At 40.5% G+C, this 115,343-nt stretch carries 94 protein-coding genes and 3 tRNA genes (2 of these 97 cut by a window edge); 43 read left to right on the top strand and 54 right to left on the bottom strand.

Features of this window, described 5'->3' with window-relative positions:
• The 3 genes from GR929_RS03550 to GR929_RS03560 all read left to right on the top strand — a co-directional run.
• Window positions 1-848, top strand: the 3' portion of a protein-coding gene (locus tag GR929_RS03550; RefSeq protein WP_159517560.1) for a D-alanine--D-alanine ligase. 130 nt of this gene lie to the left of the window's left edge; 848 of the gene's 978 nt are visible here — the last part of the coding sequence; its start codon lies beyond the left edge, outside the window; the stop codon is at window positions 846-848.
• A gap of 128 nt (window positions 849-976) precedes the next feature.
• Window positions 977-2,530: a replicative DNA helicase gene (dnaB, locus tag GR929_RS03555; RefSeq protein ID WP_159517561.1), complete on the top strand. Its 1,554-nt coding sequence runs from the start codon at window positions 977-979 to the stop codon at window positions 2,528-2,530.
• Window positions 2,487-3,794: a hypothetical protein gene (locus GR929_RS03560; protein ID WP_201300893.1), complete on the top strand. Its 1,308-nt coding sequence runs from the start codon at window positions 2,487-2,489 to the stop codon at window positions 3,792-3,794. Before dnaB ends, GR929_RS03560 begins: the two co-directional genes overlap by 44 nt.
• Before the next feature lie 485 nt (window positions 3,795-4,279).
• On the opposite strand, the gene GR929_RS03565 is transcribed toward GR929_RS03560, so the two are convergent.
• Window positions 4,280-5,074 (bottom strand): hypothetical protein, encoded by a 795-nt coding sequence (locus tag GR929_RS03565; RefSeq protein ID WP_159517562.1) that lies wholly within the window; start codon window positions 5,072-5,074, stop codon window positions 4,280-4,282.
• Window positions 5,075-5,768: 694 nt separating this feature from the next.
• Here GR929_RS03565 and GR929_RS03570 point away from each other — a divergent pair.
• From GR929_RS03570 to GR929_RS03580, 3 genes are all read left to right on the top strand, one after another.
• Complete coding sequence (locus GR929_RS03570; RefSeq protein ID WP_159517563.1) at window positions 5,769-6,758, top strand: NAD(P)-dependent alcohol dehydrogenase; 990 nt, start codon at window positions 5,769-5,771, stop codon at window positions 6,756-6,758.
• A gap of 153 nt (window positions 6,759-6,911) precedes the next feature.
• Window positions 6,912-8,768 (top strand): MutS-related protein, encoded by a 1,857-nt coding sequence (locus GR929_RS03575; protein WP_159517564.1) that lies wholly within the window; start codon window positions 6,912-6,914, stop codon window positions 8,766-8,768.
• Between the two features lie 104 nt (window positions 8,769-8,872).
• Window positions 8,873-9,817: a TRM11 family SAM-dependent methyltransferase gene (locus tag GR929_RS03580; protein ID WP_159517565.1), complete on the top strand. Its 945-nt coding sequence runs from the start codon at window positions 8,873-8,875 to the stop codon at window positions 9,815-9,817.
• 322 nt (window positions 9,818-10,139) lie between these two features.
• On the opposite strand, the gene hflX is transcribed toward GR929_RS03580, so the two are convergent.
• The 3 genes from hflX to GR929_RS03595 all read right to left on the bottom strand — a co-directional run bounded on the left by hflX (window position 10,140) and on the right by GR929_RS03595 (window position 12,935).
• Window positions 10,140-11,351: a GTPase HflX gene (gene hflX, locus GR929_RS03585; protein WP_159517566.1), complete on the bottom strand. Its 1,212-nt coding sequence runs from the start codon at window positions 11,349-11,351 to the stop codon at window positions 10,140-10,142.
• 81 nt (window positions 11,352-11,432) lie between these two features.
• The gene (locus GR929_RS03590; RefSeq protein WP_159517567.1) at window positions 11,433-12,116 is read right to left on the bottom strand and encodes an energy transducer TonB; all 684 of its coding nucleotides are present in this window, start codon (window positions 12,114-12,116) and stop codon (window positions 11,433-11,435) included.
• Between the two features lie 135 nt (window positions 12,117-12,251).
• Window positions 12,252-12,935, bottom strand: a complete 684-nt coding sequence (locus tag GR929_RS03595; protein WP_159517568.1) for an energy transducer TonB — start codon at window positions 12,933-12,935, stop codon at window positions 12,252-12,254.
• A 124-nt stretch (window positions 12,936-13,059) separates the two neighbouring features.
• Here GR929_RS03595 and GR929_RS03600 point away from each other — a divergent pair.
• Window positions 13,060-13,133, top strand: a tRNA-Ala gene (locus GR929_RS03600).
• A gap of 45 nt (window positions 13,134-13,178) precedes the next feature.
• Here GR929_RS03600 and GR929_RS03605 read toward each other — a convergent pair.
• From GR929_RS03605 to GR929_RS03650, 10 genes are all read right to left on the bottom strand, one after another.
• Window positions 13,179-14,234 carry an AMP-binding protein gene (locus tag GR929_RS03605; RefSeq protein WP_159517569.1) on the bottom strand — a complete coding sequence of 352 codons (1,056 nt, stop codon included), beginning with the start codon at window positions 14,232-14,234 and terminating at the stop codon, window positions 13,179-13,181.
• 13 nt (window positions 14,235-14,247) lie between these two features.
• Entirely contained in the window at window positions 14,248-15,300 is a 1,053-nt protein-coding gene (gene menC / locus GR929_RS03610) for an o-succinylbenzoate synthase (RefSeq protein ID WP_159517570.1), read from the bottom strand.
• Window positions 15,297-16,208 (bottom strand): 1,4-dihydroxy-2-naphthoate polyprenyltransferase, encoded by a 912-nt coding sequence (locus GR929_RS03615; protein ID WP_159517571.1) that lies wholly within the window; start codon window positions 16,206-16,208, stop codon window positions 15,297-15,299. The genes menC and GR929_RS03615 overlap by 4 nt, the downstream gene beginning before the upstream one ends.
• A gap of 59 nt (window positions 16,209-16,267) precedes the next feature.
• Window positions 16,268-17,092, bottom strand: coding sequence for a 1,4-dihydroxy-2-naphthoyl-CoA synthase (gene menB / locus GR929_RS03620; RefSeq protein WP_159517572.1), 825 nt, complete (start codon window positions 17,090-17,092; stop codon window positions 16,268-16,270).
• 58 nt (window positions 17,093-17,150) lie between these two features.
• Window positions 17,151-17,942 (bottom strand): ion transporter, encoded by a 792-nt coding sequence (locus GR929_RS03625; RefSeq protein ID WP_159517573.1) that lies wholly within the window; start codon window positions 17,940-17,942, stop codon window positions 17,151-17,153.
• Window positions 17,936-19,621: a 2-succinyl-5-enolpyruvyl-6-hydroxy-3-cyclohexene-1-carboxylic-acid synthase gene (menD, locus tag GR929_RS03630; protein WP_159517574.1), complete on the bottom strand. Its 1,686-nt coding sequence runs from the start codon at window positions 19,619-19,621 to the stop codon at window positions 17,936-17,938. Before menD ends, GR929_RS03625 begins: the two co-directional genes overlap by 7 nt.
• Window positions 19,560-20,732 carry a chorismate-binding protein gene (locus GR929_RS03635; protein WP_159517575.1) on the bottom strand — a complete coding sequence of 391 codons (1,173 nt, stop codon included), beginning with the start codon at window positions 20,730-20,732 and terminating at the stop codon, window positions 19,560-19,562. The genes menD and GR929_RS03635 overlap by 62 nt, the downstream gene beginning before the upstream one ends.
• The gene (locus tag GR929_RS03640; protein WP_159517576.1) at window positions 20,725-21,159 is read right to left on the bottom strand and encodes a PaaI family thioesterase; all 435 of its coding nucleotides are present in this window, start codon (window positions 21,157-21,159) and stop codon (window positions 20,725-20,727) included. The genes GR929_RS03635 and GR929_RS03640 overlap by 8 nt, the downstream gene beginning before the upstream one ends.
• Window positions 21,160-21,264: 105 nt before the next feature.
• Window positions 21,265-23,370, bottom strand: a complete 2,106-nt coding sequence (locus GR929_RS03645; protein WP_159517577.1) for a glycoside hydrolase family 36 protein — start codon at window positions 23,368-23,370, stop codon at window positions 21,265-21,267.
• A gap of 174 nt (window positions 23,371-23,544) precedes the next feature.
• Entirely contained in the window at window positions 23,545-24,849 is a 1,305-nt protein-coding gene (locus GR929_RS03650) for a S28 family serine protease (protein WP_159517578.1), read from the bottom strand.
• A 464-nt stretch (window positions 24,850-25,313) separates the two neighbouring features.
• On the opposite strand from GR929_RS03650, the gene GR929_RS03655 reads away from it, so the two are divergent.
• Window positions 25,314-25,754, top strand: coding sequence for a DUF4395 domain-containing protein (locus tag GR929_RS03655; protein ID WP_159517579.1), 441 nt, complete (start codon window positions 25,314-25,316; stop codon window positions 25,752-25,754).
• 70 nt (window positions 25,755-25,824) lie between these two features.
• Here GR929_RS03655 and GR929_RS03660 read toward each other — a convergent pair whose 3' ends face one another.
• Window positions 25,825-27,051, bottom strand: coding sequence for a dipeptidase (locus GR929_RS03660; RefSeq protein WP_159517580.1), 1,227 nt, complete (start codon window positions 27,049-27,051; stop codon window positions 25,825-25,827).
• Between the two features lie 55 nt (window positions 27,052-27,106).
• Window positions 27,107-28,483 carry a UDP-N-acetylmuramate--L-alanine ligase gene (locus GR929_RS03665; RefSeq protein WP_159517581.1) on the bottom strand — a complete coding sequence of 459 codons (1,377 nt, stop codon included), beginning with the start codon at window positions 28,481-28,483 and terminating at the stop codon, window positions 27,107-27,109.
• Window positions 28,484-28,615: 132 nt separating this feature from the next.
• Between GR929_RS03665 and GR929_RS03670 the strand changes: the two genes are divergently transcribed.
• Both GR929_RS03670 and GR929_RS03675 read left to right on the top strand, forming a co-directional pair.
• The gene (locus GR929_RS03670) at window positions 28,616-29,701 is read left to right on the top strand and encodes a DUF3810 domain-containing protein (protein ID WP_159517582.1); all 1,086 of its coding nucleotides are present in this window, start codon (window positions 28,616-28,618) and stop codon (window positions 29,699-29,701) included.
• A gap of 62 nt (window positions 29,702-29,763) precedes the next feature.
• Window positions 29,764-30,594: an MBL fold metallo-hydrolase gene (locus GR929_RS03675; protein WP_159517583.1), complete on the top strand. Its 831-nt coding sequence runs from the start codon at window positions 29,764-29,766 to the stop codon at window positions 30,592-30,594.
• A 226-nt stretch (window positions 30,595-30,820) separates the two neighbouring features.
• On the opposite strand, the gene GR929_RS03680 is transcribed toward GR929_RS03675, so the two are convergent.
• The 4 genes from GR929_RS03680 to GR929_RS03695 form a co-directional block, all read right to left on the bottom strand.
• Window positions 30,821-31,243, bottom strand: coding sequence for a cupin domain-containing protein (locus GR929_RS03680; RefSeq protein WP_159517584.1), 423 nt, complete (start codon window positions 31,241-31,243; stop codon window positions 30,821-30,823).
• A 1-nt stretch (window position 31,244) separates the two neighbouring features.
• Window positions 31,245-33,500 carry a M3 family metallopeptidase gene (locus GR929_RS03685; RefSeq protein WP_159517585.1) on the bottom strand — a complete coding sequence of 752 codons (2,256 nt, stop codon included), beginning with the start codon at window positions 33,498-33,500 and terminating at the stop codon, window positions 31,245-31,247.
• A gap of 413 nt (window positions 33,501-33,913) precedes the next feature.
• Complete coding sequence (locus tag GR929_RS03690; RefSeq protein ID WP_159517586.1) at window positions 33,914-34,900, bottom strand: NAD-dependent epimerase/dehydratase family protein; 987 nt, start codon at window positions 34,898-34,900, stop codon at window positions 33,914-33,916.
• Window positions 34,830-35,699 (bottom strand): SDR family NAD(P)-dependent oxidoreductase, encoded by an 870-nt coding sequence (locus GR929_RS03695; protein WP_159517587.1) that lies wholly within the window; start codon window positions 35,697-35,699, stop codon window positions 34,830-34,832. Before GR929_RS03695 ends, GR929_RS03690 begins: the two co-directional genes overlap by 71 nt.
• Window positions 35,700-36,323: 624 nt before the next feature.
• Between GR929_RS03695 and mutA the strand changes: the two genes are divergently transcribed.
• The 3 genes from mutA to scpA are packed head-to-tail and all read left to right on the top strand — an operon-like array spanning window position 36,324 to window position 40,783.
• Entirely contained in the window at window positions 36,324-38,204 is a 1,881-nt protein-coding gene (gene mutA, locus GR929_RS03700) for a methylmalonyl-CoA mutase small subunit (protein WP_159517588.1), read from the top strand.
• A gap of 42 nt (window positions 38,205-38,246) precedes the next feature.
• Window positions 38,247-38,603, top strand: a complete 357-nt coding sequence (locus tag GR929_RS03705) for a four helix bundle protein (protein ID WP_159517589.1) — start codon at window positions 38,247-38,249, stop codon at window positions 38,601-38,603.
• Window positions 38,604-38,629: 26 nt separating this feature from the next.
• A complete protein-coding gene (scpA, locus tag GR929_RS03710) occupies window positions 38,630-40,783 on the top strand; it encodes a methylmalonyl-CoA mutase (protein ID WP_159517590.1) in 2,154 nt (717 codons plus the stop codon).
• Window positions 40,784-40,896: 113 nt separating this feature from the next.
• On the opposite strand, the gene GR929_RS03715 is transcribed toward scpA, so the two are convergent.
• Window positions 40,897-41,769, bottom strand: a complete 873-nt coding sequence (locus tag GR929_RS03715; protein ID WP_159517591.1) for a DUF2971 domain-containing protein — start codon at window positions 41,767-41,769, stop codon at window positions 40,897-40,899.
• 265 nt (window positions 41,770-42,034) lie between these two features.
• A complete protein-coding gene (locus tag GR929_RS03720) occupies window positions 42,035-44,278 on the bottom strand; it encodes a U32 family peptidase (protein ID WP_159517592.1) in 2,244 nt (747 codons plus the stop codon).
• A gap of 229 nt (window positions 44,279-44,507) precedes the next feature.
• Between GR929_RS03720 and GR929_RS03725 the strand changes: the two genes are divergently transcribed.
• Window positions 44,508-44,876 carry a DUF423 domain-containing protein gene (locus GR929_RS03725; protein WP_159517593.1) on the top strand — a complete coding sequence of 123 codons (369 nt, stop codon included), beginning with the start codon at window positions 44,508-44,510 and terminating at the stop codon, window positions 44,874-44,876.
• 169 nt (window positions 44,877-45,045) lie between these two features.
• Here GR929_RS03725 and GR929_RS03730 read toward each other — a convergent pair whose 3' ends face one another.
• Genes GR929_RS03730 through GR929_RS03745 form a run of 4 tightly spaced genes read right to left on the bottom strand, consistent with a single transcriptional unit; the run spans window position 45,046 to window position 51,300 of the window.
• A complete protein-coding gene (locus tag GR929_RS03730; protein ID WP_159517594.1) occupies window positions 45,046-46,434 on the bottom strand; it encodes a TolC family protein in 1,389 nt (462 codons plus the stop codon).
• A 27-nt stretch (window positions 46,435-46,461) separates the two neighbouring features.
• Window positions 46,462-49,611 (bottom strand): efflux RND transporter permease subunit, encoded by a 3,150-nt coding sequence (locus GR929_RS03735; RefSeq protein ID WP_159517595.1) that lies wholly within the window; start codon window positions 49,609-49,611, stop codon window positions 46,462-46,464.
• A gap of 14 nt (window positions 49,612-49,625) precedes the next feature.
• Window positions 49,626-50,813, bottom strand: a complete 1,188-nt coding sequence (locus GR929_RS03740; protein WP_159517596.1) for an efflux RND transporter periplasmic adaptor subunit — start codon at window positions 50,811-50,813, stop codon at window positions 49,626-49,628.
• Window positions 50,814-50,850: 37 nt separating this feature from the next.
• Window positions 50,851-51,300, bottom strand: a complete 450-nt coding sequence (locus GR929_RS03745) for a MarR family winged helix-turn-helix transcriptional regulator (RefSeq protein ID WP_159517597.1) — start codon at window positions 51,298-51,300, stop codon at window positions 50,851-50,853.
• Window positions 51,301-52,368: 1,068 nt separating this feature from the next.
• Between GR929_RS03745 and GR929_RS03750 the strand changes: the two genes are divergently transcribed.
• The 3 genes from GR929_RS03750 to GR929_RS03760 all read left to right on the top strand — a co-directional run bounded on the left by GR929_RS03750 (window position 52,369) and on the right by GR929_RS03760 (window position 54,784).
• Window positions 52,369-53,607, top strand: coding sequence for a glycoside hydrolase family 130 protein (locus GR929_RS03750; protein ID WP_235934055.1), 1,239 nt, complete (start codon window positions 52,369-52,371; stop codon window positions 53,605-53,607).
• 382 nt (window positions 53,608-53,989) lie between these two features.
• A complete protein-coding gene (locus GR929_RS03755; protein WP_159517599.1) occupies window positions 53,990-54,490 on the top strand; it encodes a hypothetical protein in 501 nt (166 codons plus the stop codon).
• A gap of 27 nt (window positions 54,491-54,517) precedes the next feature.
• A complete protein-coding gene (locus GR929_RS03760; protein WP_159517600.1) occupies window positions 54,518-54,784 on the top strand; it encodes a cold-shock protein in 267 nt (88 codons plus the stop codon).
• Here GR929_RS03760 and GR929_RS03765 read toward each other — a convergent pair.
• From GR929_RS03765 to GR929_RS03775, 4 genes are all read right to left on the bottom strand, one after another.
• On the bottom strand, window positions 54,770-57,016 hold the full coding sequence (locus GR929_RS03765) for a glycosyltransferase family 4 protein (protein WP_159517601.1): 2,247 nt from the start codon (window positions 57,014-57,016) through the stop codon (window positions 54,770-54,772). The genes GR929_RS03760 and GR929_RS03765 overlap by 15 nt on opposite strands.
• 246 nt (window positions 57,017-57,262) lie before the next feature.
• A complete protein-coding gene (locus GR929_RS21970; protein WP_262886036.1) occupies window positions 57,263-57,388 on the bottom strand; it encodes a hypothetical protein in 126 nt (41 codons plus the stop codon).
• A gap of 40 nt (window positions 57,389-57,428) precedes the next feature.
• Window positions 57,429-57,752: a cupin domain-containing protein gene (locus GR929_RS03770; protein WP_201300894.1), complete on the bottom strand. Its 324-nt coding sequence runs from the start codon at window positions 57,750-57,752 to the stop codon at window positions 57,429-57,431.
• A 340-nt stretch (window positions 57,753-58,092) separates the two neighbouring features.
• A tRNA-Asn gene (locus tag GR929_RS03775) sits at window positions 58,093-58,166 on the bottom strand.
• A gap of 427 nt (window positions 58,167-58,593) precedes the next feature.
• On the opposite strand from GR929_RS03775, the gene GR929_RS03780 reads away from it, so the two are divergent.
• The 5 genes from GR929_RS03780 (at window position 58,594) to GR929_RS03800 (ending at window position 64,942) form a co-directional block, all read left to right on the top strand.
• Window positions 58,594-61,014, top strand: a complete 2,421-nt coding sequence (locus GR929_RS03780; protein WP_159517602.1) for an efflux RND transporter permease subunit — start codon at window positions 58,594-58,596, stop codon at window positions 61,012-61,014.
• On the top strand, window positions 61,011-62,003 hold the full coding sequence (locus tag GR929_RS03785) for a polyprenyl synthetase family protein (protein WP_159517603.1): 993 nt from the start codon (window positions 61,011-61,013) through the stop codon (window positions 62,001-62,003). The genes GR929_RS03780 and GR929_RS03785 overlap by 4 nt, the downstream gene beginning before the upstream one ends.
• A 116-nt stretch (window positions 62,004-62,119) precedes the next feature.
• Complete coding sequence (atpD, locus tag GR929_RS03790) at window positions 62,120-63,634, top strand: F0F1 ATP synthase subunit beta (protein WP_159517604.1); 1,515 nt, start codon at window positions 62,120-62,122, stop codon at window positions 63,632-63,634.
• A 17-nt stretch (window positions 63,635-63,651) separates the two neighbouring features.
• Window positions 63,652-63,894, top strand: a complete 243-nt coding sequence (atpC, locus tag GR929_RS03795) for an ATP synthase F1 subunit epsilon (RefSeq protein WP_159517605.1) — start codon at window positions 63,652-63,654, stop codon at window positions 63,892-63,894.
• A gap of 64 nt (window positions 63,895-63,958) precedes the next feature.
• Window positions 63,959-64,942 carry a glycosyltransferase family 9 protein gene (locus tag GR929_RS03800; protein WP_159517606.1) on the top strand — a complete coding sequence of 328 codons (984 nt, stop codon included), beginning with the start codon at window positions 63,959-63,961 and terminating at the stop codon, window positions 64,940-64,942.
• Here GR929_RS03800 and GR929_RS03805 read toward each other — a convergent pair.
• Entirely contained in the window at window positions 64,939-66,105 is a 1,167-nt protein-coding gene (locus GR929_RS03805) for a MalY/PatB family protein (RefSeq protein ID WP_159517607.1), read from the bottom strand. The genes GR929_RS03800 and GR929_RS03805 overlap by 4 nt on opposite strands.
• Window positions 66,106-66,152: 47 nt before the next feature.
• The gene (locus tag GR929_RS03810) at window positions 66,153-66,842 is read right to left on the bottom strand and encodes a 2-phosphosulfolactate phosphatase (protein WP_159517608.1); all 690 of its coding nucleotides are present in this window, start codon (window positions 66,840-66,842) and stop codon (window positions 66,153-66,155) included.
• 233 nt (window positions 66,843-67,075) lie between these two features.
• Between GR929_RS03810 and GR929_RS03815 the strand changes: the two genes are divergently transcribed.
• Window positions 67,076-67,663: a T9SS type A sorting domain-containing protein gene (locus GR929_RS03815; protein ID WP_159517609.1), complete on the top strand. Its 588-nt coding sequence runs from the start codon at window positions 67,076-67,078 to the stop codon at window positions 67,661-67,663.
• Between the two features lie 223 nt (window positions 67,664-67,886).
• Window positions 67,887-68,486 (top strand): DUF3244 domain-containing protein, encoded by a 600-nt coding sequence (locus GR929_RS03820; RefSeq protein ID WP_159517610.1) that lies wholly within the window; start codon window positions 67,887-67,889, stop codon window positions 68,484-68,486.
• 217 nt (window positions 68,487-68,703) lie between these two features.
• Here GR929_RS03820 and GR929_RS03825 read toward each other — a convergent pair whose 3' ends face one another.
• Window positions 68,704-69,171, bottom strand: a complete 468-nt coding sequence (locus GR929_RS03825) for a GNAT family N-acetyltransferase (protein ID WP_159517611.1) — start codon at window positions 69,169-69,171, stop codon at window positions 68,704-68,706.
• 158 nt (window positions 69,172-69,329) lie between these two features.
• Window positions 69,330-70,892 (bottom strand): sigma-54 interaction domain-containing protein, encoded by a 1,563-nt coding sequence (locus tag GR929_RS03830; RefSeq protein ID WP_159517612.1) that lies wholly within the window; start codon window positions 70,890-70,892, stop codon window positions 69,330-69,332.
• A gap of 241 nt (window positions 70,893-71,133) precedes the next feature.
• On the opposite strand from GR929_RS03830, the gene GR929_RS03835 reads away from it, so the two are divergent.
• Together GR929_RS03835 and GR929_RS03840 are read left to right on the top strand one after the other, a co-directional pair.
• Window positions 71,134-71,871 (top strand): polyprenol monophosphomannose synthase, encoded by a 738-nt coding sequence (locus GR929_RS03835; protein ID WP_159517613.1) that lies wholly within the window; start codon window positions 71,134-71,136, stop codon window positions 71,869-71,871.
• 144 nt (window positions 71,872-72,015) lie between these two features.
• Window positions 72,016-73,359: a dihydroorotase gene (locus tag GR929_RS03840; RefSeq protein ID WP_159517614.1), complete on the top strand. Its 1,344-nt coding sequence runs from the start codon at window positions 72,016-72,018 to the stop codon at window positions 73,357-73,359.
• Window positions 73,360-73,380: 21 nt separating this feature from the next.
• On the opposite strand, the gene ygiD is transcribed toward GR929_RS03840, so the two are convergent.
• The 3 genes from ygiD to GR929_RS03855 all read right to left on the bottom strand — a co-directional run bounded on the left by ygiD (window position 73,381) and on the right by GR929_RS03855 (window position 75,998).
• A complete protein-coding gene (gene ygiD / locus GR929_RS03845) occupies window positions 73,381-74,196 on the bottom strand; it encodes a 4,5-DOPA-extradiol-dioxygenase (RefSeq protein ID WP_159517615.1) in 816 nt (271 codons plus the stop codon).
• 52 nt (window positions 74,197-74,248) lie between these two features.
• Entirely contained in the window at window positions 74,249-75,118 is an 870-nt protein-coding gene (locus GR929_RS03850) for a Cbp1 family collagen-binding glycoprotein adhesin (RefSeq protein ID WP_159517616.1), read from the bottom strand.
• Between the two features lie 103 nt (window positions 75,119-75,221).
• A complete protein-coding gene (locus tag GR929_RS03855; protein WP_159517617.1) occupies window positions 75,222-75,998 on the bottom strand; it encodes a patatin-like phospholipase family protein in 777 nt (258 codons plus the stop codon).
• 185 nt (window positions 75,999-76,183) lie between these two features.
• On the opposite strand from GR929_RS03855, the gene mfd reads away from it, so the two are divergent.
• Together mfd and GR929_RS03865 are read left to right on the top strand one after the other, a co-directional pair.
• Window positions 76,184-79,513, top strand: a complete 3,330-nt coding sequence (gene mfd, locus GR929_RS03860) for a transcription-repair coupling factor (protein ID WP_235934057.1) — start codon at window positions 76,184-76,186, stop codon at window positions 79,511-79,513.
• A gap of 162 nt (window positions 79,514-79,675) precedes the next feature.
• Window positions 79,676-80,581 (top strand): DUF6263 family protein, encoded by a 906-nt coding sequence (locus tag GR929_RS03865; RefSeq protein ID WP_159517618.1) that lies wholly within the window; start codon window positions 79,676-79,678, stop codon window positions 80,579-80,581.
• 221 nt (window positions 80,582-80,802) lie between these two features.
• On the opposite strand, the gene GR929_RS03870 is transcribed toward GR929_RS03865, so the two are convergent.
• From GR929_RS03870 to GR929_RS03880, 3 genes are all read right to left on the bottom strand, one after another.
• Window positions 80,803-80,875: transfer RNA gene (locus GR929_RS03870), tRNA-Gln, on the bottom strand.
• A 133-nt stretch (window positions 80,876-81,008) separates the two neighbouring features.
• Entirely contained in the window at window positions 81,009-81,536 is a 528-nt protein-coding gene (locus GR929_RS03875) for a hypothetical protein (RefSeq protein ID WP_159517619.1), read from the bottom strand.
• A 62-nt stretch (window positions 81,537-81,598) separates the two neighbouring features.
• On the bottom strand, window positions 81,599-82,105 hold the full coding sequence (locus tag GR929_RS03880) for a hypothetical protein (protein ID WP_159517620.1): 507 nt from the start codon (window positions 82,103-82,105) through the stop codon (window positions 81,599-81,601).
• A gap of 380 nt (window positions 82,106-82,485) precedes the next feature.
• Between GR929_RS03880 and GR929_RS03885 the strand changes: the two genes are divergently transcribed.
• Complete coding sequence (locus tag GR929_RS03885; RefSeq protein ID WP_159517621.1) at window positions 82,486-83,007, top strand: YhcH/YjgK/YiaL family protein; 522 nt, start codon at window positions 82,486-82,488, stop codon at window positions 83,005-83,007.
• 40 nt (window positions 83,008-83,047) lie between these two features.
• Here the strand turns inward: GR929_RS03885 and GR929_RS03890 are convergent, their stop codons facing one another.
• Genes GR929_RS03890 through GR929_RS03900 form a run of 3 tightly spaced genes read right to left on the bottom strand, consistent with a single transcriptional unit; the run spans window position 83,048 to window position 86,039 of the window.
• Window positions 83,048-83,737: a lycopene cyclase domain-containing protein gene (locus GR929_RS03890; protein WP_159517622.1), complete on the bottom strand. Its 690-nt coding sequence runs from the start codon at window positions 83,735-83,737 to the stop codon at window positions 83,048-83,050.
• Window positions 83,738-84,571 (bottom strand): phytoene/squalene synthase family protein, encoded by an 834-nt coding sequence (locus GR929_RS03895; RefSeq protein WP_159517623.1) that lies wholly within the window; start codon window positions 84,569-84,571, stop codon window positions 83,738-83,740. It lies immediately after the preceding gene.
• Complete coding sequence (locus tag GR929_RS03900) at window positions 84,555-86,039, bottom strand: phytoene desaturase family protein (RefSeq protein WP_159517624.1); 1,485 nt, start codon at window positions 86,037-86,039, stop codon at window positions 84,555-84,557. The genes GR929_RS03895 and GR929_RS03900 overlap by 17 nt, the downstream gene beginning before the upstream one ends.
• Before the next feature lie 94 nt (window positions 86,040-86,133).
• Between GR929_RS03900 and crtD the strand changes: the two genes are divergently transcribed.
• The 4 genes from crtD to GR929_RS03920 are packed head-to-tail and all read left to right on the top strand — an operon-like array spanning window position 86,134 to window position 89,684.
• A complete protein-coding gene (gene crtD, locus GR929_RS03905) occupies window positions 86,134-87,609 on the top strand; it encodes a 1-hydroxycarotenoid 3,4-desaturase CrtD (protein ID WP_159517625.1) in 1,476 nt (491 codons plus the stop codon).
• Window positions 87,606-88,250, top strand: coding sequence for a carotenoid biosynthesis protein (locus tag GR929_RS03910; protein ID WP_159517626.1), 645 nt, complete (start codon window positions 87,606-87,608; stop codon window positions 88,248-88,250). The genes crtD and GR929_RS03910 overlap by 4 nt, the downstream gene beginning before the upstream one ends.
• Entirely contained in the window at window positions 88,250-88,948 is a 699-nt protein-coding gene (locus GR929_RS03915; protein ID WP_159517627.1) for a fatty acid desaturase, read from the top strand. The genes GR929_RS03910 and GR929_RS03915 overlap by 1 nt, the downstream gene beginning before the upstream one ends.
• A 1-nt stretch (window position 88,949) precedes the next feature.
• Window positions 88,950-89,684: a tetratricopeptide repeat protein gene (locus tag GR929_RS03920; protein WP_159517628.1), complete on the top strand. Its 735-nt coding sequence runs from the start codon at window positions 88,950-88,952 to the stop codon at window positions 89,682-89,684.
• A gap of 6 nt (window positions 89,685-89,690) precedes the next feature.
• Here GR929_RS03920 and GR929_RS03925 read toward each other — a convergent pair whose 3' ends face one another.
• From GR929_RS03925 to GR929_RS03940, 4 genes are all read right to left on the bottom strand, one after another.
• The gene (locus GR929_RS03925; protein ID WP_159517629.1) at window positions 89,691-90,692 is read right to left on the bottom strand and encodes an SRPBCC family protein; all 1,002 of its coding nucleotides are present in this window, start codon (window positions 90,690-90,692) and stop codon (window positions 89,691-89,693) included.
• Between the two features lie 142 nt (window positions 90,693-90,834).
• On the bottom strand, window positions 90,835-93,213 hold the full coding sequence (locus GR929_RS03930) for a TonB-dependent receptor plug domain-containing protein (RefSeq protein WP_159517630.1): 2,379 nt from the start codon (window positions 93,211-93,213) through the stop codon (window positions 90,835-90,837).
• Window positions 93,214-93,264: 51 nt separating this feature from the next.
• Window positions 93,265-94,245 carry a glycosyltransferase family protein gene (locus GR929_RS03935; RefSeq protein ID WP_159517631.1) on the bottom strand — a complete coding sequence of 327 codons (981 nt, stop codon included), beginning with the start codon at window positions 94,243-94,245 and terminating at the stop codon, window positions 93,265-93,267.
• A 144-nt stretch (window positions 94,246-94,389) separates the two neighbouring features.
• On the bottom strand, window positions 94,390-95,235 hold the full coding sequence (locus tag GR929_RS03940) for a UDP-2,3-diacylglucosamine diphosphatase (protein WP_159517632.1): 846 nt from the start codon (window positions 95,233-95,235) through the stop codon (window positions 94,390-94,392).
• A 171-nt stretch (window positions 95,236-95,406) separates the two neighbouring features.
• Between GR929_RS03940 and GR929_RS03945 the strand changes: the two genes are divergently transcribed.
• Both GR929_RS03945 and tpx read left to right on the top strand, forming a co-directional pair.
• A complete protein-coding gene (locus GR929_RS03945) occupies window positions 95,407-95,979 on the top strand; it encodes a peptidylprolyl isomerase (protein WP_159517633.1) in 573 nt (190 codons plus the stop codon).
• Window positions 95,980-96,063: 84 nt separating this feature from the next.
• Complete coding sequence (gene tpx, locus GR929_RS03950) at window positions 96,064-96,576, top strand: thiol peroxidase (RefSeq protein ID WP_159517634.1); 513 nt, start codon at window positions 96,064-96,066, stop codon at window positions 96,574-96,576.
• A 70-nt stretch (window positions 96,577-96,646) separates the two neighbouring features.
• Here tpx and GR929_RS03955 read toward each other — a convergent pair whose 3' ends face one another.
• The 3 genes from GR929_RS03955 to GR929_RS03965 are packed head-to-tail and all read right to left on the bottom strand — an operon-like array spanning window position 96,647 to window position 100,356.
• Entirely contained in the window at window positions 96,647-97,369 is a 723-nt protein-coding gene (locus tag GR929_RS03955) for an ABC transporter ATP-binding protein (RefSeq protein WP_159517635.1), read from the bottom strand.
• A 2-nt stretch (window positions 97,370-97,371) separates the two neighbouring features.
• Window positions 97,372-98,844: a DUF5687 family protein gene (locus tag GR929_RS03960; protein ID WP_159517636.1), complete on the bottom strand. Its 1,473-nt coding sequence runs from the start codon at window positions 98,842-98,844 to the stop codon at window positions 97,372-97,374.
• A gap of 60 nt (window positions 98,845-98,904) precedes the next feature.
• Complete coding sequence (locus tag GR929_RS03965) at window positions 98,905-100,356, bottom strand: T9SS type B sorting domain-containing protein (protein WP_159517637.1); 1,452 nt, start codon at window positions 100,354-100,356, stop codon at window positions 98,905-98,907.
• A gap of 100 nt (window positions 100,357-100,456) precedes the next feature.
• Here GR929_RS03965 and GR929_RS03970 point away from each other — a divergent pair, with 100 nt between their 5' ends.
• Window positions 100,457-101,467 (top strand): aspartate-semialdehyde dehydrogenase, encoded by a 1,011-nt coding sequence (locus GR929_RS03970; protein ID WP_159517638.1) that lies wholly within the window; start codon window positions 100,457-100,459, stop codon window positions 101,465-101,467.
• 274 nt (window positions 101,468-101,741) lie between these two features.
• Here GR929_RS03970 and GR929_RS03975 read toward each other — a convergent pair whose 3' ends face one another.
• From GR929_RS03975 to GR929_RS03990, 4 genes are read right to left on the bottom strand one after another with little or no spacing between them, the layout of a single operon-like run.
• Complete coding sequence (locus tag GR929_RS03975; RefSeq protein WP_201300895.1) at window positions 101,742-102,278, bottom strand: lipid-binding protein; 537 nt, start codon at window positions 102,276-102,278, stop codon at window positions 101,742-101,744.
• Window positions 102,279-102,297: 19 nt separating this feature from the next.
• Window positions 102,298-103,008 carry a BT_2262 family domain-containing protein gene (locus GR929_RS03980; protein WP_201300896.1) on the bottom strand — a complete coding sequence of 237 codons (711 nt, stop codon included), beginning with the start codon at window positions 103,006-103,008 and terminating at the stop codon, window positions 102,298-102,300.
• Window positions 103,009-103,033: 25 nt separating this feature from the next.
• Window positions 103,034-104,518: a SusD/RagB family nutrient-binding outer membrane lipoprotein gene (locus tag GR929_RS03985; RefSeq protein ID WP_159517639.1), complete on the bottom strand. Its 1,485-nt coding sequence runs from the start codon at window positions 104,516-104,518 to the stop codon at window positions 103,034-103,036.
• A 13-nt stretch (window positions 104,519-104,531) separates the two neighbouring features.
• Entirely contained in the window at window positions 104,532-107,771 is a 3,240-nt protein-coding gene (locus GR929_RS03990; protein WP_159517640.1) for a SusC/RagA family TonB-linked outer membrane protein, read from the bottom strand.
• A gap of 1,189 nt (window positions 107,772-108,960) precedes the next feature.
• Here GR929_RS03990 and GR929_RS03995 point away from each other — a divergent pair.
• From GR929_RS03995 to fmt, 7 genes are all read left to right on the top strand, one after another.
• Window positions 108,961-109,332 carry an START-like domain-containing protein gene (locus GR929_RS03995; protein WP_159517641.1) on the top strand — a complete coding sequence of 124 codons (372 nt, stop codon included), beginning with the start codon at window positions 108,961-108,963 and terminating at the stop codon, window positions 109,330-109,332.
• 64 nt (window positions 109,333-109,396) lie between these two features.
• Window positions 109,397-110,881 (top strand): LptF/LptG family permease, encoded by a 1,485-nt coding sequence (locus tag GR929_RS04000; protein ID WP_159517642.1) that lies wholly within the window; start codon window positions 109,397-109,399, stop codon window positions 110,879-110,881.
• Between the two features lies 1 nt (window position 110,882).
• A complete protein-coding gene (locus GR929_RS04005; protein ID WP_159517643.1) occupies window positions 110,883-112,088 on the top strand; it encodes a glycosyltransferase family 4 protein in 1,206 nt (401 codons plus the stop codon).
• Entirely contained in the window at window positions 112,081-113,274 is a 1,194-nt protein-coding gene (locus tag GR929_RS04010; protein ID WP_159517644.1) for a glycosyltransferase family 2 protein, read from the top strand. The genes GR929_RS04005 and GR929_RS04010 overlap by 8 nt, the downstream gene beginning before the upstream one ends.
• A 66-nt stretch (window positions 113,275-113,340) precedes the next feature.
• Window positions 113,341-114,564 carry a bifunctional 3,4-dihydroxy-2-butanone-4-phosphate synthase/GTP cyclohydrolase II gene (locus GR929_RS04015; protein ID WP_159517645.1) on the top strand — a complete coding sequence of 408 codons (1,224 nt, stop codon included), beginning with the start codon at window positions 113,341-113,343 and terminating at the stop codon, window positions 114,562-114,564.
• A gap of 8 nt (window positions 114,565-114,572) precedes the next feature.
• Window positions 114,573-114,797 carry a DUF5522 domain-containing protein gene (locus tag GR929_RS04020; protein ID WP_201300897.1) on the top strand — a complete coding sequence of 75 codons (225 nt, stop codon included), beginning with the start codon at window positions 114,573-114,575 and terminating at the stop codon, window positions 114,795-114,797.
• Window positions 114,798-114,870: 73 nt separating this feature from the next.
• Window positions 114,871-115,343, top strand: the start of a protein-coding gene (gene fmt, locus GR929_RS04025) for a methionyl-tRNA formyltransferase (protein ID WP_159517646.1). Its footprint extends 490 nt past the window's final position; the window shows 473 of its 963 coding nt (coding positions 1-473); it begins with the start codon at window positions 114,871-114,873; the stop codon falls past the right edge of the window.

The following is a 115,343-nucleotide window of genomic DNA, read 5'->3' on the forward strand; positions in this document are numbered from 1 at the left end:
GGAAGGACTGGAAGTTGGTTGTTGATGGCGAGCCCGTTGCTGCTATCGACAAGCAGGACTTTTCAGTTCAGTATCAGGGTGAGAAGCTGCATTTTGATTATGCTTACATCACCATTCACGGAACTCCCGGAGAGGATGGCATTTTGCAGGGCTATTTCGATTTGATGAAAATCCCGTACTCCACCTGTGGTGTGCAATCTTCAGCCTTAACGTTTAATAAATACTATTGTAGCAATTACTTGCGCAATTTCGGTATTACCATGGCAAAGTCGGTTCGCTTAACCCGGGGCGATGGTATTAATGTAGATCAGTTGGTTGCTGATTTAGGACTGCCGGTTTTTGTGAAGCCCAATGTTGGAGGTTCCAGCTTTGGCATTACAAAAGTAAAGTTGAAAGAAAATCTGAAAGCAGCTATTGAGAAAGCGTGGGAAGAGAGTCCGGAGGCATTGGTCGAGGAGTTTATAGATGGATTGGAGCTTACGGGTGGATTGGTGAAAATGCAGCATGAGGAATTTATTTTTCCAATAACGGAGGTGCTTCCTAAAAATGAGTTTTTCGATTTTGAATCGAAGTATACAAAAGGAGCGACCCTGGAAATTACTCCCGCACGCATTTCAGAAGAGTTAACCCAACGGTGTCAGCAGCTTTCTTCAAGAATTTATGATTTATGCAATTGCCGTGGCATTGTCAGGGTTGATTATATTTTAAAAGGGAATACCTTGTATTTTCTTGAGGTGAATACGACTCCCGGAATGACTGCAACAAGTTTTATTCCTCAGCAAATTGAAGCGATGGACATGGAGTTGAAAGATATTATTACCAAAATCATTCAGGATCAGATTTGTTGAAAAAAATACCTGTTCTAAATTAGCAAAGGAGACTAAAATGGTTTCCTTTTTTTATAACTTTAAAATTCGTTATCACTAAAAATTCAGAACCAGAAGGTTCTGCAAATCAATAAGTTTATTTTTCAGACATGGCTACAGATCGGAATAATTCGCGGAAGAAACAGAACAACTCAATAGAACAGATTAATGCGCAGTACGGTAAATTGCCACCACAGGCAATTGATGTTGAGGAAGCTGTTTTGGGAGCGCTGATGCTGGAACGTGATGCCTATGTTACTGTGGCCGATGTTATTGATACTCCCAGTTTTTATAAAGAAGAACACCAAAAGATTTTTGAAGCGATCAAACATTTGTCAACCCACGAAAAGCCGGTGGATTTGTTGATGGTCACTCAACAACTGAAAGACAATGAAACACTCGACGTCGTGGGTGGTCCACTTTATATTACGCAGTTGACCAGTCGGGTGGCCTCGGCAGCGCATATCGAATTTCACGCACGTATTATTGCTCAAAAATACATTCAGCGTGAGTTGATTCGGGTGTCTTCTGAAATTCAGACCAGCGCATACGATGACAATATGGATGTGGATGATTTGATTGACTTTTCGGAAACAGCGCTTTTTAAAGTGGCCGAGGGAAACATCAAGAAAGAAACCCTTCCGATTAAACCGATTTTGAAAGAAGCTGCTCGTTTAATTGAAGAAGCTTCGAAGCGGGAAGACGGACTGAGTGGAGTGCCCAGTGGATTTACCGCACTCGACCGCATGACTTCCGGCTGGCAAAAAACCGACTTGATCATTATCGCTGCCCGTCCGGCGATGGGTAAAACCGCATTTGTACTTTCTATGGCCCGGAATATGGCGGTGGAGCACAAAGCACCTGTTGCTGTATTTTCGCTGGAGATGTCGGGGGTGCAGCTGGTTAATCGTTTGCTGGCAGCTGAAACCGAACTGGGATCAGAAAAAATTAAAAATGGACATTTGGCAGATTGGGAGTGGGAGCATTTTAACCGAAAACTGAACGTATTGGAAGATGCCCCCTTATTCGTCGACGATACTCCTGCACTTTCTATTTTTGAATTCCGAGCCAAATGCCGACGATTGAAAATGCAGCACGACATTGGTGTGGTGATTGTCGATTACTTGCAGCTGATGACCGCCGGAGATGCCGGACGCGGTAGTCGTGAGCAGGAGGTGAGTATGATTTCCCGGTCGCTGAAAGCCATTGCCAAGGAGTTGAACATACCAATTTTAGCCCTTTCGCAGCTGAACCGTTCGGTTGAGTCGCGCGAAGGAAAGCGGCCACAACTTTCCGACCTTCGTGAATCGGGTGCCATTGAGCAGGATGCCGATATGGTGATGTTTATTCACCGTCCCGAATATTATGGTATCACCGAGGATGAAAACGGAAATTCGTTGATTGGTGTTGCCGAGATTATTATCGCCAAGCACCGGAATGGTTCAGTGGGTGATGTGCCACTGGCGTTCAAGAAACAGCAGGTTAAATTCTGCGACCTGGAAACGATTATTCCGGAGGAAATAGGTGGTGGAGTTGTGGGACAGACATTTGGATCGAAAATGAATGATGACCCGGGTAGTGTTGAAATGCCCGTAAACAGCGGCTTCGAATCGGAAGGGAATGGTTCTTATCAAACACCAAATTCAGATGATGTTCCGTTTTAGTCTTTTTAAAAGAGTTTTTCTGATACTGGCACTTTTTATCCTTGCCGTGCAAAGTAGTTGGGCGATTTACCTGATGATTCCGATGGATGATCAGCAAAAAAATCACCTGAAAGCTTATGGAATGGCCTACTGGACATTGGAGCAAGGCATTGAGGTAAAGTGGTTGCTGAACTACCGCGGCGGCAGTTTTCTAATTCCGTATTACCAGGAAATTGAAGATGAATGTTTAGTGCGCGGTGTAAGTGTTGAGAAAATGGCCGATGTGCAGTCCAGTGCAATTCTGGCTGAGATTGCGCGCCCCGAGGTCAACCAGGATGCCATTGCCATGCAAAAAGCACCCAAAATTGCAGTGTACTCACCACCCAATAAACAACCTTGGGACGATGCGGTAACGATGGTGTTAACCTACGCCGAAATACCGTATGATGTAATTTACGACGAAGAAATTTTAACCGATCAGCTAAAAGACTACGATTGGCTGCATTTACACCACGAAGATTTTACCGGTCAGTTTGGAAAGTTTTTCCGTTCGTATCAGCATATGCCCTGGTATCAGCAGGAAGTTGAAACCAACAGAGCTCTGGCCGCGCGGATGGGATTCACCAAGGTGTCGGAAATGAAGCGGGCGGTTACCAAGGAAATCCAGGGCTACATTGCGCGGGGTGGATTCTTGTTTGCGATGTGTGCAGCTACCGATACTTACGATATTGCTATGGCTGCCGATGGGGTGGATATTTGCGAGTCGATGTTTGATGGCGACCCCGCCGACCCGCACATGAATGAGAAGCTGGATTTTTCGAAAACGCTGGCTTTTCGTGATTTTGAAGTTGTAAAAGATCCTTTTCAATACGAATTTTCTGACATTGACGTGTCAACAACCAGGCAGGTAACACCAAGTCAGGATTATTTTACTTTGTTTGATTTTTCGGCCAAGTGGGATCCGGTACCAACCATGCTAACCCAAAACCATCAGCGAATTATTAAAGGCTTTATGGGGCAAACAACTGCTTTTAGACAATCGCTGATTAAGCCCAACGTGCTGGTAATGGGGGAAAACAAAGGAGCCGGAGAGGCTCGCTACGTTCATGGCGAATTAGGCAAAGGTTTCTGGACCTTTTATGGTGGACACGACCCCGAAGATTACCGTCACCTGGTTGGCGATCCGCCTACCGATTTAAACTTGCACCCCAACTCGCCGGGTTATCGGTTAATCCTGAATAATATCCTGTTTCCCGCAGCCAAAAAGAAAAAGCAGAAAACCTAAAAGATGGTTTTCACACCTTGCCGGCAGTTCGAAAATGAGCAGTCGGTGAAAATCGAATCCGCCCGGCGGTTCCAAATCGCCCGACTGAGGTCTTCCTGCAAATTCTGAAACCCTTGATTTTAGTATCCCCTCGGCAGGTTTGACCCTCCATCGCGGGTTTTTGTGCTCCCCCGGACAAGTTGACCCTTCCCCGGCCGATTTTTTGGTTCCCATTGGACTTGATGAGCCTCCCCTCGGCACTTTTTCCAATTTAATCGGCAGTTTGTGCCGTCCCCGGAGCAAACTGACCGCACAATTGGCAATTTCCCGGCCTCACTCACCCGAAAGGTATCCATTTGAGTTAGCCGGACATTCAAACAAGCTTTGTTGTTCTGTCCTCATTTCTCCTTCTTTTCAAGGAGGAGTCCGGGCTTTGACCCGGGAGGTGGTTGCTTTCAGTTGAGCAGCAGCTTGCCGATTTAGTCAAACCATGGGTAGGGTGCGCGTCAAAATTCTCCCCGTTCTAGTTTCTTGGCGGGAGATGTTAGCCTGTTTTTATAGCCATGCCACATGCTGTAAATGAACAGAATAAGCGCGCCAATTAACGCTCCATATACCACGTAACGATTCATTTCCCATTGTTTTACTGCAATAGCAATGAGTGCCCACACTCCAACGAGTGCTGCCTCCCTCAAATTCCGATAATAAATGAGTAAGACATAAATGGATGTCGCAACTGCAATCATCAGCAGTGCCCAGTATGTTTCGGGTATCGAACCGCCCCTCCAGCCGATACTCACCAGCCAGGCTGAAAAATTTGCTACGGTAGCTACAACAATCCATCCTAAGTAGATGCAAACCGGCCACCAAACAAAAAAGATGATGCGTACCGGAGCATCCCATGTTTCGAGCCGTAACCGCAGTGTCATGACAATTAATGAAAAAAGCAATACCAGCATGAGCAGCATTGAAAACTCAAGTTGTAAATGTGTCCACGCATAAATCCAGAGCCCGTTAGCTACATTCGATAAGGCAAACCAGAACCCGGTTTGAGTCAAAGCTTCATCCTGTTTGTGTTTGAACCATGCATACCATTGATACGCTACAAAAGCAATCAATAGCAGATAAATGACTCCCCAAATGGCGAAAGCATAACCGGCCGGAGTAAACAGGTTTTCAAATTTGGCACTCACTTCTCCTACCGTCATACCATTTATGGCACCCGTTCCGGATAAATAGTTCATGGTTAAGGCAAAAAGAAGTGTCAGGCTGTTTAAAAAAAGATAAAGCAGTTGTTTCATGACTAAGTATTATTTGCTCAGGATAGATAATGTGTAAAACATCTGTTTAAGCTTAAGGTTTACCAGATTAAAATCAGGGCGAGCTATCAGCCTTTCGACAGACAGAGGGGCGGAAATTATTACAATGGGTAGTCGAATTCGCCAATCGGAAGTCTCCTCTACATTTCTGGTTGAACATCCACAAACCCTCTTCTTCTTCAGAATGGCCCCTGGTCGGTATTGTTTTGAATGAAATAAATTATAGTCAACAGTGTCACTTGCCTCCCAAAATTACTAACTTGGGACAGTTAAAACTCAGATACACGACTAATGAACCGACGTTTGCGATTCTGATGAATAGGAGTTAAAGCCTCTAATGTAGGAGACGACGATTTGAAAAGTTAGAATTAAGCAGTGCGAGTAATTTAGTGTCATGTTTCGAGTCTTTAACAATTTGTGATAGAAGCGAAATCGAAAATATCAAATAGGTCCGTGACCTTATGACCGCAAAAGGTGAGAAAAATAAAATAATGATAGAATTAAAAAAGATAAAACCGAACGCATAATACAGTTCCTATTTCAGAGTGGGATTGGTGCGGTTCGTAACTACAGACTCGCATTACTATTTAGTCCAGACGGACATGAGGGCGCTCCGAAATCAGCTACAGCAGGATGTCTCAGCGTTTTACTCTATTGAAGAATAAAAAAATAAAACATGAAAGCCTCAATACGCAGAAGTTATTGTTCTCCAAGTCGAATAAGAATTGAAGAGGTTGAAAAACCAATTCCAAAAGACGATGAAGTGTTAATTCGGGTTTATACTACAACGGTTAACAGGACAGATTGTGCCAACCTTACGGCAAAACCACTTATCATGAGATTTGTCTTAGGACTATTTAAACCACGTAAAATTATTTTAGGGACCGACTTCGCTGGTGAAGTAGTAGCAATTGGCCAAAATGTGAAGGCACTTACTATTGGAGATCGGGTATTTGGCTTTAATGATACGGGGGCTGAATCTCAGGCTGAATATACAACGACAACAAAGGATCATGTTTTCTCAATCCCTGAAAACATTGATTTTAAACAGGCGGCCGCTGGTTTGGAAGGGGCTCATTATGCATACTCTTTCATACATAAAGTAACGATCAAGTCCGGACAAAATATGCTAATAAATGGTGCAACTGGTGCTATTGGTTCTGCTCTTCTGCAATTTGCTCGGCAATATGATATCACGATAACTGCTACTTGTAGTACGAAAAATATTGAGCTAGTCAAATCTTTAGGTGCCGACAAAATTTTTGATTATACCAAAGAAGATTTTACGAGTGATAACGATAAATACGACTTTGTTTTTGATACCGTTGGTAAAAGCACATTTGGGAAGTGTAAATCAATATTGAAAGAAAAAGGTATTTATATTTCGTCTGAGCTGGGTCCCTATTCCCAAAATGTTTTCTATCCGCTCTTAACTTCAATGTCTGGTAAAAAAGTAATTTTCCCTATTCCTTGCAACAAGCAGAAAACAATACCATATATCAGTCATCTTTTGGCGACAGGGAAATTCAAACCCGTTATTGATCGGGAATATTTAATCGAAGATATATCCGAAGCTTATGAGTATGTGATTAAAGGGCTTAAAACAGGTAACGTTTTACTTAACGTTATAAAAAACCATCATGCAACGAGTAAGCTTACTAATTGACGCATAATTTGCAACTGAAACTGCACGAACTTAAAATGGGAAAAATAAACGATGAGAAACACATGAAGCGAGCATGTAAAGGCCATCACACACAGGAGAATCATTATAAGCGAGTTCCATCGAATACCGTTGAAAATTTTAAATTATAATGAGATGAAGATCTATCGCGATAATATAAAAACATACGATGTCAAGCTGCTTAAACTAAGTAAGCTGTTGAAACGTATTTCATTTCTTCGGTTATTTGTTTTTGTCATTTCAAGTATCATTCTGATCTACTTGTTTAGTTCAAATTTATTAACCCCGGTTCTGTTTGTTTTTCCACTATTGATCGTATGTTTTGGTGCTGCAATCAAGTATTACAACAAAATAGCTTACCTGAAAAAGCATACTGCTTACCTGAAAAGTATAAATGAATCCGAAATTTTAAGAGAAACATCTCATCTGGAAGAATTTGATACCGGAGATCAGTTTATCAATCCAAATCATCCTTATACCTCTGATTTAGATATTTTTGGACAGCATTCCATTTTTCAATTGCTCAACAGAACAACGACGGAGTCGGGTATGATTTTGTTATCAGAATGGCTGTCGGAACCTGCACCTAATCGTGAAATACACGACCGACAAAATGCCATCAAAGAATTAGCTCAAAAATTGGATTGGAGGCAGGATTTTCAGGCGTCAGGCATGCACTTTCAGAATAAAAAAAGTGATTATTATAGATTGTTAAATTGGGTAGAAGCACCTGTCGTTTTATTAAAATATCGACGAATCTATCTGGCAGCAGCCATAATCCTTTCGGGTCTATCGTTTCTCACCTTATATTTCTACCTGCCTTATGTGAGTTCATCAAGCTGGTTTATTTATTTGCTCCCTTTTATTACTGTTTTATTTATTATCAACAGAATTTTAAAAAAAGTAAGACCCATAGCCGATGATATTGTTGAAACATCAACAGAGAATATTAACACGTTAAGAGGTTATCAGACATTGATCAATAAAATTGAAGGGGAGAGTTTCCAGTCGAAAAAATTAGAACAACTAAAATCATTGCTAAGTAAAAATAAGTATTCAGCATTCAAAGAAATTAAAAAGCTGTGCAAATTATTAGACTTTTCTCAGCAAAGAGGTGTAAATAAGATCAAGATGCCAATAAAAGGCAATTATTTTTATTCTATATTAAATAGTTTCCTGCTAATCGATATTTACGTGATTATAAGCGTAGAAAAATGGAAAACAAAAAATAAGGCGTATTTGAAAGCATGGGCTGAAGCTGTTAGTGAGTTTGAGGTGATCAGTAGCCTTGCAGGTTATTGCTATTCAAATCCGTCCTATACATTTCCGGAGATAACAGAAAAGGACAATTACGTACATTTTGAGTCGTTGGGGCATCCCTTAATCAATTCGACTAAACGGGTGTGTAATGATTTTCACTCCGAGGGACAAGGTGATGTTGTTTTGATTACCGGTTCGAATATGGGAGGGAAAAGCACTTTTTTAAGAACTGTGGGCGTAAACCTGGTTTTAGCATTAGCCGGTGCCCCTTGTTGTGCAAAAAATGGGCAGGTTTCGAACCTGAAGTTATATACGAGTATGAGAACCCAGGATAATTTAAAGGAAGGAATCTCTTCTTTTTATGCCGAATTAAGCAGAATTGAAAAGATGCTGAAACTGATCGAAAGCAATCAGAATACGTTTTTTCTTTTAGACGAGATGTTTAAAGGCACAAACTCCGAAGATAGACATAAAGGAGGTTTTTCATTGATTAATCAATTGAGTGAGCTCAAAACATCAGGAATTATTGCAACACACGACATTGAACTGGCAAAACTATCGGGGAATAAAAAGCTGGTTGCAAATTATAGCTTCAACAGTGAAATTATAAATGATTCTATGATTTTTAGTTATGAAATTCGCCCGGGTATATGTAATGATTTTAATGCGAGTGAACTCATGAAAAAGAGCGGAATTCGAATTATGGAGACTGTTTCAGCTGAACCGAATTAATGGAATCGCAATTGGACGTCATTTTATCTTCTTGTTGGGATTGAGCAGTTTGAATAACAACATTACTTAAATTCGCCTGATAGAAAATATCAGGGACAAAGCACATGCAGAAAAACACACATCTATACGCCTTTACCTACGATAATACGGAAAGTGAGTTATGTAAGCTCGAATCGAGATCAATTTTTGGTAAGGAAGAAAAGAACAAACTACTTTTTTCCGAGATAAAAGCAGAGCCTTCAACCAGTGCATTCATTAAAGCAAGACTTGATATTATTTTGTTTTCTGATGATTATTCGACGCTAATCAATCAGATCAAGAAAGAACGTATATGCATTGAAGGGTTTAAAGTAGAGTATTTAGTGTTGGATAGTGACCCGACGGAGTATGCCGAGAGGCTTAAAAAGTTAAAAGATATTGGCTATAGCATTGAGGGCAACCCGGATTACTATTGCCCAACAATAACGTATGCTTTATGCTATTACGATGGGGGTTGGTACTTTGGCGTTTTGATTAAAGATCGTTTTGCGTGGTACAAGCACAAGGAAAAACCACGTTCATACAGTAACTCAATCAGTATAAATATTGCCAAAGCTCTTGTTAATATTGCAGCAAAGGCAGACCAACAAAATAAGCTACTCGATGCATGTTGTGGCGTTGGTACAATCATGTTAGAAGCCTGTTTTGCAGGAAATAGCATTGAAGGTTGCGACATTAACTGGAAGGTGTGCCGCGACGCCCGGGTAAATCTTGCTCATTTCAACTATACAGCAACGGTATATCGCTCTGATATAAAAGACATCAGTAAAAAGTATGATGCTGCTATTATCGACCTGCCATACAATTTACTGAGCTGTGCAACCGATCATGATGTCATTCACATTATTGAGTCGACAGCAAAAATCACAAATCGACTTGTTATTGTATCGACCTCGGACATTACAAGCCCAATCAGCAACGCCGGATTCAGCATATCGGATCATTGTCGTGTTCGAAAAAGAGGAAAGGCAAATTTTGCCAGACGAATATGGGTTTGTGAAAAGGATTGATAGTGGGAGGAAGCCCTGCTCATCAGGGTATACAAATTGGCACTAGCGGGAGAACAAAAATAACTGTGACACGACACAATGATAAAAGAGCAAATCCCGGACACAAACGCAAGCTAGTCCAAAGCGGAGACGTGATAAATTGTGGTGGCTTTAGCCCGATCAAGCTTCATTTGTCGTGTAAGTTTTTCTAGAAAATGGGCGGTCATAACATGAGTGCTAACACAAACTTTTGGGTTTCATTTAGTCGTCAATATTCATCCAAAGAAATTTTCTGTGAAAAGTAGGAGCTCAGGAAAGTCAAAAATGGCAACTTCCTTTTTAATCATTCCTGAGGTTTTGTCCAGTCCATATCGTACAGAAAATCATTGTATGGGAATCGGGTTACATGAATTTTTTTGACTTCTTCATAAAGGGTCTTCTTAAATTCATCAACATTTTCTTTTTCAGTGGCAGAAATAAAAAGAGAAGGCGTGTTATTTTTGCCGATCCATGTATTTTTTAATTCTTCCAGCGAATAGTTCTCTTGTGTTTTTGGACTTAAATCATCGTCATCTTTTTGTACATATTCAAATGCGTCAATTTTATTGAACACATAGATGGTTGGCTTTTCTCCTGTTTCAATCTCTGACAGGGTTTCGGTTACGGTGTTGATTTGCTCTTCAAAACCCGGGTGTGAGATATCGACCACATGAACCAAAATGTCGGCTTCGCGCACCTCGTCAAGTGTTGATTTAAATGACTCGACCAAACCATGAGGCAGTTTCCGGATAAACCCAACAGTGTCGGCCAATAAGAAGGGGAGGTTGCCAACAACCATTTTCCGAACGGTCGTGTCAAGTGTTGCAAAAAGCTTGTTTTCGGCGAATACTTCTGATTTTGCCAGCATGTTCATGATGGTTGATTTACCAACATTGGTGTAACCAACGAGGGCAACACGAACCAATTTTCCACGGTTTTTCCGTTGTGTGGCTTTTTGCTTGTCGATCTTTTTAAGCTGAACTTTTAGTCGGGCAATTTTATCTAAAATAATCCGGCGGTCGGTCTCAATCTGTGTTTCTCCGGGACCCCGCATTCCAATACCACCTCGCTGCCGCTCCAGGTGAGTCCACATTCGGGTTAACCGTGGAAGCATGTATTGGTATTGCGCTAGTTCAACCTGAGTTTTGGCATGGGCTGTTTGCGCACGCTTGGCGAAAATATCTAAAATCAGATTTGTCCGGTCGAGTACTTTGGATTCCAGTTGTCGTTCGATGTTCCGGAGTTGGGTTGGACTTAGTTCATCGTCAAAAATAACCGTGTCAATTTCATGAACCTTCATGTAGTTATGAATCTCCTGTAGCTTGCCTGATCCTACAAATGTAGCATGATTGGGAACATCCAATCGCTGGAAAAACTGTTTTTTGACTTTCGCTCCCGCTGTATCAGCCAAAAATTCCAACTCGTCCAAATATTCCTGAGCTTGTCTTTCGTCTTGTTCCTTGTTTATCAGTCCAACTAATACGGCAGTTTCTTGTACTTTCTCGGTTTCAATCATTCAAATAATTTCAAAGTTTGTTTCATAAAAAAACCTGGCCCCGAAAAAACGGAACCAGGATTTTTTTTATTGTTTAAATCTTTATTGTAATACAAAGTTGATAGGAACCGTATAAGAAACTCTTACTGGTTTTCCTCTTTGTTTTCCGGGTTTCCATTTAGGAAGACTGTTTACCACACGAAGTGCTTCTTTGTCAAGTGATGCATCAACACCACGAGCGATCCGCGCATTGGTGATACTTCCGTCCTTATCTACAACGAAGTTAACGTAAACTTTTCCCTGAATACCGTTTTCCTGAGCAATTACAGGATATTTTACAGCATTGGCAATGAATTTACGAAGAGCTAATTCTCCACCAGGAAATTCAGGCATATCTTCTACGATAAAGAATACCTGACCTTCGTCAACTTCCTCTTCTTCTTGAATAACGGGCGCAACGTCGATCACTGTTTCGTCATCCGCTTCGGTGTCTTGAATCTCAAGTTCGTCTTCGATTTCAACATCATCCTCCACGATATTTAACACCTCAACAACTTTTGGTGGTGGTGGTGGTGGTGGTGGTTTTACTTCTTCTTGACGGGTAATTGGGATAATCTCATCCTCCACCTCTTGCTCTGCAACAGATCCTAAAGAAGAAGCTTGTTCTACTCTGGAAGTCCATTCGAAAGCTAGTAAGCAAAGACCTAGAGACACCACTAACCCTATCTGAACAAAAATATTTCTTTTGCTCTCAAGATCGGCTTTTGGTGATTTCTTTGGTTCCATAATTCAGTTTTAGAAGTTGTTTCTATTTTTCAGATACTAGTTTTTCTCGATATTGAGGGGCTAAAGATAAAAAATAATCTTCAAAATCAAGAGTTGAAAAAATTAAAATTTTATCCTTTGTGTTCGTCGGACATTTTATTGTAATACAAAATTGATCGGCACATTGTAGGAAACCCTTACTGCATGTCCGCCCTGTTTTCCGGGGCTCCATCTTGGCATTTTATTGACAACCCTGAGTGCTTCTCTGTCCAGCGAAGAATCGACACCCCGAATGATGCGGGCATCGCTGACTTGCCCATCAGCATTAACAACAAAATTGACAAATACTCGTCCCTGAATTCCAGTTTCCTGAGCCACCGACGGATAGTCAACCGTATTGGCGATAAACTTCAAAAGAGCTTTCATTCCACCGGGAAATTCGGGCATTTCATCAGGTATTAGCACAATTTCTTCCTTGTCGTATGTGTCATTATCGTTTGCGAAATCTTGTAATGCATCAACGTCAATTCCTTGGTCGGTTACTTCGGTGTCAAAAATATCCAGATCATCATCATCCAGCTCTGTGTCATTATCGACCAGCTGAAATAATTCAACTGTTTTTATCGGAGGCGCGAGTTCCTTTTTCTCTGGTTTAGTTAGGGGAATAATAATATCAGTAGGGGAGTCCCAGTTAACAGATCCAACATCGTCGGCTTTTTGTACTGGTGTTTTCCAACTAAAAGCCAGTAAGGTAAAACCGAGTGAGAGTACTAATCCAAGCGAGAGGAATAATGAGCGTTTACTTTCTAAATCGGCGTTCTTAGATTTTTTTGTTCCCATAACTTCTTGATTTAATTGTTTAAAAATGAATGGCTAATAAGAGTGAGAAAACAAAAACCAAACCAAAAAGAACCAATGGTGATTACGTTTTGAAAATATTATTATATTTGCGGTGCAAAATGATGGGGGATTAGCTCAGTTGGCTAGAGCGTTTGACTGGCAGTCAAGAGGTCATCGGTTCGATTCCGATATTCTCCACTGGAAATAAAAGAGTTACAGACATGTGTTTGTAGCTCTTTTATTTTATAATGTTTTTCGCATTACTTTCCCATTCTCTGTTCGCTGGAATACTTTAATAAATCGAATCTGCTTTGGCTGCTCGTATGTTGAAAGCTGCTGACTGCAAATCGTTCGAATTTGATGGATAAGATTTTCATCTTCTTCACCTTCAACGATTAGAATAAGTTGTTGTCCCAGCGTTTCGTGAGGCAGTGATGAAAAATAAAAAGCGATGGAAATAAACGGCTCCAGCTTCCTTTCCAATTGTTCGGGCGAGAATTTGATACCTCCGGAAATGATCACATTGTCTGCTCGACCTAAAACTCGAAACGTCTTTTCGTCTGCTAATTCTGCCAAGTCATTTGTTTTTAGCGGCTGTTGTTTTAGTCCGGGCATAAAAATTTCAAGGCAATTGTCGAGCGAGAGTTGCACTTTTATATTGTCTAAGCAATGGTAAAACTGATCTTGGTTTTTACCGTTCAATTTTCGCAAGGCGATGTGGGTCGCAGTTTCGGTCATGGCATAACTGGAATAGCATTGCGTTTGTACTTCTTGCAATTGGTCGATTAATGATTGCTGAACTGCAGAACCACCAATCAGTAAAAATTCCAAATTCCAATCCAGATAACTATTTGGATCAAGCATCATCAACTTGTGAACCTGGTTGGGAACCATCGCTGCAAATTTAAATCGCTTTTGGGGCAAGAAGCGGAAGTCGCTGGCCGGATCAACAAGATGTAAGTCAAGTTTGCCAAGCAGGGCACGGACAACCATTAGTTTTCCGGCGATGTATTTCGTAGGTAAACAATGTAAAATGCAGTCGCCCTTTTTCAGTCCGAAATATTGGATGGTACGTTGCGCACTGGCAGCCACAAAATCCTTGTTTAGCTTTATCGTTTTTGGTGTTCCGGTACTACCCGAGGTGTTTACTTTAATGTAATCGTTTTGGTTATACCATTCTTGCAGAAAACTCAGCCATTGTTTTTCCCAGCCAGATAGCGCAGATAGTTGTCGTTGGAGAAGATCACTAATTGGTGTGGGCTTTCCGTTAAACTTGATATGCGTTGGAAATAGGTTCATGATGGAAATAAGCCTATTGTTTGGGATCACTTAATTCTTCCGGTAGAATAAATGTTTTTTGCTGATCGAACCAAAGCTGTTCTCCACGAATTTCAAGTGGCGAATTAAAGTTGTTGGTAAATAGCTGTCCGGTTCCCAGGCCCTGATACATTTTCGGATGTTTGGTGAATGTCCACTGAGCAATGGCATTAAGCCCGATGTTAGATTCGAGGTAGGAGGTGATCCACCAGCCAATCGACCGCTCGTTGGCTAAGTTGATCCATTCATCACAACCGGCAATACCTCCGTGTAAGCTTGGTTTTAGTACCAGAAACTGAGGTCTGATGATGTCTAAAAGAGCCTCTTTTTTATCTCTCGAATTAATGCCAATCAGCTCTTCGTCGAGCGCAATTGGGATTGGTGTTTCATCGCAAAGTTTTGCCATCTCTTCCCATTGTCCGGCAGCAATTGGTTGCTCAATCGAATGCAGATCAAATTGGGCCAGTTCATTAAGTTTATCCAGTGCTTTTTCAGGTTGAAAAGCACCATTGGCATCAACACGGATCGTGATATCCTGGCGACCTTTCAAATACTTCAAAGACTGTAGTAAGGAGAGTTCCCGTTCGAAATTAATTGCGCCAATTTTTAACTTAATGCATTGAAATCCGGCCTCCGATTTTTCCCGGATTTGTTGTTGCATAAACGTGTAGTCTCCCATCCAAATCAGACCATTGATTGGAATCCCCTCTTCGCCTGAAGTAAAGGTTGACGGAAACAGAATCTGATTTCCTCCGTTTTCAAGATCCAACATAGCAGATTCCAAACCAAAGCGAACCGATGGAATATCCTGTAACAGTTCGGGATGATTGATGTAGTTGGTGGGGTTGGCACAGATTGTCTTTAATAGCTGTTCAACCTGTTCGGGCGACTCCTTGCTCAAGTCAGGAAGCGGCGCACATTCACCAATTCCGGTTCTCTCATTTTCTTTCAGAAAAAGAAGCCAAATAGTTCTTGTATTGTAAACGCCTCGCGATGTTTCCGCCGGACGTTTAAAATGAAGTTGATATTTTTTGAAATATGCAATCATAAAACAGCCAGTATTAATCCTAAACAAAAAAGCAAGGTAAAGGCAAGGGTAGAAAGCGCCAGTTTTTTGAGAAACGGATCAAGTTTTTGCTCTTCATTAATCCGGTGAATGTTTGCTAAATCTTTGATAAACAAAGGTAAAGTTAGCAAAAATAACCATTGCCATGTTGATTCTTGCTGGTGCAGCGTGAAAATGATAACACTAAGCCAACCCCAAAGAATCATTGCGGTATGATAAATCCGGCTGTTTCGCGCGCCTATTCTGACAGGCAGCGTAATTTTGCCGGATTTTTGGTCGTTATCCAAATCCCGCATATTGTTAAGATTGAGAACGCCGGTACTAAAAAAACCCATGCTTAGGGCAGGTAAAACGATGGCTTTTTCAAAATAAGCAGCACTCAAATAGAAAACACCAATAACCGGGAGCAGCCCAAAGAACAGAAAAACTGCCAAATCGCCTAAGCCAACATAGCCGTAGGATTTCTTGCCAGCGGTATAGAAGTAGGCGGCAATTAACGATAAAACTCCGAGTCCGATGAAACTGAAAAAAGCTGTTTTCGAAAATTCCCAGGTTCCGGCATAAACCAGCCAAATGCCAAAGATCAGGCTCAAGCCACCAATAATGGTCATTCCTTTTTTCATTTCTGAATGACTGATTTCTCCGCTTTGCATCGTTCGGGTGGGGCCGAGGCGAAACTCATTGTCCGTTCCGCGTTGGTTGTCTCCAAAGTCGTTGGCAAAGTTTGAGAATACCTGAATTAAGGTGGCTGTAATGATTGCTAAAATGCAAACATGCAGGTTGAAAGATCCATAAAACCATGCCAGGCCACATCCCATTAAAATACCAGAAAGTGCCAAGGGGAGTGTGCGCAGACGTGCTGCTTTTACCCAACTTTTTGCTGTTGCCATAGTTTAAAAATAGATCGCTACCAGTTTGAAATTGTGATTGAGTTCGATGAATATTGCTGCTAGGGGAACTTTGGGTATTTTCCAAAGTCGGGTTTGCGTTTCTCCAAAAATGCGTGTTTTCCTTCCTGAGCTTCTTCTGTCAGGTAATAAAGCAGTGTTGCATTTCCGGCAAACTCCTGAATGCCGACTTGCCCATCGAGTTCCGCATTGAGTCCGAGTTTCAACATGCGTAAAGCCAATGGACTGTGTTCCTGCATTTTTTGTGCCCAGGCAACTGTCTCATCTTCCAACTGGTCAAGTGGAACGACTTTGTTGACCAAGCCCATTTCCAAGGCTTCGGCAGCAGAGTATTGGCGGCACATAAACCATATTTCACGAGCCTTTTTCTGACCGACAATGCTGGCCAGGTATGATGATCCGAGCCCTGCATCGAAGCTTCCAACTTTCGGGCCTGTTTGTCCGAAGATGGCGTTTTCGCTGGCAATACTGATGTCGCAAACCACATGCAGTACATGACCACCGCCGATAGCAAAACCGTTTACCATCGCAATCACAGGTTTAGGCATACTGCGGATTTGTTTCTGAACTTCCAGAATATTCAATCGTGGAATTCCGTTTTCGTCGATGTAGCCACCTTTGCCTTTTACCGTTTGGTCGCCACCTGCACAAAAGGCTTTGTCGCCAGCTCCGGTTAGCACGATCACATTAATTCGTTGGTCTTCGCGACAGAAACGTAAGGCTTCGCTAATTTCGTTAACCGTCGTAGGGCGAAAAGCATTGCGGTAGCGTTCGCGGTTAATGGTTATTTTTCCAATTCCGTCGTAATAGTCGAAGAAAATATCTTCGTATTCTTTAATGGTTTCCCATTGTCTTTGTGTGCTCATTCTATTTTGTTTTTTGTTAGAAGACAAGTCTGTTGTCTATTTGTTTAATTTTAGGTTGCTAATGTATTTGTTTTCCACAATGCGGACACTGCTTGGCTTGTTTATTTTTCTGACTAACTTTTTCCATAAATGCTGATCCAATAATACCGGTAGGCAATGCGACAACTCCAATTCCCAGCAGGGCAATAGTACCGCTAACCACTTTCCCTAATCCAGTGATTGGATATACATCGCCATAACCAACTGTTGTTAATGTTGCAACTGCCCACCAAAGGCAAGCCAGAATGTTGGGGAATTGTTCCGGTTGGACATCGCCTTCAATATAATACATTAGGAAAGATGCAATTAAGAGAACTAAAAACGTAAGAAATCCGGTTATCCCTAATTCTGTTCTTTTTTCTTTAATTACCTGCCATATCAGATTGAGAGAACTGTTATACCTGTTAAATTTAAATATTCTGAAAAATCGCATCAGCCGAAGAATTCGTAAAAACTTTAGATCAATTTTTACAACAAATGGCAAGTAAAAAGGAAGAATGGCCAGGAGGTCGATTATTCCGTAAAAAGAGAAGATAAACTTAAAAAACGATTTAGTTTTAGTTGGTGCAGGATGAGTTATATCAGAAACCCAGAGGCGCATTAGGTATTCGATGGAAAAAACAATAACAGAGAATATTTCGAATGCAATCAGATATGAACCAAAACGACTATATATGCTGTTGAATGATTCGAGAATGACAATGATAACATTCGCTATGATAAGGAACATGATGGCATAGTCAAAATACAAATTGATTTTTGACCCGTGAGAACCTCTTTCAACCAAATGATATACTTTTTCTTTTAGCATTGTTTCACGATCTTAAACAACTCCCGAAACATTTTTGTGTTCAGCTCTGCATCGGTGAAAATTTCCAGGAGGGCTGGTTTTTGCTGTTTCGGGGAATAGAAATCTTTTAAAACTTCGCGTAACTCTTGTTGATTTTCAGCTTTAAAATAATCCAACTCAAATGTTTTAGCAATTCCTTCAGCCTTAAATTTATTTTCAGTGAAAAAGTGTTCCTGGAAAGCAGGTGAATCGCTGGGCCCTTTTATTAGGCTAAATATATTTCCACCCCGGTTGTTGATTACAATTACTCGCAGGTTTTCTTTGAGGTAGTTGTTCCAAAGCGCATTTGAGTCGTAAAAAAACGACAAATCACCCAGAATAATGGTGTTCAACTTTTCAGATTCGGAGGCGAAGCCAACAGCTGTTGAAAGTGGACCATCGATACCACTGGTTCCGCGGTTGCTGAAATACCGGGTATTTTTTACTGGGTCGCAAATCAATGCATATCTAACCGGGGAACTATTGCCTAAATGAATCACAGAGTTTTGTGGGATGGCTTTTCTGAGTTCATCAAAAACAGTCAAATCACAGTATTGAGTTCGTCCGATAAGGTCATCACGCAGTTGGTTTACCTGCTGTTCTTTTTCTTTCCAACGACTAAAATAAGTCCGATTGTTGGATGAGACTTTTGGCAAAAGTTGTTCTATAAAGTCACTTGGCTGCATGTTGATCACCTTGGTTAACGATTGGTAGGTGTCGAAATGCTCGTTGGACAAACTCAGGTGCCAATGGTTTGATGGGTGGTTTTTTCGTAAAAATTGCTTCAATGACTTTGAAACATACTGACCACCGAGGCTAATCAGTAAATCAGGGGCGAAGTCTTCTGATTGACCGTCATGGATAGCCGCCATAATTGTGTCAATGCTGCTGCAAAAAGTGGTGTGGTTTAAGTTTGAGATATGCTCTTTCAGAACAACAGCGCCAGTTTTTTCTACCAATTCGATCAACCGATTTTCCAGATCTGGATTCGGGACTTGCTGTCCGGCTAAAACCAATATTTTTTGAGCTTTGTTGACTGTTTCGGCTATCTGCTTTAACTCTGAATCGACCAGGTATGCAGCCACATCGGGCTGGGTTATATTTTTTACTGTCGGAAGTTTTTCATCCAACAAATCATGCAATGGTTCTTCCAGCGGGATGTTGATATGCACAGGAGCCGGAGTTCCGTTAATAGCAGTGTTGAGGCATTCGTTTATTTCACGTGCGGCAAACCACAATTCTTTTTCCGTTTCGCCCAAGGGCAGTGAAAACGCTGACTTTGTGAAGTTCTGATAAATTCCTTCTTGCCGGATGCATTGACTTTCCGCTTGGTCGATCCAATAATCCGGGCGGTCGGCTGTGAGCACAATTAATGGCATATTTAAGTAAAATGCTTCGGCAACGGCAGGAGCATAATTTAAGCTTGCTGTTCCGGAGCTACATACAATGGCAACCGGTTTTTGCTTGGCTTGAGCTAATCCCAGTGCAAAATAGGCCGCGCTTCGTTCATCAACAATATTGCGACAGTTAAATTTTCCGCTTCCGGCAAAGGTGTGGGTTAGCGGCCCATTTCTCGATCCCGGAGAAATGATAATGTCATCAATTCCTTTGCTCAGAAGTAAGCTGGCTAGCTGTTGAATGTGTTTTTTGGTTGATATCATTATTTTGAACCGCTTCGATGGCTGATAAAAGTGTTCTCGCTTTGTTGTTTGTTTCTTCCCATTCCTCTTCAGGAACTGACCTTGCTGTAATTCCACCTCCCGAATACAAAATGTATTGTTTGGGTGTTATTTCCATGCATCGCAAATTTACAAATAATCTGATGGAATTGTTTAACTGCCAAGGTCCCAGATAACCGGTGTAATAGCGACGATCATGTTTCTCAATTTTAGTGATGAACTTGCTGGCTTTTGATTTTGGATAGCCACAAACTGCAGGTGTTGGATGAAGTTCGGCAACAAAATCGCCTAGCCTGCGACTTAATTTTTTTGCTGAAAAACGAAAGCTGGTAAACAGATGCGCTACTTTTCCGCTCTCAAGTGTCTCAGGGCCTCGCGTTGTGTATGGGTGAATGTTGAATTGATAAAATACATCGAGTAGGTAACGAGAAACAAAGGCTTGCTCCTCAATATCTTTGGTGTGCCAGCTGTAGTCTGAATCTGCCCTTCGGGTTTGTGTGCCGGCCAGTGATATGGTCTCCAATGTTTTTTCATCTGATTTCAGGAGGACTTCGGGAGTAGCTCCCATCCAGCAGCCCGCTTTTGGCAGGTTAACCAGATAAATAAAAGCGTTTGGAGTTTGCTCAAACAATTGCATGTAAAGCTCACCGATCGACTCCTCTCCGCGGGTTGAAGGGATTAGACGAGAAATAATTGCTTTTGAAAGTTTGCTGGTTTTTATTGTTTCGATTGTTGTTTCAATATCCTTTAAATACACCTCTTTTTCAATGATGAAATGTTCATCTTCTTTACTCGCGGCAGCTTGATTTTTCTGAATTTCGTCCAGATCAATTTTGATAATTTCTTCGATCCCTTTATGGTAGATACCTGGCTTTAATAATACCAATGGCGTGGTTGAGTTGACTTCGTAGGGAGCAAAAACGAAACCTTCTTGCCCGTTCAGTTTACAAAACTCTTTGGGGTAAATCAGGTCTTTTTTATCTGTCAGTAGGATTTCAGGTTCATCGCTTCCGGGTTCAGACCATATGGCAAAAGCGCAATTCTTTTCGATGAGTTTATCCAGAAATTGTGTTAATGTTCTTTTTTTAGTCATTCCTTTTTACAATCATATTCGTCACCCGAACTGCTGAAATCAGTCGGCCTTCTTCATTTGTTACATCAACATTCCAAACGTGGGTCTGGTTTCCCTGGTGCATGATTTTTGCAGTAGCAAAAGCTTTACCTTCTTTTAAGATGCCGGTATGGCTGCCGTTTACCTGAATGCCAAGTACATTAAATTCGTTTACATCAACCAGCAACATGCTTCCCAGTCCGGCTAGCGTTTCGGCCAGCGACAGGTTGGCACCTCCATGTAAAATACCATCGGGGCGACAGTTTTTTTCAGAGAGTTGCATTTGTCCTTCAACTGTTCCAGCTTCAATTTTGGTGAATTCAATACCCAGGCTTCCAATCAATCCTCTTTGCGAGGCCTGATTAATTAATTCAATTGGTGTGTCAATATTCAGTGCGCGAAAATCCATAGCGGTTTATTCAAAAATGACTTCTAAAATAAGATTTAGTTTTGAATAAATTTAATTACACGGCTCATTCCTGTGCAATCGCCGGAAAATAAATGGTCGTAAGGTTTAAGTATCCTGTTTGCGGTAAACTTTTTTCAGGCGGATTCCACTAATTGATAGGTCTTCCGCCGGGCTGTCGTTTCCGTCAGATAAATAAAATAGCTTTGACTCGTGCTTTTGGAGAGTGACTGTAATTTCGCTGAGATTTCCCAGCCCCATACTTTCACCCAAGGTCCACTCGTATACCCAATTGCTGCTCTCTTCATTGATCTCGGAAAAAACAAAGTTTTCGGTTACTGTTTCTTCTGTATCATTAAAAATCAGGAGCCCCCAGGCTTTGGGTGAGCGGTAACGTCGTAGCGCAACCTTGCATGTTTTGTCCTGCCCCCAATACGGAAGGGTAGCACTTTGTGGCCGTTCATGGGGAAGCAACAGGCGCCAGGTTTCCAGCTGTTCGTCAGTTAGGGTTGAAAAGCGGTCGGAGATACTTACGACCCCACCTAAAATACCACTCCAGTATGCCAGACTAGTTTTTTCGGTGTTGGTTAGGTTGCAATTCATATTACGAAGCGAAATAACATCCGGATCGTTTTGCCAAAATACGTTGTTGAAGTACTGGCAGTTGTAGCTTTCCTGAAGCATATTGCCAACACCGTTTTGCTCCCATTCACAATTAATGCTATTTGCAATACGCATGGCATCAACATAACCAATCATCGGTGCATAAGGCGATGTGCCACTTAGCCAAAAGCTTCCGGCTCCTATTTCTTCCCGAATAATATTTAAAATTTCCGTAAAAATCTGAACTGAAGTTTTGGTTTTATCATATCGTTCAATGCCAACTGACGGTTTATGTCCCCAATCCATAAATTCAGTTTTGTAAAAGGTAAATCCCATTTTTCGGAATGTCCGGAAAACTTTTTGGATATAACGCTTTACTTCAGGGTGACTACCATCGAGAGCATAATGCGTGCCTTCCTTGAAATTCCACTCAGGAATAGGAATGCCTTCCTTATCACGAATTAACCAGTCTTTATGTCGTTTGAAGACTTTGCTTTCCTCGCTTACCATAAATGGCGCAACCCAAATACCTGCCCGGTAACGTCGTTGAAAGATATCGCGAGCAGCGGGTTCGAGTCCTTTTGGCCATTTGTCATTCGTATCCAGCCAATCGCCATGAATGGCATAGCCATCATTGATCAAAATAGTATCCAGCAAAATTTCCGGATCCATTGACTCCAATGAAGTCAACAGTTTTGTTAGTTTCTCGTGGTCGAAATCGTGTTGAAACTCGTTAAATGAATCCCAGTGATAGCTCGTTTTTGAATCTTTTCGTGCATCCAGGTTTTCTGAAATATTCCAGGCTAGATGTTGCAGCGTTTCATAGGGTTTATTTCCATAATAAATATAGATGTCCGGTAGTTTGATAAAATCATCTTTTAGCGGAATTCTTTCTGTAACAAAGCCGGTTTCGAAAAAGATTGACTCAACATCGGGGTAGCGGTCAACTAAGCCTCGGCGGTGTGGGCGGTTATATAGCGAACTTTTTTGGACAAAATCGTTATGCTCAAATGTACCAACGACTAAGCTGTCATTTTCAGCTGAGATCAAACCCGTTGTCAGATATGAATCATAGGACCAGGCCTGTTCCCCGAGCTCATTACCAAATTCTTCTTGTGATGGCTTTTGAAATTCATATAAACCTGTTGGACCTCCAAATCCTTGTCCCTGTTTGAAGAAATGCTTGACGCCGTTAACCGTTGCTTCGCCCAATGGACAAAACCAGTAGGGGGCGCGAGGCATTCCACTTAACTCGGCACCGATAGAGATAGAACCTGAGTTCACTTTCAGATCGAGCATAACAAAACCACGATCCAGTTCATAAATAATTCGTTTACCTTTTGGTGAGTCACCCATAAACGTATTACGGACGAAAATACTCTGTCCATCAATCGTAGGGCGGCAATTTTGAAGACTGATTCTTCCTGCAACTAAGTCAAAGGTACCGTCGTTATGAAGAATCCACTGTGGCTTACCGATTTTAAAACGGTCTCGGTCAATCGCAGCAGGGTACTCAAAGGCATTTGCGTAATGGGGAAGTGTTAGGAGTGAGCCTATTCCAGTACCTAGTAATTTTAAAAAATTTCTTCTTTCAATGGCCTTTTTGGTCATAGACGACGTTATTGATTAGTTAAGTGGCTGTAAATTTAACAACTTTTAACAATGTATGCATTAAAAGATCAAAAACTTCTTTTTTGGTAAGGGGTTGTTTGTCAGGTGTATATGTCGAATTATGTTGTGAAAAATGTTTGTGTTAGTTTCTTGCTGAGCATTATTAAAAGCAAATCATGGTGTTGCTTTAACCATTTTGTTGATTTGTTTTTCAATTTTTTGGCGAGTCTTTTCATCAAACGAGGCAATTCGTGTTTTGTGACTACCATTTTTTAAAACGAATTTGTAGTTGTTGCCTCTTTTTCTTACCGATGCAGAGCTTGCGGTCCAGGGGTCAATCTCGCCGTAGATAAGAATAATATTTTCAGCATCATCCTTCAAAAAGGCTTTGACTTTGCGAGATGTCTTGTCGCTGTATTTGACGGATGTAGCAGAAGGAACCATAAATTGATTCAAGTATCCTTTGGCTGATTTTACAGATAAAAGGTCATCAAGAGGTTTTGTGTCGTATCCGTAGTAACCCAGTTCGTGAGCTGCCTGATAAAAAAAGGCACGATATTTAGCTGATCCTTCGTACGAAAAATAGTCGGGAGGACTGGACTTTGCCAAATATTCAAAAAGAAGCTGGTCATCTGAATTGCTGTCAGGAATTTTGCTGCAATCGTAACCCCATTGCCAAAAAGCAAAAGGAAATTCAAGGACGATGTAGTCCAACACTTCATCAAGTGTTATGGGAAACTGATATGCTCTGGCTGCGGCGTATTTTTTCAATAGAGGGCGCATTTGATCTCTCCTTTTAAGTATTTCTCGTTGAAATTTTTCAATTTGAAATCGGCATTCGCTTGTCCCCACCTCTTTCAAAAATAGTTCATGACGCCCGTCTTCTACGCCAAAATTTAGTGGGGCAACGTAGGCAACAGTAGCCGAGACATCGTCTGGGAAAAAAGCCCGATGTGCCAAGGCTGTTTGCCCGCCCTTGCTAATTCCCGTATTTAACCATTTTGCCTGATAATATTTGTTGAAAAGTTCAATTATGCGATGGTGGTCGTTAGCTGCATTTTCAACGGTAAGAAATTGCCAGTCCAGCGAGTCAGGAATTGACTCACCAAAATATCGATGCTCCACACAAACCTGGTTCGCATCTAACATGGTTGTGAGTTCGTTGATGTATTTGGGCTTTGAAGCATAGTCTGCAGCGTACCCTTCGGTAATTAAAACGACAGGGCTGGCTGGATGTTTATCGGCTAAAAATACGCGTTGAAGGAAGAATCCGTTGGTTGTGTCTTTATAATCGATCGGCTGCCTGATTTTTAACACGTATGTCTGCTTGAAAAAAGAATTTCCTTCAATCGAATCGATAGTGACGATTTCCGGTTGTGTTTTCAGAAACTTGATTAGGTCCTGACTGTTTCCTGTATAAGCGAGAATTAGAAGAACTAGAGTTCCCAGGAGGTGCTTTAATCGTGTTTGTCTTTTCATAATAAGCGTATTGCAATGTCTTAACTGATGATTCGATATTTTGGATGGGACAGTTCGTTAAATTTTCTGAGATTTTCAAAAATACATGAAACGAACATGAGCAAAATTTTGCTTGCACATGAGGATGATTATTGGGAGTTCCATGCGTTGGTGCACTAAATTAGAGAACTTCAGTGGAGTACGAAAATTGTACGAACTTAAAGTAAAAAAATAATCATATAAAAATATAGAATAATCCGTGTCAGGAAATAACGAATAGAACGACTATTTGATTGTAATTGGAAGATGAACTATTAATCGGTGTCTGATAATTAAATCAGCGTTTAATGTAAATAAACTATTAAATTCAAGTATTGTTATTTAGAATAGTTCAAAATAATTAATAAAAAAACAGATAAATTTGTCTGAATATATTTAGATGACAAAAAATAGGTCACCTAAAATGGATGAAAGGAGATTAAAAGATGAAGAATGTATTTTGTCCCATATCAGAAGAACGAATCAATGAGCAAGTGCCGCGCGTAACAGCTTTGCTGGTTATGTTGGTGGTGATTGCTGCGTTTGCTTTAGACTCAGTAGTTGTTATGGGATTGTTAACGGCTGATTTTTTTATCCGGGCGTTTACTCAAATGAAATTTAGTCCTTTAAGTTTTTTGGCCTCGAAAACAGTAAAGGCCTTAAAATTACCAGTAAATAAAATAGATAAAGCACCTAAGATTTTTGCTGCCCGTATGGGATTTACCATGGCATTGGTTGTCGCTTTATTATTTGTATTACAGTTATACACAGCAGCGGCGGTAGTGGCCGGTGTGCTTGTGTTTTTTGCAGGGCTTGAGTTTGCTTTTGCCTTTTGCGCAGGATGTACAATCTACACCTACTTTGTACTTCCGTTTTACACCGATTAATTTTCCAACAATTAATATTAGTTTTTTCTCGGGAAAACCGGCTTTGGCCGGTTTTTTTGTGTCTTATTTATTAGTGTGCGTCTAGTTTCCCTGATACTTTTTCAACTTCTCTCCAAACACGTAAAAAATTGCCACCCCAAATCTTTCGAATGTCTTTGGGTTTGTAGTCGCGTTTTAGCAGTTCGTAAGTAATGTTGGGAAATTGACTAACATCGTTGCAGTCTGCCAGTCCACCTCCACCATCAAAGTCACTGCCAATTCCAACATAGTCAACACCCACAAGTTGTACGATATGATCAATGTGATCAACCATATCAGCCACTGTTGGAAGTTTTTTGGGGAGTTTCTTCATGTTTCTCCAGTCGGCTTCAAAAACTTCTTTTTCCTGATCAGACATTTTGCTGTATTTGGTACGGTATATCTTCATCAGTCGACTTTCTGCGGCATATCTTTCAGTGCTTGTGTCGGGTTCCTTGATGTAATCATCCAGCAGGCACATTTGAATTACGCCACCATTTTCCGCCAGCTTTTTAATCATCTCGTCACTCATATTGCGATCGTGATTAGCAACTGCTCTTGCGCAGGAATGACTGGCAATAACCGGCGCCTGGCTCATGTTCATTACATCAAAAAAGGAATCGTCCGACAGGTGAGAAACGTCTACCATCATCCCCAGACGATTCATTTCATGAATGACCATTTGCCCAAATTCGCTGACTCCACCGTGTTCAGGAGGAGTTAGGTCGCTCGACGAGTCGCAAATGTCGTTATGAAATGAATGACAAAGTGTAATGTAGCGAACTCCTCGGTTGTAAAAGCCTTCAATTCGAGATAGTTCTTTTGCAATTGGAAAACCGTTTTCCATGCCAATGCAGATGACGTGCTTCCCGGCCAGTTGAATATTGGAGATGTTTTCCGGACTATACGCTAATTGTGCAAAATCGGGATGGGAAACAACCATCGCATGAATTGAGTCAATCATGGTGTTGGCATGTAGAAAGGCATGTCGGTAGTTTGCCTTTGTTCGCGGTTTTTGCCCGGTAAAAACGCCGAAGAATGAAACATCCAGACTGCCTTCGTCCATTTTCGGAAAATCCACCTGACACTCGGAAGCGTTGTGCTGTTCGCCAATATCGAATCCATCTTTCAGCAACAATATGGGCGTGTCGTTGTGGGTGTCGATTGTTATTATTCGTTGGTGAAGATTTTGAGCTTTTCGCCAAAGTCGGGAATCTTTTTTCTGAGCACTTGTGCCCAAATTCAAAACGAGTAAAGCTAATATAAGTAGGTTTTTCATTTCAGTAATAAATTCGTAGTTGCTCGTCCTCCATTTGGGTGTCGAAGCCTGTTTTTTATTTATATTGAAGCGGTTTCCCGGTGATCTCTTTAGCAAAGCCCTTTAAATCTTGCCCCGAAAAATTGCCCGAAGTCATGATCAAAAGATTTTTAGCCGTCCAATCTATTTTTCGCAGCTTGTCAAATAGCTCGTTCGGATCGGTAAAAACCTGCAATCCTTTTTTTGCAAAAGCATGGGCAACTTCCTCTTTTTTAATCGGATCCAGCCTTTTGTGCTCGATTGTTTTTGGATTGAAGAAAACATAAGCCTGATCGGCTTCCTCCATGCATCCACTGTATTGAGGGAGAAACTTTTTTTTCAACGAGCTAAACGTGTGCAACTCCATCACAGCGACGAGTTGACGATTGACGAATTGCTTTTTTACGGCTGATGTTGTCGCTTTTAGTTTGGAAGGCGAATGAGCGAAGTCATAAAAAACAGTACCGTTTTCGTTTGCTGATAAAATTTCCAAACGGCGGGCGGCGCCTTTAAACGAACTCATGGCACTGTAGAATTGCTCATCGCTCACACCCAATTTTTCGCAAACCAATTTTGCCCCCGCAATATTCTGGAGGTTGTGATTTCCGAATACCTGCAGACGAATTTTCCGGTCATCATTGTTTAAGTAAGTTACACCGTCAATAACCGTCGATTTATGCTCTTTGTACGGGATTTGCTCAATGCCATTGGATGTAGCAGTCGCAATTTGGCGAAGGTTTTCGTCGTCTTCATAATATATAAGCGAACCACCTTTTTCGATTTGTGTGGCAAAAATCCGAAACTGCTCCACATAGTTTTCGAAAGTTGGAAACACATTGATATGGTCCCATGCAATTCCACTTAACAGCGCGATGTGGGGATGATACAAATGAAACTTTGGTCGACGGTCGATGGGGGAAGACAGGTATTCATCCCCTTCAAAAACAGCTATCTGTGTATCTTTTTTTAGCGAAACCATGGTTTCAAATCCCTCCAGACTGGCTCCAACCATGTAATCGAAATCGATGTGGTTGGTTTTAAAAACATGCATAATCATTGATGTGATGCTGGTTTTTCCATGCGAACCGCCAATCACCACCCGTGTTTTGTCTTTGGTTTGTTCGTAAAGGTATTCGGGGTACGAGTATATTTTTACCCCAAGTTCTTGCGCACGTTTTAGTTCCGGATTGTCAGGATGTGCATGCATGCCTAAAATAATAGCATCAATATCGTTGGTGATTAGCTTCGGATGCCAACCTTCGCGTTGAGGAAGTAGCCCGTATTTTTGAAGACGACTTTTAGATGGCTCAAAAATTTCGTCATCGCTTCCGGTAACTCGGTAGCCTTTTTTATGCAGAGCAATAGCCAGGTTGTGCATGGCACTTCCGCCAATGGCAATAAAATGAATGTGCATGAAGTTAGGATTCTGTTTTTGAAAGCTTAAAATTAATGAAAGTAGAACAAGTCCAGTGCTTCTTCGAAAAAATAATTGGATTTTAGGATTGGCTTGTTTTCTATAGTTTTGAAATTCGATAAAAAGAGAAGCATGAGAACGAAGATTTTCAGTAAATCGTTATTGGGTATTTGGCTGGCGGTGGCAACTTTTTTACTCACCGAATTGGCGGCAGCTTTTCCTGCAATGACCGAGGCGTTTTATTCGCAGCAAATTTACCCGGTTGTGGCCACCATTCTTTCAGCAGTGAGTCGACAGGTGCCGTTTTCGCTGGATGATTTATTTTATGTGGGGTTGATCTTTTTCGCAGTTGTGACCGTTGTTGCGCTGGTGATTCGAAAAATCAAATGGCGAAAATTTCTTCTTCTTTGGTTCAATTCACTGGCGATCTTGTATATGCTTTTCTACTGGCTTTGGGGTTTTAATTATTACAGGGAAGATCTGAATCAACGCTTGTCAATTTCTGAAAGTGAACCGGGTACTGAATTATTTTTAACTGTTTTTGAAAAGTTGGTCGAGCGAACCAATGAGTCGTATGTGAAAATTGATTCGTTGAGAAAATCGCAAGTCGATTTATGGATTGAAAATTCCTATCAACACTTAGCTCCGTTTTTGCAGATTGAATATCCTTCGGGAGTGCGTCGGTCAAAGTCGATTACCTTTAGCCGCTTTTTTGCTGCGGCTACCATCTCGGGTTACTACGGACCATTTTTTAACGAAGTGCATGTGAATAGTTACTTGTTGCCGATTGAATACCCCTTGGTGCTGGCCCACGAAAAGGCTCATCAATTTGGAATTACGGGTGAGGCTGAAGCCAATTTTTATGCCTGGTTGGTGTGTTCTCAAAGTCAGGAAAAACAATTGCGATACAGTGCCAATTTGTATGTGCTGCGCTACTTTATTTATGAGGCCTATAAATTAGAAGGCTACACCGAAATTATTGAAAAACTGGATGAACGGGTAAAGTCAGATTTGCGCCGAATACGCGAACATTGGCTCCAGCTTCGTGATGAAAAAATAGATGATTATGCCTCAAAAGTGAACGATGCCTACCTGAAGACGAATAAGATAGAAAAGGGGATTGATGATTATACGGGTGTGGTTAAGTTTGTCATGGACTTTGAAACCGATTCGCTTTCGCAGAAGAGAGTGATCGGTTTACAGGGGCAGTCTCAGTAGGATCGTTTTCCTTCAACTGCCCACTTTTTACTATTTTCACACCCAAATTAAAAATCAGAACTATGCAAATCCATGCCATTCATGCCGGCCATTTTTCATGCGATGGGGGCGCACTTTTTAGTGTGATTCCAAAACCATTGTGGACGAAAGCTTATCCGGCAGACGAGAACAATGTGACCAGGCTAACCATGCGCTGCTTATTGGTTGATCAGGGAGAACGGAAGATATTGATTGAAGCAGGGGTTGGCGATCATTACCCGGAGAAAGTGAAGCGGAACAATGGGCATGAAGAAACGGACGCCCTGCCAGGGTCGCTGGCTGAAAAGGGCTATTTGGTTGGCGATATTACCGATGTTGTTTTTACTCACCTGCATTGGGACCACTGCAATGGTGCTGTGTTAAAAGAAGAGCAAAGTTTGAAATTACTTTTCCCAAATGCGACGCACTGGTGTAGCAAGCGCCAATGGGAGCATGCTCAGGTTTCGAATATGCGCGAACGAGCGGCTTATTTTTACGATGTATTGAACTTTCTGAAAGCTGAAGGTAACATGCAGCTGGTTGAAAATGAAGGTGAGCTATTTCCCGACTTCGAAGTTCGTTTTTTTGATGGTCACACCCCTGGGCAAATGATTCCTTTGGTGAAGCACGAAGGGAAAACTTACGTTTACACATCGGATCTGATTCCAACAACTGCAAATATCCCAATTGTGTGGCTGGCTTCCTACGATTTGTATCCGGTTACCACTATGGAAGAAAAGGAAGCTTTTTTAAAAGAAGCTGCTGATAACAAATATGTCCTGTTTTTTGAGCATGATTTTTACTCCGAATGTGCGACAGTAGAATGGACTGACCGGGGGCCGAAGCTGAAAGAGGTATTTTCACTGTCAAAATAGCTTGTCTATCGGATAACTTTTAGCCATTGGATCAACGAGGAGGGACCCGAATTTGCCATATTTTGCTATATATGGAAAGTTAACTTGCCAAATTTTGGTTTTTAGTTGTCCCGATTCTGACTTTCAAGTGATTTGGTTCGGGCAGCAAGTCCGTAGTTAAAAAACTCGAACTGTAAATGTTGATAATTGAGGCTTATTTTCGAAAATGTCTTTATTTAAAGAGATCTTAATCCTCATTCAAAATGGTAAATGGTTCGTTCTTTACTCCCGCATAAAACACCATTATTTCCACCGGGGCATCCGTTTTGTTTTCGCCGTAGTGGGAGGTGTTTACCAGCTCTATAATAGGGTCGCCTTCATTCAAAATGAGTTCGTCACCGTGTTCTGAAATCACCGAAAGCGAGCCTTTGAGCATATAGCCCACATTTATCACGGTGTGTTTATGCCATTCCAGTTTTGTATGTGGCGGTATGGTAAACTTTACCAGCGTGACCTCCGGCTGACCTTGTGGGTAAAGGGGGAGAATTGTACCATCCCATGTTTTTGTGCCTTGAACGATGACTGTTTTTTCAACCTTCGCAATCTCCTGTGCCTTTGTGCATCCCGACAAAAATATAGCAATGGCAATAACTAAGAATAACTTCTTCATATCAGCGATCATTAACAATTAACTTAATTTTCCGTTCTTCTACTTCAACAACATAGATCCCGTTCGGATAGCCACTGACATCGATTTTTGTCTCTTTGGAAACTATCGGTCGGCTCACTAACACTTGTCCAAAACTGTTGTACAGCGTATAGCGTTCGGCGTTGCCATCGGGGGTTTTTAACGTTACCCAGTCAGTAGCGGGGTTGGGATAGAGCAGCACTTCAGGAATTGTTTTATCCCCGATTCCGGTTTGCACTTGCCGGAAAGTAACAGCTATATTTCTGTCGTATTTCGTGTGGAGGTACAGACTGTCTCTTATAGCGATACTATCGCCGTCAACAACAATGCTTGCAATTGTATTCCCTTCATCAGGCTTTAACTTAATTTTCACTGATTGTCCCTCTTGTGCGCGGATAGTACCATTGGGGAAGATAGTGCCTCCAATGCCGGCAGTAGCAGTAATGGTTCTCCGGTAGGGACTATTTTCCAACATATCGTCAACTTTGTCGGCAAGCTTAAGGTACAGCTCCTCATCCAAAGGCGTAAGCATCCCGGCAGAATCCATAGCCACCGCATAATCTCCCTGTTTAATATTATTAAGCAAGGTCTTGTACGTTTGCTTAGCTGAGGCAAAGTCATCTTTACTTTCAAACCAAATATTGAGTGCGGGCAATGCGCTCATGGTATAGGAGATGGTGTAATTCGCGTGGTGAAAGAGATGACTCATATACACCCATTGATATTGTAAATTTGTTTTATTTGCAGCCTCTGTTCCAAGAAATAAACCGTACAATCGCTTGTAGATGTTGTTTAGATCCTCCAGGGAAAGTTCCGTTTGCGCATAGACCTCTTGCTCAAAAGCATCAAAAAGTGTTTGATGTAACACATAGCCAATAATGTTTGATGCTACCTTTACAGCCTCAATTCCACTGACTGTAGCCACATCGGTAAAAGTGGAGAGTTCTGATCTCAGAGCAAGGGATTCAAAAGACATCGAGGGAACTTCTGTCAGGTCTGAATTAGAGGTTCCATACAAAGCGTTTTCGCGTGTACTTCCATAATCATCCAAATAATGTCCAAACTCGTGAAACAAGGCATTATAGCTGGGGTGCACATCAGAATTGATAAAGATAGCAGGAGCATTATAGTAAACGAAATTTGTACAGTACCCGATTTTTTCTCTTGTATTTCCTCCGGCAATGTCGTAAAGCCCGTATTGTGTCAGATAATCGTAGGCAGGCTTGAACTCCGACAGATTAAGCTCCCTCGTATTGTCCATCACCCCGGCAAGTTTTTGCACCATATCTTCAGACGATTTGGCTATCAATGCATCTTCAAATTCGCTTTCATGGCTGAGTACGCCATTTAGTTCTTCATAAAACGGAGTGAAATATTGCTGTACAAAACGATGAACAACCTTTAGTTCTTCCGGAGAGTAGTTTCGTCCTTGATCTTCTTTATACGCGTATTCTAAAAAGTTGCTATACTCCACCGATGATGCTTCAGCTATTTGCCTGCGCACCTTAACCAAATCAAGATAGATTGTGCCTATAATTCGATTTTTCTCTTGCCAAAGGGCAAGGTATGCCTCCTGTCGTGTTTCACTATTAAGTTCGAGCGAATCTAAATTCGAAAAGTTGATCGTTTGTCCGGCTATCTCTACCTCAATTTCCTGTACTGAGGCGGCATTGTATTGGGCTAATATCTCACTCTCCCGGGTTCGAAGTGCGAGTTGATCTGGGGTTTGTTGGATGGCGCTTAAAAATGAATCTTGTAACTCCTCAGGTAAAGCACTCCAAACCACCGGCTGATATTTTGTGTACAGAGCTGCTCCTATTGTTCCGAGCCCCTTTGCTTTGACGTAATTTAACAAACCAGATGATTGGATAGAGAGGTTAGCAACAGTTGCATTGGTTACATCTGTTGACTTAAGATATCCGTAGTAACTGGTATTAGTCAATACTTTAGCAAAATAGTCTAATATATTTTCAATCCGGGCTATAATGCTATCGGAATTGGCGTTTTCGGAGTTACACAAGGCGGTAAAATCAGCGCAGAGCACATCCACGCCTTCCTTCGTTAAGTTTTCAAAAGGTTTTATCTCCGACAGAGGTATGGTGTCACGCCATATTTTTCCGCCATATACAGTAGTATCTTGTCCGGCATAAGGCGCACGTTGTGCCATTCCTGATAATGCCATCCCCGTCAGGATGAAGGCTACGAGTAAAGTTTTGGGTGTGTTGGCTTTGTGTTTCATAACTATAAGTTGATAACAAATACTACCGGGGTTGTATTTAATATTTTCATAATCGTTTTCTTGTCAGGTTTAGTTTCCATAGCTTTAAGCCAACAGTTCCGATGATAATCCTGGAATACCAATCGACTTGGTTTTATGGTTGCGAACTATTTTGTGGAAATCATATTTTCCAAACTCTAAAATATAAAATTGATCAGGATAATTGTTCGATATAAGTAATTTGGAATGATTATAAAGTGCAGCAGATCGAGCAACTTTCTGAAAGATGATTGGAGGATAAACAGGAGTAATTACTTACGAGTGAGAAATATTGATCATGCTCGTTTCATATTTTTAGAATGATTTGATTGGTTTAGTCAACTAATTCATCGAGACTCTGCCACGGGGTAGTCAGCTTTGAGAATTCTCTTTATTTAGTTCAAATAGCCAAATTTCTCAAACCATTCCAACGAATCTTTTATTGCTTGATCAATTGGTGTTTGAGGCAGTTGTAGTTCTTTCTGAGCTTTTGCCGAAGAATAATAATTGTCAGCTTGCAGTAGTTGGGCATTAACTTGATTCAGTTTGGCCGGTTTGCGAAATGCTTTTTCGTAAGCCGAACCAAATGATCCGGCGATATTCAGGATTGGTCTTGGTATTCTTACAAGTTGTTGTGGGTAGCCTGAAACAGCTTTCATCGTTGTAAAAAACTCCTGATAAGTCAGGTTTTCATTCGCCAATAAATAGCACGCTCCATTTTCTCCTATCTCAATGGCATTCACAATTCCGGTGGCAGCATCTTCAACATGCACAAAGTTTTTCCCTCCCGCAGGATAAGGCATTAGCTTTTTCCCATGTGCCATCAACAGCATTTGTCCCGAGCTTGGTTTGGCGTCATGTTTACCCAGCATAAAAGTGGGGTTAACAACGATTGCCGGGAAGTTGTATTTCTGATGAAAATCCAATGCCAGTTGTTGTGCTTCGTATTTGCTTCGCATATACCCTGATTGATATTGAAGGCTGGTGAAAGGCGTTGTTTCATTGCCCGGATTTTCTTTCGTTCCCGGACCAAATGCATTGGCCGAGCCAACGAAGATGAAGCGTTCAACTCCGGCTTTTTTACATTCTTCGAGCATAAACTGTACGCCATCAACATTTACTTTTTGATAATACTTGTAAGCCGATGGCCATTGCGAAGTATTGGCCGCTACATGAACAACGACCCGGCAGTCGGCGAGTGCTCGTTGCAGTTCATGTCGATCCATGAAATTACCTTTGAAAATTTCCGGATTTGTATTTTTTAGCGAAAGCAAGTTGCTGCTTTCGCGTACCATGGCTTTTACCTCATAGTTAGCTTGCAATAGTTTTCTTGTCAGGTTGCTTCCAAGAAGGCTGTTTGCTCCGGTTATCAGTACTTTCATCGCAGTTTTTTTTCTCACGTTTGAAAATTCGGGTTCCGACAGATATGCGGAAGTTTTCCGTAACCAATCGAATAAAGAAGGCATTGATCTGGTTCATGATGCCTGGAATGATTACTGATTTACCCTTCAACATTTTCCCGATTGCAATAGTTGCAATCTGTTTCGGGGTCATAATGGATAACTTCACATAAAAACTTTGTCCATTTATTCGTGTGGAAACATCAGCGTTAGTCATGATTGGCCCCGGATTTAATACGCTGACACTTACATTCGAGTCCAGGAGTTCGGCTTCCAGTCCCCTTGTAAAATGATGAACAAAGGCTTTTGTAGCCGGGTAAATGGTTTTGTATGGCACGGGAGAAAAGGCAGCCAGACTAGAGACATTCAGAATGTATGATGAGTTTAGTTTCTTTAATTCCGGCAGAAGAGTTCTGGTCAATAAGGTCATTGCGCGAATGTTCAACTGAATCATATTGTCGAGGTAATCGATTTCCGAATCAACAAAAATTTGTGTGCCTCCAATTCCCGCATTATTGATCAGCATATTGACGGTGAAATTCGTGGTTACCCAATCAGCAATTTCAAGGACGGTATCGAGCTCGGTGAGATCGGTCTCCCTGCAATGAACTTTTATCTGATAGGTCTGCCTGAGCTTTTCACATAACACTTCAAGGTTCTCATTGGGTAGTGAAATCAGGATTAGATTCATTTTTCTACCGGCACATTCTTCGGCAAAAGCTTTGCCTAAACCTGTGCTTGCTCCTGTAATTAATGTGTATAGACACCCCGGATCTTTCATTGCGTTATTTCATTTTTAACTCCAGTCGTAGTTGCTTGTTTGGCTGTCGTGTTCTTTAAGTTGACTTAAATATGTTCGATTATCTGTTCCACAAAAAGCAGGCAAATGATGATAATTGATGTTCGAGAAAAACTTTTCTTTTATTAACTGGTTGGATTCCAGTGCTGCATTTCATTTCATATTGCTTATATGTCTATTCACAAACATTGAAAAGTTGAGGCGCGTATCCACATGTTGTAGCCCTTATTACCCGTTTTGCCCAACAAAGGTATAGTTAATAAGGAAGATTCCTCGGGTATTCAACTAAAATGCACTATTGTGTGCGTTTTAGTTTTTTTACATTGAAGTTTCGGTATTTGAAAGTGATCTTCCGGGAAAATCGAACCTTAAAAATTCAGACTTGTAACTCTTCTATCCATAGGATCTATTGTCCCGGGAGCGGGTTTTTATTTATATTCATTAAAAATAACTACAGAATTCGAAGTATGAAGATTGCTTCATATGTAAATGCTTGAAAATCAAAACCTGATATTTGTTACCTAAAGGTTAAAAACTTGTTTGTTTTTGAGTAGTCCTTATGTAAAAAGGTTAATTTTGCAGCCTGATTTTCTTAACAGTTACATTATGACAGAAAAATATATCAAACTATTTAACGAGTTCCCTCCTGTCAGTTCTGAGGCTTGGAAAGAAAAAGTGGTTGCCGATTTAAAAGGTGCCGACTTTGACCGCAAGCTGGTGTGGAGGACAAACGAAGGTTTTTCGGTTCAGCCGTATTATAGACAGGAAGACCTTGCAAAACTAGACTACCTGGATTCATTGCCAGGTGAGTTTCCTTATGTACGGGGTACCAAAACCAATAACAACGATTGGTATGTTCGTCAGAATATCATCGTAAAAGATTTGGAAGAGTCCAACAAGAAAGCACTGGAAGTATTAATGAAAGGTGTCACTTCGTTGGGCTTTGTTTTTAATGAGTGTACCGAAGTTACCGTTGACGACCTGGCTGTTTTGCTAAAAGGCATTTGTTTGGAGTCGGTTGAGGTGAACTTTGAAGCCAAGTGTTGCACCTGTAAAATTGCGGAAGCATTTGCTGAATACGTGCTGGCCGGAAAATGGGATGCAAAAAACATTGTTGCATCCGTAGCTTACGATCCCTTCGGAAACTACCTGCTTTACGGTCGGTTCAAAAAAGGTGTTGATCATGTGTTAGCTCAGGCTCAAAATCTAATTGCCAAATCTGCCGAGTTGCCCAAATACCGCGTATTGGCTGTAAATGGTAAAAACTTTGGAAATGCTGGTGCTTCTGTTGTTCAGGAGTTGGCTTTTTCATTGGCTCAGGGTGTTGAGTATCTTTCAACGCTGACTGAAAAAGGAGTGGCTGTTGAAGATGTAGCAAAAAACATCAAATTTAATTTGAGTGTGAGTGCCAACTACTTCATGGAAATTGCCAAGTTGCGTGCAGGTCGCCTGTTATGGGCACAAATCGTAAAAGCTTACGAACCTAAGTGTGAGTGTGGTTGTAAAATGCGTGTTCATGCCGAAACCGGAAGCTGGAACAAAACATTCTACGATCCTTACGTGAATATGCTTCGTACTCAAACCGAGGCCATGAGTGCTGCGTTAGGTGGTGCAGACTCAATCACGGTGCTTCCGTTCAATGCGATTTTCGAAGATCCAACAACTTTCTCTGATCGTATTGCCCGTAACCAACAATTGTTGTTGAAAGAAGAATCGCACTTCGATAAAATCGTTGACCCGGGTGCCGGTTCATATTATATTGAAGAATTGACTGCTTCTATTGCTGACGAAGTTTGGAAATTATTCCTGGAAATTCAGGATAAAGGTGGTTTCCTCGCCGCAGCAAAAGACGGTTTCATTCAAACTAAGGTAAAAGAAATGTCTGCTAAGCGCGACTTAAATGTTGCTATCCGCCGCGAAAATTTGTTGGGTATTAACCAGTTCCCAAATTTTACTGAGCGATTGGAAAAAGCGGAATTGGTAGATGATGCTCTTGCACCAACCGACTTAACTGCCGAAGACGCTGAAATTGAAACCCTCAAACCATACCGTGGTGCGATGGCTTTCGAAAAACTTCGTGTAGCGACTGACAAATACTCAAAAGAGAACAAACGTCCGTTGGCTTTCATGCTAACTGTTGGGAACATTAATTTCGCCAAGGCACGCTCGCAATTTGCTTGCAACTTTTTTGCTGTTGCCGGTTACGATGTGAAAGATAACAATGGTTTTGCCAGTGTGGCCGATGGTGTTGCCGCAGCTAAAGAAGCCGGTGCGGATATCATTGTAATTTGTAGCTCTGATGATGAATATGCTGAAGCTGCTCCTGCTGCTTTCGACTTAATTAAAGGCGAAGCTATTTTTGTAGTGGCCGGTGCTCCTGCCTGCACAGATGATTTGAAAGCAAAAGGAATTGAAAACTTCATTCATGTAAAAAGTAATCTGCTGGAAGAGTTGACTGCTTATAATGCAAAGTTGGGAATAAAGTAATCAGATAAGAAGACATCAGAATTTAGACAATAGACATTCAGAATGCATAATTACCGGGAAATAAAGATTTGGCAAAGGGCAAGAGTTCTTGTTAAAGAGGTATATCTGGTAACCAAGCAATTTCCTTCTGATGAGCTTTATGGATTGATCTCGCAAACTCGACGGGCACCCGTCTCTATAGTGTTAAACATAGCAGAAGGAGCTGGTCGTGGTACCAATAAAGATTTCAACCACTTTCTGCATATCGCTAAGGGATCTTTGTTCGAAGTTGAATCATTAATGATTCTCGCCTGCGATCTGGAATATATTTCGGAAAACGCAAAAGAAGAAATGTTAGATAAAACTTCCGAGATTGTTAAAATGCTGATTGCTTTTCAGAAGAATTTATCTAATGTCTAGAATCTAAAATCTAAAATCTATAATGTATGAAACCGAATTTTAAGAATATAAACATAAAAACAGTTGCTCCCCAGCCTGAGGCGGGAGAGTGGGCTGCTCAAAATAGAATTGAGAAAGACTGGGTGACTCCGGAACAGATTCCGGTGAAACCAGTTTACACGAAAGACGATTTGGAAGGCATGGAGCATTTAAATTATGCTGCCGGGTTGCCACCATTTCTTCGTGGACCATATTCAGCCATGTACGCTATGCGTCCGTGGACGATCCGTCAGTATGCCGGATTCTCTACCGCTGAAGAGTCGAACGCGTTTTACCGCCGTAACCTGGCTGCCGGACAAAAAGGGCTTTCAGTCGCTTTTGACTTGGCAACTCACCGCGGTTACGACTCGGATCACCCTCGTGTAGTGGGTGATGTGGGTAAAGCCGGTGTGGCCATCGACTCAATCCTGGATATGAAAATCCTGTTTGACCAGATTCCATTGGATAAAATGTCTGTTTCGATGACCATGAACGGAGCCGTGCTTCCGGTAATGGCATTCTATATTGTTACCGCGTTGGAACAAGGTGCTACGCTGGAGCAGCTTTCAGGAACTATTCAAAATGATATTCTGAAAGAGTTCATGGTGCGTAATACCTATATTTATCCACCAGAATTCTCGATGAAAGCGATTGCTGACATCTTTGAGTTTACTTCACAAAAAATGCCGAAGTTCAACTCAATTTCTATTTCGGGTTACCATATGCAAGAAGCTGGTGCAACCGCCGATATTGAAATGGCCTACACTTTGGCCGACGGTTTGGAATACCTGCGTACAGGTATCAAAGCCGGATTGGATGTTGATGCCTTTGCACCACGTTTGTCATTCTTCTGGGCGGTTGGAATGAACCACTTTATGGAGATTGCCAAAATGCGTGCTGCACGTATGATCTGGGCGAAACTGGTGAAACAGTTCAATCCGAAAAACCCAAAATCGATGGCTTTGCGTACGCACTCGCAAACATCGGGTTGGTCGTTGACTGAGCAAGATCCATTCAATAACGTTGGTCGTACTGCTATTGAAGCGATGGCTGCTACTTTGGGACATACTCAATCGTTGCACACCAATGCGCTGGACGAAGCAATTGCTTTGCCAACCGACTTCTCAGCTCGTATTGCACGTAACACACAGTTATATATTCAGCAAGAAACCGAGATTTGCCGTGGAGCCGATCCATGGGCCGGTTCGTACTACGTTGAATCATTGACTCAGGAGTTGTACAACAAAGCCTGGGCATTGATCGAAGAAGTTGAAAAACTGGGTGGTATGTCGAAAGCCGTTGAAACCGGTGTTCCCAAAATGCGTATTGAAGAAGCTGCAGCGCGTGCACAAGGACGGATTGACAGTGGCGCTCAAACCATTGTTGGGGTAAATAAATACCGTTTGGAAAAAGAAGATCCAATTGATATTTTAGATATCGACAATACCGAAGTTCGTAAATCGCAAATTAAACGATTGGAAAAACTGCGTGCAGAGCGCAACGAAGAGGAAGTTCAACAAGCCTTGGCTGCTATTACCAAATGTGCAGAAACAGGAGAAGGCAACTTGCTTGATCTCTCAGTAAAGGCAGCGCAGAAACGTGCGTCGCTGGGTGAAATATCAGATGCCTGCGAAAAAATCGTGGGACGTTATAAAGCTGTAATCAGAACAATTTCAGGCGTGTATTCATCAGAAAGTAAACAAGATCAAACCTTCAAGGAAGCACAGGATTTGGCAACCAAGTTTGCCGGATTGGAAGGCCGTCAGCCTCGGATCATGATTGCCAAAATGGGGCAGGATGGTCACGATCGTGGAGCAAAAGTAGTGGCAACCGGTTATGCCGACCTTGGTTTCGATGTGGATATGGGACCTTTGTTCCAAACTCCGGAAGAAGCTGCCAAGCAAGCGGTTGAAAACGATGTGCACGTGATGGGTGTTTCGTCACTGGCTGCAGGACACAAAACCTTGGTTCCTGCCGTTATTGCAGAACTGAAAAAACTGGGCCGCGAAGACATCATGGTCATTGCCGGTGGTGTAATTCCTGCTCAGGATTACAAATACCTGTACGATGCTGGTGTAGTTGCCATTTTCGGACCTGGAACCAGCGTATCGGCTGCAGGTAAGAAAATCCTGGAGATTTTGATTTCGGCACACGAAGAGTAAGAAGTCTTGAGTTGCGAGTACAGCGTTACGCGTAACTTGAACTCAATTATATTGAAAGCCACTTCCGCAAGGGAGTGGCTTTTTTATTGGGTGCTCAGTCCTTTTCAAAAGCGTCACCCTAAACTTGTTTCAGGATCTGTTGGTAAATCTATCTTAATGATGATCCCATACGGATCCCAATAGCTTAATTTAATTGGTATCGGTTCAAGTTTCATATCCTCTCCTTGAAACATCCACCATACTTCAAATTTGGTGTTATCCGTTAAATGCTTTAATATCCTATAATTAAAAAGGTCTAGTTCTTTTGTTGGATTGTATATAAAGGCTTGTGTTGTACCCTTAATAGGTTCTCGGTTTTTCCCAAAGAAATTTAATCCCAACGTCACTTTGTTTATTGATTCCTGCTTATAGTATTTTTTTCTTGAGCTTGAATTTTCATAGTCAATATCAAAGAAAATGTACCTCCATTCATTTTCGGGTTTCCAAATTAACTTTTTCTGGGAAACCCATGATCTAACAGTCCATGGGAATTCATCAGTATTATCAGACAATCCAAACCTTTCTAATTCATCAACTCTTTTATAGTTTACTTTTTCAGGTGTAGTTCTATTGAGATCTTTTGATAAGATTTCTAAATTGAAAGATATTGAAAAGCCACTGTGATTTGAATAGTATCCCCATATTATATCCTCAAACTCTTTCTCATTATTATTAAGACAAATAATGCCTAATTTAGATAGTAATACTTCAATCACCTGATCTCTGTTAGAAATTGGAAAGTTTTTTTCAGAAAAATTTGGAATGTGTTTCTTTACGATATCTTCTCTAAAAGTTTGTTCTTCCCATGCCTTTATTGAGCAATCACAAGGATCATTGAATTGTAAAGGATTTGAGGCCCATAGATAATTATTCTTCAAAGCATCATAGCTAAATTCATTGCATGCATAATACTTGATCAATTCTTTTGGTGGTTCTTTGTTAGTCATTTTTCCTTTAAAACTACAAAAACATTCTGGTAAGTGTAAACAGCAATGCTAGCACCAAAAGCTCGAGTCATCCCGAATTTATTTCGGGATCTGTCTGCCTGTATAAACAAGCCTTTCCGTGATTTATAGAGATGCCGAAACAAGTTCGGCATGACGATTAATTGAAAGGTTGTTGCCCTAAGTAAAAAAGCGTCACCCTGAACTTGTTTCAGGATCTCCCTGCGAGTTTCTATTTTTCGTACGAAGTGATGATCCCTGAAGTGGTTTAGATCCCTTCTTGATATTGCTTGTTTATTGAAGGATGAATAACTTTTTCGAGTTGCTCTGTCGAATCCGGATTTCCTTGAAGATGATTTTTAAAAAGTTTGACGATGCTTGCTTTATCCAGCTCAATTTTTGTTTCGGTTTCGATATCCGTTAAATCAATAAAAAAGCTGGAAAAGCGATCCGGCAGATCTTTGATAACCTTAGTATTCAGAAAATTAATTGCATTGTAGATCCGATGATAATTTCCTTTTGCTTTCTCAATAATGAACGTGTCCTTTTTCAAATTGGTGATGGTTGAAGTTTTCGCACATTCTTGAATACAGCGATCATCAAGTCTATTTTTGTTACATCCGGTAACCTGATGAAACAAACATTGCCTGCTTGTCATCATCAGAATAGGATGATAGATGCTGTAATACAAGTCGAAATCATCGGGTTTCTTGATGTTTTTTATTTGTGTGTAACTAAGTTCATTCGAAATAAAGGAACCCGAACAATTAAAGCTTTCTTTCAATGCTAAAAGGCTGTACGAATTGGTTAAATTCAGATATGGCCCCGCGATCCAGTTAATACCCCTTTTAAAAGCTTCGTAAGCTATTCCGGTGTTATTCGTTACAATTGTTTTCCCTCGGAAGTGATGCAGAAAATCGACTGCGGCAGAATAATCTTCATCCAATAGAATGGAAGGAAACCAAGGGATTAATTGCTGGTTACTTTTGAAAAGGTCGATCAATTCGGCAGCCTCATTCTTTAACGAATTGGGCAATTGAAAAAAGACATCTATTGAGCTGTCTTCACAAAGTAATACATCTTTGGGTGAGGTGATTAATACAGAAAGCCGGGGTTTAATTTTTACCGGAGTTGGCTTTTTTAATGCAGGAAGAGCAATAGGGGAAACGGCTTCTCTGGAATCATTCAGCACAAAAAATATTTTTCTTTTTAAAGCCGCCAGTTCTCTAAATGGAATGTACAGTCTGGCTCCAAGGCGGTCGGTATTTAAATCGTTGATGTAGTATCCCGTATCATTTAAGCCGCGTAGCTTCTTAAAGATGATCGCATGACTTAAACACTCGATCCCTTTGTCTGCCAGCGTGCTTTTCGATTCTACTACAAACGATTTGTCAGGTGTTTTCACTTTCGCTTCTAAAACAGTTCCCGATGCTCCGGAAATCTCAATTACTAAAGGAATGTCATCGATATTTAGTTGATCTATTTTATTTTTGATTTGATTTCTGGTCACTTCTTTTTCATCATACAATTCTTGCGTCCCTTGTTCTCGTTTATCATCCGACGAGTATTGGTTAATTTCCGACAGGTGAAGGGTCGAATTACTCATGGGATTATCAATAAACATCTCTTCATTGATATCTCCCTTCAGAAAGGAATTTGAGAATTTGCGATTAAACACCTTGTGTAAATCACTATTGTCATCGAGCAGCATGTCATGCTTGTAAAAACGCTGGAGTTGCTGTCTCCAGGCGTTCACCACCGTATAAACGTATTCAAATTCCTTTATCCGACCTTCAATTTTTAATGAATCCACCCCGGCATCCGATAATTCTCTCAGGTCAGAATAGGCTGAATTGTCTTTCAGATTCAACGGATAGTCTTTCCCTTTGGGAGTCGTTAAATATCGGTCTCTGCAGGGTTGGCTGCACCGGCCACGGTTTCCCGATTTCCCTGATAAAACAGAACTCATATAGCAAACACCCGAAAAAGAGATGCAATACGAACCGTGAACAAAAACCTCCGTTAAAAGCTCATTTTCGTGTGCTACTGATGTTAAGTGGTTGATCTCATCGATATTTAGCTCGCGGGATAGGTTTACCCTGCCGGCGTTTAACCGGCTCAGGAATTTTACTTGTCCCTCATTATGCGTTGTCAGTTGTGTTGAGGCATGAATTTTAAGGACTTTAAAATACTTGGATAAAAGATAAAACAGACCAAAATCCTGAACAATCACACCATCGATGCCGGTATTTACTAATTTGTTCAGCACACTTAACAGAAGTGGGATTTCACTTTCAACAATCAGGATATTAAGTGTCAGGAAAACTTCGCAGTTATTGTCATGCGCCAATCTTAAAATCCCGGATAAATTTTCGAAACTAATATTGGCTGCCCGGTTTCTGGCATTAAACTTATCCAACCCACAATATACAGCATCGGCTCCTGCTAAAATAGCTGCCTTCACCGAATCAAGATCTCCACCAGGTGCCAGTAATTCTATTTTTCTATTCATTATTTTTTCGGGTGAAGTGATTGGACGCTTGGTTTTTCAGTATTGTATGCCCTTATTTTTCAATATAAATATAATAAGCGTTCTGTGTTTCGGGCATCTAAATTAAAGAGTTTTAGAGAATAAATGACTTCGGCGGTGGTATTTCCTTGAAGGAATCTAATGTTGGCTCATTTTTAACAAAAGCTGAGGAGTATTGTTATCAAGGATGAAATATAGAACCACAACAAAAATGAGTAAAACAATATTGATGTTGGCCGCTGCATTATTAGCGGCCGCTGTTATCCTGGGAGCTTTCGGAGCCCACGCCTTAAAAGCAAAACTTACCGACGATTTGATGCAGGTTTATAAAACCGGGGTGGAATACCATTTTTATCATGCATTGGGCCTGTTGCTGGTTGGGGTATTGGCTGTTCAAATGCCGTCAAGCTTAATCAGCTGGTCGGCTATTTGCCTCACTGCCGGCATTGTCATTTTTTCGGGTAGCTTGTATGTGTTGGCTATTACCGGTATTCGTTGGCTGGGAGCCATCACACCAATTGGCGGACTGAGTTTTATTGCCGGTTGGGTGCTGCTGTTTTTGGCTATTTGGAAAAAGTGAGCGCTGTCGGTTAAAAAATGAAGTTTGGATAAAAGCCCAACTGGATAAAGTCACCTTGAATTTATTTCAGGGTCTGTTTGATATTGACACAGATTCCGAAATAAGTTAGGGATGACGCTCCTGTTTTAGAGGTTTTTATCCAAACTTCAAATTGAAAGCAAGAGTACGTTTACTTCCAGCCGCCACCAAGTGCGCGGTAAAGCGAAACCACTGCACTAAGTTTTTGCAGGTGGTCGTTTACATCGCTGAGCTGAGCTCCCAGCAAGCTCTGTTGGGCATTCAGTACCTCTGTGTAGGTGGCCGATCCATAAGTCAGCAACTCCCGGGTGTAGTCTACCGACTTTTCCAGTGCCTCCAATTGTTGAGCTCGCAACGACATTTTCCGTTCGGTGTTTTCGTACGAATTCAGTGCATTATTTACTTCCTGTCCGGCATTCAGTAAGGTATTTCGGAGGCTTAATAAAGCTTCTTCCTGCTGCGCTTTGGCAACTTTTAGTCGGGTGACATTTGCCCGCTTATTGAATAATGGCGCGGTTAATCCACCGATAACGTTCGACGCAAATGATGTTGGATCGAGTAATTCGTCCAAATCGCTGGCAGCAAACCCCGTTGATGCGGTAATGGTTAGCGATGGGTAAAAATAGCCACGAGCGTTATTGGTCATTTCAAAAGCACTCATCACCGAATACTCCGATTGCATCACATCGGGTCGATTTTCGAGTAATTGAGAAGGAACACCAATTTCCAGTAGTGCGCTTATTTCCTGATCGCTCAGCTTGTTACGCTGAATTGACCCGGGAACGCGTCCCAGCAAGGTAGAAAGGGCGTTTTCTGATTCGCGGATTTGCTGCTCCAAGTCAGGAATGGTGACTTCCGCCGCATATCGTGCTGCCTGGCTTTGAACCACTGCAGCTCCGGTTACACGTCCGCTTTCTTTCAGCACTTTTATTGTTTCAACCAAATCGATGTTATTTTTCACCGTTTGGCGGGTAATGGCCAATTTGGCATCCAGCGAAGTCAGCTTGTAATAGGCCAGTGCAATGTTGGCAATTAGTCGCGTTTGCACGGCTTTTTTCCCTGCTTCGCTTGCTAATAAATCAGCATAAGCTGCACGTTTTGAGCTGCGTAATTTTCCCCAAATGTCAACTTCCCAGCTAGCTTCTACCCCCAGTTGATAGCTGCTCACATCGCGTGGCCCATCCGGGTAGATCGATTTTGGATTGTGCTGGTAATTGCCGGTTCCTTTGGCGTTAACTCCCGGAAGAAGCGATGCTTTGCTTTGTCCGAAATAGGCTTCTGCCTGCAGTACCCGCTGAGTGGCAATTTGCAGGTCAGGATTGTTGTTTAGACCTTCTTCTATTAAATCCGTCAAAAGAGGGTCAGTAAACAATTCCTGCCAAGGTTTATCTGCGATGGTTGCCGAGTCTGTTTGTTCGGTTCCGAAAAGCCCTTCGGTATTAACGGTATCTGGTTGAAAGTGTCGGGAAGTGCTGCATGAAAATAGCACTACCGATACGCCAGCCAGCAAAATGATATGTTTGAATGAATTTGTTTTCATAATCGTTCTGTTTTTTTCCGGAATAAGCTATTCCATGGTGTTCATGTCTGAAATTTCTATTATTTCCGGTTTCTTGATTTTTTCCTGAAGTGTTTGGAAAACAACGTACATAGCCGGGATGACAAGAATTCCGATCAATGTTCCGACCAGCATACCTCCGGCGGCACCAACACCAATGGAGCGGTTACCATTGGCTCCAACACCTCCGGCAAGCACCAACGGGATTAACCCGAAGATAAACGCAAAGGAGGTCATCAGGATAGGCCGTAAACGGGCCGTTGCGCCTTCCACTGCTGACTGAATGATTGACATTCCAGCTAGACGTCTTTGCAAGGCAAACTCAACAATCAGAATCGCGTTTTTGGCTAACAAACCAATCAGCATAATTAATGAAATCTGTAGGTAGATATTATTGTCCACTCCCATTATTTTGGCAAAAATGAAAGAACCGGCAATCCCAATTGGCAATGAGATTAGAATGGAAAGCGGTAGTATGTAACTTTCATATTGCGCTGCCAACAAGAAATAAACGAAGACCAGACAAAGGATGAATATGAATACCGTTTGGTTTCCTGAAGCTATTTCCTCACGGGTTAGGCCGGAAAATTCGTAGGTGTAACCGGGTGGCAGTGTTTCTGCTGCAACCTCTTCAACCGCGTTAATAGCATCACCAGTACTGAATCCAGCATTTGGAGAACTGTTCACCGAAATTGAAGTATACATGTTGAACCTGGTGATGTTTTCAGGTCCGTATACTCTGTTCAGAGTAACGAATGAAGTGATGGGTGCCATTTCGCCGTTGGAAGTTCGCACCATAATGTTATTCAGATCCTCCGGGTTGCCACGATAACTTGGACCCGCTTGTAGCATGACACGATATTGTTTCCCAAAACGGTTAAAATCGGATGCATAATATCCACCAATGTACCCCTGCAGGACAGAGAGCACCGTGCTGGTAGTGATGCCTGACTGCATACACTTAGCGACATCAACATCGACCAGAAACTGAGGAAACCGGGTATTAAAGGAAGTCATTGCATATTGCATCTCCGGGCGCTGGCTAAGTGCTCCAAGAAATTTTTGCGCGATTCCTTCGAATTTTTGGATATCTCCACCCGTTTTATCCTGTAACTGGAGCTCAACACCTCCTGAGATACTGAATCCGGGAACCATTGGTGGCGTAATAAACAGAATGCGAGCATCTTTAATATGAGAAGTGGCTCCGTAAAGTCTTTTAATGACACTATTTATATCTTGGCCTTCACCTTTTCTTTCATCAAATGGTTTCAGGTCACAAAACATCATTCCGTAGGAACCTCCCTGACCACTGATAAGCGAACGGCCAACAATCGCTGACCTTCCTTCTATCTCAGGCGTTTTAGCTAATATTTGGTCAACTTGTTGGACAACCTCTCTTGTTTGTTCTGCTGAAGTTGCAGGAGGCATGCTAATGTCAACAATCATGATTCCGGTATCTTCAGAAGGTACAAAGCTTGTGGGGGTTGTTCTGACCAGGTAAAGGAGTCCAGCGGAAAAAATAATAATCAGTCCAAAGGACAGCCATTTTCTGACCATAAAGAAGTGAGTGGTCTTTTTATACTTTTCTGTCATTGCATCGAATGCTACGTTAAACGACGCGTAGAAACGTTGCATTAAACCCGCATTATGAAGTTTACTTTCGCTATGAGGCTTTAAGAAAATGGCACATAGAGCCGGACTTAGTGTTAATGCATTTACGGCCGACAAAACAATCGCCACGGCCAGTGTAATCCCGAATTGTTTATAGAAAACTCCGGTTGTTCCGGTAATGAAAGTCACCGGAATAAACACCGCGGCCATAACCAGCGTAATGGAAACAATCGCAGTGGAGATTTCGCTCATGGCTGATACCGCCGCTTCTTTAGCATTTTTAGCTCCCTGATCCAGCTTGGCATGCACGGCCTCGACAACCACAATGGCGTCGTCGACCACAATTCCAATGGCAAGCACCAAGGCAAATAATGTCAGTAGGTTAATGGTAAAACCAAAAACATTTAGGAAGAAAAATGTACCAATAATTGCCACCGGAACTGAAATTGCAGGAATCAGAGTTGCCCGGAAATTTTGTAAGAAAATAAACACAACGATGAATACCAGTACAAAGGCTTCAAGTAAGGTGCTGATTACTTTTTCGATAGATGCATCCAGGAAGTCATTGGCATTAATTAAAACATGATATTTTACTCCTTCCGGAAATGTTTCCGCAACATTGTCCAGTACTTTTTGAACTTCAACGTTAACCTCGCGAGCATTTGAGCCCGCTGATTGGAAAATTGCCATGGCAATACCCGGTTGCCCCATTGCCTCAGTGGATGAAGCATAGCTCAAAGAGCCCATCTCTACTCTTGCCACGTCGCTAAGGCGAAGGATATTTCCGTCTTGATCTGCCTTTATAATGATGTTTTCAAATTCTTTGGGCATTGATAGTTTTCCCTTGTACTTCAGCACATATTCAAAGGTTTGGTTGTTTTGTTCTCCAAACTTTCCGGGAGCTGCTTCCAGGTTTTGCGCATTCAGTGCAGCAACAACGTCGGACGGCATTAAATTGTAAGTTGCCATCATGTCGGGTTTTAACCAAATCCGCATGGAATAGTCTTTTGAACCAAAAACCAAGGCTTGTCCAACTCCACTTACACGCTGAATTTGAGGGAGCAAGTTAATTTGACTGTAGTTTTGTAGGAATGTCTCGTCGTATCTGCCATCCTCGCTATACATCGAGAATACCATCAACATACTATTTTGCCGTTTGGCTGTAATTACCCCGGCACGGTTTACTTCGGCTGGCAATAAGCTGGTAGCTCGTGCTACTCGGTTTTGCACGTTTACGGCTGCCATATCGGCATCGGTACCTTGCTTAAAATAAACCTGAATGGTTGCGACCCCGTTATTACTGGCAGTTGAAGACATGTAGGTCATGTCTTCAACTCCGTTGATTTGTTCTTCGAGGGGGGTAATGACACTTTTGAGCACTGTTTCGGCATTGGCACCGGTATAGGATGTCGAAACCTGAATGGTTGGCGGAGCGATGTCCGGATATTGCTCAATAGGTAAGCTGGTCAATCCCAGCACTCCGAGTATGACGATAATGATTGAGATGACCGATGATAGGATTGGCCGTTCTATAAATCTTCTGAACATGATTTTTGTAGATTTTAGTTTTTAACCTGATTCGTTGAAGTGCTGCTTTGAGCTGAATTTGTGTTTTCAACGAGTTTCGGTTTTACTGGTGTGTCGTCGCGAAGCGTTGACATTCCTTCAACAACCACCTGGTCGCCTTTTTGTAATCCTGAAGTTACCACGTATTGATCTTTCAGGTTTCCTGCTAAAACGTTGATTTCCGTATTTTTCACTTTATTGTCTTCACCAACAACATACACGAAATGTTTGCCCTGCAATTCGTAAGTTGCTTTTTGCGGGATCAGGAGAACGGATTCTAAATGTTGAGGAATGCTAACCAGACCACTGCTGCCGTTTCTCAACATACCGTCGCCATTTGGAAAAGATGCGCGAATGTTTACCGCTCCGGTTTGTTGATCAACTAATCCGCTGGCAGTTTGTATGTTCCCTTTTGTTGAGTAGGGAGTTTTATCGGCTAAGATTAGAGAAACCTTTGGGAGGTTTTCGAACTTCTTCTGAAGGTTGTCTCCCTTAAGATTTTTTGTTAATTGCAAAAAATCTCTTTCATTCATTGAAAAATAAGCATACATGCTTGATGTGTTCGAAACAGTAGTTAATGGTTGGGCAATGCTACTGCTTACTAAACTTCCGACGCGATAAGGAAATGTTCCGATGGTTCCGCTTGCAGGACTTGCGATAACCGTATACTGCAAATTAACTTTTGCATTCTCGAGGTTAGCTTTTGCTTGTGCCAACTGTGCTTTTGTAGATTCTAGTGTTGCCTCGGAGGACTTCAGATCATACTCGCTGATGATGCTTTTTTCAACCAATGGTTTGGTTTTTCCAAGGTTAATTTCTGCAGTCCTCACTTGTGCTTCGGCAACTTTTACTTGCGCTTCGGCTGAGCGAACCTGCGCTTGAATATCCTGCGCATTAAGGCGAAACAATACCTGACCTTTATTCACGTAAGCGCCTTCGTCAACCAGAATTTCGTCGATGTAGCCGGCAATACGCGGACGAATTTCTACAGTCTGTTGTCCTTCCAGGGTTGCTGGGTACTGTTTGTTTAAGGTAACAGCTCCTGGTTTTACGGCAATAACCTTGTATTCTCTGGCTTGTTGTGTTTGGCTTGCACCGTTTGCTCCTTGCTTTTGAGAGCAGGAAACGGCGGCAAACATCAGTAAAATGAAACTTAAGTTTCTGATTTGTCTAATTGTTTTCATGTTTCTATTGCTTGTTACTTGTATTTAGTTGATTTTGTCAACAGTACCACTGATCTTCTTCCAATCCACTATTTTCCTGAATGGTTTGTAGCACTTTAAAAAAGGAATTAACTTCTGTTTCACTCAGCCCGGCTAAAAGCTCATCCGATAGGTTTCGCGATATCTCTTTTGCTTCCAATAGGAGCTCATATCCTTTTTGTGTCAATATGAGATTTTTTTTACGTTTGTCGATTTTATCGGGTAACCGAACAACAATCCGTTTATCGAGCAAGGTGTTTACTTGCCTTAAAACTATCGACTTGTCTCTTTGTAGTTGATTTGATAAATCTTGTTGCGTTACATCTTCTCGATTATATAGTTGCAACAAAATTAGAAAGAAGTCCAAGCTCAGGTCGATGTTGTTTGCTTTAAACTTTGACGTTAATTTATGTTTGAATATTCGCATGGTTTGACCAAGCAAGTGACCCAATGGTTTTGGTAATTGCATATCTGTAAACTTTATGACGCGAAATTAGAACATATAGTTGACTTCGTCAACTACATGGGTTAAATAATCGTTAATAGAAGACATTAATGTCTTAATTAGCTGGTTCTGTGGCTCTTTTTGCTCTTAGTTTTATTGCTTTTGAAAAAAAGCAGACGAATTTTGCCGAATAATTAGCTTTTGAATAGAGATTGTTTTAAGGGGTGTACAAAATGCGATTGTCGGCTTTGCGACGAACACCAGATTCAAAGAAACCGTACTCTGGTATTTATTGGATTTACAACCAGATCATTGTTGGGAATAGCAGCTTTGAAAATAAGACATTTACATGACATAAAGCCTTTCAGGCGCTGTTGCTAAAGCAAATACTCACCAAGCTAATTCGAGCTTATCGTTGCAATTCTGTTAATTTTTTTAATATCTTTGAGCCGAAATCGAATGTGCTTGTTAATAAGCAAGTATGTTAGTAGCAAGCTGGGGATTCGTTGATTTATCAACACACCACAATTCCCGGTGAGCTCATGGTTTATTAGGTTTAGTTGGTTTAGGTTAGTTCCCGAGAGATCGGGACGGAAAAGGCAGTCAGAGGACTGCCTTTTTATTTTTGCAGGAAATATGATTATGTAAGGTAAGCTGAGTGTTTGAAAAAAGCAGACATAAAAAAGGTCAATCAGAAATGATTGACCTTTTGGAGCTCCCCAGGTAGTTGGACGTTACAACCTAATTTGTGAAGGTTTGGTGTGAATTACCACCTAACTAAAATTTCAACAAACAGATTATAATAGCAATTAATCTACTTTATCCATTACCTTTAGAAAATTCTAATGTGTATGATAAATGCAGGTAGCAGTAAACAGAAAAAATATAAAATTTATACCGGATTCATCGAGGGTAATCGCACGGTTTCTTTATACAGGTGATGAAAGGGCACTTAATACGATTCGTTCGGTTTTAAAGATGCCTGAGCATTCTACTTCACAGGCACTAAATCCCATATTGAGGGATTTTTCCCTACGGCACAGAAACATTTCAAAAATTTTCGAAAAGCATTTCAATAAAATTTCCCATCTGTTGAAACAATTGGACGTTGATCCTGATTTGCTGGATATTTCAACCAAGTCACTCATCGGCTCCTATTTTACAATGGAATATTCCATCGAATCGGCTGCTTTTTTTAATCCATCGGTTGTGGAGCATCCCGACCAGTCAGAAACTGGACCTGGCGAAAAAAGGGTGATTATCAGTTTCAGGGCCACTGGCGAAGGGCATATTTCGTCCATCGTATTCAGAACTGGAGTTCTTGATAAAAACAATAATCTTTCCATTGAACCGGTGGGTAAAATGCTGGAAGAGGCAAAGCATATCCGGCGACATTTGTATAACAAGGCTTCCTTTAAGAAGAAACTAAAAGAGATGGAGGATATTCATGCAATAATCCCCTCCGGTTTAATTCTCGACAAGTTAAATGATACATTTACCTACGGCGAACTGCGCGATTGTATAAGAGAAGCCAAAAAATCGTTGCATCTTGCTGCAGACAAGCAAGTTTTGTTTAACCAGATTATGTGGCTGGCCTCGTCTCATTACGAACTTGAATTTTCACTGGATACCAACATTTCTGAACGGGTAATTTTCCCTGTTTCAGCTAATGAAAAAAACGGTATTGAAGATGCGCGTTTTGTTAGATTTGTTGATGATGATGGTCAAATAAATTATTATGCAACTTATACGGCATATGATGGTACTACCATATTGCCAAAGATGCTCGATACTAAAGATTTTTACCATTTCCGAATTTTACCCCTGCATGGTGAAATTGCCCAAAACAAAGGGATGGCACTTTTCCCGCGTAAAGTGAATGGGAAGTATGCCATGCTCTGTCGTCTGGATGGTTTTAGTAACTACATCGCTTTTTCTGACAATATTTCCATTTGGCGCGAGGCAAAATTATTGCAGCAACCTAAATTTCCATGGGAATTTATTCAAATCGGAAACTGCGGGTCACCCATAGAAACACCGGAAGGTTGGTTGGTTTTAACTCATGGTGTTGGTCCGATGCGGGAGTATGTTCTCGGAGCATCGTTGTTCGATCTCCAAAATCCTGAAAAAGAAATTGGCCGATTGAAATCGCCGCTTTTGATGCCCAACACCGAAGAGAGGGAAGGATATGTACCCAATGTGGTTTATTCCTGTGGATCGATAATCAATAATGATGAATTAATAATCCCCTATGCAATGTCTGATTATGCTTCGACTTATGCAACCGTTGACCTGAGAGAGCTTCTGAACGAGTTGAAAAAGTCCAAATAATTTCCGGAATACATTCTGAAATAAATCTTTATTAAATTCATTTATAGGGAGTTATTTGATACAAGAAAACAAAAAAAATGTGTGAATCATGTAACTCTTATTCCTAATTGTGTAACACTTCCCTTTCTTTTTCAACGTAATTTGTATTCAATATAACTGACCTAACAATAATGGGGTCATAATATAATTGAGATGAAAAATACACTCTACATCATCGCGGGGCTACTTGCAACTCTTTGGGGCATAATAACATTTGGATTCTACTCGTTCCGTTATTTTGATTTACTTCTTCTTGCGGCTGGATTTATGGTCCTTCTCCAAATTCTTTTTAATAAAAAATCACCACAGAATTATAATAATAAATAAACTTTAAACATTTGAAATGAAAAAACACGTTTTAACTTTCGTTTTACTGATTGTAGCAGGCACAATTTTCGCACAAGGTCCAATTTCCAAGGGACAGACACAAGTTAATGTAGGGGTTGGACTTTCTTCCTGGGGAGTTCCAGTTTACTTAGGACTCGATCATGCAGTACATCCCGATATAACCCTGGGAGCAGAAGTGTCTTTCCGCTCGTATGATGACAACTGGCGTAATGACAAATACCATCACTCGATAATCGGTTTTTCAGGGAATGCCAATTATCATTTTAACACCGTATTAAATATACCTTCCCCATGGGACTTTTACGCAGGACTTAATCTTGGCTTTTATAACTGGAGTTCTCCTAACGATTACGACGGTTCACATAATTCAGGAGTTGGACTGGGCGCTCAGATTGGAGGCCGGTACTATTTCAGTAATAAAGTGGGTATAAACCTTGAGTTTGGTGGCGGAAATGCATTTAGCGGCGGAAAATTTGGAATAACTATTAAATTATAAGATGGAAACAAATTTTGAGATGAACAAATGGGGAAGAATAAAGCAACAGTAACATTTCACCATGACTCCAAAGGTTTTGAATTTATTAAAGACGCCAATTTGTCCGAAGAGTATTTCGCACACTCATCCGGTTTAAAGGATAGTATTGGAGAAAATGACGAAGTAACTTTTGATTTGGAAGAAGGTAAAAAAGGATTAAATGCAGTGAATGTCAAACTTGCTTCGTTAACAACAATTACAATCATATCTAATTTTATCCCGCTAAAAGCGGGATTTTTTTTATACCAATTTTAAGTCCGACTTATGAAATTCTTCGTAAGCCAGTAAAACAGTTAAATGCGAAATTAAATAAGCGAGCGAACTTTCAGCACCCTGGTTACGGTTAACTCCGTAGCTTTCGAAACCATCGCAACAGCCTTTAGTTTCAAAATCGTACAAACTCATACGCAAATCATTTTCACCCAAAAACCATAAAAATGAGGTGTGAAGTTTATTCAGGTAATCCTTATCTTTTGTTACTAAATATGCCCGGTGATACATTAACACCATTGCCATAGCATCAATTGGTTGTTGGGCAAAGACAGAACGTTCTCCCTCTTTTTTATACCACTTTTCATTTCCAATAATCGAAAGATAATTATCCTTTAAGGTATGGCTGGTCAGAAAATTCATCGATTCAATGGCTGTTTCGGTAATTCTCTGGTCGTTCAATATTTCTGCTGAGTGTAAAAGTGCTAACGGTAAAATACCATTATCGTATGCCAATAATGACTCGAACCAATTCCAATCATCAGTTTGGTTTTCATTATAATGTTTCATTAAACCATTTGCAAGATTTCTCAATCTTTCCGTCATGGAATCGTCTGATGGATTACTCTTCAGGTAATAACTTATTCCAATCATTGTATTGGCAATTCCTCGGATTGACGTTAACTTTTCAAAATTGGGAGCGGCATCAAAAAATACCAGTTTCCCGGTTTGGTAATAAGCGTCGTTTGGGGGATTCCCAAGCAAATAGCCAAGCGCCCAAATGGTTCTGCCGAAAGAATCTTCGGAGCCAACTTCATCCAAAAAATTCCGGTTAAAACTCAGAAAGTTACGGAAAGTACCATCCGGATTCTGGAGGTAATGAATGTAGCTTAAATAGATGGGCGACAATTCAAGCGCCTGCCTGTCTTTCTTCTGACGGTATGCCATCAAAACCATCAACAAAGCGCGCGCATTATCATCCAAACAATAGCCTTCTTTTAAATTGGGAATGCCAAATTTAGCGTGTTGAATAATGCCGGTATCATCGGTTAATCTTTTAATATGCGCAAGTGAAAAGGGGGGGAGAATGAGTAAGTCCGGCTCTGTTTCTTTTTGAATAGCAACCGAAGGCTCATCCTTCAATATTTTTTCAGCAAGTGTTACATATCTTTCACCAATTTTTGGCCATGTAATTTTTTTACCATATTCACCAGCATTATTTTTAAGTATCTTAAGTTCTTCAGGATTATCGAAGAGTTCAGTTAATGTTTCGGCAAGGTCGTCGGAGTCATTAAAATTAAATAGCTTTCCCCTTCCCTTTGCCAGCAATTCTGCAGCATGCCAGTATGGTGTTGAAAGTACTGCTGCCCCTACTCCAACTGCATACGAAAGGGTTCCGCTGGTAATTTGGGCTTCGTTTAAATAAGGTGTGATGTATATGTCGCAGGCGTATAGATATTTGAATAAGTCCTGTTCTTCAATAAATTCATTCAGGAAAATCACATGATTTTCAAGCTGGAGGTTTTTCACCAATCGAAGAAGGGAAATACGGTATTCTTCGCCGGAATGCCGTAGCACATTTGGATGCGTTTTCCCCAAAACGATATAAATAAGTTCGGGGTATTTTTTTACTATTACAGGGAGCGCTTTTATTACGGTTTCAATTCCCTTGCTTCGGCCAATAAAACCAAAAGTTAAGAGTACTTTTTTACTTTCGAGTTTAAACTCTTTCTTCGATTTTTCAGCACTAAAATGAATATCCGGAACCCCATGTTCTATCAGTGCTATTTTTTCTTTTGGAACATCGTAAATACTTACCAGAAAATCAACTGCTTTATGGCTCATCACTACAATTTTGTGTGCCATTTTGCATATTTCTTTCAAAACCGCCTTTTCGTTGTATGAAGGTGTTTTAAGAATGGTATGAAGCGTGACAATAAGTGGAACCTCAAGCCGGTGAAGCAGAGGAAGAATATAAACCCCGCTTTGACCACCAAAGATGCCAAATTCATGCTGAAGAATACAAACATCGGCGCCGCTAAGGTTAGTGTACCTTACTGCTTTTAAATAATCTTCCTGATGATCTTGCCGGATGATAGCTTTTACCTCTTTCGGGTATTTATAAGTTAGGTCGTTGTCATTCAGGGCAATTACAAAACCTTCATGTTTCTGATTTTTTAACCCGATGTCGGTTAACATCGACTTGAAAAGGTTATTTGTAAATGTTCCAATTCCGCATTCACGGGGTGGATATGTGGCGATATAAGTGATTTTCATGTATCTAAATTTTTAGATTTAAGAATCCAGACGCAAGACACAAATTTATCTTTATCCTGTTTCCTAAAAATCCTTTTATGTTCGTTGTGTTTGTTTAACTGCTTTAGAGCGTAATTTTGCCCATGTTTTTTATGCCATAAGATTAAAGATCGTGTTCAAAAAAAGCCAATTCTTTATTGGAAAATCTATATTGCTTCTTGCAATATTAGATCGAATCACTTTAACAGGCGACCAGCATATTCAGGCTTAGATTAAACCTGAATTCTTTTTCCCGGCCTTTTTTGCCGCTTTGTCAGCCCGCTTTTCTTTCAGGTTTTTTACGGCCTCTTTTTTTACATTTTTTCTCTCTTTTCCTTCTTTACTTTTTGCCATGATATTTATTTTTAGATGTTTCTGTTATAGCACACTTCCTTCATACCTGCTTTTGATTAATGTAGAAATCATTTTGAACCGACTGTTTGCTTTTACAAGATTCGAGGCATGTACGGGAATGATTATTCCTTGCCCTATTTGGCTGATTGTTAAGAACAACTTCGGCTGTTCCTTCTATAATCTGAATAAAGGTGTCGAACGGTGAAATTTTTTCTGCCAGCGCTTCGCCGGTATCAATGGCTAAAACGCTAATATTCCCTGTTGTTTTCCGGATAATGGATTCGCTAACCATGGAATTGGGTACATACTCAATGATTTCGATGAGGATATGGAGTTTCGACTTTTCAATTTCTTTTGTTTGCATCAAATTACAACTTAGATAATCATAATAAAACTACCACCATTCAATTTTGAAAGTGTTACACAATTGATGCTATTTTTTACATCATTCACACATTTTCAAAAAAACAGTAAACTGTATTATGATTTTTCCAAATAACTGAAGGTTCAAGACGACTCAAAAATCTTCAAGTGTTTCATTTTAAATGGAACTAAAAATAAGAACAAGGAAAGTTATTAAGAAGAAAGGATAAGTTGCAACCCATAAATTCATAAAACCGAAACAGGCACTTCTTAATACCAGCAAGGGTTCAAAAAATCGGACAAAAAAAAAGAGGTCTAAAAAGACCTCTTTAAATTATCTGCTCCCCAGGTAGGACTTGAACCTACGACCTACGGATTAACAGTCCGCCGCTCTAACCAACTGAGCTACTAGGGAATTTATATTGGCTTTTCGACCTGTTTTCGGAACGTTTTCCTGTCAAAAGCGATGCAAAAATAACAGCTTTTATTAAAACAAAAAACAAAAATGGGAAATTTATGTATCCAAAAGCAAGATTTTATTCAGTCATGAATAATCCCACAAACACGAGCGTTCATTTATAGAGCCAAAGGGCTTTGATTTCCAGTACATTCATAAAAACCGGCTAGAGAAGTCTGATGGCCTCCGCTAATAATATTTTTCTTCCGGCTCTTGCACAAAAGCGAACAGAGAAAACAAATCGTATTTCTGCGCGAGTTAAAAAATCCAGGACGCAATTCCGTCGATTACCGTTACGTAAAGTATCCTTTTTCACGGATTCTCTTTCTTTCGAAATCCCATTTTATTAACTATTTTCGCCCTAATTTTTATACGAATTTGAACTATGTGGGTTTGGCTTTCCGGAATTATTCTTAGAAACAGAAGAGCGTTACTTTTACTATTGGGTCTGGTAACTGTTTTTATGGCTTATATGGCCACAAAGGTTGAAATGTCATACGAGTCAGCCCAACTACTTCCTCAAAAAGACAGCGCCTATGTCGACTACCAGAAATTCCGTGAGCTTTTTGGCGAAGAAGGAAACTTGATTGTCGTTGGCGTTGAAGATCCCAACTTTTTTAAACTTGACCATTTTAAAGAATGGCATCAGCTTGTTGGCAATTTAAACGATATTGATGGCGTTGAGAACCTTTTGTCTGTTTCAAATGCCTATAACCTAATCAAGAACAAAGAAAAGCGGACGTTCGAAATTGAAAATATTTTCCCCGCTAAAGTTAAATCACAAGAAGAACTTGATAGCCTGTCCAGTGTTTTTCAAAGTTTACCATTTTACCGGGGGCTTCTTTACAATACTGAAAACGACTTCTACCTATTGGCAATTACGGTCAATAAAGACAAAATGAAGTCGAAAAAACGGGAAGAGCTGGTTAAAGCAATAAAAAACACTTGTGACAATTTCTCCGAAGAGACCGGCTTAACGCTTCACTTTTCAGGGCTCCCCTACATCAGAGTAATCAACTCCATAAAAATTAAAAAAGAAATTTATCTGTTTAGTGCACTCGCATTATTGCTGTGTATTATTACGCTGTTTCTTTTCTTCAGATCATTCAAAGCGGTTCTATATCCGGTTATCATCGTCATTACAGGCGTAATTTGGGCTATCGGAACAATGGCAATATTCGGGTTCAAAATCACCTTGCTTACCGGGATGATCCCATCCCTACTCATTGTGATCGGGATACCAAACAGTATTTACATGCTAAACAAGTACCATAACGAGTACAAACAGCATGGAAATAACATCAAAGCTCTACAGCGCGTCATTATAAAAATTGGAAATGCCACATTTTTAACAAACCTGACTACCGCGTCCGGTTTTGCAACCTTTGTAATTACCAACAGCGAAATTTTAAGACAATTTGGAGTTGTTGCTGCCTTAAATATTCTCACATTATTTGTGCTTTCGCTTTTGCTCATTCCTATTTTATTCAGTTTTGCCAAGCCTCCCGGCGAACGTCACATTAAGCACCTTGAAAGTAAGCTTTTCAAAAATATTGTCCTCCATTTAGAGAACATCTCACTCAATCATCGGAAAGTAGTTTATGGCGCCGCAATTGCCGTGGTGCTCATTGGGTTTTATGGCATAACGTTAATCAAAAGCTCTGGCTACATGGTTGATGACATACCGGAAAGCGATATTATTTACAAAGATTTGAAATTCTTCGAGAATCAAGTTGATGGATTGATGCCGCTGGAAATTATCATCGACACGAAACGCCCGAATGGGGTGATGAACCTAAGTGTTTTCAGAAGAATGGAGAAACTTGAAGAACGCCTGGAGAAATATGATGAGCTTTCATCTTCAACATCGTTGCTGAATATTCTCAAGTTTTCGAAGCAGGCCTTTTACAACGGGAAAGAACGTTATTACAGCCTGCCCAACAATCAGGAGAAGAACTTTATCCTGTCTTATGCCACTAAAAGTGAGGAGGAAGAGAATGCTGGCGTAAGTGCTCTGCACTCATTTCTGGACAGCAGTAAACAAGTTACCCGCATTAACATTCGGATGCACGATGTTGGAACTGAACGCATGCAGGAACTGTATGATGATTTTAAAATGGAAGTCGACTCCGTGTTTCCTCCCGATAAATTTGATGTCACTGTTACCGGCTCGAGCGTTACTTTCTTTAAGGGGACACAGTATTTGGTTAAAAACCTGTTTAGTAGTCTAACCCTGGCTATTTTCCTGATTTCAGCTTTTATGGCTATCATGTTTTACTCTTGGCGAATGGTGATCATGTCACTCATCCCGAATATTGTACCACTTATTTTTACTGCGGCCATTATGGGTTTTATTGGTATTCCGATTAAGGCATCAACTATTTTAGTATTTAGTATAGCTTTCGGAATTTCGGTTGACAACACCATCCACTTTTTAGCAAAATACCGACAAGAATTAGCAGTAACCGGGTGGAACATTCGACAATCAGTTAAACTGGCATTGCGCGAAACCGGGGTGAGCATGATGTACACTTTCGTTGTTCTTTTCTTCGGATTTGGCGTATACAGTGTGTCAAACTTTGGAGGCACTGCAGCTCTTGGAATTTTGGTTTCGCTAACCTTACTGGTAGCCGTTTCATCAAACTTAATTTTGCTTCCCTCCTTGCTTATTGGACTCGAAAAACATACCACAACAAAATCTTTTCATGAACCCTTACTTCAGATTTACAATGAGGAAGAGGACATTGAGTTGGATGAATTAGAGATTGAGGGTTCGTCAAATAAAAATGAAGAACAAAAAGGATGAAGTCAGCACAATCAATAAAAGAGCTACAACAACTCGTTGGGAATCAAATTGCTGCGGAAGCGGAGAAAATTGGGAAAACGAACCCGGTTAACCTTTATCAGCCTATTGATTACACGCTGAACATGGGTGGCAAAAGATTGCGCCCGGTTATGTTGCTCTTAGCTTGCGATCTTTTTTCCGGCGATGTTCAAAACGCCTTACCTGCGGCTATTGCCGTTGAAGTTTTCCACAACTTCACACTGCTCCACGATGACATTATGGATCATGCTGAAATTCGCAGAAACAGGCCAGCAGTCCACAAAAAATACAGTGAAAATGTAGCGATCCTATCGGGCGATGCCATGTCTATCAAAGCCTATCAATATCTACTGACGGTAGATCATCCCAACATACAAGAAGTTACCCGTTTGTTTTCAAAAACAGCCATCGAGGTTTGCGAAGGGCAACAATACGACATGGACTTTGAAACCCGGCTGGATGTGAGCATCGATGAGTATCTGGAGATGATACGACTGAAAACAGCGGTGTTGATTGCCGGAAGCTTTAAAATGGGAGCCTTGCTGGGAAATGCCTCGCAAGAAGATGCCGAAAGGCTTTATCAATTTGGAATCAACCTCGGATTGGCTTTTCAACTTCAGGATGACCTATTAGATGTATTTGCAGATCAAAATAAATTTGGGAAAAAAATAGGGGGTGATATTATCGCCAACAAAAAAACTTTTTTATTACTTCAAGCGTTAGCTAGTGCAAATCGGGAACAAAAAGCCGAATTACAAGATTGGATTGACCGAAAGGAGTTTAATCCGGAAGAGAAGATCAATGCCGTTAAAAATATATACATTGATTTGAAGCTACAGCACATTAGCCAACAAAAGTCAAATGAACTTTATCAGAAGGCAATGGAAGAGATCGATGCAATAAACGTTCATTCAGATCGAAAACAGGCGATCATTAAACTCGCCCAAATGATCATGAAAAGAGAAAAATAATAGCTATTAACAAATGAATCTTGAACACGCCAAACATTAGTATATTAGTCAAATTAAATTTGTGCAATTAGGCACGTTTTAGTAATTTTCAGCCCCACAGAAGTAAAATTTTTATCATGAATAAAAATATCGGTAAAGTCGCTCAGGTAATTGGTCCTGTGGTTGATATCAGCTTTGATCAGGAAGGTAGTGAACTTCCAAATATTAACGACGCATTAGAAATCGTTCGTGAAGGCAACACCAATCTGGTTGTCGAGTGCCAACAACATATCGGAGAAAATACAGTCAGAACCATCTCAATGGACTCGACTGACGGACTAAAACGGGGGATGGATGTAATTGCCACCGGGGCTCCAATCACCATGCCCAAAGGACAAATAGCACTCGGACGCCTGCTAAATGTTACCGGAGATGCGGTGGATGGAATGAAAAATATTCCTAAAGAAGGTTTGAATATCCACAACGAACCACCAAAATATGAAGACTTAACAACCGAAACCGAGGTTCTTTACACTGGAATTAAAGTAATCGACCTGATTGAACCGTATGCCAAAGGAGGTAAAATTGGCTTGTTCGGCGGGGCCGGTGTTGGAAAAACAGTATTGATTCAGGAGCTAATCAATAATATTGCCTTGGCACATAGCGGGTTATCTGTTTTTGCGGGTGTTGGAGAACGGACTCGTGAAGGAAACGACCTGTTACGTGAGATGATCGAAGCTAAGATTGTTGATTACGGCGATGAGTTTAGAGAAGCAATGGAAAAAGGCGAGTGGGATCTTTCGAAAGTAGACCCCGAAGCCCTTAAAAAATCCAAACTTGCCCTTGTGTTTGGCCAGATGAATGAACCTCCCGGAGCACGTGCACGGGTAGCACTTTCCGGATTGACAATTGCCGAAAGTTTACGTGATGGTGATGGATCAGACAGTGCAGGTGGTCGTGATATCCTGTTCTTTGTTGATAATGTATTCCGTTTTACTCAGGCTGGTTCTGAGGTGTCAGCACTGCTCGGACGTATGCCTTCAGCGGTAGGATACCAACCTACTTTGGCAACCGAGATGGGTGTTATGCAGGAACGGATTACCTCAACGAAAAACGGATCTATCACATCAGTACAGGCCGTATATGTGCCTGCCGATGACTTGACTGACCCTGCTCCTGCGACAACCTTTGCCCACTTGGATGCAACAACTGTATTGAGTCGTAAAATTTCAGAGCTTGGTATTTACCCTGCTGTTGATCCATTGGATTCAACCTCACGGATTTTGACTGCAGACATTGTTGGAGAAGAACATTACAACTGTGCTCAACAGGTAAAAGAAATCTTACAGCGTTACAAAGAACTTCAGGATATTATTGCCATTTTAGGTATGGATGAATTGTCGGAAGAAGACAAGCTTGTTGTTCACCGTGCACGCCGTGTTCAACGATTCCTGTCTCAACCGTTCTTCGTTGCCGAACAATTTACCGGACTAAAAGGAAAGCTCGTTTCAATTGAAGATACCATCAAAGGATTCAACATGATTATGGCTGGTGAAGTTGACCAGTATCCGGAGTCGGCCTTTAACCTGGTTGGGACAATTGATGAAGCCATTGCTAAAGGAGAAAAAATGCTGGCTGAAGCCGAAGCCTAAAACTAACCCGAAAAGCTATGTTTCTTGAAATCATAACACCGTCAAAAAAAGTGTTCTCAGGAGAAATCACATTGATTAAGCTTCCTGGAACAAAAGGTTCATTCGAAATTCTTAACAACCACGCCCCAATTATTTCAACCTTGGAGGAAGGCAAAATCAAAATCATTGAGACAAACGAGCAGATCAGTTTTTTTGACGTGCCCGGAGGAGTTGTTGAAGCCAAGAACAATAAAATAATTGTGCTTGCCGAATCTGCATAAAAACATAACCTATTAAATAGAAATACCCTGAAAATATGTATATTTCAGGGTATTATTTTTACCATTGAATTCCAAGATACTCATCATACGATTTAGCTCTATTGGGGACATTGTATTAACCAGCCCTATTATTCGATGCCTAAAAGAGCAACTAGACCAGGCTGAAATCCATTTTCTGACCAAGGAAAAACACAAGGATCTTCTTCGTGCCAATCCTTATATCGACCACTTACATCTTTATAATTCAAATCTTACAGACATTATAAAGCAACTTCAGCAAGAGAATTTTGACTATATCATTGACCTGCACCATAATCTGAGGAGCCATATTATTAAGCAGAACCTGAGAACGAAAGCTTACTCGCTGCAAAAACTCAATGTCAAAAAATGGCTGTTAGTCAAATTCAAAATTAATATTCTTCCCCACGTTCATATTGTAGACCGCATGATGGACACCGTTGCTCCACTCGCAGTAGAGAACGACAACAATGGTCTTGATTATTTTATTCCGAAAGAAGAAAATTATCCATTTGAACAAATACCGGATTCATTCCCCAAAAAGTATGTAGCGATTGTACTCGCCGGCACTTACTTTACCAAAAGGTTACCCCCAAAAAAACACCTGGAAGTGATCCAACAACTTGATGTTCCATTCATATTACTTGGAGGGAAAAATGAAGTTAAGCTTGCACAGGAAATCGAAAAGCAAACGACGCAGAACGTATTAAATCTTTGCAATAAACTAACGATTAACCAATCGGCCTCCATTGTAAAAAATGCCGCATTAATAGTAGCCAACGATACTGGTCTAATGCATATTGCTGCGGCCTATAAAAAGAAAATTTTATCCATTTGGGGAAGTACCACCCCCGAACTTGGAATGACGCCCTATCTGGCCCATCCGGCATCGAAAAAGCAAAAAATTGAGGGGTTGAACTGTCAGCCATGCTCCAAAATTGGTCGACATAGCTGCCCGAAAAAACATTTCCGTTGCATGCTAAATCAGAACACAACGGAAATGGCCAATTGGATTAAGGAAAACTTTTAGCCAAATGCTTGCTCTATTCGACCTAAAGCCTGCTCCAAGGTTGCCCGCGGACAACCAATATTGATACGCATAAAACCACTACCCTGCTTGCCAAACTGCACTCCCCGGTTTAAGCCAACACCCGCATCAATCAACTTAGCATTAAGCTCATCATCACTCAACTGATATTCTGAAAAGTCCAACCAAATTAAATAAGTAGCTTCCGGTTTCATCGGTTTAATTTTAGGCAGTTTATCAGCCAGGTAGCTTTCTAAAAAACGATAGTTTCCTTGCAGATAATCCACTGCCTGATCAACCCAGCCTGCTCCTTCACGATAAGCTGTTTCGAGAGCAATGGAACCAAAAATATTTCCCATATGTAAATGAGGAACTTTCAGTGTTCGCTCATATCGCACAAATAGTTTCTTATTCGGTATCACCACAAAGGAAGTCGTTAAACCAGCGATATTGAATGTTTTACTTCCAGCCATACACACGATGCAATTATTTGCAATCTCATCAGAAAGTGTTGGTAGCGGAATATGCTTGTGCCCGTCGAAAACCAAATCCGAATGAATTTCGTCAGAAACAATGAGAACCTTGTTTTCCAGGCAGATGGTTGCCAGTTCGGTCAACTCATCTTTGGTCCAAACCATTCCCCCTGGATTTTGCGGATTGCACAACAAAAGCATCTTCGTATTTGCTGTAATTTTTTGTTTGAGATCATCTAAATCGAATGTGTATCTGCCACCAACTAACTTCAGCGGATTTTCGACCATCTTACGTCCCAATCCTTTTATCGAATCGTAAAAAGGAAAATACACCGGCGGTTGCACAATTATCTCATCGCCAGGCTTGGAGTAAGTGTCAATAGCCAGCGTTAATCCGGCCACAACTCCAGGGCTAAATGAAATCCACTCTTTCTTTACCTTCCAATTATGTCGCTTGTCTAACCACTGAATAATAGCGTCAGAATAGGAATCACTACGATATGTGTACCCCAAAACCTCGTGCTCCAACCTATCCTTCAGAGCCTCAACGATAAAGTCGGGGGTTTTAAAATCCATATCAGCCACCCAAAGTGGCAATAAATCATCTGTTCCAAAAAACATCTGACGTCCATCGTATTTCAAACTATTTGTATTGGTACGATCAACCAGTTCATCAAAATTATAGTTCTTCATAATCTTCTGTTTCCAACGTATTGGTATTATATAAAACGTAAGCGAATTTAAAGTTCAAGTTTTTTCAAAAAAAACAAGTCATTTTCGCGATCAACTTTTAAAACGAAGTTAAACCGATCCAAATCCAGGCAAAGATCAAAATCAGCAGAAGGAGCCCAACTCTGTTTTCCGGGAACGAAAAACCGCGCTCCGGCGCCAACTCTCAACTGTTCGACCATCCCTTCAAAATCAATCGGTTCACCCTCTAGCTTAGCTTTAATGTATTCCGCCAAAAAAGTGTCCTCATCCGTCGGATACTTACAGGCATAACCCATACACACCAGCGAAACTGTTTCAGGTTGCCTTTTCTGGATGTATTTAATAATGGCTCCTGCGTTGACAAAACTTCCGGTTATTACTTCTCCTGCATTTGTAGCATTCACAATCCCCTGGGTTCCGCTACTTGTGGTATGCACCATCACCTTCTGCTCAAGATCACCCTGTATAATTTGCGATGGCGAATTCCCAAAGTCAAACCCTTCAGGTTTCTGTTCGTTGCGCTCACCAACAAGGATATAGTCTGGGTTTTGCTGCTTTAATTGAAGAGCAAGATCAATTTCCCCTACAGGAAAAATCTTCGTAATTCCCCGGTCAAAAGCATAGCAGGCTACTGAAAAAGCCCGAAATACATCAATAATTACCGTTAGCCCACTCGCTTGTTGAGCTCCATCTAATAATTGTAAAATTTTTATGTCCATCGATTTAAGCTAAATTTAAAATCACAATTAAACACAGGCACGATATTTGTTAAGAATGGCGCTTTGTCTTGAAATATCAATACATGCTGACATTAGAGAAGACCAATCTATCTATCGATAATCTCTATATGTCAGGCAACACAAACTTAACCTTCCGTTAACGCATGTTTTACAGCATGTGTTGTGAAACATACTACATTTGTATCAGTAATTCATTATTAAAATTCAAAACTATGAAAACAATTAGAACAATTACCATGATGTTTGCATTAACAGTTATTGCAAATATTGCCCTTGCAACGGGAAACTTGCGTGTCAACATTTTGCCATTAAATGAAGATCGTGCTGTTGTTGCAATTTCGAACAACGTTGAATCTAAATTCCAAATCAGCATTGAAGATGCACAGGGAGATGTTGTGTACTTCAAAGAAACCGAAGGCGATGTGGCCGACTATCGTAAAGTATATGACTTTTCGAAGTTAGAAACCGGCAACTATAAGCTAATCGTTAGTCTTGACGATGTAAAAGGAGAACGTGAATTCGCAATCAATCACGGAGCAATTGAAGTTGGAAAGGAAAAAACACTCGTAGCACCAGTCTTCTCGTACAACGAAGATGTTTTACGTATCGCATTCTTGAATCACGAAGGTGAAAACACAAGCCTGTACATCTACAATGAAGGAGAACTAGTGTACACAAAAGCATTGAAAAACTCATTCTCTGTAAACGAAGGACTTGATCTTTCCAGACTGAAATCAGGATATTACAATATTGTTCTGGCTTCAGGAAACGAAACCTACGACTATTCTGTTAGCAAATAATTGCTACTGCGCTTACCAAACAGTTGACAATGGAGCAGTTGACTGGATTATAAAACAATTTTTTCGTATTTAATGTAAAATAATATGAGACCGACAATAGAATTAGTTGTCCTGATGTCCTCAGGACAACTTTTTTAACTCCAATAACCCGACTCATATTAATTTTCATTCACCAGAAAGCTAAAAGTCAGAGCTCTATTTATTAACATTAAACACCAAGCACATGAAGATATTTACAAAACTACTTTGCGTATTGGTCACAACGACAATGATGTCAGATTTTGCCAGTGCACGGGAACTCCCGAAGATAGAAATGAAAGCCATGGAGGGTAAAAATGCGTTACTTGAAATTGACCATGCGAACAACGCCGTATTGGAAATTACCATCCAAGACAAAAAAGGCGAAATTGTATACTACAATCAACAAGAGTCAACATCAGACAAGTACCAGCATGTTTACGACCTTTCGGCATACCAGCCGGGAGCTTACAATTTAATTGTTGCCAGTAACGATTTAGTTACCGAACACCAATTCTCAGTTTCGGACGAGGTGGTGAATATTGGTGAAAAACAATTGACACAAAAGCCATTTTTTGCGTTCGATTCAGACAACAACATCGTTCGGGTGGCGTACTTGAATTTTCCTGGAGAAAAAGTGAAGCTGAAGATTTATGAGGGGAATGATCTTATTTTCAACAAGGCATTGGATGATTCATTCTCGGTAAACGAAGGACTAAACTTATCAAAACTTGAAGCAGGAGCGTATCAGATAGTACTTGACGCCGGAGCAAAAGATTTTAATTATCCGGTTGAGATAAGATAAAAAGACTTAAACAGATGAATTCCAATGCGGTTATCTCAAAAAGAGGCCGCATTTCTTTTGCGCTAAACTTTGCACTGCAATGATGGTTTAAGCTCTGATACAACATCAAAAAAAAGCGAGAATCAAACCCTTTAAATACTCATGTGGCGAAGTAAACTTTCACTATCCGGATGTCATCACTTTATCGCAATGCAATGAGATTATGGAAAAAAGAGGATTACACTAGCCGTTCTAAAAAATACATCGGTGGTTGACATTCATTAAAGCCAACTTTCTGATAGAGTCTTTGTGCCTTTTCATTGTCATGTCTCACCTCTAAATTCACCCGACAAAAGCCATTATCCTTGCCATAATCGGCAATTGCATCCAACAAAAATTTGCCAACCCCTTTTCCTCTACAATCAGGATGCACAACAAAATCATGAATATTGATCAGTGGCTTTGCTTTGAAGGTTGAGAAATTCTGATTGCAATTAGCCAAGGCTACAAACTCACCATCAATCAAAGCAAAAAATCCTAAATATCCGGAATAATTTTTTAACCCATCTAATATTTTTGGAGCAAGCTCTTCAGGCATCGGAGCGTTATTCCCCATTTCGTCGCGCATGTACGAATCCAACAATCGAATCAGTTGTTTCTGGTGAAGCTCTTTAGACAAATCAACAATAACGAAAGATAAATTCATGATTGAATCGTAATAGTAAGTGAATTAACTCACGCAAATTTCAAACTTTGAAGTGATCTAACAAACCATTTTTCAACAAAAAGCCCAACGAATCAAATTGTGTTTTATCATTCACTTTGCGCCATCAAATTTTTTTCCGGACAATTGCTTCTCCCCAATCAGACTTTAAAACGCCAGGCATCAATTTCATACTTCTTCAGTCGGGTGCCCAACATCCGCTCAGTTACTTTTAAGCCTTCGGCAGCTTTAGCAATATTTCCTTTTGTTGAAGTTAGCGCCTCGCGAATCAACTGCTTTTCAACTTGTTCCACGGTGTAAGTTAATCCACCTCTTGAGCGGGTATTTGTAGAATCGGCTGTTTGTAGCGAAGGTGGCAAATTGTAACTATGAATGACATTATCTGTACTTAAAATGCAGGAGCGCTCAATACAGTTTTCCAGTTCCCGAATGTTTCCCGGCCACGAATAAACCATCAACATATTCAGTGCCGATGTCGTAATTCGCTTAATTTGAGTGTCGTTCCGTTTGTTGAATTTATCGATAAAGTGATCAACCAGCATTGGGATATCATTTCTGCGCTCGCGTAAAGGCGGTATAAAAATGGGGAACACGTTGATCCGATAAAATAAATCTTCTCGAAAATCCCCTTCGTCGATCATCTCTTCTAAATTACGGTTGGTAGCAGCAACGATTCTCACATCCACTTTAATCGTTTCGGTGCCACCCAGGCGTTCAAATTCCCGCTGCTGAATAATACGTAAAATTTTAACCTGGGTCGACAACGGAATATCACCAATCTCATCCAAAAAAATAGTGCCACCATCTGCCAGTTCAAAGCGTCCTTTTCGCCGGCTATCGGCACCCGTAAATGCTCCTTTTTCATGTCCGAACAATTCACTTTCAATCAAACTATCAGGCAAGGCAGAGCAGTTTACTTTTATAAAACTCTTTTTCTCTCGTTTACTCATGTAATGAATAGCGTCGGCAACCAGCTCTTTTCCAATACCACTCTCTCCGCGAATAAGTACCGTGGAATTGGTTTCTGCCACCATATTGATTAACGAGTAAACATCCTTCATTTTGGCTGAATTTCCAACCATATTCATGTTTGGATTATCTCCCTTCAACTGGTTTTGAAGTTCTTGGTTTTTTTGGCGAAGCAACTCAACTTCTTCAATGCGTTCTTGCTTTGAACGAACAACCTGGGAAACCAGACTTCCAACAATCGACAACAGATTTAAATCCTCATCATTGGTAATGAATGGGTTATATTTTCTTACCAGACTCAACGTCCCGGTTACTTTTGCATCTTCAATAATTGGCACGCACACAAAGCTCAATTCTTCACCATCTTTCGAGGTTAGCTCCTGCTGTGTGCGGTTTAAAAATAAACTTGATTTGGAAATCTTTTCGATAATGACAGGTCTGGATAACTCAACCACCCGACCGATGATTCCTTCTCCCAGCTTATATTTGCCTCGAGCCTGCTGAGCCGAACTGTATCCGTATGCAGACTCAATATAAATCTTTGAGTTTTTCCGGTTAAAAATGGTCAGTAAGCTTCGTTCGGCTCCGAGGTGGCGAACCAACAATTCCAGCACCGATGATAAGTCATGCTTCAGCTCCTTGCTTTGAATCAGTCGCTGACTGATTTCTGAAAGCAAAACAAGCTCCTTCAAACCATAACATTCGCTACCCGCTTTTTTACACTTAAACTCCATCAACTTTCTTTTTGACTCATTACAGGAACCTACTCCTTCATTCTGTTACAAAATTGCAAATAATACGGACACGCATGCTACGCAGCACCCAAAACGTAATCATATTAATATTCTTTTAACAAGACCTTCTTGTCTTAAAATCAAAACTCTTCCAAAAAAATGTTCATTCTGAAAAAATAATAAGTCATACTTCAGTAATTTCTGTATTTTCGCAGTTACACACATAATTGGTTGAGATCGAATGAAGAATCTGGTAATTATTCCCACCTATAATGAGAAAGAGAATGTAGAGAAAATGATCCGAACGGTGTTTTCGCTACAAACCCCGTTTAATATTCTGATAATAGAAGATGGCTCTCCTGATGGAACAGCAGCAATTGTTAAAAATCTCCAACAGGAATTTAAAGACAAGCTCCATATTCTGGAAAGAAAAGGTAAATTGGGATTAGGTACAGCCTATCTAACCGGATTCAGATGGGCCTTGGAGCGCGACTACGAATACATCTTCGAGATGGATTGTGACTTTTCGCATCCTCCTGAAGATTTAGAGAATCTTTATAAAGCCTGCACAGAACAGGGCGCAGACCTTGCCATCGGCTCGCGGTACATTAAAGGTATCAATGTAATTAACTGGCCATTGGGGCGGGTTCTCATGTCGTACTTTGCGTCTGTTTATGTGCGGTTTATCACCGGCTTGAAAGTGATGGACACAACAGCCGGTTTTAAGTGCTACACCAAAAAAGTGCTTGAGACGATCGATCTCGACAACATTCACCTGAAAGGTTATGGTTTTCAAATTGAAATGAAGTTTACAGCCTGGAAACACGGGTTTAAGATTATCGAAGTGCCAATTATTTTTACCGAGCGGCAAGAGGGAACATCAAAAATGAGTGGTGGAATTTTCAACGAAGCACTGTGGGGAATATTGAAAATGAAAATTAGAAGCTGGTTCAGAAAATATCCACCCTACCAAGCTTAAAAACAAAAAGATAATCCATTTCAACTAATAAAAATTGAACAAATCACTCAACATAGCGATTATTTATAACGACTTTAAGGCTACAGAAATGTAGCCTTTTCAATTTTTGTTTCGTAATTTAAAGGGCAATCAAAACCAATCATCATGAAAACGCTAATCCACAATGCAATCATCATTAACGAAGGAATCCGGTTTAACGGCAGTATTTTAATTGAAGATGAATTGATTAAGCGTGTCTTCAAGGAAGAGGTAGTTCCTGATAGTGTGCTCCGAGAAACAACAGTGATTGACGGAACTGGAAAATTATTAATCCCGGGAGCCATTGATGACCAAGTTCATTTTCGCGAACCAGGACTCACCCATAAAGGCGAAATTGCGACAGAATCGGTAGCAGCATTGGCCGGAGGTATTACTTCGTATATGGAAATGCCAAACACAAAACCACAAGCAACAACACAGGAAGAACTGGCAAAAAAATATGCTCGAGCAGCCGAAGTTTCAGCTGTTAACTATTCGTTTTATATGGGGGCAACCAACGACAACCTGGACGAAGTTCTGAAAACTGATCCAACCCAGGTTTGTGGAGTAAAAGTTTTCATGGGGTCATCAACCGGCAACATGTTGGTTGATGACGAGCAGACCTTAGCCGAGATTTTCAAAAACGCTCCGACACTTATTGCCACGCATTGCGAAGACGAAGAAATCATCAAACAAAACACCGAAATCTATCGTCAGAAGTATGGTCAGATTGTGCCAATATCAAGACACCCCAAAATACGAAGTGCCGAGGCTTGCTTTAAATCATCATCAAAAGCGGTAGAGTTGGCAAAAAAATACGGAGCCCGATTGCACGTGCTTCATCTAACCACTGCTGATGAGATGCAGCTTTTCGAAGCTGGCCCGGTAAAAGACAAGAAAATTACAGCCGAAGTGTGTGTTCACCACCTTTGGTTTGAAGAAAAAGACTATATCGCTTACGGTACACGCATCAAATGGAATCCGGCAGTAAAATCGGCACAAGACCGAGCTGCACTTTGGGAAGCTTTACTGGCTGACAAGATTGACGTAATTGCAACCGACCACGCTCCACATACGCTAGATGAAAAATCACACGCCTATTTTCAAGCTCCATCAGGAGGCCCTTTGGTTCAACATTCGTTAACCGCCATGCTGGAATTTGTGAAACAAGGGAAAATATCAGTTGAGAAAGTGGTTGAGAAAATGTGCCACACTCCTGCAGACCTCTTTCGTATTGACCGCCGTGGTTATATTCGAGAAGGTTACTATGCGGACCTGGTTTTAGTTAATCCTGATAAAAAGTGGACGGTTTGTCCCGAAAATATCTTATACAAATGTTGTTGGTCTCCTTTTGAGGGAACTGAATTTAGCCATCAGGTTTCAAAAGTTTTCGTAAACGGACAATTGGCCTACGACCGTGGTCATATTAATGAGCAGGTAAGAGGTAAACGAATGGAATTCAACAAGTAGTTTTTCCAAGTATACACGAAGTCATTCTTTTGCATAAATAATGGAGCGCATTGACACCGATCCTAAATCGAAGGTTTCGTTAAAAAAGCGAGCTTGCTCATCAGCATATTTCATCCCAAGAACATAAAAAAGCGGTAGCAAATGATCAAATGTAGGATGAGCTAAAGAACTTAGCTCTCCCCACTTTTGAAAGTTCATCGCTTCATTATCATTACCCTTTTTTATCATTTTAGCCAACTGTTGATCGAATTCCAACGCCCAATCATAGACTTTTCCAGCCGCTGACATTTGCCCCAGGTTATGTACCAGATTTCCACTTCCTACAATTAGCACTCCTTTTTCCCGAAGTTGCTTCAACTCCTTTGCCAACTCGTAGTGGTATTGAATTGGTTGATAATAATCGATACTAAGCTGCACAACCGGCACATTGGCTAGCGGAAACATTGGTTTGAGCACCGACCAGGCACCGTGATCCAATCCCCAGTCAAAATCAACCGATACCTGATGACTTTTGCTCATCTGTTGAATCCGATTGGCCAAATCAGGATCTCCCGAAACCGGATATTGTTGATCAAAAAGTTCCTTTGGAAACCCACCAAAATCATGAATGGTCTTTGGATTCGGCATAGCCGTAACAGCTGTACCGCGCGTAAGCCAGTGTGCCGAAATGCACAATATCGCTTGCGGAGTCACCAAGCTGTTTCCCAACTCCTGCCAGCTTCTCCGGTATTTATTCTCCACAATCGCGTTCATTGGATTTCCATGACCAATAAACAGTAATGGCATTCGCTCGGAAGTCGGCAGTTGCTTTATCCAGTTTTTAAAATCCTGATTCATCTCTACCTTGAGTTAACGAATAACAAAAAAGGAGCGTTTCGCTCCTTTTATTTTATTTTACTTCTATCACTAAGTATTTGCTTGTTCGCCAGAACTGATCAGGATCATTGATGACCAATTTCTCAACCGGATCTTCACCAACCAGTTCAAAACTTCCTGCCTGATGAGTCGTAACGACATGTGCTTTTCTTGTATTCAAACTAATTTCAGTGACATTCCGGATATCAATTTTTGTAAATAAGTCCGGGTTAAAATCCTTACGAAATTTCAATGTACGTCCTAAGCCTAAAAAACCGCCTGTCTTTTCAACGATTCCATTCTCCACCAGCTCATCATCCGTTCCGAAAACATAATATCCCGTATTTAACTCGGCGGTTTGAATATCGATCACTTCCGCCTTTTCTTTAATTTCTTTCGACTGAATTTCGGCTTTCTCCTGAGCTTCAACCAAATCTTTAGTCAACTCAGAAACATCAATGTCCATTTTCTCAAGGGCCATTCTCAGTTCTGCAATTTGATCGTCTTTCTCTTCCAACTGGGTAGTCATCATATCAAGCATACGTTGCATTTCATTAATCCGATAGCCCGAGTTGCCTAGCTTTTTCTTTTGACTTTCAACCAATTCCTTATTTCTTATCAGTAAATCAGAAATCAGTTTAATGTCATTCAGAATTTTTTTCTTTTCACTTACTTTTGGCTCTGCATTATTTAACGACTCCAGATTAACAATTTCTTCCAGCTTTTTAATGGAGTCCAAATTAGTCTGAATCTCATTCATCGACCCTACAAAATCGTTGATTGTAGAATCCTTTGCTTCAGCTACGGTTCTCAAACTATCCTGCACTTCTTGCATGCGATCAATTTTCTTTTGTTGGCACGAGGCCAAAAATACGACTACGATTATAAAAATTAGTTTCTTCATGATCAGATTGTTTTTAATCAAAGTTAAAACACTTTCTTGTTAGTTGCTCTATCCACCAGCGACTATATATTGCATTTTGGGGATAAACTTCCACAATGTGTTATTATTTATGACAAAGTCGGTGAATTTCCTCCATTTGCATCTTCGTTTCGTTATAGCCTATTTGGTATATTTCATCTGCTTTAGCGAAATCCATTGGACTGTAGCCATCCAGTTTCTCTGGTTCGAGCAAAAAGTCACACAACTCGAGTTTCGACTGTGAGCTTTGTCCTATAACAATTCGCAAACACCGTTCCGAAATTTGCTTCATTCCCCGTATTTCATCAATCTGGCCGACATGAGTTACATGCACTCCAATAAGAACATCCACCTTTCCGACCAAAGGCTCTACCGGTAAATTATTTAAAAGGCCACCATCCACATAGGTCTGTTCATTAATAACTTGAGGTTCAAATAATATAGGAATTGAAGCTGAAGCCAATACATATGGAATCAGTTTACCCTCCGAAATCACTTCATACTCTCCGCTATTCAAGTTTGTAACTGCACAATGAAACTTCTTATTCAGTGATTCAAAATCCTTATCTCCAACAAACTCTTTCAGGATACCTTCCACTTTTCCCATTTCAAAAAAGCCATTCGAAGGTAATTTCCAACTAACTATCCGATAAATTTTACGACGTTTTATCTCTCTCAATATTTCAAGTGGCGAAGTTCCGGCAGCATATAAAACGCCCACCAAAGCCCCCATGCTTGTTCCTGAAATCTCATCAGGTATAATTCCATTCTCTTCGAGGGCCTGTAAAACACCTAGGTGGGCAATCCCAAGAGCTCCGCCACCGCTAAGCGCGATGCCTATTTTTGTTTTCTGTTTTTTCATTTCGAAAAGTTAGCAAGTAATCAAATACAAACAAAAAAACATTGTCAATCATGACAATAAAATGGAGTTCGTCAGCAGCAATTGCAAACTAATTCCATTTTTTACTTAGGCAAAACACATTAAAAAAGAAATCATCAAGTCAAGAAAAAACTATTCTCTATCTTTGTTCGAAATTTTTTTGGATATTGGAATTGCAGGGTTTTAAAAAAGTATTTGAAAAGCTTGAGGTTATTCAACCCATGCTGAAAAAGATGAGTACTCCGGGTGAAAAAATCCACCTATCGGGGCTTGTTGGTTCGTCGCAAACAGTACTGGCGTCGTTGATAGCAGAAAAGCATAACCAGCCGCTTGTTTTTATATTGAACGACAAAGAGGAAGCGGCCTATTTCTATGATGATCTGGCTAATTTGAATACGAACTCTCCCCTGTACTTTTTTCCAAGTTCGTATAAAAAATCGGTGCAATACAATACAATTGAGCAGGAAAATATCATTCTGCGAACTGAAGTGCTAAATCAGCTGCACAGCGAAAATCACATCAGCATCGTTACCTATCCGGAAGCCTTAGTCGAAAAAGTGATCTCCGGCGAAGGACTGGATTCAAACAGTTTCCCGGTACATAAAAACGACAAATTATCGATTGATTTTTTAAATGATGTCCTTTTTGAATATGGATTTGAGCGGGTTGATTTCGTCGTTGAGCCGGGACAGTATTCCATCAGGGGAAGCTTAGTCGACATTTATTCCTTTTCTCATGAAGATCCGTACCGACTTGATTTTTTTGGAGACGAAGTCGATAGTATTCGAAGTTTTGATATTGAGAACCAATTCTCAAAAGAACAACTCAAAAAAATTGTTATTATTCCCAATATTCAGGATGGACTTTCAGAAGAAAAAAGAGATAATTTCCTGAGTTTTATTCCTGAAAAAACGAGCATCTACATCAAAGATGTGTCATTGGTTGGCGATTTAATCGATCAGATTTATCAGCAAACAATAACCAACGAAGATTTACCGGAGAGGTTAATCAATCAGATAATTTCCGGTAGTGATTTTCTTACAAAACTGAAAGAATTCACATGTCTGGAAACAGGGCCAGGAAACTACTTTAACACACCGCTGGAATTTGAGTTTAACAACTCTCCACAACCGGTTTTTAACAAAAACTTTGAACTTTTAGCTCAAAACCTACAGCAAAATTCGGCTGAAGGATACACTAATTTCATACATTCGGCCAACGAAAAACAAATTGAGCGGCTGCATGCTATTTTTAAAGATCAAAACCTGAATGTTGAATTTACTGACCTCTATTTCACCCTGCATGAAGGCTTCATTGATCATGATTTAAAAATATGCTGTTATACCGATCACCAGATTTTTGAGCGCTACCACCGTTTCAAACTAAAAACACGAAAGCCTCAAAAAGAAAGCATCTCACTAAAGGAGCTTAACAAACTGCATCAAGGTGATTATGTGGTGCATATTGATCATGGAATTGGAAAATTCGCAGGTCTGGTAAAAACCGAGGTAAACGGCAAAATGCAAGAAGCCATTCGCCTGGTTTATCGCGACAGTGACGTGCTATTTGTTAGCATCCATTCGCTGCACCGTATTTCAAAATATAAGGGTAAAGACGGAGTTGAGCCCAAAATTAACAAACTGGGAACTGGTGCATGGCAAAAAATGAAAGACCGCACCAAGAAAAAGGTGAAGGATATTGCCAAAGATTTGATTGCCCTTTATGCGGAACGAAGAAAAGAAAAAGGCTTCGCTTTTTCGCCTGATTCGTACCTGCAAAATGAACTGGAAGCATCTTTTATTTATGAAGATACGCCCGACCAAATGAAAGCGACTGTGGCACTCAAAGAAGACATGGAGCGCGAAATGCCAATGGACCGACTGGTTTGCGGGGATGTTGGGTTCGGAAAAACGGAAATCGCTGTGCGTGGCGCATTTAAAGCTGTGGCCGACAGCAAGCAAGTGGCCATACTCGTTCCCACTACAATCCTGGCTTTGCAGCATTACAAAACCTTTTCGGAGCGCTTAAAAGACTTCCCGGCCCGCATTGAGTATGTGAGTCGGTTGCGGCCTACCGCCGAAGTTAAAAAGGTATTGCGTGAAGTTGCTGCCGGCAATATTGACATCTTAATTGGAACCCATCGCCTGATAGGGAAAGATGTGAAGTTTAAAGACCTCGGATTACTGGTTGTTGACGAAGAGCAGAAGTTTGGCGTTTCGGTCAAGGAAAAGTTGAAACAGCTGAAGGTGAATGTTGATACGCTGACGCTAACGGCTACTCCAATTCCCCGAACACTACAGTTTTCATTGATGGGTGCGCGGGATTTATCCATCATACAAACACCTCCACCCAACCGCTACCCAATTATTACCGAGCTGCATGGTTTTAACGAAGAAGTGATCCGCGAAGCAATCAACTACGAAGTTGCTCGAAACGGACAAGTATTTTTTATCCACAACCGGGTGCAAAATATTCATGAAGTTGAAGCCACCATCAAACGAATGGTTCCGGGTGTAAAGACTATTGTTGGTCACGGCCAGATGGATGGTCCAAAGTTGGAGAAAATTATGCTCGACTTTATCAATGGCGAGTACGATGTGCTAATTGCCACAACTATTATTGAGTCAGGACTGGATATTCCAAATGCAAATACAATCATCATCAATCATGCACAGAATTTTGGCTTAAGCGATTTGCATCAATTGCGTGGACGCGTGGGCCGCTCTAATAAAAAGGCTTTTTGCTATTTACTGGCACCTCCACTATCAACACTAAGTCCTGAAGCCCGCCGACGACTGAGGGCGATTGAAGAATTTTCGGAGCTGGGAAGTGGGTTCAACATTGCCATGCGCGATCTTGATATTCGTGGTGCAGGAAATCTTTTGGGTGCCGAGCAAAGTGGTTTTATTGCCGATATTGGTTACGAAACTTATCACCGGATCCTGAACGAAGCGATGCAGGAACTTAAACAAGGTGAATACCAGGAACTATTTAAAGATGAGCAAAAAGATGCCGGACAAGCCTTTTTGCAAAACCAGTTTGTCAACGATTGCCAGATTGATACTGACATGGAATTGCTGTTTCCAGACCAATACATCCAGAGTATTTCGGAGCGGATGCTGCTATATCGCGAGCTGGATAATATGGAAACCGAGGACGCATTACACCAATTTGAATTGGGCTTGATCGACCGTTTTGGCAAACTACCCAAAGCCAGCCAAGAACTGTTGGAAGTCGTTCGTTTACGCTGGGTGGCTATCGAACTCGGGATTGAACGTATCATTCTAAAAAACAAGAAGATGGTCTGCTACTTTGTATCCGATCAGCAGTCTGACTACTACCAATCGCCGGCTTTTACCAAAGTACTCCAATTCGTTCAGCAAAACCCATCCATGTGCAAAATGAAGGAGAAAAAAGATAAACTCAGCCTGAGCTTTGATCAGGTAAAATCCATTTTATCAGCAAAAGCTATTTTAGACGAAATTAGCAAAAGCTAACTGCACATCCTTGATTTTCGGTCATTCACCGAAAATTTATACATCTTCTAATAAAAGTTCCAGATGTTGAATTTAGAAAAACACCGTTATTTTTTGTTCATACTATTGCGTTTTAGCTTTGCATAATCTATTTTTATCAAACAAAAGCTAAAAAATCAATTTATGAAAATCTCAAAAGCCACCTTGTTACTAGTTATTGTCAGTCTGTTTTTTTCGTTTTCAACTCAGGCAAAACCTAAAAAACTCCTTCGATTAAACCTTGAAAAAGGTGCTGTTTACGAAATGACCATGAACATGGATAACCATATGGATCAGGAGATGATGGGACAACAAATAAAAATGGATCAGAAAATGCAAATGGTTACTTCGATAACTGTTGCCGATGTGCTTTCGAACAAAAATTTCATGCTCACTTATCAATACAAATCGATAAAAATGGACATGGAAACCATGGGACAAACCATGTCTTTTAACACGGATAATCCTGACGACGACAATCCTGCCTCAAGCATGCTGAAAGGCATGACGAAAGTTGAGCTTAAAATGGAAATCACCTCACGCGGAGAAGTTGTTAATATAGAGGGATTCGAAAGTTTCAATAATGCATTTGGCCAAAATCCACAACTAAAAGGAATGCTACAAATGTTTTCAGACAAGGAAGCATTCAAGTCCAACTTCAGTAAAACATTTAGCTACTTTCCTGAAGATAAAGTATCAGTTGGCGACGCATGGAATTCAACTCAGCAGTTGAAAGATTTTATGAATATGAATTTTGAGATGCACTTTAAGGTGACAGACATTGAAGATGAAAAAATTACGCTGGATGTAAACTCAGATTTCAACTCCAATTCGCCCATTGAACAAGGAGGGATCAAGATGGAAATGGACATGACCGGCAAACAAAATGGCGAAATGAAAATCAATTCTGAAGATGGCATGGTGAGTTCTTCTGATCTCTCCCAAGATATTTCGATGCTTATGAAAATGACCAATCCACAAACTCAAGAAGAACAGGAAATTCCGATGGAAATGCAATCAACCGTGAAGATTTCTGTCATCAAATTCTAGCCCCAAGTGCTATTATTTATTGGGCTACCGAAACGACGGTTGTCACACCATGAAAAGTGCCTTTGCTGAATTTCTCAGAATAAATCAGGATAAATAATTAAAACTAGCTGATTTAAGGATGAATGATGAATCTCGTTTAGCTCCTTTCCCGCTTGAGCTCGAGAATGCCTGTGAAAACAGTAAGAATGAAAAAAGCTTGCAGAAAACTGCAAGCTTTTCAGTTGACCCGCCAGGGCTCGAACCTGGACTCTTCTGGACCAAAACCAGACGTGTTGCCAATTACACCACGGGTCAATCATTATTGTCTTTTCTTTAAAGACGCTGCAAAAATATAAAAAAAATCATTCGGCCAATCATTTTTAAAGAAAAAAAACGAGCTTTTTAAAGGGTGTCACCGAAGCGAATTGAAAATGAGTATTTAGCTGTCTTAAATTTTTTTCGATCCGTATAGTTTCGCAAGCAATTTTTTCCCGCGCGACCGGATACCCGCAGAATCATGAAACTCCATTTGATGTTCAATCAACTGAGCAAGTTCGGGTTTGAATTCAGGAATCGTTTTCGAAATCTCAAATAAAATCTGCATCGCATGAACGCGAATGGCGATGGGGCGTGAAGCATTTGTAAATTCGGTCATTGCATGATCCCACAGGAAAGATAACTTTTCGCGGGGTATCGGATTAAGGCTGATAAGTTTCAATAGGTGTCGAAGCTTACTCTCATTCGAAGTAAAAGTTAGTGCTTCAACAAACTGTGGAATAAATGGACGAACCAGTTGCGGTTTCTTTTCATGGACTTTGTCGATGATCCAAATAGCTCGCCAGCTTTGTTTTTTGGAGTCATTCAATCCGATGACAATTAGATCTTTAATTTTATTGGGGTAGTCAATTAAGTAATCAATCAGAATATGTATGTTTTCCCAACTGTCTAAAAAAGTATAAAACTCGTCACGCTTCATGTCTTAATAATTCCTTCTTTTGAATTATTAAAGATAAGGTTTTGAGTATCGAAGAGCAATAATTAAAGTGGCTTTGCGAAAACGATTGTGATGGCAGAGAAGATAAGTGACCATCCTAAAATGGAAAGAACCATATAGGCAAACACATATTTTTTTCTGGAATAATATCGATTCAGTAAAAATGCTCCCAGTGGAATACTGAGAAATATTGGTGTAGCCACGATGATTCCCAAGAAACCGTATTTGTTTCGGAACTTCACGAAAAGTCTTCTTTTTCGTAATGATTTGGGTGATTTAATTTTAAATTTCTGAATGAAGCGATTCAAATCAACCCGGAGATATTTGGCGGAAAAATGAACGGCATGAATTTTATTTCGTTTTACGAAATTGATTAAAACGGTACTCAGGTAGTAAAAAAAGAAAAACCCACTAATTCCACCTACAGTTACGGCAATAATAGCCTGTGTTTTATCCAACCCGATGAGCAACGCATAAGGAAATGTGATAAAATACTTAACTGTAGCTAAAAGGAAAACATGAATTAATTTTACAACTCCGAATAAGTCCATCCCCGCAATAAGTTTTATCTATTTTAAAAATATCAAATCTAAAGTTGGAGAATAAAATTGGAATTTGAGTATGTTGTAATTAAAGTTTAATATTTGTTAACATTGTAGTTCATAATTATTTAACCTTGATTTTCATAAACCTCAAGTGGTTGCATTAAAAGCACGATCGAATGTGCATGAACAGTTCTGTCGAATTTGAATCACAAAATGGCACAAATGACGATTTTTGTAAGTCTTTGATATTCTGTGAGTCTTTAGTTTTTACTTCAAGTTCGCCAGTATAACCGGCTCAATTGTGGTATGAAAACGGACATTCAGCAAAGCATTTTCATATCTTTGTTCAAAATTATTTTTTTAGTTGATTTATAAGGATTGGGAAAATGAAGGAAATGCAAGAATGGTTCCATAGCAAGCAATGGGGAGAATTGGTTGATATACAAGCACACGCTTCCATTAATTTAATTGAGTTTTACGAGCAGTATCATGCTCATCCGGATTGGTGGCAAAAAGTATTCGACTTTTTAAAACAAGACTTAAAGTCGTTGGAGGTGGGAAAATATCCGTTGGTAGGAGATCGAGTATTTGCAATGGTTTCGGAATATGAGACTAAAAGCCCTCAAGATGCAAAATGGGAAGCTCATAGAAAATATATTGATTTACAATATGTCGTAGCAGGGCAGGAAGTAATAGGTGTTTTGCCACTTGGAAAGACTATCGATCCTAAGGATTATAACGAACAAAAAGACTTGATTTTCTTTGGCGAACAAGATGGTGAGTTTTTTACTGCGACACCAGATTGCTTTTTCTTGTTTTTTCCGGACGATGTGCATCGCCCTTGTATGATGATCGAACAATCGGAGCCTGTAAAAAAGCTTGTTATTAAGATTGCCGTTGCCGAATAAAGGCTAGTCAGGCAAAATGTTGCTTTTGGTGGTTGGTGATTTAGTAATACCTCTGCGTTTTTAAAGTCTCGTAAATCGAAGTGTTCATCAAAAGCAACAGAAAGAGGTAACCAAAATCTTCAATTGGGATGGTGAATACCCTCATGTTTAGTATGTGCGCCGGATGATATTCAACAACAGGCAGAGCTGTCAGCACTCCATTGATTATCAGGAAAGGTATCAATGTAATGACGTAGGTGAAATAGAATTTCGTTAGGTACTGCTTAAAACGGTTACGAAAAATAACGTAAGCGAGGAATATTCCCGCAAACAGAAAATTAAAGAAAGTATAAAGCTGCCCACGGTTAAAATAGCTGATTGTTGCGAATAGAATAATTACCCCCAGGCTGATAGCCGCAAACAGGTTTGGGAACTCAATTTTTGGGATGTACGATTTTAGTACTTCGTAAATAAAAAGACAGGCATACGGCACAACTAGAAAGAACAGCCATTCTTCAATCGGGAGGCCTTGGAAATAATAGCCTGAAACATACCTGTGGTTAAAACTCCAGATTTCAGCTTTGGTGAATTGAATGTCCCAATAAATGAAAACGGCAGCGGTAATTAAAATAGCAGGAAACAGATATTTCCAATTCGTCCAAAAATGTACTTTTTTATCGAAACTTAAAGCCAAAGGAATCGCAATGGTTCCTAGTAATAAACTGGCATAAGTATACTGTTGCAAATCCATTTACAAAAGGTTAAATGTATTTTTGAAATAGGCGTTTGCCAAAAGATACATTTTTTTTGGGTTCGAAACCCGGTAACGAGTCTTTAATATTTGCGATGGCTGTGCTCGTTTAATCTTCCGAAATAACCTTATATAGTAGATGTAAGCCAGATAAACTCCAAAACGGACCTCCTTTTTAAGGGCTTTCAGCCCTTGAAAAGCTTCCGCAAAATCGCGTTCTATTTCGCGTTCTATTTGCGCTTTTGTGTCTTCGTCAAACTGGTTGAAGTCAATGTTTTCAAAATAAATTCGTCCTTTGTTTTTAAAATCATCCTGAGCATCGCGCAAAAAGTTTACTTTTTGAAATGCTGCTCCCAGCTTACGTGCAGGATTAACCAATTGATCATATTTTTCTGGTTCGTCGGCATAAAAAACACGCAGGCACATTAATCCAACAGCTTCTGCCGATCCGTAAATGTAGGTTTTTAGCATAATCGGATCATAGGTCGTTTTATGCAAATCAAGCTCCATGCTGTAAAGGAAAGCATCAATCAATTCCCGCTCAATATGATAAGTGCGAACAGCTCGTTGAAAACTGTCGAGAATTGGATTGATGCTGAACCCTCTCTCTATTGCAATGAACGTTTCTTTCTTAAATTCTTCGAAAATGGTTTCCTGATCCTGCTCAAAAAACGTGTCTACAATCTCATCGGCATACCGTACAAACCCGTAAATGCTATAAATTGCAGGGCGGTATTTTTTGTTCAGCATGCGCACACCCAGCGAAAAAGATGTGCTGTAATTATGTGTCGTGATCCGGCTACAGGCGAGATTATTTCTATGATAAATGTCCATGGTCTTTCAGTATTCGTTCGGTTACTAGTCTTGAGCTTATTACAGTCATTGGCAGTCCGGTTCCGGGAACCGTTGATGCCCCTGTGTAGTATAGGTTTTTGAATTCTTCATCTTTGTTTGATGGGCGGAAACCACCCACTTGATTCAAATCGTGAGCAAGGCCGAGGCCACTGCCCTGATACAAATTAAAAGTGCTTTCCCACTGCTTGGGAGTATAGATGGTTTCCGATTCGATATGCTTCGCAAAATTGAATCCGGTACGTTCGCCCATGTCTGCTATAATTGCATCGGCAATATCTTCGGCATCATCCCAGTCCGTTTTGTACCGAAGATCGGGCACCGGACAAAGAATGAAAACACTTTCTTTGCCTTTCGGAGCATAGCTTGGGTTGTGCATCGACTGGATATTCACATAGTAATAGGGCTTGTCCAGTTTGATGCTGTTCTTAAAAATTTTATTGGCATACTCTTTAAAGTTTCTCCGCAGAAAGTAATTGTGATGGTACATCCCGGTCACTTTAGTATCCAACCCCAAGTAGATAGTTAGCGGCGCCAAGGTCCATTTTTTCTGATCCAATTTTGCAGGCGCATATTTTTTTCGGTTCATCACGTTACCTCTAAATGCGGCAGCATCAGCATTCACCACAAAAACATCAGCTTCCCATTTCTTTCCACTTTTATCATAGAAAGCTGTCAGCTGCTTATTTGTCTTTTCAAAATGGTCAATCTCTATGCTATAGTGCATTTTAACACCTCTCTTTTTGAGTTCTTCAACCATGCCTTCCACAATTTTGTACATACCTCCTTTTACGTTGTAGTAGCCATCGTGCACCAGTTCGGTATAGTTGAGCATGGAATAGACAGCTGGCGTATCGAAAGGCGTAGCACCCAGGAAAAACCCCACCAATGAGAAAATCACTTTGACCTCAAACGAATCGAAGTTTTTCTCCATTTCCCGCCACATTGAGTAAAACATTTTTGGAGCATGTTTAATTGGTACGCGGGTTAATTGTAATAGGTAGGAGAGTAAACTGTCAAAGTTTTGTTTGATGACGATATGTTCTGTGTCGTGAAAGATCTCGCCCGCTGATTTTAGAAAACGTCGGATTTTACGTTCCAAATCCGGTTCCACATTCTGAAATTCTTCTGCTAGCTTTTTTAGATCTTTATAAATTAAGTATGATCTTTCGTCTCCTTCAAAATGAACTGAATACAGTGGATCCAGTTCGACGAATTCAAAAGGCATTTTTATTTTGCAGTAATCTGCAAGTTCCTTAAATTCATAGCTCATACTAAAAAAGGTAGGAGCCATGTCGAACTTAAACCCATCTTTCTCCAGTAAATTTAATCTCCCCCCCGGGCGATGGTATTTTTCTACCATCTCTACCTCGTATCCATCTGTTGTAAGTCTTAGTGCGGTGGATAGTCCGGCAAGTCCTGTTCCTACAATAAGTGCCTTTTTTTTCATCTTTGTTCAATAAATTACCTATACACTTAAACAAAAATAACGCAAAATGTTTTAGATTAGATGAAGATTTTTTTCAGTAACCAGATTTAAAAACATGAAACAAAGGAAATTGAATGGCATTGTGATTGGATCAGGGGTTGCCGGTTTGGCTGCTGCCATTCGCTTAGCTCGCTTAGGTTATGTCGTGCATGTTTTTGAACAGGCTGCAACTCCAGGAGGAAAAGTCAACGAATTTCGTCAAGATGGCTTTCGTTTCGATATGGGACCGTCGTTATTTACCTTGCCTCATTTAGTAGATGAATTGCTTGATGAGGATTTAAAATTCAAGTACCGAAAACTAGATGTGGTAACAAAATACTTTTTTGAAGATGGAACAAGATTGTCGGCTTTCGCTGATGTCGATAAATTTGCTCGTGAGGTTGAGGCAAAAACGCAAGTTTCGGAAAAGAAGATAGTTGCTTATTTAAAGCATGCGGCAATGGTTTATCAACTTACAGCGCCAATATTCATATTCAATTCCTTTCATCGACTTTCAAAATTGCTGACTTGGGACAATTTTCTGAAGCTGTTTCAATTTGTCCGGCTTAAGGCTTTTTCAACACTTCACAAGCTTAACGAAGAGTCTTTTAAAGATCCGCGAATCGTTCAGTTGTTTGATCGCTATGCCACTTACAATGGTTCAAACCCCTACAAAACACCGGGGACAATGAGTGTTATTTCTCATTTGGAACACAGTCTGGGCGCTTTTTTTCCTGCTCACGGAATGTATCAAATTACGAGTTCGTTAGTGGAACAGGCGAAACGACTGGGAGTTAATTTTCATTTCAATACGCCGGTTGAAAAAGTACTGGTGGAGCAAAAGCGTTTGAAAGGAGTGGTGGTAAAAGGCGAAACTAAAACTTGCCATGTTTTGATTAGCGATGTGGATATTCATCAGTTTTATTCGGACTTGTTACCCGATAAAAGGCGATTGGCTCGAATTGAAAAAGCGGAGCGCTCTTCTTCGGCCCTAATTTTTTATTGGGGAATGAAAAAGCGTTTTGACCAATTGGATTTGCACAATATTTTTTTTAGTCGTGATTACGAAAAGGAATTTTCGTACTTGTTTGATCGAAAAGAAATTACAACTGATCCGACAATTTATGTGTTTATCAGTAGTAAGGAGAATCCGGACGATGCTCCTGACGAGATGGAAAATTGGTTTGTAATGGTTAATGCCCCCGAAAATGTGGGGCAAGATTGGGAGAGGCTAAAGTTGGAGACACGAAGAAATGTTTTATCAAAATTGAATCAGTTACTGGGAGAAGACCTGGAAAGTCAGATTCTTTTTGAAAAGACGTTGGATCCGGTAAAAATCGAAGATCGAACCGGTTCGTTTCAGGGGGCGATGTATGGACCAAGTTCAAACAGTTCGTTTTCAGCGTTCAATCGGCATCCGAATTTCAGGCGCGATTTGAAAGATATTTATTTTGTGGGTGGAAGTGTGCACCCGGGGGGCGGAATTCCCTTGTGTTTATCATCAGCAAAAATAGTTGCCGAGATGGTTGAAGAAAAGCTAAAAATAAGATGATTGAAAATCCTAAAATCATAAAGTCAGTCAAAGTAATTCTCGGTATTCTTTATCTGGTTGGGATCGTTGGCTTTTCATTCGATGAAACTTATCCGATTTTTGTTAGTCTGACTTCTTTCAATTTATTATTGACAACTATTTTATTGTTCGTTTTTCATCAACAGTGGACTTTTAGAGTAGGAATTATTTTCCTGACAATAAGCTTGCTCGGATTTTTAGCCGAAATGATTGGCGTAAATACGCAACTGCTTTTTGGTCAGTATACTTATGGGAGAGCTTTGGGCCTTCAACTAAATAATACCCCTTTGCTGATTGGTGCGAACTGGCTGCTTTTATCATACTGCATTTTTGCTCTTTTAAGCCGTATTAGTCATCGATGGTTTTTCCCATTTCTCGGGGCTTTGTTGATGGTTGGGTTTGATTTTGTGATGGAGCCGGTAGCCACTGCTTTGAAAATGTGGGAGTGGCAAACTGAACAAATTCCGCTTAAAAACTATTTAGATTGGTACTTGGTGTCGTTATTAATTTTTTCGCTGATGCGAGCCGGGAAACTGCAGGTAGAGAATAAATTGGCTATTTGGATATTCTTCCTGCAATTAGCCTTTTTCATGAGCTTAAATTTGACATTAAACTTAATTTGATGGGCGTTTTTGTTGCCATAGTTGTTATTGCTTGTTGGCTGGTTCATTTGGTTTATTGCTTGCTCTTTTTGCAGGTCGATGGTGGATCAGTTTGGACATACTTACATGTGATTATTCAAGCATACTTGTATACCGGATTGTTTATTACCGGACACGATGCGATGCACGGTTTAATCAGCAATAAAATGAAAGTCAACAACATTTTCGGCTGGATGTCATCGTTGCTTTTTGCAGGGCTTTCTTACCAAAAATTGAGGAAGAACCATTATTTGCATCATCAGTTTCCGGCAACAGAGAAGGATCCGGACTATTATATCAAGTCGCAGAACTTTTTCGTTTGGTGGTTTATGTTTTTGAAACGCTATGCAACCATTTGGCAGTTCTTGTTTATGGCTGTGGCTTTTAATCTTTTAAAAATTTGGTTTGAACCAGATCAATTGATTGTTTATTGGATTATTCCGGCAATATTGGCTACTTTTCAGTTGTTTTTTGTTGGAACATTCTTGCCACATCGAAAACCACATCAGGAAAAAATGGAGCCGCATAAGGCACGCAGCCAGAGAGGACCACATTGGTGGGCCATGTTAAGTTGTTATTTTTTTGGTTATCACTGGGAGCATCATGAAGTTCCTCGTATTCCCTGGTGGCAGTTGTACAAGGAGAAAAACAAGTTGAAAATGAACGAAGACAGGATTTAATATGCAGAAAATAGGACTCTTGATTTTTGGGTTAGTGCTTTTCGTTGGGCTCACCTCTTGTGGGCAAACGTCACTCGAAAAGGCACGTTGCCAGCTAAAGAAGACATACATTAAGGGAGATATGGAAACCTGGGAACAACATATCCAAAAAATGGAGAAAGAGTCTGATGGTTCGCTGGAATGGCAGCTTGAAATATTGATGGCCAGATACGGTTTGATTGGTTATTATTTGGGGAATGACAAAAAAGAAAGCGCTAAGGAAATGCACGAAACTGCTGAGGAAATGCTGGATCAGGCGATTGCCAAATTCCCCGATTCCCCAAAGTTATATTGTATTCAAACGGCCTTTTACGGATTCCGAATTGCCTTTTCAATTTTTAATGCTCCCCTTGTTTTACCCAAATTGCAGAAAAGCCTAAAGATGGCTCAAGATCTCAATTCAAACGAGCCTTTTCTGTGGTTGGAAAAAGGCAACCAGTTATTTAATCGTCCCAAGGCTTTTGGTGGAGATAAAGTGCAGGCAATCGAAGATTACCAAAAGGCGCTCGATCTTTTTCAAGACGATGAAATGGCCGAGTGTAGTTGGATTCCTGTTTTGCTTCAGGCGCTTATCGTAAAAGCCTATTACCAAACAGAACAAACGGAAGCTTATCAGGCATCCCGTCAACAATTAGAAAAAAAGTACGGGCGAATGACGTGGCTTGACCACTTTGTAAGCTCCAGCATTCTGGACTAAAACTCATCACCTCACCGGATAATAAATTGCTGTTACCCATTTTGATACATCCGGTTCTTTCTGCGGATCGGTCAGGTATTTTTCCATCGGACTGCCAACAAGCTCAAAGCCATTTTCGACTATCCAGTTTTGTATAAATTGATGTGTTTCACCCAGCGTCTCGTGCGATCCAAAATGATCTGCCGTGGCATATTTTTTAGCGGGCATGATTCCCGAAATGATATCGCCATTGGTTTCAGTTTTATACTCAACAGGAATCCCACATTCCAAATCAATCATTGTTCCATCAATCTTATGGTAGATCGCATAAGGAGTATCCGTCATCATTAAGTCATTATTATCAATGAAATTCGATAGCTTTCCGTACATCACTCCCATTTGGGTTGAAGTGTTTTCAAATTGAATGTTGCTACGCATACTCACGTAATTAAACTCAGGAACAGTCACTATTTCAACGATGGGTCTCCCTTCCTGGACAATGGTTTCAGAGACAACACCCAGGTTCTCAATTCCTTTCTCAAAATCTTTCCCGAGCATCGAATCAAACATCAAACCCATCCAGCGGTCAGCCGGGTTATTGCCCAAATCTATGTCAAATCCCCAGGTAACTTTCGTGCCTTTTCCTACCTCTTCAAATAAAAAATAGCCTGAAGATGTTCCCTTTTCCATAAAATCCATTTCTGTCGCAATCGAATCGTAGGGCTCCGAAGCTGTAATGGTCAATCTCCCCGAGCCAACGTTAGAATTTTCACTTTCCCAAGTATAAGCAGCGCCTTCTCCGACCCCCGTATTTTCAAATTCAACTTTCATTTCCGGATCAATTTGGTTCCATACAGCCCATTTTTCCCAGGTATGCAAGTTATTAACCTGATTGAAAACAACTTTGGGGGGAGCTTCAATTGTACCGCTTCGTTCAACATGAACCTGACGGGGTAAAAAAAACGCGACTATTACTAATGCAAGGGCGACGATAAGTAAGCCGATTAGAAAATTTTTTAACTTTTTCATAGTGAAAATTCTAAGTTTGGACAATGATGTGATTTGACACTCAATATACAAAAATCATTGGGTGATGTAAACAGTTCGATAATTTAAACTTTGGTAGGTCGGCAGAGAATGATCAGATTTCCGGATTTGACCAGAAGAAAGTCTAAATGATGGCTTTAAACGAAAGGATAACATTTCGTCCGGCGGCGACAATTCCTGAAGAGTATGGACGATAACGCTTATCGAGAAGATTTTCAATCCCTAAATTCAGGCTGTATTTTTCGGTTAATTGAAATGACGATTTTAGGTTCAGCGTTATCCAGCCGGGTGAATAAGGATTACCATAGGAGTCTTGAGCGTAGAGATCGGTTTTCTCCTGTTCGCTTGGAGCTAATTTCGAATTTGAAAGTTTAGCATTGAAATTTAGATATAGGTCGATTGTTTTATTGTGGTCGTTGTACAACAGGTGAGAACTGCCAAATACCGGAGCTACATGTCGAACAGGCATTTCCTCGCTGTCCTCTCCAAATGTAGCCGTAATGGAATTTCGGCTGCGTATTTTCGATGATAGAATCCACTCCATGCTCAGGTCTCCACCATAAATGTGGGCATAATCTGCATTTACGAGTGCTTCTACGCGGCTCATTTCTCCTTCGTACAAAACAGAATCCTGACCATTCAGCAAATAAGGGCGGCGAACCATCGCATCGTTGAGGTAAGTGTAAAAGAAGTTAAGCTCCAGTTTAGCTAGATTTTTCACGCTTCGAAGAATGCCGATTTCGACGTTTCGGGCGTATTCCGGGTTTAAATCCGGGTTGGGAACCACTACATTCCCCGGTGAGGAGTCAAATACTTTAGCAATATCATCAATGTTGGGGGCGCGAAAGCCGCTGGATGCATTGGCGTTAAGTTGCCAATATTCAGTTGGATGATATACTAATCCGATATTTCCGGTAAATGACGAGTGGGTGTTGTCAAATCCATCTGTAGGGAAATCAAAGAATTGCCGGTCGAATTCGCCTTGGAGGTGATTGATGGAAAAACGACCTCCAAGATTTAGGGTGACTTTTTGATGCACTGAAAGTTTATAGCTGACATAGGCTGCCAAACTTGAAGTAGTAGAGTTATCGGGATAGCGAGATGACGTTTCCTGCGTTTGACTGGTGTTCACCTTTTTAACGACTCCCTTTGAATTCAGCCAATTAAAGTTTCCCTCGAACCCATAATACAGGAAGTTGTTTTGGTCAATCTTTTTGTCGAGATCAAGATTCAAGCTAAATATATCCAGCTTCTCTGTTCGGTTGGTTAGTTCTTCAGTGCCTAGTTTTCGGTTGTGGCGGCTCTCTGTAAAGTTCTGCCATCCTGCTAAAAAGCTTATTTGATCGAAAAATAAATTTTGAGTTTTCCTTTCGATTTTAAGTGAGTGCAAATTCCACTTTTGAGGGCCGTAATACCATTTGGCGTATTTCAGTTTATCGCCGCTGTATTGAATCAAGCGGTCGTAACGCGGAATATTGGAAGTTGTTGACCAATGAAAACCATAAACCAAGTCCCACTGTTCGTTGGGGCGGTATCTGATTTTTTGCAGGTAGTTAAACTGGCTGTATCCAGTTCGAACCTGTTTGTGCCAATCCTGATTTTCAACGATTTGGTCATTTTCAATATATTCAGGCCTTAAATAGGAGTCCGGCCCATGTTTTCCCATCATTAGGTCGTCAAAGTCGGTAACGGTGAAACTGGCTACTGTCGCCAGTTTTTCATTACCGAGGTTAAAATCAGCATGAATTGTTTTTTCGAAGTTTGCACTGGCATATCGTACAAAGGCATGGCGCGACTGTTTGTATCGGTCGTTGGTTGACAATTTGGGCGACAAGGTTTGAAAGTGAAGAACACCACCCAACGCGTCGCTGCCATACATGACGGAACCGGGACCAAAAATAACTTCGGTGTGCTCAATTGACGCTGCATCCAACGAGATAACATTGTGTAAATTACCACTGCGGTATATGGCATTGTTCATCCTGACGCCATCAATGACCAGCAACAACCTGTTTGCTGAAAAACCGCGAATCATTGGACTGCCGCCTCCCATCTGGCTTTTTTGAATAAAAACGCCACCTTTCGTATTCAATAAGTCTGCTGTTGTTTGCGGGTTTGCTAAAGCTATTTCTTCGTGATTGATACTGACTATCTGGTTAGGAACTTCCAGTTTTGATTGGCTTCTTCGATTGGCGGAAATAACAATTTCGTCCAACTTTACCGGGTCGATTAGCAATTCAACCTTATAGTTGAGTGACCAAAGTGTTTGTTTATTGGCTTTGTAGTTGAGGTACGAAGAGTGTTTAAAATGAATCGCTTTGTCCGGATGAAACTGCCTGATATCTGCCAATCCCTGTTTGTTGGTTTGTGTGCTTCTGGTTTCAGAAAAAACAATTACACTTTCGATCGGTTTTCCTGTTTTTGCATCAGTAACTAAAAGCTGCTGTGCATAAAGGAAAGTTGAAATAAAGAGCGAGCAAACAAGCAAAATTATTCGAGTCACCTGAGATTGATTTTTAGTAAAAATACGAACCAGTCTCTTTGTTAGCAATAATTATGCCGAGTGAAGAATTTTAGCAAGAATTTCGAGCGTATGATCCGGATAGTTAATTTGCAGTGAATCAGGTTGATTGATCCATTTGTCTATTTTTTTAGTTTGATTTTTTAATTCCGGCAAGACGGTCACTCCCATTTCATTTAAAAACGCGGCATTACAAGCTTGCTCATATTGTTTTTTCATGGGGATAACACAAAGCTTTTTACCCATGAAAATGGCCTCGGCAGGCGTTTCGAAACCAGCCGTACACAAGATGCCGGTGCACGAGGTAAACGATTGAGTAAAATGTTCGAGTGAAACCGGACGGATTCGAACATTCCTTTGCTCATAGGTTTTTGCACTATGCTTTGAAAAGACTTCCCAGCGGACTTCGTTGAATAGCGATAAGGCAGCTATAATTTCATTATCGCTGTAGGCCGGCAGGTAAACCGTGTAATGCGGTAGCTTTTTCACTTTAGCCTGTCGGATGGCTGAGCGAATCACCGGGGTGAAAGTGTTCTCATCCAACTCCTGAAAGTGGAACCCATATTTTTTAGTGTTCGGCGCGTATTTTTTCAAAATCGTATTTCCCAACCAGTCTGCTTTTTTTGGTTTTGGCGCGTTTGGGTGAAGAACAGCATTTTGATGGCTGACTCCAATGCTTTTTTTTCCTCGCAATTTGCATGCCCAGGCAGCAACGGGCTCAAAATCGCAAAGCACTAAATCGTAATTGTCGAGCGGCAGTTTGTATACATCTTTAATAAAGCGAAAAGGCTTTAATTTCAACAAGGTTTTCGAAAAGCTGACGCCGCCCTTTTTCCCAAAGATAAAGCTTAATCCGTAGTGTTTGTATTTGACATCGAACGGGAGTTTTAGATCTCCTTGAATACCGCTCACCAAAACGTCGGTTTCGGCCATTGTTTTTAGTAAGGGAACAATCTCAGTTGCCCGGGCTAGGTGCCCGTTCCCTGTGCCTTGAATGGCGTATAGTATTTTCATCCGTTTAAAATTTTCAAGTTTTTAAGAACTTACTTTAAAATTGGAGAACGGATGGAACCGCTCCGCTCTCACATAAACTTTTTTAATCATCCTTGTTTGTGAATTTTTGATTAAAAAAGTTCATGTTCGTTTCATATAATCAGTTTACAATAGGTTGGCCACTGCTAACTCCTGGAAGAGCGATTTGTAGACTTCCTTTTTATTGGGAATATCCGGTTCGTCATTGTTTTCATCGTCTTCCTGATTATCGATATAATGAAAAAGATGCCATTTTTTATGGTGGTACTCGGCTGCAGTAAAATGTTCTACCCAGTCGCCACAGTTGATATAGCGAACTAAACGATTCGCTGTGAGTGTCGACTTATCTCTCGGGATATGAGTGTGTCCGCAAATTACGGTTTTGTAATTACGTTCCCCACTTATTTTGGTGATTACCTCCTCAAAGTGTGTGAGTTGAGTTTTGTCTTTAATCAACTTCTTTTTTATGCTTTTGTAAATAATTACATCCTTTAATTTGAACAGTCGCAACATGGCGTTGACCGATTTATTAGCAACAGTGAGTAATCCATAAATTGCGGCTCCAAATTTTGCCAGCCACTTGGCCTGATGGATGACGTGGTCGAATAGATCGCCGTGAAAAATCCACGTTTTATGGTCGTCCAAGTCCAATATTAACTGGTTCACGATTTTTAAGTTTCCCATTTCGGCACCATTGAACTTCCGCAGAAATTCGTCGTGATTGCCGGTTATATAAAAGATTTTCACTCCCTTTTCCAGCATCTTAATAAACTGACGAACTACTTTTAAATGAGGCTTGGGGAAGTAGTTTCGTGAAAACCGCCAGGAATCAATGATGTCACCATTTAAAACTAAAATTTCGGGATTGATTGATTTTAGATATTTAAGCAATGGTTTGGCTTTGCAAGCGTGAGTCGCCAAGTGTACATCTGAAATAACAGAAACTTTTAAATCTCTTATTTTCGATTTCATGAACTAAGTAAATTAGTTGATGCTAAGATTGCTAGTCTTTGTTAATCAGCAGTTAATACAATGTGACCTAAATGATCACAAGAAAAAATTATTCGTTTCTTAATTGATTTGTATTGACGGAATTCATCTTCGCAGTGAGTTCTTTTTTGTTTCTTTAAAGAAAAAATAGCGATGAGGTTAGCTTCCATTCTGCTTAGTCTGTTGTTCTTCTTTTCGTGTCAGCAAAAGAAGGGCCCGGTTGTCAATATTGAAACTGAACTTGGTGATATTGTCATCGAGCTCTATCCTGACAAGGCTCCTGTAACAGTTAAAAATTTCTTGAAGTTGGTTGAGAAGGGTGTGTATGAAAATTCTTCCTTTTATCGGGTGGTTCGATTAGATAATCAACCTGAAAATCCGATTAAAATCGAAGTGATTCAAGGCGGTTTGAGAGATGATCAGTTAATTGAAATGTACGAACCGATCGCTCATGAAATAACTGATGAGATCGGCATCAAACATATGGATGGAACTTTTTCAATGGCCAGGCTTGAACCGGGAACAGCATCGACTGAATTTTTCATTTGCGTGGGCGATCAGCCGGAATTAGATTATGGAGGGAAACGAAATCCTGATGGACAGGGATTTTCTGCTTTTGGGCGGGTGGTTGAAGGAATGGATGTGGTTCGAAAAATTCAAGCGGGAGTAGATACCGGACAGACGCTTGATAAGCCCGTGATTATAAAACATATATACAGGAAGTGAGAAAAAAGCAAAAAATAGCTTGAAGGTTGACTAAACAAGTGTGATATTCGTTTGTTTTTTAGCTTGAAATCAAATAACAAAGAAATGAAAGAAACAACCGGAAAAATTACCTTCAAAGGAAATCCATTGACATTATTAGGCGAACCAATAAAAGTGGGAGATAAGGCTCCTGATTTTACAGTCGTTGGATCAGACTTAAGCCCCGTAAAATTATCAGAATATGACGGCAAAGTGCGTGTTTTGGCGCTTTATCCATCTATTGACACAGGTGTTTGTCAGGCGCAAAATCGCAAGTTTAATGACGAAGCCTCGAACCTGGGCGATGCCGTTATTTTATCGATCTCATGTGATTTGCCCTTTGCTCAAAATCGCTTTTGTGCTGCCGAGGGGCTGGATAAAGTGATCACTGTATCGGATCATAAAGATGTTGATTTTGGAACAAAATATGGGTACCTCATTAAAGAGTTGCGTTTGCTTACCCGGGGAACAATTGTAATTGACAAAGATGGCGTAGTAAAATATGCTGAAATAGTTCCTGAAGTAACGGATGAGCCCGATTACGAAAGCGCGATAAAAGTGATTAAGGAATTGATCTAATAGCAAGAAAACTTATATTTTATAAAAATGGCAGTAGGCGAGAGCCTACTGCCATTTTTGTATCCTGGAGTTATAGCTCAAGTCCAGTTTTTTCTTTCACCCCAGCAAAGAAATCTTCAATTTCCCTGAGCGTAGTTTCCGTTTTTGGTACGTCTTTTACAATTTTACCTTTTTCAAGAATAACCAGCCTTGAGCAAACATCGATAATGTTGTCGAGCGTGTGCCCGGAAACCAGAAAGGTGGTTCCCATTTCCAACGCCTGATCTTTAATCAGATGGCGCAATTTGTATTGAGATCCGGGGTCGAGGTTTGCAAACGGTTCATCTAAAACAACAACTTCCGGATTACCCATCATTGCCGCAGCAATACCAACTTTTTTTTGATTTCCTTTCGACAGATCCCGAATAAATTTCTTTTTGCCACGCAATTCTCCATTGAAAAAATCTTCATAGCGATCCAAATGCTTATCCATGTCGGCTTGGTTCAGTTCACGAAGCTCTGCAATAAAACCAAAATATTCGTCGGGAGTGAGGTAGCCAATGGTAAAGCTTTCATCAATAAATGCTCCGGTGAATGATTTCCAATCTTCGGATTCCTGAACGTTGATTTGGTTGTTAATTACATGTCCCTTGCTCGGCACAATCAGGTCGAGAATGAGGTTAAACAAAGTGGTTTTTCCGGCTCCATTATTGCCCACTAAACCAAATATTTCGCCACGGTTTATCGTCAGCTGCTGAATGTTCAGGACAACTTCTTTATTGTATGCTTTTATCAGGTTGCTAATCTCTATCATGATCAGGAATTTTTATAGTCTTTAATTAAACGATGTTTCTGTTTTAAGTAAGCCCTTGTAAAGTAATTAAATAGTTGAGCTTGAGCTAAAATACCTACGATACCCAATCCTCCTAAAAGAATTAATGCGCCGTTGGCTCCAAGTACCAATTTCGATAAAACATAGATGATAACAGGACCAAGGATCAACGGGAAAGAGATCAACCACTGCGATGCTCCCATTCCCTGGTAATTAAACATGGATGATCCACTTAAATCAAGTGCACGTTTGCTGTTTTTTCCGAACAAAAATATCAGGTTCATATTAATGCCGATGTGGTATAGCAGCATGGCTGAATGATAATAAATGATTCGAGAGTCGAGAAGCACGTAGGGCAGGGTCAGTAAATAATACACAAAGGAAACCACCACATTCATGTAATAAAATGATTGCAGAAATTGCTTCATCTTAAAATTCTGGGTCATCAGCATCGAAAAATAACCACTGTGCCATGCAGGGAAAAACTGCCCCAGCGAGATGGAGAACATCGAAACCATGAGTAATCCTCCCAGAATAAAAATAAAATCGGGAATCCCATTTCCGGAATCTTTGTAAATCAATAGACCATAAAAGAGAAAGAGAACAGTCATCATAAATTGCGAACGTGGACGCTTGTTCCGCCAAATCATGCGTACTTCCAGCGAAATAAATTTTCCGTAGTCTCCCAATCGGTTCATCCACGAAAAGTCACGAACAGTGTTGTCTTTTTGTTTTTTAGCAACCAGGTTGAGGTAAAGATTTTTCTTCAGGTAGTTGAAGTTGAGAGCAATAAATGCGATAAGTGGAATGAGCAATGCAAGTGCCAGTAGTGGATTAACCAAAATTGAATCGAAAAAGTGACCAAACATTCCGGTTAAATCTGCTACTCCAAAGAAATTGATCGCATACAAGCTTACAAACAAGCCAATGAAAATGTAAAAGCCATAGCCACTTTCATTAATCCACCATTTCAGGTAGGTTGTTAAGAAGTGGTTCGTGAAAATGATTAGCAAGATTCCAACAAACCAAGCGAATGTGCTAGCCGGTGGATAATTGGCTGCCACAAGAGAAAACGTCACAGGGATTAATAGAAAGAAGGGAAGAACGTTGAAAAAGTGAATGACTGATCGTAACAGAAGATAGCGGGCAATCCGGCTTCTTTTCACATTCAGAATAATAAAAGGCTTGAAACTAATGGTTGGTAAATTTTGTAAGATCTGTCGGAAAAGTAGATCAAAAGCAAAATAAACCAGCAAATAACTGTTGAAAATGCTTACCGGATTAGCGCCAGGGAATTCTTCTCCAATTATATTCGGTATAAAAAAACCGAGTATCAAAAAATTGGCTGAGAAATAGAGAGCCAAGAAGCCGAGCATAATCGATGTTGCCAAACTTTTCCCAAATGCGGAAGATCGGATGACTTCTCTCCACGCGAAGTAATGAAGGCTGCGTTTCATGTTTTGGTTTTTTCTTTTTTGTCTATTAGTTTGGTCGAATGTTACAGAATTCACACAGAATCACTCGAGCCGGTCAGCCAAAGTACAGACTTTTTTAAGTTGTTTCACGTCACCATCGGACGAATATAACTCGAGCAATAAAATATAAAGTCCAATGCGACTTTTACTTCCATCGTTTTGCAGTCCCTCCCAGGTCCATTCGCCACGACTCCCTGCCGGTTCGTTTTTCACCAGGTCGCAAATGTATTGGCCAGTTGAGTTAAATATCTTTAGATTGGCCATGTAATCAGCTCGGCTAAATTTATAGTTGATGTGAAGAACATCATTATAACCGTCGTCGTTTGGTGAAAAGGTTTTAGGCCTGAGCTCCACCATATCTTCTGAAATGTTTTCCGAACTGGCCATTGAATTCTCAAAGCCGGGAGTCGCAAAATTGCTTTCGGCGCTGGCTGAAGTCCAGTTCGATGGATTCAGTCCAGATTCAGGAAGTGATATTCGTTCGAGCGACACGCCTTCTTCATCGATTAGCAGTGGGTGGTGCATATTTTCGTTGTAGTGCATTTCATCGATTACAAGTGCTGAGTCGGCAAGTAAAACGACAGATCCATCGTCGTTATTAAAAGCCGGCATGTTCTCTATATCAATAAAGCAATCATCGCAATCGGAGGGGTAGAAGTTCAGTATTTTATTTTGATCTTCACTCAATACCAGATAACTATGAGGGGGAAATAAAACTGGAGAATCGAGTAGTCTGACTATTTGCTTAAGCGTGTGATCATCATTTCGGTTTGCCAAAAATAAATGATCAAGCCTGATTGATTTTTTTGAATTGTTGAATAACTCCACAAAATCAACCCCATGGGGATATGGGTTAAAAAGTACCTCATTAACTAAAATATCGCCTGCTTTCGCCAGTTGGTTTTCATCAATTTTTTCAGCCTGATCGCTCCAAACCCGGATGTCATCCAAAATGACTTTGTCGTTTGCGTAGCTGCTGTTCAGATAAACAATGATTCGAAGTGAATCGCCATTGAGTTGTGATTGACTGGCAACTGATTCGCCCCAATTCCCTTCGTTGATACCGTTTGTCTCAAATTGAACTTCTTCGTTCCCATTCAGTTGATAGAAAGCCTTCAAGTATTTGCTTGCCGGATTTTTTCCGCTACCAGTTTCTTTGGCCACTAACTCGCAATTAATCGTTGAATAATTTCGGATTGAAATCCATTCTGATATCCAGACCGCTTCTCCATCACAATCCAATGCTTCGAAACGACCACCTGAAGTTGAAACGGTTTTTACATAGTCGTTTTCTGCGGCAAAGAGGCAGTTATCAAATTTGATGAACCAGTTTTTTGCTGAAGAAGTGTCAATATGAATGGTTGAACCGTCAGCATCACCCCAAACGCCTAGGTTTGGAGCTGAAAAATTTTCATTCCAAATCTCAGTTGCATGACTTTCAATTGCAAATAAATTTATAAGCAGAAAAATAAAAATACTATTTGTATGCCACATTGTGTGAAAAATTAAAAGCAAACCGTTAATTTTGCGGACTTTGGACTACGTTCAGAAGAGCGTAAATTAGTAAATTGAAGTTAACAAAATTATTTTAATTATGAAAGTTGCAGTTGTTGGAGCAAGTGGTGCTGTTGGTCAGGAATTTCTAAAAGTTTTGGCCGAACGTAATTTTCCACTCGATGAGTTAGTTTTATTTGGATCGGCCCGAAGTGCTGGAAAAGAGTATGAATTTAGAGGAAAGAAACTGACTGTTAAGGAGCTGAAACATAACGATGATTTCAAGGATATTGATATTGCCCTGACATCAGCCGGTGGATCAATTTCAAAAGATTTTGCTTCAACAATTACAAAGCATGGAGCAATCATGATTGACAATTCCAGCGCTTTCCGTTATGATGATGACGTGCCTTTGGTGGTTCCGGAGGTAAATCCGGAGGATTCAAAAGTTCGCCCAAGAAATATTATAGCCAACCCGAACTGTTCAACGATTCAGATGGTAGTAGCGTTAAAACCGATTCAGGATTTATCAAAAATTACAAAAGTGCAAGTGGCAACTTATCAGGCTGCCAGTGGTGCCGGTGCACAGGGAATCGCTGAGCTGGAAGAGCAAACTCGTCAGATTGCGAATGGTGAAGAGCCTACTGTTGATAAATTTGCTTATCAGTTGTCGATGAATATTATTCCTCATATTGATGTGTTCCTGGATAATGACTACACCAAAGAGGAAATGAAAATGAACTGGGAGACCAAAAAGATTATGCATACCGATACCGAGGTTAGTGCTACTTGTGTGCGTGTTCCCGTTGCTCGTTCTCACTCCGAAGCCATTTGGTTAGAAACTGAAGAAGAACTAACTGTTGCTCAGGTTCGCGAAGCATTCGAGAAATTCGAAGGATTGACTGTTATGGACAATCCTCAAAACAAGGAGTACCCAATGCCTTTGTTTGTGGCGGGTAAGGATGATGTTTATGTTGGCCGCTTACGAAAAGACATTACCAATCCGAAAGGGTTAACCTTTTGGTGTGTGGGCGATCAAATTAAAAAAGGTGCGGCGCTAAATGCGGTACAAATTGCCGAATGGCTGATCGCGAATGGTGAAGTGAAATAAATTCAACCGACAAAAATAACTTATTGGACTAAAACACTTATAGTAACTGACCGTTTCAAGATTAAATTTGAGGCGGTCAGTTTTTTCATTCTAAAAAAAAGAAGCTGCCTTTTTGGGGGCAGCTTCTTTTTGTAAGGAGGACCGGAGCGGCAGTTACTGAGAACTTTTCTTTGAAATTGAAGGAGAAAGAAGTACCACTCCAGTCCAGTTTTCAATATGTCCAAAATCCGATCAAAACTTGATTGGTAATTAAGACATAATATGACTATGACTCTTATTCATCACCCGTAAGTCCGGTATAACGGAATCCAGCAATTTTGTACTGAATGTAGCCATAGGTTGCTGGTAGGGTATCGTTACTAATGGACAATTCAAATACAATACTATCGGCAGGCATCCCGCTTGGGGTTGTTGCCGCATCATACAGAACCTTTCCATTGGTTATTGTTAGTGTATTGTCATAATAAGCGTTTGTAGAATTTGTTGCTGAAAATGTTCGTGCGGTCAAATCTAGGTCAGTTTTTGTCTTAAATCCCAGATCGTTTCCTCCATAATAGAAGTTGTCATTGTCATCAATCCACATCTCTGTTGAGCTATTGGATGAGGAGTTGTAAGTATCTAAATGGAAATGACCTAACCCGAATACATCTTCGTACACAATATTTCCATCTGCATCAATGGCATCGGCTGTAACGTACCATTCTCCAGCCATTGATTCTGTTGCAGTACCGCCTATTTCTTCTTTTTCACATGAAGTGATAAAGAATAATCCGGAAACAAGCAGAACAGTATATAAAAATAGATTCTTCATATTAATATCGTCTTTTTCATTAATTAATAATAATCGTATATTCCATTAATCCAGCGTACTCCATTACATAGGTAATTTGGCCGGTTGTTGGATCAACTGAACTAGATGTTATCGCATCCATCGAATCACCCCAGGCAGGAACAATACTCGAAATAGGGGTGATTGTGTTATCATCATTTAGTTTGAAGTAACCGTTCATGGCGTAGCCAGGACCGTATCCAACACGTTGATCATAGTAACCACCCATAAAGTCAGAGATATAAAATACATCTGGTTCAACCTGAAAAATTAGAATGTCATACCCACTGAAATTTACTACAGCCTCACTTGAGAACCAAAATCTTTTTGTTCCCTCGGCGGTAGTGTGTATTCCTGTTGAGATAATTGAAGGTGTAGGATCTGCAACATAAACAGTTCTTGAGCCTGTTACGAAGAATCCTTCTTCATTTTCAATTTTATAGTTAACTGAATAAACACCGCCAGTACTTGTGTCAACATTGGAGGTTACTTCAACCTGATCAGTAACATCTTCACCATTCAGTTCGGCAACTACTCCGGCGTCTTCATAAGTAGAGCCCACGGTTATCATTATTTCAGGCTCACCTAGTACTTCAAGCGTCGGGTAATAGGTAATATCAGTAAAGCCTTCGGTGGTTTCATCCTCGCAACTTGATAATCCCACAATTGCAAGTAGAAAAACCATTAGATATAATATTTTATTTTTCATCATATTCTAAGTTTAAACATTTATTATTTTATTCAGCCCAGAATACCGGTGTCGCAACTCCTTTATTAGAGGGAGCATTGCTGTTACGGCTTGTAGAACTTTCAGCATATGGGAAGCGTTGTAAAACCTTTCCAGTTCCCAGATCTGTATTATAGTCAATAGGTGTATATAAAGTACCAGCAACGTACAATTCAGGAGAGAATACATCATTGGCCCTGTCGTAGATATCAGCTCCTGTTACATCACCAAATTCAGGATATCCTAAACGGCGCATTTCGCACCAAGCTTCAAAGTTGTTGGTACCACCTAAAGCAATCCATTTTTGAATACCAATTACTTTCGCATAGTTGGCATTGTCGTATGGATAATAACTGGTGTAAATGTCTTCAGCGCCACTAACCCCTGCCGCACTAAATGAAGCTTCAATAGCAGCCTTATAGTGCGCTTCTGCATCAGTAGCTGATCCGTAGCGTGCATAATATTCGGCCAGAAAGAATTCAGTCTCAGTAACCGTAATGAGACTCACTGGCATGTCATATGCAAATACAGGACGACAGAAATATGGTGATTTATACTGGGCGGATGTGCTAAAGTTAGTACCGGAAACACCTCCTTTATAATCTCCACTTTCATTTGTTTCAAAGAATGCTGGAACCCGAGGATCGTTACTGTCAAGCATGGTTTGCATGTAAGCGATATTAGCTACAACATTAACCTGGTTAGAACCAAAATAAGTAGCATACTCCTCTTGATAATAAGGGCTCGCTTTACCTGTTTCATCGGTCCAAATATCATCCCATGAAATATCTTCTGTTGGAAAGTTGTCCTTTTCGATTAATGCTGCAATGTCAGATTGTACATTCTGAACATTACTTATTCGCATTAAAATTCTCAGTTTTAACGCATTTGCAAATTGAATCCATTCTGCAGCAGTAGACGTTCCAAATAAGAAGTTTGTTCCAACAACACTGGAAGTTGTTGCTCTGGATAACGCGTCATCTAACTCGCCTAAAATACCTTGATAAATGGTTAAACCATCATCAAAGGCAGGAGATAGGTTCGTTGGATCAAGAGCTTCGGTGTAAGGAACTTCTCCATAGGCATCTACCAATACCTGATATGTAAAAACTCTCAATGTAGTAGCTGCTAAAAATGTTCCCCATTCTTCTGATTCAGTCGATTGTTCGCGAATTGTTTCAAGGTTTTTAAGTGCACGTTGATACAATTGGGTGTATGTGCTACTAGAACGAGTAGCTGACATGATAAACCGTGAGTAATCTACATAATTACTGGTACCAAAATTCTGCGAATAGTGTTGAGAATAATAACCACCAACGATGCGTAGAAAGTTTCCGTAGCTTGCTGCCACGTTCATCTCCGCTCCCGGGAAAATCATACCTGCTGTAACGTTATTTTCCGTAGGAGAGTTCGGATCTTGATTTATATCCAGGTACTCGTTGCATGAGGTCATACCCAGTATAAGTATTACGAATAAAAATATTATCTTTTTCATATAATTGGGAGTTTTAATATGTTATACTAAGGTTGAAACCAAAAATGCGAGTAGCTGGGTTTACATACATTTCTCCGAAAGATCCTTCCAGGTCAGTACCTGTAGTGCTCGATTCAGGATCGATGAAATGATTATCCTCAGCGGTCCAAACAAAAGCATTGTTTACAAAAGCAGAAAGCGAAACGTCGCTTAATGATAAATGGCTAGTCCACTTTTTAGGTAAGGCATATGAAAGTGTGACGTTGCGTAATTTAGCGAACGTACGATCCACCATGTAAGCTAACCCTCCGTTGCCATAACCATATGTGTCAAAGTAAGTCTGGAAACTATTATCGGTTGTTTTAATTTGAACAGTATTTTCAATATAACCTCCATCATCAGTTAATTGGACTGAATTTGGAATAACAAATGGATTTCTGTCATTATATGTTGTAACTACACTGTTTCCAGTAAACTGCATTAAGTTCTTTGTGCGTGAAAACATTGAGCCACCATAGCGTACATCAAGTGTTGCGCTTAGCGTTACACCGTAGGCTGATAAAGATGTAGAAAGACCACCTGTCCAATCGTGGTTCATATCCAATCCTGTATCCTCTACATCTGTACCAAGCTCTGGTTGTCCGGCTTCGTCAACTATTTGATAACCATAGTATTCACTGCTCTCGTCCGTTACGTATTGTGGAAGGTAGGTATAAAACGTACCCATTGGTTGTCCTTCTTCTGCATACATGTATACGGCATCATTACCAGCAGAAAAACTGTAGATATTTACTTTTCCCCCTTCTAAGCTTTCAGGCATTGATAGAACTTCGTTACGGTTAATCGCAAAGTTGATATCTAAATCCCAACGGAAATTTTTCGATTTTACAGGAGTCGTACTCAATAACAACTCAAGTCCTTTATTCTGAACCTCACCGAAGTTGGTAACAGTAAAGCTGTATCCCGTTGATGGATCAACTGGTAATGTAAAAATCTGATCCTTTGTCTTACGATTATAATAAGCTGCATCAATACCAATTCGTCCATTGAAGAACTGTAAGTTTAATCCAGCTTCTGACTCAGAAGTCATTTCTGGCTTCAGTGCAGTGGCTCCGGCTCTGTTTGAGGAAATGAACGAGTTCGTGCTGTTCATTGGGAATGAAGCAATATCACTTCCGTAATATCCGTTAGCATAGGCTTGGATATATCTGTTACTTGTGTAATATGGATCAGCATCATTACCTGTCTGACCATAGGCAAGACGTAATTTACCAAATGAAAGCACATTATTATCCGACATTAACTCGGAAAAAATCCAACTTAAAGTAGCACCAGGGTAGAAATAACTATTATTGTCAACAGGCAAAGTCGAAGACCAGTCATTTCGAGCTGTCATGTTTAAGAAAAGCATTTCTTTATAGCCCAATGTTGCATCTCCAAACAAACCGATCAAGCGACGTTTTGATTGTCCTTCTGATAGTAACGATCTGGTTGCACCATTACTCAAATCCCAAAATCCGGTTTCGAATGTAAGAACGTCTGTCTGCCCTTGCATTACTGTTGAATATCTTTCATTGATGTTCGCCCCAACGATTCCTGTCAAAGTTATATCATCACCAAAACTTGTATCATAATTCGCAAGGAAGTCATGGTTGATCTCATATGCTCTTCGATAACGAGCATATACGTTACCATCTTGATTCATATTACTTGGCGCGTAACCGTAGTCTTCATTGATTAAGGCATCGTCCAGGTTAATTTGTGGAATCCCCATCTTGAAATCATAATCAGTATAATCAAACCCAAAACGATATGTCAATGTAAGACCATCCATTGGCATAATATCTGCCTGCAACTTGCCATAAAATTGTTTCGAATCTAGGTGGTTGTAATTGTTTTTTAACGACCAGTAAGGATTGGTGATTCCGTAAGGTGTGAAATAGGCCTCGGGGGTATTAAACGGACTGCTAAGATCTTGCATGTCAAGAATAGATATATCTCTTGGCATTTCATAAACTCCATCAATTACAGATGTCCCTTGATAGGAGCTGGTCATGTCAGTTTCTGATTTAGCAAAGTTGATAGAAGACGAAATCTTAAACCATTCGTTACCCTGATAGGATGAACGGAATGCAATAGTGTTCCGTTTATAAGAGTCAGCGTCTGTCGGCATGATACCATCATCATCTGAATTTGAGAAAGAAACGTAATAGCTTACTTTATCATCTTCAGAAACTCCACTCAAAGAAATATTCTGGTTTGTAGAAACACCTATTTCAAAGAAATCTTTTACGTTATTCTCCAGAGCAGAATACTTGTGGATAAGCTGTTGGTTGTTCCATATAGGTCCATATACCTGTGTTGAACCATCCAAACGTGGTCCCCATGAACCATTCTCGATATAGGTCTGACTTCCATTCCATCCTTGTCCAAATTCATTCTGGAATTCAGGCAATACTGAAATTTGACGTAGTTGTAGCCCTCCGTTATACTGAATGGTAAAGTTTTTTCCTTTACCCTTGCTTCCCTGTTTGGTCGTAATAACAACAACACCATTAGAAGCGCGGCTACCGTATAGGGCTGTTGCTGCTGCACCTTTAAGGATCGTCATTGACTCAATATCATTCGATGAGATATTCGACAAACCACTTGTTGTAAGAGCATTACCTGATTTGTCGATCGCAGGATCATCCAGGTTTAAAGAACTATTCTGCAAAGGAACACCATCGACAACATAGAGAGGTTGGTTGCTTCCATTGATGGAACCAAAACCTCGAATAGTCATAGATGTTGCTGAACCTGGATCAGAGGACGTAGATTGAATTTGCACACCGGCAACTTTCCCGGATAGAGAATTTGCAATATTTGTACTCCGATCTTTCATCAATTCATCACTTGCGACAGTTGTTGCCGCATAGCCAAGTGTCTTTTCGGAACGTTTAATTCCCATTGCAGTTACAACAACTTCGTTAATTCCAACGACATCTGATTCCAATTCAACATCGACATTTGTTCCTTGAATGGCAGCCTCTTGAGTTTGCATACCAACAAATGAAAAAACTAATGTCTTGGCATCTTGTGGGACTTTCAAAGCATATTGCCCATCAAGATTAGTAATTGTACCAAGCGTGGTACCTTTAACAGATACAGAAACTCCAGGAATGGAACTTCCATCTTCCGCGGAAGTTACCGTACCTGTAATTTCCTTGGTTTGAGCCCAAACCGACTGCAAACCAATTGCAAAAATTGCAAGTAATAATGCGATTCTTTTCATAGAAATAATTTTAATAATTAAACAGCATCAATTCTTATCTATAATAAGGATAGTAAAAATTCAATTTTTATCCCCTGTTGAGAGTTTGGAACGTTTATTCCCCCAAACAAATCGTTCCTCTCAGAAAAAAAAAATAGTTTGAAACCTTCAATTTCAATAAATGTTAAAAAACCTTAACGAATACGAAAATATATAAAAAAATGAATTTGCAAAACAATTGTTCAAAAAATCGTAATCCGGATATTTGTATCGAAAATTCTTCAAATAACTTGTGTTTTTTTCAAATTGTAGTTATTTGTGGGCGCACAAGTTGATGATATTCTTGTGCTTTTCTCTTTTGATACCGTAAGCTAATAAAGACAACCCCCTCCATAATAACTATTAATTACATCAAATCATTAACATTCCCCCAAACGTTAAATATGATTTAATTAAGTCTTTTCTTCTTGAAACGCTCAATTTGATATTGATGAGATTTCAATAGATGTTAAAAAACATTAACGAGTACAAAAATAGAAAAATAGAAATACGAGAGAAATTTTTAAAATATTAGCAGTTAAACTTTTATGACAAAAGTCATGGTTTTGTGGTTGTTGCATTTTTTTAAGAATATTTAATAATCTACATATGTCTTTTTTTTACAGGTTGTTATGTGTGATCTGTGTTTGTTAAACGAGCTTTATTTAGAATGATTATAAATAGACGTTGTTTTGTTAATTTGTCTCCGTTTTGCGTGAGGGAGGGGGTGTCCTTTAAAAATAGCTTAAGTTTTTATTGCGGACTCGGTTTTTTGATGGGTGTTTGTTTTTAATTATTGATGATAGTAGAAACAGCCCCGCTCTTTTTTGGGGCTTTTTTGTATGTGTTCGTAAAGAGGGTGGGGTCCGTATGCCTTGCATGTTGTGTTGTGATTGGCAAGATTGATAAATCAAGAGGAGGTTCGGGCTATTAGCTTGCTGCTAAAAGCTGAAGACTGTGTTGGATGAATGGTTTTTGCCGTTGAAAATGTCACCTTTTGCATATTCATGGTTGATCAGTCAGGAGCGACTTCCTGTGAGGTATTTTCATTTTGCGTTTCAAAAGTCCTTTTGAGGAGCCTGTCGTTTGTTGTTTCATTGTTCTGCTGTGGAGACTAAAACTGATTGCTAATTTGAGAGTTATTACTTATATTGCGACAAACATAAAATCCATGTCTGAAAAAATTGAGATCCAGTTAGAATATCCGATGAATTGCTCTCCTAAAGTGCTGTATAATCGACTGAGCACTGCATCAGGGCTAGCCGAATGGTTTGCTGATGATGTACAGGTAAGAGGTAAAATTTATACTTTTATATGGGAAGGGTCGGAGCAACAAGCTGAGAAAACACTGCAAAAAGAAGATAAACTTGTACGGTATAATTGGGTTGATGAAGAAGAAGGGTATTTTGAGTTTAGGATCACGAAAGATGATTTAACCGGAGACGTTTCTTTAATTGTGATTGATACCACAGATGAAGAAGAAGAAACATCGGAATTATGGAATTCGCAAATTGCTGACTTAAAACACATCCTTGGTTGTTAAGGGTTTTTTAACTTTCAATTTCTTCAAAATAACTTAGCTTTGTATTCGTTTCCAACGATACACTATGAAGCGACTACATATATTTGTTTTAAAAACTTTCTTGGGTCCATTTTTAATGACCTTTTTCATTTGTGTCTTTGTACTGCTAATGCAATTTCTTTGGAAGTACATTGATGACATGGTTGGTAAAGGTTTAGAGTGGAACATTGTCGCAGAATTATTGCTGTATGCTTCCTTTGCGCTTGTCCCAATGGCTTTTCCGCTAGCCATGCTGCTGGCATCAATTATGACATTTGGTAATTTGGGTGAGAATTATGAACTGGTTGCTATTAAAGCATCCGGAATTTCATTATTCCGAATCATGAAACCATTAATAGGTGTTGCGATTGTACTAACCTTATTCGCCTTTTATTTTTCCAACAATATTCTGCCAAAAACAAATCTGAAATTTGGAGCTTTGCTTTCAAGTGTGAAAAGGCAAAAACCGGAAATGGTGATTTCTGAAGGTGTTTTTACAAATGAAATTGATGGCTATAGCATAAAAGTTGATCGAAAGGGCAAAAATAACAATATGCTTTATGGTTTAATGATTTACGATCACAAAGAAAATAAAGGAAATGTGACAGTAACGGTGGCCGACTCCGGTTTTATGAAGATTTCAGAAGATAAAAAATACATGACCATGACCATGTTTAATGGTCAGTCGGCAACTGACGAAGAGCCAAATAGAAGAGGGAAGAACAGAACCTTTCCTTTTCGTAGAGAACGATTTGGAAAAGAGGTTGTAACAATCCCTTTGGAAGGTTTTGATTTTGAGCGCACTGACGAAAGTAGAATGCGAAGTCACTATAAAATGATGAACCTCGACCAACTAAACTTCATTGAAGACTCCATGTATCAGTCGTATAAAAAGCGAGTACGGCGATTTGCGATATCGATGAGATACCCTCGGGCCCTAAATGAGCGGGTGCTTGCTTTAACCGAAACCCAGGATTCAATCCAGCATCCTCATCGATTTGTACAGGATACCATTGTTGCTTTTGACACAATTTACCAAGCACTTACTCCACAGGTTCAAAATGAATTGATAACCATGGCTATTGGACAGGCTCGCACGAACCATCAGACTATTAATCAAAACCTGAACGAATTATATAATCAAAAGAAATCGATCAATAAGCTGACCATGGAGAAACATAAGAAGTTCACCTGGTCCTTTGCCTGCTTTATATTCTTTTTTATTGGAGCACCACTTGGAGCCATTATTCGTAAAGGTGGATTAGGAATGCCTGTGGTTGTATCCATTTTAATGTTTATTACCTATTACATGGTTTCGATTACGGGAGAGAAATTTGCGCGTGAAGACATGTGGAACATGACTAATGGCATGTGGTTTTCAACCTACTTGTTTTTACCCTTAGGCATATTTTTGTCCTACAAATCAGCTAACGACTCCGGCTTATTCAACATTGAAGTATATCAGTATCAGCTTAAACGCTTGTTTAGCTTTTTGTTTAGGCGAAAAAGCAAACCGGAAACCACTTCATAATATGAGAATTCTTCAGCTGTGTAATAAAGTTCCATGGCCCCCTAAAGACGGGGGGGCAATAGCTATGTTAACCATATGCAAAGGTTTTTCATTACTTGGGCACGAGGTTGACATACTGGCCATGAACACGCATAAACATCATATTTCAATTCAGGATATACCGGAAAGTCTTAAAGAGAAAGTCAACTTCCAGCTGGTTGAAGTCCCGGCCAAAATAACGATGGGTGGATTGATCGGTAATTTGCTTTTTTCGCAACTTCCGTATAATGCTCGACGTTTTTTGGACGAGAGTTTTGCTAATCAGCTAATTAAAACACTGCGAAACAATGAGTATGATGTTATACAACTCGAAGGGCTGTACCTTTGTCCTTACATCTCATTAATCAAAGAACACTCGAGCGCATTAATCGCGTACCGGGCTCACAATGTAGAGCATGAGATCTGGGAACGAACCGCAGCAGTAACGCCGGGAATTAAGCGAATTTATCTTCAACTACTGGCCAAGCGCATTAAGAAATTTGAGATCGGGCATCTAAACGATTATGATGTTTTAATTCCGATCACCGATCGCGATGGTGACATTCTGGATCAATTGGGGAATACGAAACCGAAACATACCACACAGGCAGGCATCGATTTAGCCACGCTTGTTCCCAGAGCCGGGAAATTAGAATATCCGTCGGTATTTCATATTGGAGCGCTCGACTGGGCTCCGAACCAGGAAGGACTGCTTTGGTTCCTGGAAAACGTCTGGATGAAACTACATCAGAAATATCCGGAGCTTAAATTTTACGTGGCTGGACGAAATGCACCGGACTGGCTCGAGTCGAAGCTGAAATATAAGAATGTAGAGTATCTGGGTGAAATTGAAGATGCCTATGCGTTCATGAATTCAAAAGCAATCATGGTGGTTCCATTGCTCTCCGGAAGTGGTATGCGTGTGAAGATCATCGAAGGGTTGGCACTCGGGAAAGCGATTATTTCCACGGCAATTGGAGCTGAAGGGATTGCGGTGGAAAATAACAAGCATTTCATTTTAGCAGACAATGCTAATTCCTTTATCGAGGGAATTGTTAAATTGATCAACGATCGGTCGAAATACGATCAACTTTGTAAAAATGCCGTAGATTTTACGAACGAACATTTTGACAATATGGCGTTTGCCGAATCCTTAATCGATTTTTATAAGCAGCATATCAATGCTTGAGATCTTATTCCTGATATCATTAATTGTGGTTTTATACACCTATGTGGGGTATGCAGCAATCATATGGATATTGGTAATAATTAAGCGCTTGTTTGGTGCAAAACTGAAAGAACTCAATCTTGATGCGGCTAATCTTCCCGAAGTTTGTTTGTTTGTAACGGCTTACAACGAAATTGAAGTTGCCCGGCAAAAGGTAGAGAACTCATTTAAACTGAATTATCCCAAAGATAAAATCCAGTATTTATGGATGACTGACGGATCGACCGACGGAACACCAGAATTTCTACGGCAGTTCCCGGAACTACAGGTTGAGCATACGCCCGAACGGCTTGGGAAGATTCACGCGATGAACCGTGGGCTAGCGTTTGTTAAAACTCCACTGGTGATATTTTCCGATAGCAATACCATTCTGGGCGAACAATCAATCATGGAAATTGTCCGTCAGTTTCAAAACCCAGCAGTTGGTTGTGTTGCCGGCGAAAAACGAATCTTGGAAAAGGACGAGGACTCCGCAGCTGCTTCCGGGGAGGGATTCTATTGGAAACTGGAATCGTTTATAAAAAGAATGGATGCTGAGTTTAGCTCAGCAGTTGGCGCTGCCGGTGAACTTTTTGCCATTCGCACCGATTTATTCAAGCCGGTTGAGCCGGATACTATCCTCGATGACTTTATCATTTCGCTGCGTATTGCCGAGAGTGGATATCGGGTTGCATATACGCCAAATGCTTATGCTGTAGAGTCAGCGTCGGCAAGTGTAAAAGAAGAACTGAAGCGCAAAATACGCATTGCCGCAGGAGGCCTGCAAGCCATTTTCCGGTTGCCACAGCTGCTCAACCCTCTTCGCAACGGCCGGCTTAGTTTTCAGTATATTTCGCATAAAATACTTCGATGGACGATTGCTCCTTTTGCACTGTTTGGCATCTTTCTTATCAATCTCTTAATTTTGGTGAAAAACAACACATTTGATGTCGATAATTTCTATGCGGTGTTCCTGTACTTTCAGTTAACTTTGTATGTTATTGCCGCAATTGGCTGGCAGTCAGAAAACAAGCAGATTCGTTTCAAATTTTTCTTTATTCCGTACTATTTCGTTGCCATGAATTACGCCTCCATAAAAGGAATTGTTCGCTACTTTAAAGGCAAACAATCTGTTGTTTGGGAGAAATCCAAGCGGGCAAAGGTGTAAATTGTCATTTTAAAATCGATATTTTTCCGTAGTTTTGCACCTGCATTTTGCAAACCAAATATCACAATGGACGAGTTCAAATTAAATACTGTACCCGAGGCAATTGACGCCATTAGAAAAGGGGATCTGATTATTGTTGTAGACGACGAAGATCGTGAGAATGAAGGTGATTTTATTGCCGCGGCTGAATTAATGACGCCTGAAAAGGTGAACTTTATGGCAACACACGGGCGAGGGCTCATTTGTGTTCCGCTAACTGAAAGTCGCTGTGAGGAGCTTAATCTCGAGCTGATGGTTGGTAAAAATACCTCATCACACCAAACACCGTTTACTGTCTCTGTCGACTTAACGGGGCATGGCTGCACGACAGGAATTTCTGCCAGCGACCGGGCTAAAACAATTTTAGCGCTAACTGATGACAATATTGATCCGGAAGAGCTGGGGCGGCCTGGGCATATTTTTCCATTGAAAGCAAAAGACCGCGGTGTTTTGCGCCGTGCCGGACACACTGAAGCCGCAATTGACCTGGCGCGTTTGGCAGGACTCAAATCTGCCGGGGTATTGGTCGAAATTATGAACGAAGATGGCACCATGGCCAGACTTCCGGAACTGATGGAAGTCGCTGATAAGTTTGACCTGAAAATTATATCCATCAAAGATTTAATAGCCTACCTGCTGAAATTTGAAAGTTTGGTTGATCAAGGCGAAGAAGTTCAAATGCCAACTAAATACGGCGATTTCAGAATTATACCTTTCCGTCAGAAATCAAACGGAGCAGAACACGTTGCCCTGATTAAAGGTAGCTGGGAAGAAAAAGAGGAAATTTTGGTCCGCATGCATTCATCGTGCATGACCGGAGATATTTTTGGTTCGATGCGTTGCGAGTGCGGAGAACAACTGCACAAGTCAATGGAAATGATTGAAGAGGCAGGCAAAGGCGTGATTGTTTACATGATGCAGGAAGGTCGTGGAATTGGCTTGATGAATAAAATAGCAGCCTACAAACTACAAGACGAGGGCATGGACACCATCGATGCCAACATCCACCTGGGATTTCAGGCTGACGAGCGCGACTATGGAGTTGGTGCTCAGATACTGCGGAAAGTGGGTGTTTGCAAAATGAAATTGCTGACGAACAATCCGGTAAAACGTGTCGGTATTGAAGGCTACGGTCTGGAAGTTACCGAAACGATTCCGGTTGAAGTAGAACCAAATCAATACAACCAACAATACCTGAAGACCAAACGCGACCGCATGGGGCATTTCCTTCAGAAATTTAAATATGACTAGCACTCGTTATGGGGATGTTTGATCATTTATTTCCCGATAGTTACGACAACTCAGTCGAAGGAGAAGATTACTACCTCTCCAAAGAAGGTTACCGGGTAATGACCGAAAGTTATTTGGTAAAACGAGGTTATTGTTGCTCCAATGGTTGTAAGCACTGCCCCTACGATCCGAAAGCTAAAAAAGGAAATCGGAAATTACGACCCGATGTGGCCAGAAAATATCAGACTCCCTGATTTGCCTTGGTTATCCGTTTGTATGTTGGAATTTGGTTCTCGATAAATGTATCTTTGCACAAAAGCAGATATCATGACCGGAAAAGATTTACGCATTGTTTTTATGGGAACGCCCGATTTTGCTGTGGCGAGTTTAAAGGCTATAGTTGAAAATGGCTATCAGGTTGTTGGTGTAATTACCTCGCCCGACAAACCGGCCGGCAGAGGTCGCAAGTTGCAAGAGTCGGCTGTTAAGCAATACGCTGTTGAAAAAGGACTGCACATTATGCAGCCTCCAAAATTGAAAAATCCGGAATTTATTGAAGAACTCAAAAGCCTGAATGCGGACCTACAGGTTGTGGTTGCTTTCCGAATGTTACCCGAAGTGGTTTGGGATATGCCGAGATTAGGAACATTCAATCTTCACGGATCGCTTTTGCCACAATATCGTGGAGCGGCTCCATTAAATTGGGCTGTAATGAATGGTGACAAAGAAACCGGGGTAACAACCTTCCTGTTATCGCACGAGATTGACACCGGAGCAATCCTGTTCAGCGAAAAAACACC

The sequence above is a fragment of the Sunxiuqinia indica genome (genome assembly GCF_009847015.1).
Lineage (GTDB): Bacteria > Bacteroidota > Bacteroidia > Bacteroidales > Prolixibacteraceae > Sunxiuqinia > Sunxiuqinia indica.

Bases quoted from the DNA above. Each gene is read 5' to 3' on its own strand.
- dnaB (WP_159517561.1), top strand. From the start codon at position 977: ATGGCTACAGATCGGAATAATTCGCGGAAGAAACAGAACAACTCAATA.
- GR929_RS03560 (WP_201300893.1), top strand. From the start codon at position 2,487: ATGGTTCTTATCAAACACCAAATTCAGATGATGTTCCGTTTTAGTCTT.
- GR929_RS03565 (WP_159517562.1), bottom strand. From the start codon at position 5,074: ATGAAACAACTGCTTTATCTTTTTTTAAACAGCCTGACACTTCTTTTT.
- GR929_RS03570 (WP_159517563.1), top strand. From the start codon at position 5,769: ATGAAAGCCTCAATACGCAGAAGTTATTGTTCTCCAAGTCGAATAAGA.
- GR929_RS03575 (WP_159517564.1), top strand. From the start codon at position 6,912: ATGAAGATCTATCGCGATAATATAAAAACATACGATGTCAAGCTGCTT.
- GR929_RS03580 (WP_159517565.1), top strand. From the start codon at position 8,873: ATGCAGAAAAACACACATCTATACGCCTTTACCTACGATAATACGGAA.
- hflX (WP_159517566.1), bottom strand. From the start codon at position 11,351: ATGATTGAAACCGAGAAAGTACAAGAAACTGCCGTATTAGTTGGACTG.
- GR929_RS03590 (WP_159517567.1), bottom strand. From the start codon at position 12,116: ATGGAACCAAAGAAATCACCAAAAGCCGATCTTGAGAGCAAAAGAAAT.
- GR929_RS03595 (WP_159517568.1), bottom strand. From the start codon at position 12,935: ATGGGAACAAAAAAATCTAAGAACGCCGATTTAGAAAGTAAACGCTCA.
- GR929_RS03605 (WP_159517569.1), bottom strand. From the start codon at position 14,234: ATGAACCTATTTCCAACGCATATCAAGTTTAACGGAAAGCCCACACCA.
- menC (WP_159517570.1), bottom strand. From the start codon at position 15,300: ATGATTGCATATTTCAAAAAATATCAACTTCATTTTAAACGTCCGGCG.
- GR929_RS03615 (WP_159517571.1), bottom strand. From the start codon at position 16,208: ATGGCAACAGCAAAAAGTTGGGTAAAAGCAGCACGTCTGCGCACACTC.
- menB (WP_159517572.1), bottom strand. From the start codon at position 17,092: ATGAGCACACAAAGACAATGGGAAACCATTAAAGAATACGAAGATATT.
- GR929_RS03625 (WP_159517573.1), bottom strand. From the start codon at position 17,942: ATGCTAAAAGAAAAAGTATATCATTTGGTTGAAAGAGGTTCTCACGGG.
- menD (WP_159517574.1), bottom strand. From the start codon at position 19,621: ATGATATCAACCAAAAAACACATTCAACAGCTAGCCAGCTTACTTCTG.
- GR929_RS03635 (WP_159517575.1), bottom strand. From the start codon at position 20,732: ATGACTAAAAAAAGAACATTAACACAATTTCTGGATAAACTCATCGAA.
- GR929_RS03640 (WP_159517576.1), bottom strand. From the start codon at position 21,159: ATGGATTTTCGCGCACTGAATATTGACACACCAATTGAATTAATTAAT.
- GR929_RS03645 (WP_159517577.1), bottom strand. From the start codon at position 23,370: ATGACCAAAAAGGCCATTGAAAGAAGAAATTTTTTAAAATTACTAGGT.
- GR929_RS03650 (WP_159517578.1), bottom strand. From the start codon at position 24,849: ATGAAAAGACAAACACGATTAAAGCACCTCCTGGGAACTCTAGTTCTT.
- GR929_RS03655 (WP_159517579.1), top strand. From the start codon at position 25,314: ATGAAGAATGTATTTTGTCCCATATCAGAAGAACGAATCAATGAGCAA.
- GR929_RS03660 (WP_159517580.1), bottom strand. From the start codon at position 27,051: ATGAAAAACCTACTTATATTAGCTTTACTCGTTTTGAATTTGGGCACA.
- GR929_RS03665 (WP_159517581.1), bottom strand. From the start codon at position 28,483: ATGCACATTCATTTTATTGCCATTGGCGGAAGTGCCATGCACAACCTG.
- GR929_RS03670 (WP_159517582.1), top strand. From the start codon at position 28,616: ATGAGAACGAAGATTTTCAGTAAATCGTTATTGGGTATTTGGCTGGCG.
- GR929_RS03675 (WP_159517583.1), top strand. From the start codon at position 29,764: ATGCAAATCCATGCCATTCATGCCGGCCATTTTTCATGCGATGGGGGC.
- GR929_RS03680 (WP_159517584.1), bottom strand. From the start codon at position 31,243: ATGAAGAAGTTATTCTTAGTTATTGCCATTGCTATATTTTTGTCGGGA.
- GR929_RS03685 (WP_159517585.1), bottom strand. From the start codon at position 33,500: ATGAAACACAAAGCCAACACACCCAAAACTTTACTCGTAGCCTTCATC.
- GR929_RS03690 (WP_159517586.1), bottom strand. From the start codon at position 34,900: ATGAAAGTACTGATAACCGGAGCAAACAGCCTTCTTGGAAGCAACCTG.
- GR929_RS03695 (WP_159517587.1), bottom strand. From the start codon at position 35,699: ATGAAAGATCCGGGGTGTCTATACACATTAATTACAGGAGCAAGCACA.
- mutA (WP_159517588.1), top strand. From the start codon at position 36,324: ATGACAGAAAAATATATCAAACTATTTAACGAGTTCCCTCCTGTCAGT.
- GR929_RS03705 (WP_159517589.1), top strand. From the start codon at position 38,247: ATGCATAATTACCGGGAAATAAAGATTTGGCAAAGGGCAAGAGTTCTT.
- scpA (WP_159517590.1), top strand. From the start codon at position 38,630: ATGAAACCGAATTTTAAGAATATAAACATAAAAACAGTTGCTCCCCAG.
- GR929_RS03715 (WP_159517591.1), bottom strand. From the start codon at position 41,769: ATGACTAACAAAGAACCACCAAAAGAATTGATCAAGTATTATGCATGC.
- GR929_RS03720 (WP_159517592.1), bottom strand. From the start codon at position 44,278: ATGAATAGAAAAATAGAATTACTGGCACCTGGTGGAGATCTTGATTCG.
- GR929_RS03725 (WP_159517593.1), top strand. From the start codon at position 44,508: ATGAGTAAAACAATATTGATGTTGGCCGCTGCATTATTAGCGGCCGCT.
- GR929_RS03730 (WP_159517594.1), bottom strand. From the start codon at position 46,434: ATGAAAACAAATTCATTCAAACATATCATTTTGCTGGCTGGCGTATCG.
- GR929_RS03735 (WP_159517595.1), bottom strand. From the start codon at position 49,611: ATGTTCAGAAGATTTATAGAACGGCCAATCCTATCATCGGTCATCTCA.
- GR929_RS03740 (WP_159517596.1), bottom strand. From the start codon at position 50,813: ATGAAAACAATTAGACAAATCAGAAACTTAAGTTTCATTTTACTGATG.
- GR929_RS03745 (WP_159517597.1), bottom strand. From the start codon at position 51,300: ATGCAATTACCAAAACCATTGGGTCACTTGCTTGGTCAAACCATGCGA.
- GR929_RS03755 (WP_159517599.1), top strand. From the start codon at position 53,990: ATGAAAAAACACGTTTTAACTTTCGTTTTACTGATTGTAGCAGGCACA.
- GR929_RS03760 (WP_159517600.1), top strand. From the start codon at position 54,518: ATGGGGAAGAATAAAGCAACAGTAACATTTCACCATGACTCCAAAGGT.
- GR929_RS03765 (WP_159517601.1), bottom strand. From the start codon at position 57,016: ATGAAAATCACTTATATCGCCACATATCCACCCCGTGAATGCGGAATT.
- GR929_RS21970 (WP_262886036.1), bottom strand. From the start codon at position 57,388: ATGGCAAAAAGTAAAGAAGGAAAAGAGAGAAAAAATGTAAAAAAAGAG.
- GR929_RS03770 (WP_201300894.1), bottom strand. From the start codon at position 57,752: ATGCAAACAAAAGAAATTGAAAAGTCGAAACTCCATATCCTCATCGAA.
- GR929_RS03780 (WP_159517602.1), top strand. From the start codon at position 58,594: ATGTGGGTTTGGCTTTCCGGAATTATTCTTAGAAACAGAAGAGCGTTA.
- GR929_RS03785 (WP_159517603.1), top strand. From the start codon at position 61,011: ATGAAGTCAGCACAATCAATAAAAGAGCTACAACAACTCGTTGGGAAT.
- atpD (WP_159517604.1), top strand. From the start codon at position 62,120: ATGAATAAAAATATCGGTAAAGTCGCTCAGGTAATTGGTCCTGTGGTT.
- atpC (WP_159517605.1), top strand. From the start codon at position 63,652: ATGTTTCTTGAAATCATAACACCGTCAAAAAAAGTGTTCTCAGGAGAA.
- GR929_RS03805 (WP_159517607.1), bottom strand. From the start codon at position 66,105: ATGAAGAACTATAATTTTGATGAACTGGTTGATCGTACCAATACAAAT.
- GR929_RS03810 (WP_159517608.1), bottom strand. From the start codon at position 66,842: ATGGACATAAAAATTTTACAATTATTAGATGGAGCTCAACAAGCGAGT.
- GR929_RS03815 (WP_159517609.1), top strand. From the start codon at position 67,076: ATGAAAACAATTAGAACAATTACCATGATGTTTGCATTAACAGTTATT.
- GR929_RS03820 (WP_159517610.1), top strand. From the start codon at position 67,887: ATGAAGATATTTACAAAACTACTTTGCGTATTGGTCACAACGACAATG.
- GR929_RS03825 (WP_159517611.1), bottom strand. From the start codon at position 69,171: ATGAATTTATCTTTCGTTATTGTTGATTTGTCTAAAGAGCTTCACCAG.
- GR929_RS03830 (WP_159517612.1), bottom strand. From the start codon at position 70,892: ATGGAGTTTAAGTGTAAAAAAGCGGGTAGCGAATGTTATGGTTTGAAG.
- GR929_RS03835 (WP_159517613.1), top strand. From the start codon at position 71,134: ATGAAGAATCTGGTAATTATTCCCACCTATAATGAGAAAGAGAATGTA.
- GR929_RS03840 (WP_159517614.1), top strand. From the start codon at position 72,016: ATGAAAACGCTAATCCACAATGCAATCATCATTAACGAAGGAATCCGG.
- ygiD (WP_159517615.1), bottom strand. From the start codon at position 74,196: ATGAATCAGGATTTTAAAAACTGGATAAAGCAACTGCCGACTTCCGAG.
- GR929_RS03850 (WP_159517616.1), bottom strand. From the start codon at position 75,118: ATGAAGAAACTAATTTTTATAATCGTAGTCGTATTTTTGGCCTCGTGC.
- GR929_RS03855 (WP_159517617.1), bottom strand. From the start codon at position 75,998: ATGAAAAAACAGAAAACAAAAATAGGCATCGCGCTTAGCGGTGGCGGA.
- GR929_RS03865 (WP_159517618.1), top strand. From the start codon at position 79,676: ATGAAAATCTCAAAAGCCACCTTGTTACTAGTTATTGTCAGTCTGTTT.
- GR929_RS03875 (WP_159517619.1), bottom strand. From the start codon at position 81,536: ATGAAGCGTGACGAGTTTTATACTTTTTTAGACAGTTGGGAAAACATA.
- GR929_RS03880 (WP_159517620.1), bottom strand. From the start codon at position 82,105: ATGGACTTATTCGGAGTTGTAAAATTAATTCATGTTTTCCTTTTAGCT.
- GR929_RS03885 (WP_159517621.1), top strand. From the start codon at position 82,486: ATGAAGGAAATGCAAGAATGGTTCCATAGCAAGCAATGGGGAGAATTG.
- GR929_RS03890 (WP_159517622.1), bottom strand. From the start codon at position 83,737: ATGGATTTGCAACAGTATACTTATGCCAGTTTATTACTAGGAACCATT.
- GR929_RS03895 (WP_159517623.1), bottom strand. From the start codon at position 84,571: ATGGACATTTATCATAGAAATAATCTCGCCTGTAGCCGGATCACGACA.
- GR929_RS03900 (WP_159517624.1), bottom strand. From the start codon at position 86,039: ATGAAAAAAAAGGCACTTATTGTAGGAACAGGACTTGCCGGACTATCC.
- crtD (WP_159517625.1), top strand. From the start codon at position 86,134: ATGAAACAAAGGAAATTGAATGGCATTGTGATTGGATCAGGGGTTGCC.
- GR929_RS03910 (WP_159517626.1), top strand. From the start codon at position 87,606: ATGATTGAAAATCCTAAAATCATAAAGTCAGTCAAAGTAATTCTCGGT.
- GR929_RS03915 (WP_159517627.1), top strand. From the start codon at position 88,250: ATGGGCGTTTTTGTTGCCATAGTTGTTATTGCTTGTTGGCTGGTTCAT.
- GR929_RS03920 (WP_159517628.1), top strand. From the start codon at position 88,950: ATGCAGAAAATAGGACTCTTGATTTTTGGGTTAGTGCTTTTCGTTGGG.
- GR929_RS03925 (WP_159517629.1), bottom strand. From the start codon at position 90,692: ATGAAAAAGTTAAAAAATTTTCTAATCGGCTTACTTATCGTCGCCCTT.
- GR929_RS03935 (WP_159517631.1), bottom strand. From the start codon at position 94,245: ATGAAAATACTATACGCCATTCAAGGCACAGGGAACGGGCACCTAGCC.
- GR929_RS03940 (WP_159517632.1), bottom strand. From the start codon at position 95,235: ATGAAATCGAAAATAAGAGATTTAAAAGTTTCTGTTATTTCAGATGTA.
- GR929_RS03945 (WP_159517633.1), top strand. From the start codon at position 95,407: ATGAGGTTAGCTTCCATTCTGCTTAGTCTGTTGTTCTTCTTTTCGTGT.
- tpx (WP_159517634.1), top strand. From the start codon at position 96,064: ATGAAAGAAACAACCGGAAAAATTACCTTCAAAGGAAATCCATTGACA.
- GR929_RS03955 (WP_159517635.1), bottom strand. From the start codon at position 97,369: ATGATAGAGATTAGCAACCTGATAAAAGCATACAATAAAGAAGTTGTC.
- GR929_RS03960 (WP_159517636.1), bottom strand. From the start codon at position 98,844: ATGAAACGCAGCCTTCATTACTTCGCGTGGAGAGAAGTCATCCGATCT.
- GR929_RS03965 (WP_159517637.1), bottom strand. From the start codon at position 100,356: ATGTGGCATACAAATAGTATTTTTATTTTTCTGCTTATAAATTTATTT.
- GR929_RS03970 (WP_159517638.1), top strand. From the start codon at position 100,457: ATGAAAGTTGCAGTTGTTGGAGCAAGTGGTGCTGTTGGTCAGGAATTT.
- GR929_RS03975 (WP_201300895.1), bottom strand. From the start codon at position 102,278: ATGAAGAATCTATTTTTATATACTGTTCTGCTTGTTTCCGGATTATTC.
- GR929_RS03980 (WP_201300896.1), bottom strand. From the start codon at position 103,008: ATGATGAAAAATAAAATATTATATCTAATGGTTTTTCTACTTGCAATT.
- GR929_RS03985 (WP_159517639.1), bottom strand. From the start codon at position 104,518: ATGAAAAAGATAATATTTTTATTCGTAATACTTATACTGGGTATGACC.
- GR929_RS03990 (WP_159517640.1), bottom strand. From the start codon at position 107,771: ATGAAAAGAATCGCATTATTACTTGCAATTTTTGCAATTGGTTTGCAG.
- GR929_RS03995 (WP_159517641.1), top strand. From the start codon at position 108,961: ATGTCTGAAAAAATTGAGATCCAGTTAGAATATCCGATGAATTGCTCT.
- GR929_RS04000 (WP_159517642.1), top strand. From the start codon at position 109,397: ATGAAGCGACTACATATATTTGTTTTAAAAACTTTCTTGGGTCCATTT.
- GR929_RS04005 (WP_159517643.1), top strand. From the start codon at position 110,883: ATGAGAATTCTTCAGCTGTGTAATAAAGTTCCATGGCCCCCTAAAGAC.
- GR929_RS04010 (WP_159517644.1), top strand. From the start codon at position 112,081: ATGCTTGAGATCTTATTCCTGATATCATTAATTGTGGTTTTATACACC.
- GR929_RS04015 (WP_159517645.1), top strand. From the start codon at position 113,341: ATGGACGAGTTCAAATTAAATACTGTACCCGAGGCAATTGACGCCATT.
- GR929_RS04020 (WP_201300897.1), top strand. From the start codon at position 114,573: ATGGGGATGTTTGATCATTTATTTCCCGATAGTTACGACAACTCAGTC.